The 109167-nt window shown below is 67.6% G+C and carries 94 protein-coding genes, 6 tRNA genes and 2 rRNA genes (2 of these 102 only partly in view); 55 read left to right on the top strand and 47 right to left on the bottom strand.

The window, feature by feature from the left end:
• Positions 1 to 2675: ribosomal RNA gene (locus ACLIVD_RS26255) — 23S ribosomal RNA — on the top strand; it begins 459 nt to the left of the window's first position.
• A gap of 131 nt (positions 2676 to 2806) precedes the next feature.
• Positions 2807 to 2923 (top strand): 5S ribosomal RNA (rrf, locus tag ACLIVD_RS26250).
• Positions 2924 to 3004: 81 nt separating this feature from the next.
• On the opposite strand, the gene ACLIVD_RS26245 is transcribed toward rrf, so the two are convergent.
• Positions 3005 to 4609, bottom strand: coding sequence for a PucR family transcriptional regulator (locus ACLIVD_RS26245; protein ID WP_283353814.1), 1605 nt, complete (start codon positions 4607 to 4609; stop codon positions 3005 to 3007).
• Between the two features lie 140 nt (positions 4610 to 4749).
• Here ACLIVD_RS26245 and ACLIVD_RS26240 point away from each other — a divergent pair, with 140 nt between their 5' ends.
• A complete protein-coding gene (locus tag ACLIVD_RS26240) occupies positions 4750 to 5124 on the top strand; it encodes a UBP-type zinc finger domain-containing protein (protein ID WP_105417186.1) in 375 nt (124 codons plus the stop codon).
• Here the strand turns inward: ACLIVD_RS26240 and ACLIVD_RS26235 are convergent.
• Positions 5090 to 5863, bottom strand: a complete 774-nt coding sequence (locus ACLIVD_RS26235) for an SWIM zinc finger family protein (protein ID WP_283333523.1) — start codon at positions 5861 to 5863, stop codon at positions 5090 to 5092. The genes ACLIVD_RS26240 and ACLIVD_RS26235 overlap by 35 nt on opposite strands.
• Positions 5860 to 8661, bottom strand: a complete 2802-nt coding sequence (locus ACLIVD_RS26230; protein ID WP_283353812.1) for a DEAD/DEAH box helicase — start codon at positions 8659 to 8661, stop codon at positions 5860 to 5862. The genes ACLIVD_RS26235 and ACLIVD_RS26230 overlap by 4 nt, the downstream gene beginning before the upstream one ends.
• 89 nt (positions 8662 to 8750) lie before the next feature.
• On the opposite strand from ACLIVD_RS26230, the gene ACLIVD_RS26225 reads away from it, so the two are divergent.
• On the top strand, positions 8751 to 9533 hold the full coding sequence (locus tag ACLIVD_RS26225; RefSeq protein ID WP_491930865.1) for a TetR/AcrR family transcriptional regulator: 783 nt from the start codon (positions 8751 to 8753) through the stop codon (positions 9531 to 9533).
• Here the strand turns inward: ACLIVD_RS26225 and ACLIVD_RS26220 are convergent.
• Complete coding sequence (locus tag ACLIVD_RS26220) at positions 9480 to 11081, bottom strand: adenylate/guanylate cyclase domain-containing protein (RefSeq protein WP_283353810.1); 1602 nt, start codon at positions 11079 to 11081, stop codon at positions 9480 to 9482. The two genes, ACLIVD_RS26225 and ACLIVD_RS26220, sit on opposite strands and share 54 nt — an antisense overlap.
• Before the next feature lie 36 nt (positions 11082 to 11117).
• Here ACLIVD_RS26220 and nucS point away from each other — a divergent pair, with 36 nt between their 5' ends.
• Entirely contained in the window at positions 11118 to 11792 is a 675-nt protein-coding gene (gene nucS / locus ACLIVD_RS26215) for an endonuclease NucS (RefSeq protein WP_105417176.1), read from the top strand.
• Positions 11793 to 11808: 16 nt separating this feature from the next.
• Positions 11809 to 12135 carry an Rv1322 family protein gene (locus tag ACLIVD_RS26210; protein WP_418341128.1) on the top strand — a complete coding sequence of 109 codons (327 nt, stop codon included), beginning with the start codon at positions 11809 to 11811 and terminating at the stop codon, positions 12133 to 12135.
• Here ACLIVD_RS26210 and ACLIVD_RS26205 read toward each other — a convergent pair.
• Both ACLIVD_RS26205 and mce read right to left on the bottom strand, forming a co-directional pair.
• Positions 12132 to 13217, bottom strand: coding sequence for a hypothetical protein (locus tag ACLIVD_RS26205; protein ID WP_491930864.1), 1086 nt, complete (start codon positions 13215 to 13217; stop codon positions 12132 to 12134). The two genes, ACLIVD_RS26210 and ACLIVD_RS26205, sit on opposite strands and share 4 nt — an antisense overlap.
• Before the next feature lie 68 nt (positions 13218 to 13285).
• On the bottom strand, positions 13286 to 13759 hold the full coding sequence (gene mce / locus ACLIVD_RS26200; protein WP_005248354.1) for a methylmalonyl-CoA epimerase: 474 nt from the start codon (positions 13757 to 13759) through the stop codon (positions 13286 to 13288).
• A gap of 94 nt (positions 13760 to 13853) precedes the next feature.
• On the opposite strand from mce, the gene ACLIVD_RS26195 reads away from it, so the two are divergent.
• The 3 genes from ACLIVD_RS26195 (at position 13854) to ACLIVD_RS26185 (ending at position 16519) form a co-directional block, all read left to right on the top strand.
• Positions 13854 to 15047, top strand: coding sequence for an acetyl-CoA C-acetyltransferase (locus tag ACLIVD_RS26195; protein ID WP_283333528.1), 1194 nt, complete (start codon positions 13854 to 13856; stop codon positions 15045 to 15047).
• A gap of 64 nt (positions 15048 to 15111) precedes the next feature.
• Entirely contained in the window at positions 15112 to 15483 is a 372-nt protein-coding gene (locus ACLIVD_RS26190) for a DUF3817 domain-containing protein (RefSeq protein WP_491930863.1), read from the top strand.
• 118 nt (positions 15484 to 15601) lie between these two features.
• Positions 15602 to 16519 carry a tetratricopeptide repeat protein gene (locus tag ACLIVD_RS26185; protein ID WP_491930862.1) on the top strand — a complete coding sequence of 306 codons (918 nt, stop codon included), beginning with the start codon at positions 15602 to 15604 and terminating at the stop codon, positions 16517 to 16519.
• Between the two features lie 55 nt (positions 16520 to 16574).
• Here ACLIVD_RS26185 and ACLIVD_RS26180 read toward each other — a convergent pair whose 3' ends face one another.
• From ACLIVD_RS26180 to ACLIVD_RS26165, 4 genes are read right to left on the bottom strand one after another with little or no spacing between them, the layout of a single operon-like run.
• On the bottom strand, positions 16575 to 17888 hold the full coding sequence (locus ACLIVD_RS26180; protein ID WP_491930861.1) for an MFS transporter: 1314 nt from the start codon (positions 17886 to 17888) through the stop codon (positions 16575 to 16577).
• Between the two features lie 5 nt (positions 17889 to 17893).
• Positions 17894 to 19042, bottom strand: a complete 1149-nt coding sequence (gene dgoD, locus ACLIVD_RS26175) for a galactonate dehydratase (protein WP_283353805.1) — start codon at positions 19040 to 19042, stop codon at positions 17894 to 17896.
• A 53-nt stretch (positions 19043 to 19095) separates the two neighbouring features.
• The gene (locus tag ACLIVD_RS26170; protein ID WP_283353804.1) at positions 19096 to 19719 is read right to left on the bottom strand and encodes a 2-dehydro-3-deoxy-6-phosphogalactonate aldolase; all 624 of its coding nucleotides are present in this window, start codon (positions 19717 to 19719) and stop codon (positions 19096 to 19098) included.
• Complete coding sequence (locus ACLIVD_RS26165; protein ID WP_283353803.1) at positions 19716 to 20726, bottom strand: 2-dehydro-3-deoxygalactonokinase; 1011 nt, start codon at positions 20724 to 20726, stop codon at positions 19716 to 19718. The genes ACLIVD_RS26170 and ACLIVD_RS26165 overlap by 4 nt, the downstream gene beginning before the upstream one ends.
• Before the next feature lie 51 nt (positions 20727 to 20777).
• Between ACLIVD_RS26165 and ACLIVD_RS26160 the strand changes: the two genes are divergently transcribed.
• Positions 20778 to 21563: an IclR family transcriptional regulator gene (locus tag ACLIVD_RS26160; RefSeq protein ID WP_348539685.1), complete on the top strand. Its 786-nt coding sequence runs from the start codon at positions 20778 to 20780 to the stop codon at positions 21561 to 21563.
• A gap of 34 nt (positions 21564 to 21597) precedes the next feature.
• Here the strand turns inward: ACLIVD_RS26160 and ACLIVD_RS26155 are convergent, their stop codons facing one another.
• Genes ACLIVD_RS26155 through ACLIVD_RS26145 form a run of 3 tightly spaced genes read right to left on the bottom strand, consistent with a single transcriptional unit; the run spans position 21598 to position 27282 of the window.
• On the bottom strand, positions 21598 to 23019 hold the full coding sequence (locus ACLIVD_RS26155) for a neutral zinc metallopeptidase (RefSeq protein ID WP_283353802.1): 1422 nt from the start codon (positions 23017 to 23019) through the stop codon (positions 21598 to 21600).
• 46 nt (positions 23020 to 23065) lie between these two features.
• Complete coding sequence (gene glgB / locus ACLIVD_RS26150; protein ID WP_491930860.1) at positions 23066 to 25264, bottom strand: 1,4-alpha-glucan branching protein GlgB; 2199 nt, start codon at positions 25262 to 25264, stop codon at positions 23066 to 23068.
• Complete coding sequence (locus ACLIVD_RS26145) at positions 25264 to 27282, bottom strand: alpha-1,4-glucan--maltose-1-phosphate maltosyltransferase (protein WP_283333537.1); 2019 nt, start codon at positions 27280 to 27282, stop codon at positions 25264 to 25266. Before ACLIVD_RS26145 ends, glgB begins: the two co-directional genes overlap by 1 nt.
• 160 nt (positions 27283 to 27442) lie before the next feature.
• On the opposite strand from ACLIVD_RS26145, the gene glgP reads away from it, so the two are divergent.
• Complete coding sequence (gene glgP, locus ACLIVD_RS26140; RefSeq protein WP_280784728.1) at positions 27443 to 30040, top strand: alpha-glucan family phosphorylase; 2598 nt, start codon at positions 27443 to 27445, stop codon at positions 30038 to 30040.
• Positions 30041 to 30057: 17 nt separating this feature from the next.
• Here glgP and ACLIVD_RS26135 read toward each other — a convergent pair whose 3' ends face one another.
• Genes ACLIVD_RS26135 through ACLIVD_RS26115 form a run of 5 tightly spaced genes read right to left on the bottom strand, consistent with a single transcriptional unit; the run spans position 30058 to position 36689 of the window.
• Positions 30058 to 31650 carry an ABC transporter permease gene (locus tag ACLIVD_RS26135; protein WP_491930859.1) on the bottom strand — a complete coding sequence of 531 codons (1593 nt, stop codon included), beginning with the start codon at positions 31648 to 31650 and terminating at the stop codon, positions 30058 to 30060.
• Positions 31647 to 32567, bottom strand: a complete 921-nt coding sequence (locus ACLIVD_RS26130; RefSeq protein WP_491930858.1) for an ABC transporter ATP-binding protein — start codon at positions 32565 to 32567, stop codon at positions 31647 to 31649. The genes ACLIVD_RS26135 and ACLIVD_RS26130 overlap by 4 nt, the downstream gene beginning before the upstream one ends.
• 55 nt (positions 32568 to 32622) lie before the next feature.
• The gene (locus ACLIVD_RS26125) at positions 32623 to 34671 is read right to left on the bottom strand and encodes an ATP-dependent DNA helicase (protein WP_491930857.1); all 2049 of its coding nucleotides are present in this window, start codon (positions 34669 to 34671) and stop codon (positions 32623 to 32625) included.
• Between the two features lie 9 nt (positions 34672 to 34680).
• Positions 34681 to 35313 (bottom strand): isochorismatase family protein, encoded by a 633-nt coding sequence (locus ACLIVD_RS26120; protein WP_283333540.1) that lies wholly within the window; start codon positions 35311 to 35313, stop codon positions 34681 to 34683.
• On the bottom strand, positions 35310 to 36689 hold the full coding sequence (locus ACLIVD_RS26115) for a nicotinate phosphoribosyltransferase (protein WP_283333541.1): 1380 nt from the start codon (positions 36687 to 36689) through the stop codon (positions 35310 to 35312). The genes ACLIVD_RS26120 and ACLIVD_RS26115 overlap by 4 nt, the downstream gene beginning before the upstream one ends.
• On the opposite strand from ACLIVD_RS26115, the gene clpS reads away from it, so the two are divergent.
• The 11 genes from clpS (at position 36688) to rdgB (ending at position 44897) form a co-directional block, all read left to right on the top strand.
• Complete coding sequence (gene clpS / locus ACLIVD_RS26110) at positions 36688 to 37026, top strand: ATP-dependent Clp protease adapter ClpS (RefSeq protein WP_039950843.1); 339 nt, start codon at positions 36688 to 36690, stop codon at positions 37024 to 37026. The two genes, ACLIVD_RS26115 and clpS, sit on opposite strands and share 2 nt — an antisense overlap.
• A 36-nt stretch (positions 37027 to 37062) precedes the next feature.
• Positions 37063 to 37650: an oxidative stress transcriptional regulator AosR gene (aosR, locus tag ACLIVD_RS26105; RefSeq protein ID WP_283333542.1), complete on the top strand. Its 588-nt coding sequence runs from the start codon at positions 37063 to 37065 to the stop codon at positions 37648 to 37650.
• Entirely contained in the window at positions 37647 to 38717 is a 1071-nt protein-coding gene (locus ACLIVD_RS26100; protein ID WP_283333543.1) for a P1 family peptidase, read from the top strand. The genes aosR and ACLIVD_RS26100 overlap by 4 nt, the downstream gene beginning before the upstream one ends.
• A 130-nt stretch (positions 38718 to 38847) precedes the next feature.
• On the top strand, positions 38848 to 39267 hold the full coding sequence (locus ACLIVD_RS26095; protein ID WP_418341119.1) for a M67 family metallopeptidase: 420 nt from the start codon (positions 38848 to 38850) through the stop codon (positions 39265 to 39267).
• 62 nt (positions 39268 to 39329) lie between these two features.
• Positions 39330 to 39602, top strand: a complete 273-nt coding sequence (locus tag ACLIVD_RS26090) for a MoaD family protein (protein ID WP_009474135.1) — start codon at positions 39330 to 39332, stop codon at positions 39600 to 39602.
• 8 nt (positions 39603 to 39610) lie between these two features.
• Positions 39611 to 40573 carry a PLP-dependent cysteine synthase family protein gene (locus tag ACLIVD_RS26085; protein ID WP_005262003.1) on the top strand — a complete coding sequence of 321 codons (963 nt, stop codon included), beginning with the start codon at positions 39611 to 39613 and terminating at the stop codon, positions 40571 to 40573.
• A gap of 19 nt (positions 40574 to 40592) precedes the next feature.
• Positions 40593 to 41267: a rhomboid family intramembrane serine protease gene (locus ACLIVD_RS26080; RefSeq protein ID WP_011594448.1), complete on the top strand. Its 675-nt coding sequence runs from the start codon at positions 40593 to 40595 to the stop codon at positions 41265 to 41267.
• A 342-nt stretch (positions 41268 to 41609) separates the two neighbouring features.
• Positions 41610 to 42560, top strand: a complete 951-nt coding sequence (locus ACLIVD_RS26075; RefSeq protein WP_283333545.1) for a PLP-dependent cysteine synthase family protein — start codon at positions 41610 to 41612, stop codon at positions 42558 to 42560.
• A 122-nt stretch (positions 42561 to 42682) separates the two neighbouring features.
• On the top strand, positions 42683 to 43441 hold the full coding sequence (locus ACLIVD_RS26070) for a cyclic nucleotide-degrading phosphodiesterase (protein WP_283333546.1): 759 nt from the start codon (positions 42683 to 42685) through the stop codon (positions 43439 to 43441).
• A gap of 45 nt (positions 43442 to 43486) precedes the next feature.
• Positions 43487 to 44275 (top strand): ribonuclease PH, encoded by a 789-nt coding sequence (gene rph / locus ACLIVD_RS26065; RefSeq protein ID WP_007296580.1) that lies wholly within the window; start codon positions 43487 to 43489, stop codon positions 44273 to 44275.
• Between the two features lie 4 nt (positions 44276 to 44279).
• On the top strand, positions 44280 to 44897 hold the full coding sequence (rdgB, locus tag ACLIVD_RS26060; protein WP_283333547.1) for an RdgB/HAM1 family non-canonical purine NTP pyrophosphatase: 618 nt from the start codon (positions 44280 to 44282) through the stop codon (positions 44895 to 44897).
• Between the two features lie 136 nt (positions 44898 to 45033).
• On the opposite strand, the gene ACLIVD_RS26055 is transcribed toward rdgB, so the two are convergent.
• The 5 genes from ACLIVD_RS26055 to ACLIVD_RS26035 all read right to left on the bottom strand — a co-directional run bounded on the left by ACLIVD_RS26055 (position 45034) and on the right by ACLIVD_RS26035 (position 47203).
• On the bottom strand, positions 45034 to 45399 hold the full coding sequence (locus ACLIVD_RS26055; RefSeq protein ID WP_037236425.1) for a DUF3817 domain-containing protein: 366 nt from the start codon (positions 45397 to 45399) through the stop codon (positions 45034 to 45036).
• On the bottom strand, positions 45396 to 45794 hold the full coding sequence (locus tag ACLIVD_RS26050; RefSeq protein WP_283353794.1) for a transcriptional regulator: 399 nt from the start codon (positions 45792 to 45794) through the stop codon (positions 45396 to 45398). Before ACLIVD_RS26050 ends, ACLIVD_RS26055 begins: the two co-directional genes overlap by 4 nt.
• 140 nt (positions 45795 to 45934) lie before the next feature.
• Positions 45935 to 46016 (bottom strand) — tRNA-Leu (locus ACLIVD_RS26045).
• Positions 46017 to 46061: 45 nt separating this feature from the next.
• Positions 46062 to 46547, bottom strand: a complete 486-nt coding sequence (locus ACLIVD_RS26040) for an HNH endonuclease signature motif containing protein (protein ID WP_061699027.1) — start codon at positions 46545 to 46547, stop codon at positions 46062 to 46064.
• Positions 46544 to 47203 carry a DUF8548 family protein gene (locus ACLIVD_RS26035; RefSeq protein WP_491930856.1) on the bottom strand — a complete coding sequence of 220 codons (660 nt, stop codon included), beginning with the start codon at positions 47201 to 47203 and terminating at the stop codon, positions 46544 to 46546. Before ACLIVD_RS26035 ends, ACLIVD_RS26040 begins: the two co-directional genes overlap by 4 nt.
• A gap of 454 nt (positions 47204 to 47657) precedes the next feature.
• Here ACLIVD_RS26035 and ACLIVD_RS26030 point away from each other — a divergent pair, with 454 nt between their 5' ends.
• Positions 47658 to 56981 carry a fatty acid synthase subunit beta domain-containing protein gene (locus tag ACLIVD_RS26030; protein ID WP_491930854.1) on the top strand — a complete coding sequence of 3108 codons (9324 nt, stop codon included), beginning with the start codon at positions 47658 to 47660 and terminating at the stop codon, positions 56979 to 56981.
• 9 nt (positions 56982 to 56990) lie between these two features.
• Positions 56991 to 57383, top strand: coding sequence for a holo-ACP synthase AcpS (gene acpS / locus ACLIVD_RS26025; protein ID WP_037236411.1), 393 nt, complete (start codon positions 56991 to 56993; stop codon positions 57381 to 57383).
• A gap of 68 nt (positions 57384 to 57451) precedes the next feature.
• Here the strand turns inward: acpS and ACLIVD_RS26020 are convergent, their stop codons facing one another.
• Both ACLIVD_RS26020 and bcp read right to left on the bottom strand, forming a co-directional pair.
• A complete protein-coding gene (locus tag ACLIVD_RS26020; protein WP_011594442.1) occupies positions 57452 to 58141 on the bottom strand; it encodes a TetR family transcriptional regulator in 690 nt (229 codons plus the stop codon).
• Positions 58142 to 58341: 200 nt separating this feature from the next.
• Complete coding sequence (gene bcp / locus ACLIVD_RS26015) at positions 58342 to 58815, bottom strand: thioredoxin-dependent thiol peroxidase (protein ID WP_007296587.1); 474 nt, start codon at positions 58813 to 58815, stop codon at positions 58342 to 58344.
• A 161-nt stretch (positions 58816 to 58976) separates the two neighbouring features.
• Here bcp and ACLIVD_RS26010 point away from each other — a divergent pair, with 161 nt between their 5' ends.
• Positions 58977 to 59198 carry a DUF3618 domain-containing protein gene (locus ACLIVD_RS26010; protein ID WP_005248277.1) on the top strand — a complete coding sequence of 74 codons (222 nt, stop codon included), beginning with the start codon at positions 58977 to 58979 and terminating at the stop codon, positions 59196 to 59198.
• A 155-nt stretch (positions 59199 to 59353) separates the two neighbouring features.
• Here ACLIVD_RS26010 and ACLIVD_RS26005 read toward each other — a convergent pair.
• Positions 59354 to 59426: transfer RNA gene (locus ACLIVD_RS26005), tRNA-Lys, on the bottom strand.
• A gap of 289 nt (positions 59427 to 59715) precedes the next feature.
• On the opposite strand from ACLIVD_RS26005, the gene ACLIVD_RS26000 reads away from it, so the two are divergent.
• Positions 59716 to 60954 (top strand): L,D-transpeptidase, encoded by a 1239-nt coding sequence (locus ACLIVD_RS26000; RefSeq protein ID WP_283333553.1) that lies wholly within the window; start codon positions 59716 to 59718, stop codon positions 60952 to 60954.
• A 62-nt stretch (positions 60955 to 61016) separates the two neighbouring features.
• Here ACLIVD_RS26000 and ACLIVD_RS25995 read toward each other — a convergent pair.
• Positions 61017 to 61092 (bottom strand) — tRNA-His (locus ACLIVD_RS25995).
• A gap of 85 nt (positions 61093 to 61177) precedes the next feature.
• Positions 61178 to 61777, bottom strand: a complete 600-nt coding sequence (orn, locus tag ACLIVD_RS25990) for an oligoribonuclease (RefSeq protein WP_005570251.1) — start codon at positions 61775 to 61777, stop codon at positions 61178 to 61180.
• An 85-nt stretch (positions 61778 to 61862) separates the two neighbouring features.
• Between orn and ACLIVD_RS25985 the strand changes: the two genes are divergently transcribed.
• A complete protein-coding gene (locus tag ACLIVD_RS25985) occupies positions 61863 to 63599 on the top strand; it encodes a helicase HerA-like domain-containing protein (protein WP_283333554.1) in 1737 nt (578 codons plus the stop codon).
• Between the two features lie 63 nt (positions 63600 to 63662).
• Here the strand turns inward: ACLIVD_RS25985 and cmrA are convergent, their stop codons facing one another.
• From cmrA to ACLIVD_RS25970, 3 genes are read right to left on the bottom strand one after another with little or no spacing between them, the layout of a single operon-like run.
• A complete protein-coding gene (gene cmrA, locus ACLIVD_RS25980; protein ID WP_283353790.1) occupies positions 63663 to 64466 on the bottom strand; it encodes a mycolate reductase in 804 nt (267 codons plus the stop codon).
• Between the two features lie 18 nt (positions 64467 to 64484).
• Positions 64485 to 66509 (bottom strand): FAD-dependent oxidoreductase, encoded by a 2025-nt coding sequence (locus ACLIVD_RS25975; RefSeq protein WP_491930853.1) that lies wholly within the window; start codon positions 66507 to 66509, stop codon positions 64485 to 64487.
• Between the two features lie 13 nt (positions 66510 to 66522).
• Positions 66523 to 67056, bottom strand: coding sequence for a PadR family transcriptional regulator (locus ACLIVD_RS25970; protein WP_280784716.1), 534 nt, complete (start codon positions 67054 to 67056; stop codon positions 66523 to 66525).
• Positions 67057 to 67182: 126 nt separating this feature from the next.
• Between ACLIVD_RS25970 and ACLIVD_RS25965 the strand changes: the two genes are divergently transcribed.
• Complete coding sequence (locus tag ACLIVD_RS25965; protein WP_477952984.1) at positions 67183 to 68508, top strand: MFS transporter; 1326 nt, start codon at positions 67183 to 67185, stop codon at positions 68506 to 68508.
• Here the strand turns inward: ACLIVD_RS25965 and ACLIVD_RS25960 are convergent.
• The 3 genes from ACLIVD_RS25960 to ACLIVD_RS25950 form a co-directional block, all read right to left on the bottom strand.
• Positions 68505 to 69083, bottom strand: a complete 579-nt coding sequence (locus ACLIVD_RS25960) for a DUF4203 domain-containing protein (RefSeq protein ID WP_491930852.1) — start codon at positions 69081 to 69083, stop codon at positions 68505 to 68507. The two genes, ACLIVD_RS25965 and ACLIVD_RS25960, sit on opposite strands and share 4 nt — an antisense overlap.
• Before the next feature lie 82 nt (positions 69084 to 69165).
• Positions 69166 to 70017 carry an alpha/beta fold hydrolase gene (locus tag ACLIVD_RS25955; RefSeq protein ID WP_280782321.1) on the bottom strand — a complete coding sequence of 284 codons (852 nt, stop codon included), beginning with the start codon at positions 70015 to 70017 and terminating at the stop codon, positions 69166 to 69168.
• Positions 70018 to 70043: 26 nt separating this feature from the next.
• A complete protein-coding gene (locus tag ACLIVD_RS25950) occupies positions 70044 to 70751 on the bottom strand; it encodes a TetR family transcriptional regulator (protein WP_283333559.1) in 708 nt (235 codons plus the stop codon).
• 118 nt (positions 70752 to 70869) lie between these two features.
• Here ACLIVD_RS25950 and ACLIVD_RS25945 point away from each other — a divergent pair, with 118 nt between their 5' ends.
• The 4 genes from ACLIVD_RS25945 (at position 70870) to ACLIVD_RS25930 (ending at position 73751) form a co-directional block, all read left to right on the top strand.
• Complete coding sequence (locus tag ACLIVD_RS25945; RefSeq protein WP_477952982.1) at positions 70870 to 71979, top strand: ferredoxin reductase; 1110 nt, start codon at positions 70870 to 70872, stop codon at positions 71977 to 71979.
• Between the two features lie 33 nt (positions 71980 to 72012).
• On the top strand, positions 72013 to 73185 hold the full coding sequence (locus ACLIVD_RS25940) for a fatty acid desaturase family protein (RefSeq protein ID WP_009474107.1): 1173 nt from the start codon (positions 72013 to 72015) through the stop codon (positions 73183 to 73185).
• Positions 73186 to 73197: 12 nt separating this feature from the next.
• The gene (locus ACLIVD_RS25935; RefSeq protein ID WP_009474106.1) at positions 73198 to 73407 is read left to right on the top strand and encodes a hypothetical protein; all 210 of its coding nucleotides are present in this window, start codon (positions 73198 to 73200) and stop codon (positions 73405 to 73407) included.
• Between the two features lie 137 nt (positions 73408 to 73544).
• On the top strand, positions 73545 to 73751 hold the full coding sequence (locus ACLIVD_RS25930; protein WP_283333561.1) for a hypothetical protein: 207 nt from the start codon (positions 73545 to 73547) through the stop codon (positions 73749 to 73751).
• Positions 73752 to 73813: 62 nt separating this feature from the next.
• Here ACLIVD_RS25930 and gdhA read toward each other — a convergent pair whose 3' ends face one another.
• Positions 73814 to 75157: an NADP-specific glutamate dehydrogenase gene (gene gdhA, locus ACLIVD_RS25925; protein ID WP_283333562.1), complete on the bottom strand. Its 1344-nt coding sequence runs from the start codon at positions 75155 to 75157 to the stop codon at positions 73814 to 73816.
• 100 nt (positions 75158 to 75257) lie between these two features.
• Positions 75258 to 75761, bottom strand: a complete 504-nt coding sequence (locus ACLIVD_RS25920; RefSeq protein ID WP_283333563.1) for a winged helix-turn-helix transcriptional regulator — start codon at positions 75759 to 75761, stop codon at positions 75258 to 75260.
• Between the two features lie 87 nt (positions 75762 to 75848).
• On the opposite strand from ACLIVD_RS25920, the gene ACLIVD_RS25915 reads away from it, so the two are divergent.
• From ACLIVD_RS25915 to ACLIVD_RS25905, 3 genes are all read left to right on the top strand, one after another.
• Positions 75849 to 76565 (top strand): SDR family oxidoreductase, encoded by a 717-nt coding sequence (locus ACLIVD_RS25915; RefSeq protein ID WP_491930851.1) that lies wholly within the window; start codon positions 75849 to 75851, stop codon positions 76563 to 76565.
• The gene (locus tag ACLIVD_RS25910) at positions 76565 to 77125 is read left to right on the top strand and encodes a PaaI family thioesterase (RefSeq protein WP_283333565.1); all 561 of its coding nucleotides are present in this window, start codon (positions 76565 to 76567) and stop codon (positions 77123 to 77125) included. The genes ACLIVD_RS25915 and ACLIVD_RS25910 overlap by 1 nt, the downstream gene beginning before the upstream one ends.
• 296 nt (positions 77126 to 77421) lie before the next feature.
• Complete coding sequence (locus ACLIVD_RS25905) at positions 77422 to 78246, top strand: alpha/beta fold hydrolase (protein WP_283333566.1); 825 nt, start codon at positions 77422 to 77424, stop codon at positions 78244 to 78246.
• A gap of 70 nt (positions 78247 to 78316) precedes the next feature.
• Here the strand turns inward: ACLIVD_RS25905 and ACLIVD_RS25900 are convergent.
• Positions 78317 to 78389: transfer RNA gene (locus tag ACLIVD_RS25900), tRNA-Arg, on the bottom strand.
• A gap of 57 nt (positions 78390 to 78446) precedes the next feature.
• Positions 78447 to 78824 (bottom strand): DUF4345 family protein, encoded by a 378-nt coding sequence (locus ACLIVD_RS25895; RefSeq protein ID WP_283333567.1) that lies wholly within the window; start codon positions 78822 to 78824, stop codon positions 78447 to 78449.
• Positions 78825 to 78930: 106 nt separating this feature from the next.
• Here ACLIVD_RS25895 and ACLIVD_RS25890 point away from each other — a divergent pair, with 106 nt between their 5' ends.
• From ACLIVD_RS25890 to ACLIVD_RS25860, 7 genes are all read left to right on the top strand, one after another.
• On the top strand, positions 78931 to 80961 hold the full coding sequence (locus tag ACLIVD_RS25890; protein WP_283333568.1) for a bifunctional copper resistance protein CopD/cytochrome c oxidase assembly protein: 2031 nt from the start codon (positions 78931 to 78933) through the stop codon (positions 80959 to 80961).
• Positions 80962 to 81130: 169 nt separating this feature from the next.
• Entirely contained in the window at positions 81131 to 81559 is a 429-nt protein-coding gene (locus ACLIVD_RS25885) for a single-stranded DNA-binding protein (protein ID WP_280782331.1), read from the top strand.
• Positions 81560 to 81692: 133 nt separating this feature from the next.
• Positions 81693 to 83372 (top strand): energy-dependent translational throttle protein EttA, encoded by a 1680-nt coding sequence (ettA, locus tag ACLIVD_RS25880; protein WP_005248242.1) that lies wholly within the window; start codon positions 81693 to 81695, stop codon positions 83370 to 83372.
• 3 nt (positions 83373 to 83375) lie between these two features.
• Positions 83376 to 83801, top strand: a complete 426-nt coding sequence (locus tag ACLIVD_RS25875) for an acyl-CoA thioesterase (protein WP_280782332.1) — start codon at positions 83376 to 83378, stop codon at positions 83799 to 83801.
• Positions 83802 to 83909: 108 nt separating this feature from the next.
• Complete coding sequence (locus tag ACLIVD_RS25870) at positions 83910 to 88811, top strand: NAD-glutamate dehydrogenase (protein ID WP_283353785.1); 4902 nt, start codon at positions 83910 to 83912, stop codon at positions 88809 to 88811.
• Complete coding sequence (locus ACLIVD_RS25865; RefSeq protein ID WP_283333570.1) at positions 88808 to 89233, top strand: acyl-CoA thioesterase; 426 nt, start codon at positions 88808 to 88810, stop codon at positions 89231 to 89233. Before ACLIVD_RS25870 ends, ACLIVD_RS25865 begins: the two co-directional genes overlap by 4 nt.
• Complete coding sequence (locus tag ACLIVD_RS25860) at positions 89226 to 89912, top strand: DUF8010 domain-containing protein (RefSeq protein WP_317567563.1); 687 nt, start codon at positions 89226 to 89228, stop codon at positions 89910 to 89912. Before ACLIVD_RS25865 ends, ACLIVD_RS25860 begins: the two co-directional genes overlap by 8 nt.
• Positions 89913 to 89919: 7 nt before the next feature.
• On the opposite strand, the gene ACLIVD_RS25855 is transcribed toward ACLIVD_RS25860, so the two are convergent.
• The 3 genes from ACLIVD_RS25855 to ACLIVD_RS25845 all read right to left on the bottom strand — a co-directional run bounded on the left by ACLIVD_RS25855 (position 89920) and on the right by ACLIVD_RS25845 (position 92877).
• Entirely contained in the window at positions 89920 to 90831 is a 912-nt protein-coding gene (locus ACLIVD_RS25855; RefSeq protein WP_317567564.1) for a DMT family transporter, read from the bottom strand.
• Positions 90819 to 92414, bottom strand: a complete 1596-nt coding sequence (locus ACLIVD_RS25850) for a glycoside hydrolase family 13 protein (protein ID WP_491930850.1) — start codon at positions 92412 to 92414, stop codon at positions 90819 to 90821. Before ACLIVD_RS25850 ends, ACLIVD_RS25855 begins: the two co-directional genes overlap by 13 nt.
• Positions 92415 to 92481: 67 nt before the next feature.
• Positions 92482 to 92877, bottom strand: a complete 396-nt coding sequence (locus ACLIVD_RS25845; RefSeq protein WP_029537133.1) for a globin — start codon at positions 92875 to 92877, stop codon at positions 92482 to 92484.
• Positions 92878 to 93017: 140 nt separating this feature from the next.
• Between ACLIVD_RS25845 and ACLIVD_RS25840 the strand changes: the two genes are divergently transcribed.
• From ACLIVD_RS25840 to ACLIVD_RS25830, 3 genes are all read left to right on the top strand, one after another.
• The gene (locus ACLIVD_RS25840) at positions 93018 to 93689 is read left to right on the top strand and encodes an HNH endonuclease (RefSeq protein WP_198602110.1); all 672 of its coding nucleotides are present in this window, start codon (positions 93018 to 93020) and stop codon (positions 93687 to 93689) included.
• A gap of 75 nt (positions 93690 to 93764) precedes the next feature.
• Positions 93765 to 94025 (top strand): aa3-type cytochrome oxidase subunit CtaJ, encoded by a 261-nt coding sequence (gene ctaJ, locus ACLIVD_RS25835; RefSeq protein WP_005248217.1) that lies wholly within the window; start codon positions 93765 to 93767, stop codon positions 94023 to 94025.
• Complete coding sequence (locus ACLIVD_RS25830; RefSeq protein ID WP_005264322.1) at positions 94012 to 94491, top strand: DUF5130 family protein; 480 nt, start codon at positions 94012 to 94014, stop codon at positions 94489 to 94491. The genes ctaJ and ACLIVD_RS25830 overlap by 14 nt, the downstream gene beginning before the upstream one ends.
• Positions 94492 to 94563: 72 nt before the next feature.
• Here the strand turns inward: ACLIVD_RS25830 and ACLIVD_RS25825 are convergent, their stop codons facing one another.
• Positions 94564 to 94869, bottom strand: a complete 306-nt coding sequence (locus ACLIVD_RS25825) for an SRPBCC family protein (RefSeq protein ID WP_283333674.1) — start codon at positions 94867 to 94869, stop codon at positions 94564 to 94566.
• Here ACLIVD_RS25825 and dinB point away from each other — a divergent pair.
• Complete coding sequence (gene dinB / locus ACLIVD_RS25820; protein WP_283333574.1) at positions 94838 to 96064, top strand: DNA polymerase IV; 1227 nt, start codon at positions 94838 to 94840, stop codon at positions 96062 to 96064. The two genes, ACLIVD_RS25825 and dinB, sit on opposite strands and share 32 nt — an antisense overlap.
• A gap of 21 nt (positions 96065 to 96085) precedes the next feature.
• Here the strand turns inward: dinB and pepN are convergent, their stop codons facing one another.
• Positions 96086 to 98689 carry an aminopeptidase N gene (pepN, locus tag ACLIVD_RS25815; protein ID WP_491930849.1) on the bottom strand — a complete coding sequence of 868 codons (2604 nt, stop codon included), beginning with the start codon at positions 98687 to 98689 and terminating at the stop codon, positions 96086 to 96088.
• A gap of 72 nt (positions 98690 to 98761) precedes the next feature.
• A complete protein-coding gene (locus ACLIVD_RS25810; protein ID WP_283333576.1) occupies positions 98762 to 99997 on the bottom strand; it encodes an NAD(P)/FAD-dependent oxidoreductase in 1236 nt (411 codons plus the stop codon).
• 127 nt (positions 99998 to 100124) lie between these two features.
• Between ACLIVD_RS25810 and ACLIVD_RS25805 the strand changes: the two genes are divergently transcribed.
• Complete coding sequence (locus ACLIVD_RS25805) at positions 100125 to 100754, top strand: DsbA family protein (protein ID WP_283333577.1); 630 nt, start codon at positions 100125 to 100127, stop codon at positions 100752 to 100754.
• Positions 100755 to 100778: 24 nt separating this feature from the next.
• Here ACLIVD_RS25805 and ACLIVD_RS25800 read toward each other — a convergent pair whose 3' ends face one another.
• Entirely contained in the window at positions 100779 to 101753 is a 975-nt protein-coding gene (locus tag ACLIVD_RS25800) for a M48 family metallopeptidase (RefSeq protein ID WP_105417194.1), read from the bottom strand.
• 67 nt (positions 101754 to 101820) lie between these two features.
• Here ACLIVD_RS25800 and ACLIVD_RS25795 point away from each other — a divergent pair, with 67 nt between their 5' ends.
• Positions 101821 to 102294: a ribose-5-phosphate isomerase gene (locus ACLIVD_RS25795; protein WP_283333578.1), complete on the top strand. Its 474-nt coding sequence runs from the start codon at positions 101821 to 101823 to the stop codon at positions 102292 to 102294.
• A 6-nt stretch (positions 102295 to 102300) separates the two neighbouring features.
• Positions 102301 to 103098, top strand: coding sequence for an Fpg/Nei family DNA glycosylase (locus ACLIVD_RS25790; RefSeq protein WP_283333579.1), 798 nt, complete (start codon positions 102301 to 102303; stop codon positions 103096 to 103098).
• Positions 103099 to 103105: 7 nt separating this feature from the next.
• Here the strand turns inward: ACLIVD_RS25790 and ACLIVD_RS25785 are convergent, their stop codons facing one another.
• Together ACLIVD_RS25785 and ACLIVD_RS25780 are read right to left on the bottom strand one after the other, a co-directional pair.
• Positions 103106 to 103924 carry a hypothetical protein gene (locus ACLIVD_RS25785; RefSeq protein ID WP_009474078.1) on the bottom strand — a complete coding sequence of 273 codons (819 nt, stop codon included), beginning with the start codon at positions 103922 to 103924 and terminating at the stop codon, positions 103106 to 103108.
• A gap of 253 nt (positions 103925 to 104177) precedes the next feature.
• Positions 104178 to 104251 (bottom strand) — tRNA-Gly (locus ACLIVD_RS25780).
• Positions 104252 to 104390: 139 nt separating this feature from the next.
• On the opposite strand from ACLIVD_RS25780, the gene ACLIVD_RS25775 reads away from it, so the two are divergent.
• The 6 genes from ACLIVD_RS25775 to aroQ form a co-directional block, all read left to right on the top strand.
• Positions 104391 to 104467, top strand: a tRNA-Pro gene (locus ACLIVD_RS25775).
• Between the two features lie 60 nt (positions 104468 to 104527).
• Entirely contained in the window at positions 104528 to 105922 is a 1395-nt protein-coding gene (gene tig / locus ACLIVD_RS25770; RefSeq protein ID WP_283333580.1) for a trigger factor, read from the top strand.
• Between the two features lie 184 nt (positions 105923 to 106106).
• Entirely contained in the window at positions 106107 to 106694 is a 588-nt protein-coding gene (locus tag ACLIVD_RS25765) for an ATP-dependent Clp protease proteolytic subunit (RefSeq protein WP_105417063.1), read from the top strand.
• 48 nt (positions 106695 to 106742) lie between these two features.
• The gene (locus ACLIVD_RS25760) at positions 106743 to 107405 is read left to right on the top strand and encodes an ATP-dependent Clp protease proteolytic subunit (RefSeq protein ID WP_037236299.1); all 663 of its coding nucleotides are present in this window, start codon (positions 106743 to 106745) and stop codon (positions 107403 to 107405) included.
• A 240-nt stretch (positions 107406 to 107645) separates the two neighbouring features.
• The gene (gene clpX / locus ACLIVD_RS25755; RefSeq protein ID WP_005248181.1) at positions 107646 to 108926 is read left to right on the top strand and encodes an ATP-dependent Clp protease ATP-binding subunit ClpX; all 1281 of its coding nucleotides are present in this window, start codon (positions 107646 to 107648) and stop codon (positions 108924 to 108926) included.
• A gap of 68 nt (positions 108927 to 108994) precedes the next feature.
• Positions 108995 to 109167 carry the 5' portion of a type II 3-dehydroquinate dehydratase gene (aroQ, locus tag ACLIVD_RS25750; RefSeq protein ID WP_491930848.1) on the top strand. The gene runs 268 nt beyond the window's last position, so 173 of the gene's 441 nt are visible here — the first part of the coding sequence; it begins with the start codon at positions 108995 to 108997; its stop codon lies beyond the right edge, outside the window.

Here is a 109167-nt window from a genome sequence, read left to right as displayed (position 1 = left end):
GTAGCACCGGGCCCGTGAAATCTGGTGTGAATCTGTCGGGACCACCCGATAAGCCTGAATACTCCCTGGTGACCGATAGCGGACTAGTACCGTGAGGGAAAGGTGAAAAGTACCCCGGGAGGGGAGTGAAATAGTACCTGAAACCGTGCGCTTACAATCCGTCAAAGCCTTTGCACACTTCGGTGTGGGGGGTGATGGCGTGCCTTTTGAAGAATGAGCCTGCGAGTTAGTGGCATGTCGCGAGGTTAACCCGTGTGGGGTAGCCGTAGCGAAAGCGAGTCCGAATAGGGCGTTTTTAGTGGCATGTTCTAGACCCGAAGCGGAGTGATCTACCCATGGCCAGGTTGAAGCGACGGTAAGACGTCGTGGAGGACCGAACCCACTTAGGTTGAAAACTGAGGGGATGAGCTGTGGGTAGGGGTGAAAGGCCAATCAAACTCCGTGATAGCTGGTTCTCCCCGAAATGCATTTAGGTGCAGCGTCGCGTGTTTCTCACCGGAGGTAGAGCTACTGGATGGTCTAGGGGGCCCACAAGCTTACCGAAATCAGCCAAACTCCGAATGCCGGTGAGTGAGAGCGCGGCAGTGAGACTGCGGGCGATAAGGTTCGTAGTCGAGAGGGAAACAGCCCAGATCGCCAGCTAAGGTCCCTAAGCGTGTACTAAGTGGAAAAGGATGTGGGGTCGCGAAGACAACCAGGAGGTTGGCTTAGAAGCAGCCACCCTTGAAAGAGTGCGTAATAGCTCACTGGTCAAGTGATCCTGCGCCGACAATGTAGCGGGGCTCAAGTACACCACCGAAGCTGCGGCATTCACACAATGCACCCCCTTGATTCTGCGGAGTCTTGGGCAGTGGTGTGGATGGGTAGGGGAGCGTCGTGTGGCCATGGAAGCGGCGGGGTGACCCAGCCGTGGAGGCCACACGAGTGAGAATGCAGGCATGAGTAGCGAAAGACGAGTGAGAAACTCGTCCGCCGAATGACCAAGGGTTCCTGGGCCAGGTTAATCCGCCCAGGGTGAGTCGGGACCTAAGACGAGGCCGACAGGCGTAGCCGATGGACAACGGGTTGATATTCCCGTACCCGTGTGAACGCGCCCCTGGTGAATCAGTGATACTAACCATCCTGAAGCGTCCTTACGCCCCTTCGGGGGCCCTGGATGTGGATGCATGGGACCTGATCTGGTAGTAGCCAAGCGATGGGGTGACGCAGGAAGGTAGCTGAGCCAGTCAGTGGTAATACTGGTGTAAGCCTGTAGGGCGAATGGTAGGCAAATCCGCCATTCACACAGCCTGAGAGGTGACGCATAGCCGAATGAGGCGAATTCAGTGATCCTATGCTGCCGAGAAAAGCCTCTAGCGAGCTTTCACACGGCCCGTACCCCAAACCGACACAGGTGGTCAGGTAGAGAATACTAAGGCGATCGAGATAACTATGGTTAAGGAACTCGGCAAAATGCCCCCGTAACTTCGGGAGAAGGGGGGCCTCGTCCGGTGATCACTCTTGCAGTGTGAGCTGGGTGGGGCCGCAGAGACCAGTGAGAAGCGACTGTTTACTAAAAACACAGGTCCGTGCGAAGTCGTAAGACGATGTATACGGACTGACGCCTGCCCGGTGCTGGAAGGTTAAGAGGACCGGTTAGCTCTTCGGAGCGAAGCTGAGAATTTAAGCCCCAGTAAACGGCGGTGGTAACTATAACCATCCTAAGGTAGCGAAATTCCTTGTCGGGTAAGTTCCGACCTGCACGAATGGCGTAACGACTTCTCAGCTGTCTCAACCATAGACTCGGCGAAATTGCATTACGAGTAAAGATGCTCGTTACGCGCGGCAGGACGAAAAGACCCCGGGACCTTCACTACAGCTTGGTATTGGTGTTCGGTTCGGTTTGTGTAGGATAGGTGGGAGACTGTGAAGCGCTCACGCCAGTGAGTGTGGAGTCGTTGTTGAAATACCACTCTGATCGTATTGGACCTCTAACCTCGGACCATGATCTGGTTCAGGGACAGTGCCTGGTGGGTAGTTTAACTGGGGCGGTTGCCTCCCAAAATGTAACGGAGGCGCCCAAAGGTTCCCTCAGCCTGGTTGGCAATCAGGTGTCGAGTGCAAGTGCACAAGGGAGCTTGACTGTGAGACTGACAGGTCGAGCAGGGACGAAAGTCGGGACTAGTGATCCGGCACCGGCAAGTGGAAGCGGTGTCGCTCAACGGATAAAAGGTACCCCGGGGATAACAGGCTGATCTTCCCCAAGAGTCCATATCGACGGGATGGTTTGGCACCTCGATGTCGGCTCGTCGCATCCTGGGGCTGGAGTAGGTCCCAAGGGTTGGGCTGTTCGCCCATTAAAGCGGCACGCGAGCTGGGTTTAGAACGTCGTGAGACAGTTCGGTCTCTATCCGCCGCGCGCGTTAGAAACTTGAGGAAGGCTGTCCCTAGTACGAGAGGACCGGGACGGACGAACCTCTGGTGTGCCAGTTGTTCCACCAGGAGCACCGCTGGTTAGCTACGTTCGGAAGGGATAACCGCTGAAAGCATCTAAGCGGGAAGCCTGTTCCAAGATGAGGTTTCTCACCCCCTCGAGGGGGTAAGGCCCCCGGCAGACCACCGGGTTGATAGGCCAGAACTGGAAGTCCGGTAACGGATGCAGGTGACTGGTACTAATAGGCCGAGGACTTACCACAAAGAAGCTACGCGTCCACTGTGCAGTATCTGAAACAACACACAGATACTCATTTCAACCCCACCGGTCACCCAGCAGGGTGCACCCGTTGAGGGAACAAAAGAAATTGAGTGTGTGACAGTTTCATAGAGTTACGGCGGCCATAGCGGAGGGGAAACGCCCGGTCCCATTCCGAACCCGGAAGCTAAGCCCTCCAGCGCCGATGGTACTGCACCCGACAGGGTGTGGGAGAGTAGGACACCGCCGAACATCCGTTACCGAAAGCCCCCCAACCTTGTTGGGGGGCTTTCGGCATTCCAAGGCACGAACACCGATGCCGCACATGTCTTTTCACCCCGGCGCACCGCCGGCCAGGACCTGCAGTGCGCGGGACGCCAGATGCAGATTCAGGCGGGTGTCGACGCTGCGGAGGTCACGCCCGGTCAATTCGTGAATGCGGGACATCCGGTATCGCAGGGTGCTGCGGTGGATCCTGAGTGCCTGTGCGGTTTCGTCGTACTTGCCACCGCATTCGAGGTATTGGGCCAGCGTGGCCGTCATCGTGCTGCGGTGTTCCCGGTCGTAGTCGAGCAACGGGCCGAGCCATTCCTGCACGAATGCCTCGACGTCTCCGGTGCTGCTGTGCGAGTCGAGGATGCGGTAGACGCCGAGTTCGTCGAACAGCGCGACGCCGCGGGGCGACAGCGACTGCTTTCTGATCTCGAGCGCCCGTATCGCGTGGGTGTACGAGTCGGGTAGGCCACTGGGGGACGTGCATTCGGATCCGACACCGATCACTCCGACCGCGGGCCCGAGCGACTTCTCCAACGCCGTGAAGATGAGGTTCACATCTGTTTTTGCGTCCATCACGGCGGCGAGGATCCCGGTTCGGTGTTCGTTACCGTGGACGAGGAGGGCCGACGAGTCGGAGGACGTCAGGTGGCGCCGTAAGGCTTCCGTGACGGACTCGACGGGTGTGTCCGGCCCCCAGTGCACTGCCAGGACGCGTTGCGGGGTGTGCAGGTCGTAGCCGAGTGCGTCGGCGCGCGAGTAAGCGCTGTCGTCGTCGGTGCCGCCGAGCAGGTCGGCGCCCAGGTCGCGGCTGAGCCGCGCCTCCGTCTCGGCCAGTGATCTGCGGTGCGACATGTCGACGGCGAGCATCGTCGCGGCGTGTTCGAGGGCCACCGTGTCGAGATCGGTTGCCCGATGTTCCGGGTCCGACAGGTAGAGGACGCCGAGAAGTGTCTGGCCGGGCCGGACTATCTGCACGATCCGATTGTCGTGCCGGAGCGGGTGCCCTTCCATCGCGGCACGGCGCAGGACGTCGACTCGGTTCCCGCCGCCGATCTTGCGGTACCGCGGGGCCTTGTCCGGGCCGGCCCAGACGCGGAGATTGCCGAAGGCGTCCTCGACTCCGACGGCGAGTCCGGTCATCAGGTGGAGTGTCTCGGCGATGGCGGTCTCGTCGGCGCCGGTCGCTGCGAGGCGCCCGAACGTGTCGTGGATCTTCGCTTGCTCCTCGAGCCGCAGGGCCCGCGCTCCGAGCGCGGTGATCTCGTCCGTGGCCTCACGTAATTGACGTTCGTGTGTGGCTGCCCGGGAGCGAAGCGATGCGGCGCGCAGGGCCGACCCGGTGTGCTGAATGAGCAGCTCGAGGAGGGTGGCCTGCACCGGGGTCGGCGGGTAGTCGGCCCGGAGGGTGAGCGACACCGGCCTCGACCACGAATCGTCGAGCAGCACGCGTTGACGCCAGACGTCGTCGGATTCGTCCGTCAGAACCGACTCGGATTCCACCGTGAAGGGACCGAGTTCAGGGAGAGCTTCGACCAGCAGGGCGAGAATCTCGTCGCGGTTCCCGCAGTCGTGCATGTGCGCGGTGACGGCCACGACCGCGGACAGGTTCGTCGCCCGCGGCGTGTGATCCACCCTCGGGTCTGGGGCTGCTTCCAGATCCATGGCTTGGAACTACCCCGTTTTGCGCCGTCGAAACCGGGACGCTGTCCGCTGAGGCCGGATTTCGGGGGATTCTTTCGTTCCGCGGTGACCATGTGGCGAGACGGATCAGCCGCCAATCTTGGTTACTGAGGGGTGGCACAATGACCCAATCCAATAATTGGCACGATCCCGATCTGAACATGATTCGCGATGTCGTCGCGCACACGTCGGACGGGTGCGAGGGCTGTCTCGCACTCGGTACCCGCTGGGAGCACCTGATGTTGTGCCTGACGTGCGGCTATGTCGGATGCAGTGACGGATCACCGATGCGGCACGCGCGACACCACGCCGAACGCAGCGGTCATCCGATCGTCCAATCGCTTCACGCGGGGGACAACTGGCGCTGGTGCTTCGTGCACGACGCCCAGATTTGCACGCCGTATCCGGCGACCGGGGCCCGGGTGGTCGCACCGAGCCTGGTGCCCGGACCGTCGGAGGACCTCAGACACGGTCTCCGTATCGCGAAATCGCAGTGACGATCGCCGACCAGACGGCGTCCGCCTGAATCTCCGGGGGAGCGTCGTCGAGCCAGCGTGGGCGCACCGGGGTTCCGCCGGAGCGCGGCGGCACCGGAAGCGGTCCGGGAACTGCGGAGTAGGCGTCCGACGCCGACACCGGGGAGTGCGAAGCGTCGAACGAGGAACGGGTCGTCTCCTCGTGTGCGCCGTGCCTGAGTTGGAGAACCTCCTGTCCCTCCCGTCCGCGCAAGAGGAAGAAGAGCAGCGGGTCCTCGTCGAGCACCCACGCTGCCTGATACAGCACCGCGGCAGCGTGACGGCACGGCACGTCCCACTCCTCGCAGGTGCACGTCGCGTCGGCATCGAACATCGACGGTACGAGTGACACGTCGACGGCAGCGAGGTCGTCGTCGAGTTCCCGAGGGAGCGTCCCACTCGACAACTGGGCGACGTGACCGCTCCGCGACGCGAGGGTGGCGAGCACCTCGCCCCACTGGCGCTCGTCCAGCTGGTCCACCCGGATCCGCACGTGCAGGCTTTCCTCGTCCGTGTGCACGTCCGCGGAGACGAGCCCGGCCGCGAACGTGAGCGGACCGACCACTCCGCCACGGGCGTAGGCGCGTCCGCGTTTCAGCGTGTCCGAGTCGAGCGCGGCGTGCTCGACGTCGTCGACCCACCGCTGCGCCCACCAGGTCTTGCCGCGGGTGCGTCGGCCCTTCTGCGCCGGGAATCGGGGAAGCGTGACGGCGTCGGTCACAGGTCACCTCCGAAGTCGTAGTCGGGGCTCAGAGCCACCAGCCGGGTGAGTTCGCGGTCGGTCAGTTCGGTGAAGGCGTCGGCGCCGTGTGACAGGACAGAGTTGGCGAGCTGCCGCTTGGAGGCGAGCATGCCGGCGATGCGTTCCTCGATGGTTCCCGCGGTGACGAGCCGGTGGACGACGACCGGGTGGGTCTGCCCGATGCGGTAGGCGCGGTCAGTGGCCTGGTCCTCGACCGCCGGGTTCCACCAGCGATCGAAGTGGACGACGTGATCGGCCCGGGTGAGGTTCAACCCGGTACCGGCGGCCTTGAGGGACAGGATCAGGACGGGGATGTCGCCGTTCTGGAAGCGTTGGACCAGCTCCTCCCGGGCGGCGACGGAAGTGCCACCGTGCAGGAATTCGCAGCCCACCCCGCGCGTCGTCAGGTGCCGCCGCAGCAGCCGCCCCATCGCGGTGAAGTGGGTGAACACCAGCGAACGCCCGCCCTCCGACAGGTTGGTGTCCACCAGTTCGTCGAGCAGACCGATCTTGTGGGAGCGGCCGGTGAGCGCGGCGTGCTCCTCGCCAAGGTACTGGGCGGGGTGATTGCAGATCTGCTTGAGGCCGGTCAGCAGCGACACGATGCTGCCGCGCCGCCCGATGCCGTCGCTCGTCTCGATCTGCTCCATCGCCTCGCGGACGAGGGCCTCGTACATTCCGGCCTGTTCCGGGGTGAGCGTGACATCCAGATCGATCTCCGTCTTCGGCGGAAGCTCGGGGGCGATCCCCGGATCGGACTTCGTGCGCCGGAGGACGAACGGCGAGATCAACGCCGCCAACTCCGCCGCGCGGTCGATTCCGTCCTCAGCGGCCGAGCCGTCGTAGCGGCGGCGGAACTGCGCGTACGGACCGAGGAGGCCCGGTGTGACGCCGTCGAGGATCGACCAGAGGTCGCTGAGTCTGTTCTCCACCGGTGTCCCGGTGAGGGCGACGCGGGCCAGGCCCGGAATCGTCCGCAGGGCCCGGGTGACGGATGCCGCGCGGTTCTTCAGGTGCTGCGCCTCGTCCGCGACGACCAGACCCCACACAGTCCGGGCGAGTACGTCGCCATCGAGCCGCATCGTCGCGTACGTGGTGAGGACGACGATGTCGCCGCCGGGTGTGACCGTCTCACCGGGCGGACGCCGCTTCGGACCGTGGTGGACGAGGACACCGGTGCCCGGTGCGAAGCGTTCGATCTCCCGTCGCCAGTTCCCCAGCAGTGACGCGGGACAGACCACCAAGGTGGGTCCAGCCGTTTCCGGCGTCTGCTGACGGTGCAGGTGAAGTGCGATGAGAGTCAACGTCTTTCCCAGGCCCATGTCGTCGGCGAGACAGGCGCCCAGGCCTCGTGACGTGAGCCCGGCCAGCCAGCGGAACCCGGTCAGCTGGTAGTCCCGCAACTGCGCGCGCAGGGCTGCCGGGGCCGGCACGGCCTCCGGATCCTGGTCGGACAGCTCACGCGCCACCGCCGCGGCCGCGCCGTAGGAGTCGACGCGGACGTCCTCCTCTCCGCGCCGGGCCCGGCCGGTCAGCGACGCCCGCAGGGCCTCGATCGACGTCATCGTTCCGGTCCGCCGCTGGAGGGTCTTTCGTATCAATGCCGAGTCCGCGACGACGTATCGGTTGCGGAGTTTCACGACCGCGCGCTCCGCCGACACCAACTCTTCCATTTCTTCACGGGTCAGAACGTCGTCCCCCACCGCGATGCGCCAGTCGAAGTCGAAGGCGCGGTCGCCGCCGAAAGCGGCTGCGCCCTCGCGGGACCCGGGTTCGCCGAGGATCATGCGGGTCGAGGTGCGCGCGACCAATTCGCGCGGCCAATGGATCTCGACTCCTCGTTCGCGCAGCCGACGGCCGGCGTCCCCGGCGAGGGAGGCCAGGTCGTCGTCCTCGAGTCGGATGCGGTGCGGCGCCTCAGCTCGCAGCAGGTCTTCGAGCGGAGCCCAATCCTGGGCGGCGCGGCGGAGGGCGTCGAGGACCGCGATCCGGGGGTCGGAGGCGAACGCGGACTCGGCGAGCGTCGGATGCCGCCACAGGTCGACGGCGTCGCACACCACCCCGGGGCGCGCGAGACCGTGCACCTGGACCGTGGCGTCGAACTCGCTGTCCGAGAGGTCGCCCTTGCCGGGATCGACGGGGTCGATCCGCAACGACAACGCGATCGCATCGGGTGCCAGGGCGTCCGCCCAGGCCCGGAGTTCGGGCGAGGTCTCGGCGTTCCACCCCAGGTAGGGCCCGTCGTCGGCCGGCGACACGAGTCGCGGGATCGTATCGACGGCAGCGGTGAGGAAGTCGCGCAGCACGTCCACCGCGGCGGGGAGGCGAACTCCGGCGGCGGACGGATCCCCGAGCGGAATGGCGCGCGCTTCCGGCGGGAGCGCGGCGGCCAGCAGCCGCAGATGCGACTCGTCCTCGTCGTCGAGAACGCCCAGCCGCCAGCTGTCGCGGCCACCCGGCGTGACCGCGGGAAGGACCTTGCCCGCCCCGACGTATCCGAGAGCGGTCCGGGTGCAGGCGGCCCAGAACGCGACCGATCGATGGGTTGTCTCGCCGGGTCGCAGTGCCAGGAGCATCGGCAGCGCGTCGGCGAGCGAGACGCTCTGCGTCGGAACGCGTTCCACGGTGCTTCCGATTGCCATCCGGGTGTGGGAATCGATACTCGGTGGCAGCGGCCCGTCCGGGGAATCACGCCAGAACGCCAGGCGGGAGTCGCGCGGAGGATCGGACGGCACGAAGGTGGCCGCACAGGCGGCGAGGATGGGCCCTGCTGTCACTACTGCGCCTTTCGCCTGGTTTACAGTACGCCGTACGTCAACGAGGCGGCGGACGGAATTGTTCCCGGGCGCCGTGGGAAGATCTCGGCATGGGTAGAAGCGCGACACCGGAGGGCGACCCCGCCCGCACCATGGAGCTGCTGTGGGGTGGCGGCAGTACGCCGATCTCGCGCCCCCGCAACGGGAAGCCGAGCCTGACGCTCGACCGGATCGTCGAGGCCGCCATCTCCGTCGCGGATGCGGAAGGGCTGGACGCCGTCTCGATGCGCCGGCTGGCAGCCGAACTCGGCGCCGGCGCGATGTCGCTGTACACGCACGTTCCCGGAAAGACGGAACTGGTGGAGGTGATGCTCGATCGCGCGCTGTCCACACTCGAGCCGGCCGACGACACCGATGCGGGGTGGCGCGAGCGTCTCGCGGCCGCCGCTCACGACTACTTCCAACTGCTGTGCGCCCACCCGTGGATGCTCGGCGTCGTTGCGCTGAGCCGGCCGGTTCTGGGGCCCGGCGGGATGGCCAAGTACGAGCGGGAACTACGTGCGGTCGAGGGGCTGGGACTGTCGGACCTCGACATGGACTCCGTCGTCACGCTTCTCGACAGTTTCGTCGCGGGCGCGGCGCGCGCCGCGGTGGATGCGGCCGCGCTCGCCGCCCAGGGGGAGGCGGACAGCGAATGGTGGCAGCGCGTTGCTCCGCACTTCGAAAAGGTCTTCGACCTCAACCGGTTCCCGCTGGCCGCCCGGGTCGGGGCCTCGGCGGGGGAACACCACGACGCTGCGTACGCGCCTGCCCACGCCTTCGAATTCGGGCTGGCCCGGCTACTCGACGGAGTCGGCGCCCTCATCGTCGACGGCGGAACCGGCGGGGAGTAGTTCGGCGGGAACGGCCAGCGTGGTCGGTTCGACACGGCCGCGCAGGGTGACGGTGTCGGTGAGTTGCCACCGCCTGCGCTCGTCGTCGGATGCCGCGTCGATCGCCCGCTCGGACGCGACGACGTGTCCGGACACGTTCTTGGCGAGTTCGGACAACCGCGCCGCCTCGTTGACCGGATCGCCGATCACCGTGTACTCGAAACGTTCGTGGGCGCCGATGTTTCCGGCCACGGCGCGACCAGCCGCCACTCCGATTCCCGCATCGCACTCCGGTACCTCGGCGGTGAGCCGTTCGCGGAGGGCCCGAGCGGCGGACAGCGCGGCGCCTGCATGGTCGTCGAGCGCCACGGGTGCCCCGAAGATGGCCAGCGCTGCGTCACCTTCGAACTTGTTGACGAACCCGTCTCGCCGATCGACCTCGTCGACGACCACGTTGAAGAAGCGGTTGAGCAGGTCCACGACCTCCCCGGGCGACCGGGTGGCTGCGATCGTGGTGGACCCGATGATGTCGACGAACAGGACCGCCACGTCACGTTCCTCCCCGCCGAGTTCGGGGTTGTGGCGGAGGGCCTGGGACGCCACTTCCTGCCCGACGTGGCGCCCGAACAGGTCGCGGATCCGCTCGCGTTCGCGGAGTCCCTCGGCCATCCGGTTGAACCCGGTCTGCAGCGCGCCGAGTTCGGTGCCGTCGTACACGACGACCTCGGCGTCGAGATCGCCCTCCGCCACCTTCGCCATGCCCAGCGACACCGAGCGGATGGGTGCCTCGGTGGCACGGACACTGATCACGACCAGCAGCAGGCCGAAGAGCAGGATCACACCACCCAGCGCGAGGATCGACACCGCGAGGCTGGTCGGACTCGCCGGCCGGATGAAACTGAAGATCGCGATGAGCATCAGACCGAGCACGGGAACACCCGTCCCGAGGATCCACGCCAGTGCGGTGCGGCCGGTGATGCCCAGGGTTCGGCGGGGTCGCGGTCCGTCCGATCCCAGTGCCCGGGCGGCGATGGGGCGGAGGGCGAACTCCGTCAGCAGGTAGCAGAACGCGGAGACCGTGATCCCGGCCAACGCAATCGTGAACGCGACCTTCGGAATGGTCTGGGGATCGATGATGCCGTACAAAGTCGTGAAGAACACCAGCCCAATGCCCCACAACGCCGCCTGGACACGCGTCAGACGCCACGGTGCGCGAAACGCCGCCGACCGGTCGTGGTCGGTGGGCACGTCGTCCTCCGTCGCCCACCGGAGATCCGACACCAGTCGCTTGGTGCCCCACGTCACGCCGACCAGGACCGCGCACAGCACGAACACGGGCACCGCGACGAAGTTGGCGATCACGAACTCGCTCGACCACACACTCGGGCCGGGGACCACGACACTGACGAGCAGGCAGGTGATCACCGCGCCGACCAGGTTGGTGAACACCAGCGGGGCGGTCAGCAGCAGCTGGACACGGATCCGCCGCCTGCGGGGACTCTCGTCCGGTGACCCGAGCAACCACGACCCCAGCGGGGCGACGGATCGACGGGGGCTGCGCATAGTCATTCGAGACTAGTCGGCGCGATCCCTTAGGGTGGGCGGGTGCGCCTAGTGATTGCCAGATGCCGAGTCGACTACGTAGGCCGTTTGACGGCACATCTGCCCACCGCTCGTCGCCTGTTGTTGATCAAGGCCGACGGTTCCGTGAGCATCCACGCCGACGACCGCGCCTACAAGCCGCTGAACTGGATGAGCCCGCCCTGCTGGCTCGTCGAAGACACCGTGGAAGACGCCGAAGCGCTGTGGGTGGTGACCAACAAGGCCGGTGAGGAACTGCGGATCACCATCGAGGAGATCGAGCACGACTCCCGTCACGAACTCGGTGTCGATCCGGGGCTCGTCAAGGACGGTGTCGAGGCGCACCTGCAGGAGCTGCTCGCCGAACACGTCGAAACGCTCGGCAGCGGTTACACGCTCGTCCGGCGCGAGTACATGACGGCCATCGGTCCCGTCGACCTGCTGTGCCGGAACGCCGACGGGGCTTCCGTCGCCGTGGAGATCAAGCGCCGCGGAGACATCGACGGTGTCGAGCAACTCACCCGGTACCTCGAACTGCTCAACCGGGATCCGCTGCTGGCGCCGGTGAGCGGTGTCTTCGCCGCCCAGCAGATCAAGCCGCAGGCCAAAACCCTTGCCACCGACCGCGGAATCCGGTGCCTGGTGCTCGACTACGAAGCGCTGCGCGGCACCGAGAGCACCGAGTTCCGGCTCTTCTGAGGCCTAGGCTGAACCCGTGCCCCGTCGTAAACCGCAGCGAAAGAACACACGCCGCAACGCGCCCCCGGACACGTCCGAGGGCTCGCTGTTCGGTAGTGCAATGATGCGTCAGGAATCCGGGCCCGCGGGCTTCGCCGACGAGAGCTTCATCGTGCGCACGATCCCCGGGGCCCGGGCCACCAAGTCCTACCGGTGCCCCGGCTGCGATCACGACATCCGGCCGGGCGTCGCCCACCTGGTCACCTGGCCGGCCGAATACGGCGGAGCCGAGGACCGGCGGCACTGGCACACCGGGTGCTGGTCGGGACGCAGCACCCGGGGCCTCACACGCAGGTGGTCCTAGCTTCCCGTCTTCACGGTCCGCTGATCCGCCGTCCGGTTCGCCGGGTTCTTCTCGACGGCGGACAGCACTGCAGTGTCCTCGTCGGAGTTGTCCGTCTCGTCCGCGGAGTTCTTCCCGGACTCGTTCTGCGCGGACTTCCGGTCCGCGCCACCGGCCGTTGCCGACTTGCTGTTCGTGTGCTCGGTGGAGCGCTTCTCCGAGCTCGATGCCGCGGTGTCGGGCTGCGCGTCCAATAGTTCGCTCTCCCGGTTGACCGACGCCAACATTGCGGGAACGGAATCGAGCTGTCCCCGAATCCCCAAGAGCTGCGCCAGGATCCGGCCGCGGAGTACGCGAAGTTCTTCCGCCAGTTCCTTGGCGTGGGCGATCTTGCGCTCCGACTGGTCGGTGGCCGCCTGCAGCCTGCGCTCCGCCTCGTGTGTGGCGTCGGCGAGACGACGCTGCGCCTCGGCCTTGCTGGTGGACTCGAGCTCGTTGACCGCCGTGATCGTCTTCTGGCGGCGCTCGGACATCGCGAGGTCGAAGTCTTCCTGCACCTGCGACCGACGCAGTTCGGCCTCGGCGGCGAGGCGGTCGCGCTCGGACTGAGCGGCCTCGACGATCCTCGCCGCCTCCGTGCGGGCCTTCGCCATGGTCTGCTCGTGCTGAATCTCGAGAGCGCTCCGGCGGTCTTCGAGTTCCGCGACCAGCGACTCGTACTGGCCGCGGAGCTGCGCGCCCTCCTGCTCGGCGACGGAGATCATCTCGGCGGCGTCGGCCTCGGCCTTCGCGCGCACCTCGGACGCCTCGTCCGACGCGAGCCGGAGCATGCGCGAGATGCGGTCGCTCATTCCCTCCGCGGTGGTCGGCGGAACGGACAGGCGGTCGACATCCTTGCGCAGATCGTCGATCTCGTCCCGCGCATCGTCGAGCTGCTTGGCGAGATCCCGCGCCTGCGCCGCCGCGGCGTCGCGGTCGGCGGCAGTGACGCGGAGCTCGGCGTCGAATCGCTCGAAGTAGTTGCGTACCTCGTCCCGGTCGAATCCCTTGCGCACGGTGGAAAAGGGAAGGGGGATCGAACCACGGTCCTGCTCGTTTACCATGGCCGCCAATCTACCTGGGCAAAGTAGAACTTGTCTCTGCGCCTGGTACCCGGCGGCCGGCCACAGCTCTAGTGGGTCGCCGACGGCTCGACGAGCTCGACGAGAACTCCGCCCGCATCCTTCGGGTGGACGAAATTGATGCGCGAATCGGCGGTGCCGCGGCGCGGTGCGTCGTACAGCAGCCGTACACCGCGCTCGCGCAACTGGGCGGAGATGGCGTCGATGTCCGTGACGCGGTACGCGAGCTGCTGGAGACCGGGGCCGCTGCGATCGATGAACTTGGCGATGGTCGAGTTCTCGTTCAACGGTGCGAGAAGCTGCAGCGCGGTGCTGCCCTCGGGGGAGCCGACCACGCTCAGCATCGCTTCGCGTACGCCCTGCTCCTCGTTCACCTCTTCGTGCGTCGACACCATGCCGAGGTGTTCGGAGTACCACGCGATGGCGGCGTCGAGGTCGGGAACCGCGATGCCGACGTGGTCGATGGCGGTCACCAGGTCCGAGGACAGCGGTGACGTGGTCTGGGTGGGGGAGGACTGTGTCATGCTCCCGACGTTAGCGCTACCGTTTCGGTAGTTCTCGTCGGGATGTGACTTCCGTCGCCCCGCACCTGTCTACTCGTCTCACGCGGAGGAAATCGTGACCAGTTCTGTGATCGTCGCCGGAGCCCGGACCCCGATGGGCCGGTTGCTGGGTTCGTTGAAGGATGTGTCGGGTTCGGATCTGGGTGGCGTGGCGATTCGTGGTGCGTTGGAGAAGGCGGGCGTCGCTCCCGAGCAGGTCGAGTACGTGATCATGGGTCAGGTGCTGACGGCGGGGGCGGGTCAGATCCCGGCGCGGCAGGCTGCGGTGGCCGCGGGGATCGGGATGGATGTGCCGGCCCTGACCATCAACAAGGTGTGTCTGTCGGGGATCGACGCGATCGCATTGGCGGATCAGCTGATCCGGGCCGGCGAGTTCGACGTCGTCGTCGCCGGGGGTCAGGAGTCGATGTCGCGCGCCCCGCACCTGCTGGAGAAGTCGCGGGAGGGTTTCAAGTACGGCGACGTCACGATGCGCGACCACATGGCCTTCGACGGGTTGTACGACATCTTCACCGATCAGGCGATGGGGAGTCTGACCGAGGCGAAGAACGCGGAGGACGGGCAGCGGATCAGCCGCGAGGAGCAGGACGCGTTCGCGGCCGCGTCGCATCAGAAGGCGGCCCGGGCCTGGAAGGACGGGGTGTTCGACGACGAGGTGGTGCCGGTGCCGGTGCCGCAGCGCAAGGGTGATCCGGTGCTGGTCGGCTCCGACGAGGGCGTGCGCGGCGATACGACGGTCGAATCCCTGGCCAGGCTGCGGCCGGCGTTCAGTAAGGACGGCACGGTCACCGCAGGGTCGGCGTCGCAGATCTCCGACGGTGCGGCCGCTGTCGTGGTGATGAGCAAGGCGAAGGCGCAGGAACTCGGGGTGTCGTGGATCGCCGAGATCGGCGCGCACGGGGTGGTGGCGGGTCCGGATTCGACGTTGCAGTCGCAGCCGGCGCGGGCCATCGCGAAGGCGTGCGCCAAGGAGGGGATCGACCCCAAGGAGCTGGATCTGGTGGAGATCAACGAGGCCTTCGCCGCGGTGGGGATCGCGTCGACGCGGGAGCTGGGGTTGGATCCGGAGATCGTGAACGTCAACGGCGGGGCGATCGCGATGGGGCACCCGCTGGGGATGTCGGGGGCGCGGATCGCATTGCATCTGGCGTTGGAGCTGCGTCGTCGCGGCGGGGGTGTGGGCGCTGCGGCGCTGTGCGGTGGTGGCGGCCAGGGTGACGCCCTGATCGTGCGCGTCCCCAAGGCGTGACACGACGACAGTCCGTGGTGGTGTATCTCACACCACTACGGACTGTCGTAGATGGTCGGGCACAATGGTCGTCATGGCGAACGTCTTCGATCTCAGCACCACGGCCAAGCGCTTCCGATTTGTCGCAATTCTGGAGGCCTTCACCTGGCTCGGCCTCCTCATCGGCATGGCCTTCAAGTACCTGCCTGCCGACGGCAACGAGATCGGCGTGAAGATCTTCGGCCCCATCCACGGCGGCGTCTTCGTCCTGTACCTGCTCATCTCGCTGTGGACCGCCCGCAAGCTGAGCTGGAATCTGGTCACCACCTTCTGGGCGCTCGTCGCCAGCGTCCCGCCGTTCGGCACCGTCGTATTCGAGGTCTGGGCGGCCCGCACCGGCCGGATGGGCGAACTGTCCCGGTCGAGCGCAGTGAAGAGTGAACCGTCGCTCGTCTGATCCACTCCGCGGTAGGCACGGCCCGCATTCCGGTGCGCGCTCAAATCGTGACAAACTGGTGGACGTGACTCGACCAGGTTCTCGTCCGTCAGCGCGTTCCTCAGCAGTGGCCGCAGCCATGAGCGGAGCAGTCGATCTCTCCGCCCTCAAGGAGCGTGCGGCCGCTCCGCCCCCGCCGGCGCCCGCACCCTCCGGGGACGGCGCCGCTCCGGCCGCACCCGGGAGTACCGGACTCGCCCCCGTCATCGACGTCACCGAGGCGACGTTCGAGGCGGAGGTGCTCGTCCGGTCCCAGCAGGTCCCGGTGGTCGTCGACCTGTGGGCCACCTGGTGCGAGCCGTGCAAACAACTCTCACCCCTGCTCGAAAAGCTGGCACACGAGGCAGGCGGCACCTGGGTGCTCGCCAAGGTCGACGTCGATGCCAACCCGCGCATCGCGCAGGCCTTCGGCGTCCAGTCCGTCCCGACCGTCGTCGCCATCGCCGGCGGACAGCCGCTCGCCGACTTCCAGGGCGCTCAGCCCGAACCTCAACTGCGCCAGTGGCTCGCCGCCGTCCAGCAGGCAACCGCCGGAAAGCTGTCCGGACCGCCGGCCGCGGACGGGAACGCCGACGAGCCCGAGCCGGAGGACCCGCGCTTCGTGGCCGCCGAGGCCGCGCTCGACGAAGGCGACCTGTCGGCAGCCGAAGCCGAGTTCCAGAAGATCCTCGACGAGGAACCGGCCAACACCGAGGCGCAAGGCGCGATCCGCCAGGTGCGTTTCCTCGCCCGCGTGCAGTCCGTCGATCCCGGCGCCGTCGCCGCGGCGGACGCCGCCCCGAACGACATCGACGCCCAGCTGCAGGCCGCGGACGTCGAGGTCTATTCCCAGGCCCCGGACGCGGCGTTCGCCCGGCTCATCGGAGTCGTCGCCCGCAGCGCCGGCGACGACAAGACGCGGGTACGGACACGTCTGCTGGAACTGTTCGAACTGTTCGACCCGGCCGAATCGGTCGTCATGACCGCGCGCCGGAAACTCGCCGCCGCACTGTACTGACGAGAAAACCGGGGTGAGTGCCGACGGCACTCACCCCGGTTTTCTCGTCTGATGGTCAGCTTCGAACGCGCTCCACCCGTCCGACCAGGAAGACGTACGACGCGATCCCGACCGCGGTCACCACGGTCATGTAGACGAATCCCGGCGCGAAGCTGTCGTCGGTGACGAGCAACCCGATCACGATGGGTGTCGCGATCGACGACAGGTTGCCGATGAAGTTGAACATTCCACCGGTGAGCCCGAGCAGTCGTTCCGGCGCGAGTGCCGACACCAGCGACCACGTGATCGACGCGAGCCCGTTGCCGAAGAACGCGATGGACAGGAACACGATCACCATCGCCGTCGAGTCGGTGAAGTTGGCGCCGATCACCGCAACGGTCAGCAACAGTCCCACAATGATCGGGCCCTTGCGGGCGACTCCGAGAGACACCCCCTTGCGTAGCAGGAAGTCGGAGAAGACTCCGGAGAACAGCACCCCCACGAGTGCCGCGACGAACGGCAGCGAGGCGAGGAATCCGGACTTGATGTAATCCATTTCCCGGTACTCGACGAGGTACGTGGGGAACCAGGTGAGGAAGAACCACAGCGTCGACGTGAGGCAGAACTGCCCCAGGTAGATTCCCCACAGCTTGCGCCGGCCGAGGACGGTGGCGACATCGTTCCGGGTCACGGCCGGACGTTCGGGCTGCTGCTCGTCCAGGAGGTCGACGAGTCCGCCGCCGTCGCGGATCAGGTCGATCTCGGCGTCGTTCGCCCGCGAATCGCGTGGCTCGCGGTAGAACGCGTACCACACGGCACCCCAGACCGCCCCGATCGTTCCGGTCACGATGAATACCCAGTGCCACGACAGCACGGACTGCAGCCAGGACAGGAACGGCGTGAGCAGGGCCAGTCCGATGAACTGCCCGGACGTGTAAAAGCCGATCACCGTCGCACGTTCCCGCTCGGGGTACCAGGCCGTCGCGACCCGATTGTTGATCGGATACGCGGGCGCCTCGAACACACCGACCAGCAGGCGCAACGCGATGAGCGCCACGAAGCCACCGATGACCCCCATGAACGCGGTCGCGACCGACCACAGGATGAGGCAGCCGGGGTAGAGCAGTCTCGGGGGAATCCGGTCGACCAGCCATCCACCGGGAATCTGCAGCGCCGCATAGGTCCAGCCGAACGCCGACAGGAGAAGTCCCTGCTGCGCCTTGGTGAGGTCCATTTCGTCCGCGATCGCGGGCATCGCGATAGACAGGTTCGCCCGGTCCATGTAGTTGATGACGACGGTCACGAACAGCATCACCGCGATGAGAACGCGCGCCTTCGACGCCTGCGCGGCCACCGTAGTGGACTTGCCGATCTTCTGGGTCTGCACCATTGCCCTCACCACTCCGCGAAGGATCCGTCGCTGTGGCGCCAGACCGGGTTTCGCCAGCGATGTCCTTCGGCGGCCCGCTCGATGACGTACTCCTCGTTCACCTCGATGCCCAGTCCCGGACCGGTGGGGATCCGGACCTGACCGTCCGCGTAGGTGAACACGGACGGGTCGACGAGATAGTCGAGGAGATCGTTCGACGTGTTGTAGTGGATGCCGAGGCTCTGTTCCTGGATCGTCGCGTTGTAGCAGCCCGCGTCGATCTGCAGGCACGTCGCCAGGGCGATCGGCCCGAGGGGGCAGTGCAGCGCGAGTGCCACGTCGTACGCCTCGGCCATGTGCGCGATCTTCCGGGCCTCGGTGATTCCGCCGCAGTGTGACGGATCCGGCTGGATGATGTCCACGGCCCCGGACGCGAGGACGGTTTTGAAATCCCAACGGGAGAACAACCTCTCACCCAGCGCGATCGGGATCGGCGACTGTCGCAGCACGTCGACGAAACCGTCGACGTGCTCGGAGAGGACCGGTTCCTCGACGAACATCAGCCGGAACGGTTCGAGTTCCTTCAGCAGCACCTTGGCCATCGGCTTGTGCACCCGGCCGTGGAAATCGACGCCGATGCCGATGTTCGGGCCCACTGCGTCCCGTACCGCGGCGACGTTGGCGAGGCACCGGTCCACCTTGTCCCAGGAGTCCAGGTACTGCAGTTCCTCCGTGCCGTTCATCTTCACGGCGGTGAACCCCCGGTCGACCACCTCGCGTGCCGCCTTCGCGGTGTCCGACGGGCGGTCGCCGCCGATCCAGGAATAGACCTTGATCCGGTCGCGGACGCGGCCGCCGAGAAGCTCGTACGCCGGCACGCCGAGGGCCTTGCCCTTGATGTCCCACAGGGCCTGGTCGATGCCAGCAAGCGCGCTCATGTGGATGCCGCCGCCGCGGTAGAAACCCGCGCGGTACATGACCGTCCACAGGTCCTCGATCTGCGTCGGATCCTGCCCGATCAGGTAGTCGGACAGTTCCTCCACTGCGGCGGCGACGGACGCGGCCCGGCCTTCGAGCACCGGTTCGCCCCAGCCGACCACGCCGTCGTCCGTCTCGATCCGCAGGAACAGCCACCTGGGGAGTACGGCGTACGTGGTGAGTGACGTGATCTTCATGAGTCCTCCTGTGCGGGGCTGTGGTGGTGGCCCCGGTGGTCGTGGGTGTCGGTTCAGGCGGCTTCGGCCGACCAGATGTTCATCAGGGTGAGGGCGCGGTCGCGGACGGTGTCGGCGCCGTCCCCGGGCCGGTACAGGCAGGTTCCGAGTCCCGCGCCGCCCGCTCCCGCGGCGGCCCACTCGGCGAGGTTGGTGCGGTCGACGCCGCCGACGGGGAGCAATTCGACCTCCGTCGGCAGGACCGCCCGCCAGGCCTGCATCCCGGCTGTCCCGACCGAGTCGGAGGGGAACAGTTTGATGCTGCGCGCTCCCGCACCGACGGCGCGAAACGCCTCGGTCGGAGTGGCGGCTCCCGGATAGGGGCGCAGGTTTCGGGCAACGGCGGCGCCGATGACCTCGACGTCGGTGTTGGGGGAGACGATGATCCGGGAGCCGGCCGCTTCGGACCGGATCACGTCGTCGACGCTCAGCACGGTCCCGGCCCCGATGACGCAGACGTCGCCGACGGCCGCCGCCAACCGCTCGATCGAGTCGAACGGTCGCGGCGAGTTCAGCGGGACCTCGATCGCCGTGAACCCGGCGTCGACGAGGGCCGAGCCGACGGCGACGATCTCCTCCGGGGTGATGCCGCGCAGAATGGCGATCAAACCGGTGGTTGTAGTGACTGTGGTGCTCATAGTGACTCCTTCTCGGGATTCGTGGATGGCGCCGGGTCGACCAGCCCCGCATCGAGCGCCACCCGCCACAGCCCCTGTGCCGCGGCTTCCTCGGCGACGATGTCGGCGGCCACGCCGTGAACACGCAGTCCGGCTGCGTAGCGTCGGCAGAGATCGGCGTTTCCGCACAACAGCATTCGATTCTCGGCGGTGTACTGGGGCAGGAGATGCCGGATTTCGTCGGCGATGATCACGCCGGAGACGTAGTCGGGAAGCGAGCCCGGATCGAGGAGTCCGTCGAGCACGAGCGCGCGTGCGCCGAACAGTTCGGCGGGCAGTCCGCGTGACGGCGTCGACGTTCCGGTGGCGAGGCCCCGCTCGAACGCGGCATCGTCGCGCACGGCGGTGGTGGCGGTGCGGCCGAGGATGCCGTGCCGGATCACCAGGCCGTACAACTCGCCCGACATCGACGTGGCGAACGAGACGATCTTGCGGTTCTCGACTCGTGCCCACTTGGTGTGTGTTCCGGGGAGCACGATCGTCAGTGGGCGGTCGGTCGGGGGGAGCATGCCCAGTGCCCCGATGATCTGCGTCTCCTCGCCCCGCATGACGTCGCCGGCCACAGTGCCGTCGGCCGCGGGGGCGACGCGCAGGCCGGGTACGACGTGCAGAACTCCGCGTGGATGGGCGACCGTGGTCAGGTCGTCGGCGCCGATCGCGAGATCGGTCGGTGTGGTCAGATAGCCGGCTTCGCGCCAACCCTGGGCGCTGCCGACCATGCCGCACGCGATCGCCGGGAGATTGGGGGTGGCCGCGATCCAGTCGCCGCAGGCCTCGTCGAAGGCGGCTTCGTAGTCACGGGTGCGCGATGCGGGGTCGTCTCCGGTGGTGCCGAGCAAGCCGAAGTCCGGCCGGCGAACGTCCAGAATGCGGCCGCCGTCGCCGAGGAGCCAGGCGCGCTGTGACGACGTGCCCCAGTCGAGGGCGATCAGCCGCGGTGCCGAGGGGGCGGGGGTGTTCTGGATCACGCGAACCACTATCGGACGCGAATCCCATAATGACGAACATGGTCCCTATATGTGGGACAGTGGGGTGTGGCGATTCCTCCGTACGACATTCCACCCGGCACGCAGACGCTCGCCCGAGGGCTGGCGGTGGTCCGTGCCGTCTCCGACGGCGCGCAGGATCTCCGCGCGGTCGTCGAGAGCACCGGGCTGGGGCGCAGCACCGCGCACCGTCTCGTGCAGTTGCTGGTCCACGAGGGCTACCTCCGGAGCGGAAGCCGCGGCTACACCCTCGGCCCGACGTTGATCGAACTGGGGTTCAAGGCGTTGCACGGCAACCCGCTGCCCGTCGTCGCGCGCCCGATCCTCGAGGAGCTGTCGGCGCACGTCCACGACACCGTGCACCTGGCGGTCGAGGACGGCGGTTCGGTGCTGTACCTCGACAAGTTGCCGGGGTCGCGGGGTGCCGAGATGCGCTCCCGCATCGGGCACCGCATGCCGCTGACCCGCGCCGGGGTCGGAAAGGCTCTGCTGCTGGATTCCGCCGAGCGCTGGGATGCGCTGTACGAGAGCGACGCCGCGCAGGGACAGCGGCCGCCGGGCTCCCGCGGATCGGCGGACTTCCTCGCGCGCATGCAGGACTACGCGCGGCGGGGCGCGGCGATGGACCTCGAGGACAACGAACCCGGAATCCGCTGCGTGGCGGCGCCGGTGCGGGACGCGTCGTGCGCGATCGTCGGTGCGATCAGCGTGTCGGCCACGAGCCCGTACATGCCCGACGAGCGCATGCGCGGACTCGTTCCGGTCGTGTGCCGGGCCGCCGGGCGGATCTCCGCGGCGCTCGGCTACCGGGAAATCTGACGCAGCGGTCGGGGGACGTCACGTGGTGGGACGGTCAGCGGTACCGGCCCTCGCAGGCCTGCTCACCGCCGAGCACTCCGGTGCGGAACGCGTCCACCCGGGAGAATCCGCTCGGCACGGTCTCCCCGTTGACGTCACTGGCCGCGAGTCCGTCGGTGAGCAGCCCCGACACGGCCTCGTCGAGGTCGCCCGGGGACAACCACACGCTGCCTGCCTCCAGGGAAGCGGGACTGTCCGGGCTCAACGCGCTGGTGACGACACCGGACAGGCAGGCGGCTCGCAGCGCGGTCTGGGGTGAGTGCAGATCGTTACCCCGGTCCCGTTGCAACGCCAGGGTGTACCGCGACGCGAGCAGGACGTACGCGTTGTAGTCGCCGGTGAGTTTGGTCTGGAACAGTTCCCGCCTGCCCGGGCGGCCCGGTGTGCCGCGTTCGGCGAGGGCGTCGACACTGACCCCGATCGTGTTGGTGGCCGGGCAGTACGACACCGGTTCGGTCGCGTCGGCGTCGGGGCAGTCGAGGTCGGCGCCGTCGAGTTGCAGCGTGGGGGGATCGCTGAGATCGAAGATCTGCTGGAAGGACGTGAAGAACGCCTCGAGCGACTCCTCGGTGACGGGGAGTTCGCCGTCGTCGCTCTCGTCGTCGAACCGCTGAGGCAGATCTGCGCGACGCGAGACGATCTCCTTCTCGTCGATGCGCGTGCACGGCGCCGGACCGTCCGTGAAACCGATCTGGGTGGCGGTGACACGTTCGAACGCCGAGCCGTGCACGTTGTCGGGATCGTTCGGGTCGGTGTCCCCGATGGCGACCGCGGACGCCAGTACCTTGTTCAGCCCGTCCGACGTGTTCAGCGTGAAGTGGGTCGCCTTGTCTTCCGCGATGTACCGCATGAACGCCCCCGCGAAGCAGTCGGCCTGCTGTTCCCGCACGATGCCACCGCCCACGTTCTCGTCCGCGATTCCCGCCTTCGTCTGCACGGCGTGCCCGTACTCGTGCGCCAGAACGAAGACGGCCGCGACGACACCGAACTTCTCCACCACCTCGGGCAGCAGCAGCGCCCGGTCCCAGCCGATCGTGTGGTCGGTGCTGCAGTAGCCGGCGTTGAGGAGTTCCTCGGTGCGGTCCCCGCAGAAGCGCGGGCCGTCGGAGTCGCGCGGATCCCAGGAGATCAGTTCCTCGACCGGCTCGAAGTTGCGCTGGAACAGCGCGGGGAACTCGGTGCGCCAGTAGTCCTCGATGTCGCTGACCGCGTTGGCGGCCATCGTGTCGATGTCACCGCCGTCGGTGCCGGTGACGGGGAGGTCGGCGTCGGGCACGCCCTTGCGGGCACCGCTCGGACCCGACGTGGCATCGAGTCCCGCCACCTTGAACGGATCGTCGTAAATGGACGCGGCCTCACCGTCCACCGAACGCGTGCACCCGGACAGGACGACCGCAGTCACGGCCAGAACGCCCACGCTCGCAGCCCACTGCCGACGTCGGGTCAGCAAGGCCGTGCCTTCATCAACGCTCCAGACTCATCCAGATCGCGCCGTTCGCGGGCAGTGCCACCTCGGCAGAGGCGGGACGGCCGTGCCACGGCTGCGAAGTTGCCGTCACCGCACCGAGATTTCCCCAACCCGATCCCGCGTAGATCTCGGCGTCGGTGTTGAGAATTTCACGCCATTCGCCCCGTTCTGGCAAGCCCACACGATAATTCGCGTGCGGGGAACCCGAGAAATTGAACAGGCAGGCCAGGATCGACCCGTCGGTGCCGTAGCGCAGGAAGCTCAGGACGTTGTTCGCGGTGTCGTTGGCGTCGATCCAGGAGAACCCGCCCGGCGAGGTGTCGAGAGTCCACAACGCCGGGTGTTCGCGGTAGGTGGCGTTGAGGTCGTGGACGAGCCGGAGCAGACCGCGGTGGAAGCCACCGGTGTACGGGTCGTCCAGCTGGTACCAGTCGAGTCCGCGCTCCTCGGACCATTCCGCGGTCTGTCCGAATTCCTGACCCATGAACAGCAGTTGCTTGCCGGGGTGCGACCACATGTACGCCAGCAGGGCACGAACACCGGCGGCCTTCGCGTAGTCGTCGCCGGGCATCCGCGTCCACAGCGTGCCCTTGCCGTGCACCACCTCGTCGTGACTGATGGGCAGCAGATAGTTCTCGCTCCACGCGTACATCAGGGAGAACGTGATCTCGTGATGGTGATAGCTGCGGTGGACGGGATCGTGCGCCATGAAACCGAGGGTGTCGTGCATCCACCCCATGTTCCATTTCATGTTGAAACCGAGACCACCGACGTTGGTCGCGCGGGTGACACCCGGCCACGCCGTCGACTCCTCGGCGATGGTGACGACCCCGCGGTGCTGCTTGTGGACCGTGGCGTTGGTCTCCTGCAGGAAGGCGACGGCCTCGAGGTTCTCCCTGCCGCCGTGGATGTTCGGCGTCCAACCGCCCTCCGGCCGCGAATAGTCGAGGTACAGCATCGACGCGACCGCGTCGACGCGCAGACCGTCCACGTGGAACTCGTCGAGCCAGTACAGCGCGTTCGCGACGAGGAAGTTGCGCACCTCGCGGCGCCCGAAATCGAACACATATGTTCCCCAGTCGAGTTGCTCGCCGCGCTGGGGGTCGCTGTGCTCGTAGAGCGGTGTGCCGTCGAAACGTGCCAGCGCCCACTCGTCCTTGGGGAAGTGCGCGGGAACCCAGTCGACGATGACCCCGATGCCGGCGGCGTGCAGATGGTCGACGAACCACCGGAAGTCGTCGGGGGAGCCGAATCGTGAGGTGGGCGCGTAGTACGACGTGACCTGGTACCCCCACGAACCGCCGAACGGGTGCTCGGCGACCGGCAGCAGTTCGACGTGGGTGAATCCCGTCTCGGTGAGGTGGGTAGCGAGTTGTTCGGCCATCTCGCGGTAGTTCAGCCCGGGCCGCCACGAAGCGAGGTGGACCTCGTACACGCTCATCGGGGACTGCGCCGGCTCGGTGGCCGCGCGCTGCGCCAGCCATTCGGCGTCGTTCCATTCGTACGTGCTCACCGACACCCGGGACGCGGTGGCGGGCGGGACCTCGGTCGCGAAGGCCATGGGGTCGGCCTTGTCGCGCACACTGCCGTCAGGCCCGTGGACCCGGAACTTGTACAGGTCGCCGACCTCGATACCGGGAACGAACAACTCCCACACCCCGGTGGAGCCGAGTACCCGCATCGGGTAGTTCCGCCCACTCCACCCGTCGAAATCGCCGATCACACTCACTCCGCGGGCATTGGGAGCCCACACGGCGAACGAGGTGCCGGTGAAGGTGCCGTCGGGGGTGTCGTAGCGGCGGCGGTGCGCGCCGAGGATCTCCCACAGCCGCTCGTGCCTGCCCTCACCGAACAGGTGCAGGTCGAGTTCCCCCAGCGTGGGCAGGAATCGGTACCCGTCGGCGGAGACGTCGTTGTGGCCACCCGGCCACGTCGTGGACAGCCGGTAGTCCATCAGATCCCGGTACGGGACGAGTGCCCCCCACACACCGTGCGCGAGGTGCTCCAGCGAGAAGCTCGTCCCCCCGATGACGGCGTCGACGGCCTCGGCGTGGGGGCGCAGTGCGCGGATCACCGTGCCGTCGGGGTGCGGGTGTGCGCCCAGGATCGAGTGCGGGTTGTGGTGCTCGCCCCGGGACAGCAGGTCGAGGTCGGCGGCGTCCGGTGCGATGGCGACAGGCGGTTCGACGGTCACTATGTACCTCCGCGGTAGGCCAGCTTCGTTCTGGCCGGATAGGGGATCGACGGTAATGCCAGGATATGGGCCACCGAGCGCCAGGGTTCCAGGCGCACGAAGTTGGTCTGCCCCCAGTGATACTGCTCCCCGGTGACCTCGTCGAGCACGGTCAGGTGGTCGTGCCAGTCGCGGCCCAGCGCGGGCATGTCCAGCCACACGTTGCCCTGCTCGGCGCCGTAGGGGTTGAGGTTGATCACCGTCAGCACGGCATCCCCGGTGGTGGCGTCGAACTTGGAATAGGCGATCAGGGCGTCGTTGTCGACGTGGTGGAAATGGATGTTGCGCAACTGCTGCAGCGCCGGATGCTGCCTGCGGATCCGGTTGAGCGCCGTGATCCACGGTTCGAGGGACTCGCCGCGCGCGGCGGCGCCCTCGAAGTCGCGGGGACGCAGCTGATACTTCTCCGAGTCGAGGTATTCCTCACTGCCCGGTCGCACCGGAACGTGTTCGTACAGTTCGTATCCCGAGTACACCCCCCACGAGGGGGACAGTGTGGCCGCCAGGGCGGCGCGCAGGGCGAACATTCCCGGGCCGCCGGTCTGCAGGCTCTCGTGCAGGATGTCCGGGGTGTTGACGAAGAGGTTCGGGCGCGCCTCGTCGGCCTTGGCGGCGATCTCCTTGCCGAACTCCGTCAGCTCCCACTTGGCCGTCCGCCACGTGAAATACGTGTAGGACTGGGTGAAGCCGCGGCGGGCGAGACCGTACAACCGTGCGGGACGGGTGAACGCCTCGGACAGGAACAGGACGTCCGGATCCGACTTCTTGACCTCGGCGATCAGCCACTCCCAGAAGTCCGGCGGCTTGGTGTGCGGGTTGTCGACCCGGAAGATCTTGACGCCCGCCGCAACCCAGTGCCGGACGACCCGCAGGACCTCCGCGTAGATGCCGTCGCGGTCGTCGTCGAAGTTGACCGGGTAGATGTCCTGGTATTTCTTCGGCGGGTTCTCGGCGTAGGCGATGGTGCCGTCGGGGAGCACTGTGAACCATTCGGGGTGCTTCTTCGCCCACGGATGGTCCGGCGCGGCCTGCAGGGCCAGGTCGATCGCCACCTCCATGTGCAGCTTCCGGGCGGCAGCGATGAACGCCTTGAAATCGCGCATCGTCCCGAGCTGCGGATGAATCGCGTCGTGGCCGCCCTCGTCCGAGCCGATCGCCCACGGCGAACCGACGTCGTCGGGGCCGGGGGTCAGCGTGTTGTTGGGGCCCTTCCGGTTGATCTTGCCGACCGGATGGATCGGTGGGAGGTACACCACGTCGAATCCCATCGACGCGATGCGCGGAAGTGCGGCCACGGACGTGGCGAACGTGCCGTGCCGGGGCTTGCCGTTCTCGTCCCAGCCGCCGGTGGACCGCGGGAAGAACTCGTACCACGACCCGAACAGGGCACGCGTGCGATCGACGAGCACGGTGTGCGGTTCGCTCTTCGTGACGAGATCGCGCAGCGGATGTGCGCGCAGCAGTTCGGTGACGTCCGACCCGAACGCCGGGGCCACACGTTCGGAGAGGTGACGGTCGGAACGCAGCGACGCCGCGACCCCGGCCAGCCGCGAGCGGTCCGCGCGGGGGACGCCCTTCGCGGCACGCTCGAACAACTGCGCACCGATCTCGAGGTCGTTGGCCAGTTCGGCCGGCCCCTGTCCCACCGCCAGCTTGGCCTCGACCGCGTGCTTCCACGTGGTGACTGGATCGCTCCAGGCCTCGATCCGGAACGTCCAGACGCCCTCGCCGGTCGGGGTGAAGGAACCGTCGACGGTGTCGGGCACCGGACCGCCGGTCATCGGAATGCGGAAGGTCGCCGAGCCGCCCGACGCGGCACTGCGCGGTCCCCGCACCGCGAGCGTGGCGGCCACGGCGTCGTGACCTTCACGCCACACGGTTGCCCGGACGGGAAACACCTCACCCACAACGGCCTTGGCGGGATACCGACCGCACCCGATGTTCGGTTCCACGTCGTCGATACCGAGTCGACCTGTCACGCTGGGCTCCGTTCCATAGCCGGAAGTTGCCGGCGGCTCGTGGGCTGGGCCGCCCGTTCAACCGTAATGGAGTCGACCGGTTCCTGTCCGTATTGGAGTTCTGACGTCTACCCGCCCCGACACGGAGCAACGACGCCCGTAGTGCGTTATCGTTCGCGAGGTGAAAGCCTTGCGTCGGTTCACTGTCCGAGCCCACCTTCCGGAGCGGCTCGCTGCCCTCGGTCCGCTGTCCACCAATCTTCGCTGGTCGTGGCATCCGGCGACGCAGGAACTGTTCGGATTGCTGGACGCGGAACTCTGGCGGCAGGTGCAGTTCGACCCGGTCCGCATGCTCGGTGAGGTCGATCCCGCCCGCCTCGACGAACTGGCCGAGGACGTCGCGTTCCTGGCCCGGCTCGACGCCGCGGCCGCCGACCTCGACGACTACCTGTCCCGGCCCCGCTGGTATCAGAACCAGCAGGCCAAGGGAGTGTCGCTCGACGGTGGGATCGCGTATTTCTCAATGGAGTTCGGGGTCAGCGAGGTGCTGCCCAACTACTCCGGTGGACTCGGAATTCTCGCAGGTGACCACCTGAAGGCGGCGTCCGATCTGGGCCTGCCGCTGATCGGTGTCGGCCTGTTGTACCGCTCGGGTTACTTCCGGCAGTCGCTGACCGCGGACGGCTGGCAGGCCGAGCACTACCCGCCGCACGACCCGCAGGGCCTGCCGCTGCGTCTGCTCACCGAGTCCGGGCCGCAGTCGTCGGGTGGGGCGCCCGTCCTCGTCCACGTCGCGATCCCCGGGGGCCGGGTTTTGCGCGCCCGCGTGTGGATCGCCCAGGTGGGACGCGTCCCGCTTTTGCTGCTCGACTCCGACATCGCGGAGAACGACGCCGAGATGCGGGGCGTCACCGACCGCCTGTACGGCGGCGACCAGGACCACCGCATCAAACAGGAGATCCTCGCCGGCATCGGCGGTGTCCGGGCCGTGCGCGCCTACACCCACGCCTACGGCCTGCCCGACCCCGCCGTCTTCCACATGAACGAGGGGCATGCGGGTTTCCTCGGCATCGAGCGGATCCGTGAACTGGTCACCACCGGCGGGCTCGACTTCGACGAAGCGCTCGCCACGGTCCGGGCCGGCACGGTCTTCACCACCCACACCCCGGTGCCCGCGGGAATCGACCGGTTCCCGGCCGACCTCGTGCGGCACTACTTCGGCGGCGACAACGGTGCGAACGAATCCTCGCTGCTACCGGGGCTGACGATCGACCGGATCCTCGGACTCGGCCGCGAATCGGATCCGTCGGTGTTCAACATGGCCCACATGGGCCTGCGTCTCGGGCAACGGGCCAACGGCGTGTCCAAGCTGCACGGCATCGTCAGCCGCGAGATGTTCCAGCCGCTGTGGCAGGGATTCGACGCCGAAGAGGTACCGATCGGGTCGGTGACCAACGGTGTCCACGCGCCCACCTGGGCCGCACCCGAATGGATCGATCTCGCAACCCGCATCCTGGGCCCCGAACTGGTGGAGGAGGCCCGCGGCTGGGAGCGGCTGCAGGACCTGTCCGCCGAGGAACTGTGGTCGACCCGCAACGCGTTGCGCGGGAAACTGGTCGAGGAGGTGCGCCGCCGGGTACGCGCATCCTGGATCGAACGCGGTGCGACGTCCGCCGAACTCGGCTGGACGGACGAGGTGTTCGACCCGAACGTGCTCACCGTCGGCTTCGCCCGGCGAGTGCCCACCTACAAGCGACTGACGCTGATGCTCCGCGACCCCGAGCGGCTCCGGGCCCTGCTCCTCGACGAGAAGCGGCCTGTGCAGCTGGTGGTCGCCGGGAAGAGCCACCCCGCGGACGACGGCGGGAAGGCCCTCATCCAGCAGGTCGTGCGGTTCGCCGACGCCGCCGACGTCCGGCACCGCATCACCTTCCTGCCCGACTACGACATGTCGATGGCGCGGTACCTCTACTGGGGTTGCGACGTGTGGCTCAACAACCCGCTGCGCCCGCTCGAGGCGTGCGGCACGTCGGGGATGAAGTCCGCCCTCAACGGCGGACTGAACCTGTCGATCCGCGACGGCTGGTGGGACGAGATGTTCGACGGCGAGAACGGCTGGGCCATCCCGACCGCGGACGGCGTCGTCGATGAGACGCGGCGCGACGATCTCGAGGCCAGCGCACTGTACGAACTGCTCGAACGCGCCGTTCTGCCGAGGTTCTACGACCGTGCGGACGGCCTGCCGGTGCGCTGGGTGGAGATGGTTCGTCACACACTGCAGAATCTCGGACCCAAGGTGCTCGCGTCGCGGATGGTGCGCGACTACGCCGTCCAGTACTACGCGCCCGCCGCCGAAGCGGCCCGGACGGTGGCGGAAGAGAACTACGCCGGGGCCCGCGAACTCGCCGCGTTCCGTCGTCGCGTCGAGGCCGCCTGGCCGGCGGTGGCGGTCCTGCAGGTCGACGGCGCCGGACTACCCGACACTCCCGAGATCGGCGCCAACCTGGTGCTGCGCGCCCGCATCCGCCTCGGCGAACTGTCCGTCTCGGACGTCACCGTGCAGGCCGTGATCGGAAAGGCCGGACCGGACGAGGAACTCACCGACATCGTCACGGTCCCGATGACCCACTTCGCATCGGAGGAGTCGGGGGAGCTGTTCGTCGCCGACCTGGCCCTGCCGCTGTCCGGGTCGGTCGGATACACGGTGCGGGTCCTTCCGCACCACCGGTTGCTCGTCGCCCCGTCCGAGCTGGGCCTGGTGACGGCGCCGAACCCCTGACCGGCGCTACCGAGCCTTCACCGGCCGATGTCCCGGCGCTGGAATCCGGTGACCGCCGCGAGGAACAGGGCCGCCGCGAGTAGCAGCAGAACCGCGAGGGGAGTAGCCGAGAAACTCTCGGCAGGCAGGGCCGGCGTGTAGTGGAAGGGGGAGAGCACCCCGAACCAGTCGGGGAGCACTTCCCCGAACATTCCGGCGACGAGCACGTAGCCCAGAAATACCCACAACGCCGGCACCGCGCGCGGGCTCAGGCCGTAGACGGCCGCGCACGCACCGACGATCACGAGCACGGCAGGCACGGAGTTCAGGGCCGCGCCGATCAACCGGCCGAGCGCCCCGGCATCGGACAGCGTGAACGCCGCGGTGATCCCCATGCCGACCCCCGCCGCCACCGCGATCGCGACCGCCGCAGCGGCGATCACGGCCAGCTGTCCACCGAGCCACGACGCCCGCGACACGGGGGTGGCCAGTGCCTCCTCGGCGCGACCGGACGATTCTTCGGAACGGATGGACACGACGGCGCCGACGGCGTACATCGCCGCCATCACCACCAGGAACACCAGATACAGGGCGAATGCACCGTCGGCCGCCGCCGCGGCGCCACCCGGCAGCAGCTGCGCGAGATCGGGATCCTGGTCGATGAAATCGCTGATCTGCTTGCCGAGTGAACCGATGGGCAGCGACAGCGCGAACACACCGACACCCCAGGCGAGGATCTGACCGCGCTGCTGACGCGCCGCCAGCGCGGTGATACCGGTGAGGCGGGGGGACGCCTCGGCGCGCCCGCCCCGCGGCGGAAGGAGCCCCGCCCCGACGTCCCGGCGACCGATGGCGGCATATGCGCACCCGACGGTCAGCGCCGCTGCGACGATTCCGATCAGCAACGGCCACCAGCGTTCGTCGACATAGGCGCGGGTGGCCTGCGACCAGCCGATCGGCGACACCCACGTCAGCAGGCTCCCGCTGTGTCCCTGCTGCACGTCGCCCACTGCCCGCAGCAGATACCCGACGATGATCGCGGTGATCCCGACACCGCTTGCCGTGCGGGCGTGTTCGGTGAACTGGGACGCCAGCGCCGACAACGAGGTGAACACCAGACCCACCACCAGCACACCCGCGGACATGTTCAGCGAACCCGCCGGAGGCAGACCCACACCGAGCAACCCGATGACGAGCAGAAGCGCGACGAACAGGTTTGCGAGCGCCGCGGAGATCAGTCCCGCCGTGATTCCCGCATACCGCCCGACGACGCCGGCGCGTACCAGTTCCGTGCGTCCGGTCTCCTCCTCCGTCCGCAGATGCCGCGTCACCAGCAGCACCGACATGATCGCGACGGCCACCATCGTCATGCCGGCGATCTCGTTGGCCACCATCGCACCGAGCGTGTAGTCGTCCAGCCCGTACCCCGGCCCGGCGAGAGCCGTGGCTGCCGGCGACGAGATGAGTTCGGCACGGGCCTGCCGTGATTCGGCGGTCGGGTAGATGGTCGAGTAACTCGACGCGATCAGGACGGTGAGGCCCGCCACCGCGACCGTCCACACCGGAATCCGGACCCGGTCGGTGCGCACCGCCAGTTCGGCGAGCACACCCGTTCCGCTCAGTCGACTCACTGCGGCCGTCCGATCCCGAGTGCCTCGACCTCGTCGCGGTACTCGCGGAGGAACAGGTCCTCGAGCGTCGGCGGGTTGGCGGTGATCGAGATGATGCCCAGCCCCGTCAGCGTGGTCATGACCGGATCGATCTGATCGGAATCGACGTCGAACGTCACCGTGTTCGCGTCCTCACCCTTCTGCAGGTTGTGCACGCCGGGGACATTCGCGATGGGGGTGGGCTTGATCCGGGTGGTCGCCGTCACCGTGGTGCGGGTGAAATGGCGCAGTTCGGACAGCGTTCCCGCCTGCACGGTCTTACCCGCGCGAATGATGGTGACGGCGTGGCACAGCGCGTCGACCTCGGCGAGGACGTGGCTGGACAACAGCACCGTGCGTCCTTCGCGGGCGAATTCGGTGATGCACTCCTGAAACACCGCTTCCATCAACGGGTCCAGGCCCGACGTCGGCTCGTCGAGGATGAGGAGTTCGGTGTCGGCGGCGAGCGCAGCCACGAGAGCGACCTTCTGCCGGTTGCCTTTCGAATAGGTGCGGCCCTTGCGGGTGGGGTCGAGTTCGAACCGCTCGATCAGCGACGCTCGACGGACCGGATCGAGTCCGCCGCGCAGCCGCCCGAGAAGGTCGATCGCCTCGCCACCGGACAGATTGGGCCACAGGTTCACATCCCCCGGAACGTAGGCCAGCCGCCGATGCACAGGAACGGAATCCTGCCACGGATCGGAACCGAGAACGGACGCCGAACCGCCGTCGGCGCGCAGGAGGCCGAGGAGCACCCGGATGGTCGTGGACTTGCCCGAGCCGTTGGGTCCGAGGAATCCGTGCACCTCGCCCGACTTCACCTCCAGATCGAGGCCGTCGAGGGCGAGGACTTCGCCGAACTTCTTGGTGAGTCCGCGGACTGAGATCGCAAGGTCCATCGGTCGAGCATAGGTGCGCACCCCGTCGCTGTCCGACTCAGTGCGCGGCCGCGGTTCAGGGGCGCGAATCGCGGATCCGCCCCAGTGCCTTACGCACGACTTCCGGATCGGACGTCTCCCAGAACGGAGGCAGCGAGGCGCGAAGGTACCCGGCGTAGCGGGCCGTGGCGAGCCGCGGATCGAGGACGGCCACCACACCCTTGTCGTCGACGCTGCGCAGCAGACGTCCCACACCCTGTGCGAGCAGCAGCGCCGCGTGATTGGCTGCGACGGAGAGGAACCCGTTTCCGCCGCGCGACTCGACGGCCTTCTGCCGGGCGACCAGCAACGGGTCGTCGGGGCGGGGGAAGGGGATGCGGTCGAGAATTACGAGGCTGAGGGACGGGCCCGGCACGTCGACACCCTGCCACAGCGACAGCGTGCCGAACAGCGATGTCGGCTCGTCGCCGGCGAACGCCCGGACGAGGGCGCCCGTCGAGTCGTCGCCCTGGCACAGGATCGGGGTGTCGAGCCGGTCGCGCATGGCCTCGGACGCGGCCTTGGCGGCCCGCATCGACGAGAACAATCCCAGCGTGCGCCCGCCCGCCGCCTCGACGAGTTCGGCGATCTCGTCGAGATACGCGGGGGAGAGGCCGTCCCGGCCCGGCGGCGGAAGCTGCTTCGCGATGTAGATGATGCCGGCGCGGGCGTGGTCGAACGGCGACCCGACGTCGAGGGCGTTCCATTTGAGCGTGCCCGAATCGGACGGCGCCTCGGAGCCGGTGGCCATCGCCGGATCGATCACGACTGACGATTCGGCAGGAAGTCCCCAGTTGACCGCGAGACCGTCGAACGACCCGCCCACAGTCAGCGTCGCCGACGTCAGGACCACGGTCGATTCGGCGAACAGCCGGGAACGCAGCAGCCCGCCGACCGACAGCGGCGCCATCCGCACCACCCGGCGGATCGAACCGCGATTGTCGTCGGCGGCCAGCCACACCACGTCGTGACGCTTGGCCGGATCCGGCTCGTCGAAGGCGCTGAGAACGCGGACGGCGCTGTCGTGGACTTCCTCGACCGACGCGAGTGCGGTGTTGCGCGCGGCGGCGGCCTCGGGATCGCTCAACGCCATGCCGGGACGGGACGGGCCGATGGCCGTGCGCAGCGACCACGCGGCGTCGCGGACAGCGGCGAGTGCGGGGGCGGCGCCGGGCGGCAGCGCCTCCCACCGTTCCGGCCGCAATTCCTCGAGCAGTGCCGCCCAGCCCTCACCCGCGGCCTCGAGACGGTCCGCGTCCTGCTCCTCGACGAGCTTCGCGCAGCGCCGCGCCGCGGCACTGATCGTCGACGCCGCCAGCTCCGCGGTGGCGACGTTGGTGACCCGGTCGACCAGTTCGTGCGCCTCGTCGATGACCACGACGTCGTGTTCGGGGAGGATCGCGATTCCGGTGATGGCGTCGATGGCGAGCAGGGCGTGGTTGGTGACCACGACGTCGACCTGAGAGGCCTCCGCGCGGGCGCGCTCGGCGAAGCAGTCCTCGCCGACCGGGCACCGGGACTTGCCGAGGCATTCCCGGGCGGTGACGCTGACCTGGCGCCACGCCTTGTCGCTGACTCCGGGGGCCAGGTCGTCGCGGTCGCCGGTCTCGGTGTCCGAGGACCACTCGGTGAGGCGCTGGACCTCCCGCCCGAGCCGCGACACCGCGAACGGGTCGAACAACTCGTCCGTGGGAGGCTCTTCGGCGGATCCGGTGTGGATTTTGTTCATGCACAGATAGTTGTTGCGGCCCTTGAGGATCGCGAAGTGCGGTCGCCGTCCGAGTGAACCCTCGACCGCGTCCGCGAGCCGCGGCATGTCGCGGTCGATCAGCTGACGCTGCAGTGCGATGGTGGCCGTCGAGACGACGACAGTCTTCCCGCTCTGCACCGCGTGCCGGACGCTCGGCACCAGATAGGCGAGGGACTTGCCGGTGCCCGTCCCGGCCTGGACGGCCAGATGCTCCCCGGTATCGATCGAATGCGCGACGGCGGAAGCCATGGTCAGCTGGTTGGACCGCTCGGCACCGCCCAGCGACCGCACCGCCGTGCGCAACAGCTCGGGGACGTTGGGGAGGTTTTCAGGCACCCGAGCAGGTTACTCGGGACCTACGTCAGAAATCGTCACGCGGTCCGAGGGGGTGCCCGAGTCGCGGCCCACGAGGCGCACCCCGGCGGCCCGCATCGCGGTGATCGCGGCCTCGACGGTCGCAGGGGCGACACCGGCGGTGAGGGGGAGATGGACGCGCGTCGGGAACCCGGCGGCCACGGCGTCGAGCGCCGTCGCGACCACGCAGTGATCGGTGGCGATCCCCACCACGTCGACCTCGGTGACTCCGGCCGCACGCAGCCATTTCTCCAGGCTCTGGCCGTCGGAGTTCCTGCCTTCGAAGCCCGAGTAGGCCGCCGAGAACTCGCCCTTGGAGAACACCGATTCGATGCCGCTCAGGTCGAGGTCGGGGTGGAAGTCCGCGCCGGACGTTCCCGATTTGCAGTGCACCGGCCACGTGTCGACGTAGTCCGGTTCGTCGGAGAAATGGTGGCCCGGGTCGATGTGGTGGTCGATCGTGGCCGCGACGGCGTCGTACTCGGTCGCCGCCAGGAAGCCGCTGATCGCGGCCGCGACCGCGGAACCACCGTCGACGGCGAGGGAGCCGCCCTCGCAGAAGTCGTTCTGGACGTCGACCACGAGCAGCGCCCGCCGGACGTCGGTGTTCTCGATGTCGGTCATGGTGCCCTCCTGGGTTCGGGTTCGGCGAAGCGCACCGGGATCGCGGGCTCGCCGTGGGAGAGCTTCAGGCCCTCCCAGGGCAGGCTGACGAGGCCCGCCGCCAAGAGGGATCTGCTGTCCTCCAGGGTAGTCGTGTCGCAGACGGTCTCACCGCCCCGCACCAGCGGGACCAGCAGCTCCCGCGCCTCGAGAACCGCCGAGCCGGGTGCGTCCGAATGGGCCGAGTACACGACCTCCTCGACCAGGGTTCCGGTGTCCCGGGCGAATCGCAACGCCCGCTTGGTGCCGCCCCGCGACGCCTTGTTGCTGCTTCTCTTCTCGACGGGGATGCCGTCCACCTCGACGAGTTTGTAGACCATTCCGGCGGTCGGCGCGCCGGAGCCGACGACGACGGACGTGCCGACGCCGTAGACGTCGACCGGTTCGGCGCGCAACGCGGCGATGGCGTATTCGTCGAGGTCGCCGGAGACGACGATCTTCGTCCCGGCCGCACCGAGGTCGTCGAGTTGCCTGCGGACCTGCCGGGCCAGCACACCCAGATCGCCGGAGTCGATCCGGACGCCCCCGAGTCCGGGGCCCGCGACCTCGACGGCGGTCCTGACGCCCTCGGTGATGTCGTACGTGTCGACGAGAAGCGTGGTCCCGACTCCGAGTGCCGCGACCTGCGCGCGGAACGCCGCCGCCTCGTCCGGCCCGTCCGGGGTGGTGTGCAACAGGGTGAACGCGTGCGCGCTGGTACCCGCACCGGGCACTCCGTGCCTGCGGACCGCCTCCAGATTCGACGTGGCCGTGAAACCCGCCAGATAGGCGGCGCGGGAGGCCGCCACCGCGGATTCCTCGTGGGTGCGCCGCGAACCCATCTCGATCATGGGGCGTCCGTCGGCGGCGCTGACCATGCGGGCGGCGGCGGACGCGATCGCGCTGTCGTGGTTGAGGATCGACAGGCTCAGCGTCTCGAGCAGGACGCATTCGGCGAACGTTCCACGGACGGAGAGGATCGGGGAACCGGGAAAGTAGAAGTCGCCCTCGCGGTAGCCGTCGATGTCCCCGCTGAAGCGATAGTCACGCAGCCACGCGACCGTCGCCTCGTCGAGGAAGCGGGACACGATCGCGAGTTCCTGCTCGCCGAAGCGGAAGTTCGACAGCGCGGCAACCAGACGGGCGGTGCCGCCGACGACTCCGTACCGGCGGCCGTCGGGGAGCCGGCGGGCGAACACCTCGAAACTGCAGCGCCGGTGGGCGGAACCGTCGGCGAGGGCGGCCGACAGCATCGTCAACTCGTACTGGTCGGTGAACAAGGCGGTGCTGTCTCTGGACACCCGGCCACTGTAAGCCGCGGTGTCGCCCAGTGGAGGAGCGTCGTACCCTGGTGTCATGGCTCATTGCTCGACGACAGCTCCATTCGTGGATGCCATGCCGGCATCGCCGCAGGTCACCCCTGCAGAGTCGGAGGTCGCCGAGATCGATGAAGCCAATGATCGTCCCTGGGTCACCGTCGTGTGGGACGATCCGGTGAATTTGATGCACTACGTCACCTACATTTTCCAGAAGCTCTTCGGGTACAGCAAAGCCAAGGCCACGGAATTGATGATGCAGGTCCATTCCGAGGGGAAGGCCGTGGTGTCGAGCGGCTCCCGGGACAAGGTCGAAAACGATGTACGCAAGCTGCACGCGGCCGGCCTGTGGGCCACGATGCAGCGCGACGGCAGCTAACTTTCCGTTCGGACAGTAAGGAACTCGGTACACGACGTGCGGATGTGGAGCAGGAAGAACTCGCTCGGCGGTGTGAAGCTGCGTTCGGAGATGGACGCGCACGAGGCCACGGTGCTGCGATCGCTGGTCGCCTCCGTCCTCGGTCTCCTCGAGGAGCGGGCCGCGTCCGCCCCGGAGGACGAACTCGCGGCGCTCACCGGGATGCGGACCGGCAACACGGCGGCACCCGACGAGGAGGTCCTCGCGCGGCTGCTGCCCGACTTCCACCGTCCCGACATGGACGCGCCGGACGACGACGAGATCCGCGCCGAATCGAAGGCCGACATCAACGGTGCGCTGCGCGGACTCCACGAACCGGAGATCATCGACGCCAAACTGGCGGCGGGCTCGGTCATTCTCCACACGGTGCCCGAGAACGGCGGCAAGGTGCTGCTCACGCGGGAACAGGCCGACGCCTGGCTCAGCGGTCTCAACGACGTGCGGCTGGCACTGGGCACCAACCTGGGCATCGACGCCGACACGCCCGACGAACTCGATCCCGCCGATCCCCGCGCACCGCACCTCGACATCTACCACTGGCTGACCTGGATGCAGGACTCGCTCGTTCAGGCGCTCGCACCGTGACGGCCACGACGCCGGGCCGCACCGATTCGCTCGTCGATGTGGTGGGCCTGAGCGTCGGGCACCACCACGAACTCGACGCGGACGCCGCGCTCGGACGCGGCGCCGCCACCGGATGCACCGTGGTCCTCGCGCCGCACGGCGCGACCGGTGCGGTCGACGTCCGTGGCGGGGGACCGGGCACCCGGGAAACGGACCTCCTCGACCCCAGTCACAGCGTCCGGAAGGTGCACGCGATCGTCCTGACCGGCGGCAGCGCGTACGGACTCGCCGCCGCCGACGGCGTCATGCGGTGGCTCGAGGAGCACGGTCACGGAATCGCCATGGGGGAGCCCGATCAGGTGGTCCCGATCGTTCCCGCTGCCGTGATCTTCGATCTGCCGGTCGGTGACTGGCGCAGGCGTCCCACCGCCGAATTCGGTTACCGGGCAGCAGATTCTGCGTCGCACACCGTGCTCTCCGGTTCGGTGGGCGCCGGGGTCGGGGCGCGTGCGGGCGCGCTCAAAGGCGGTATCGGAACGGCGAGCGTCGTCGTCACGGACGGTCCGGCGAAGGGCATCACGGTGTCCGCGCTGATGGTGGCCAATCCCGTCGGAACCGTGTTCGATCCCGCGACCGGACTGCCGTGGGGTGTCGCCACCGTGGGTGCAGCCGCTTTCGGGCTCAGACCCCCCGTCGCCGCCGAGGTGTCGGCGGCGCGCGAACTGATCGCCAAGAGCACCGTCCTCAACACCACCATCGGGGTCGTCGCGACCGACGCCGTCCTGGGCAAGGCGGCGCTACGCCGCGTCGCCGTCGCCGGCCACGACGGGCTGGCCCGCGCGATCCGGCCGGCGCATTCGCCGCTCGACGGCGACACGATCTTCGCGCTCTCCACCGGCATCCACCCGGTCCACCACCCGGCGGGAGTGCCCGACGCGTTCCCGCCCGATCTGCCCGTCGTCGACGCCGTCTGCACCGCGGCCGCCGAAGTGGTGGAGAAGGCCATCGTCGACGCCGTCCTCAGCGCCACCCCCGTCGCGGGAATTCCCACCTACCGCGAACTGTTCCCTTCAGCACTGCGTTCCTGAGGTACGCGTTCCTGAGGTACGCGTTCCTGAGGTACCGGCCGGTCGGTGGCCGACTCGCCGGTGCGCACCTAGGATGGCGCTCACGGAGGTGGATGACGTGCTGGTGATTCGATCGGACTTCGTCGAGGCGATGGTCGCGCACGCGCGCGCCGACCACCCGGACGAGGCGTGCGGGGTCATCGCCGGGCCGGACGGCTCCGACCGCCCCGAACGGCACATCCCGATGATCAACGCCGAGCGTTCGCCCACGTTCTACCGATTCGACTCGGGTGAGCAACTGAAGGTGTGGCGGGCGATGGACGACGCCGACGAGGTGCCGGTCGTGATCTACCACTCGCACACCGCCACCGAGGCGTACCCGAGCCGGACCGACATCTCCTTCGCATCCGAACCGGACGCCCACTACGTGCTGATCTCCACCCGCGACCCCGAAGTCCACGAACTGCGCAGCTACCGCATCGTCGACGGTGTCGTCACCGAGGAACCCGTCGACGTGGTCCAGAGCTACAAGTTTGCCCACACGTCCGTGGCAGACATCCCCGACAAGTGACGGTGCCGTCCCTCGCGACGGGCCCGCGGCAGGTAAGACACCCACATCTCGAGGAGCCGACCATGGCTGTCACAGTTTCGATCCCCACCATCCTGCGTACCCACACCGGCGGTGAAAAGCGGGTGGAGGCAACAGGTCCCACACTCTCCGCCGTCATCGACGACCTCGACGGCAACTACGGCGGCATCAAGGACCGCCTGATCAACGACGGCCGCCTGCATCGCTTCGTCAACGTGTACGTCAACGACGAGGACGTCCGATTCTCCGGCGGACTCGACACCGAGGTGGCCGACGGGGACTCCGTGACGATCCTGCCCGCCGTCGCCGGAGGCTGATCGCGGCCGTGGCGCGGTTCGATTCGCTGATCGACACCCTCGGCGACACACCCCTCGTCGGGCTGCCCCGCCTGTCTCCCAGCTGGAACGGTGCTGCGCCGGTCCGCCTGTGGGCGAAGCTCGAGGACCGCAACCCCACCGGTTCGGTGAAGGACCGGCCCGCCCTCCGCATGATCGAGCAGGCCGAGAACGACGGCACCCTGACACCCGGCGCCACGATCCTCGAACCGACCAGCGGGAACACCGGGATCTCGCTCGCGATGGCCGCGAAACTCAAGGGCTACCACCTGATCTGCGTGATGCCCGAGAACACGTCCGTGGAACGCAGGCAACTGCTGACGATGTTCGGTGCGCAGATCATCGACTCGCCCGCGCGCGGTGGCTCGAATCAGGCTGTGGCCGTGGCCAAGGAGCTGTCCGCGGAGCATCCCGACTGGGTGATGCTGTACCAGTACGGCAATCCCGCGAATGCGCTGGCGCACTACGAGACCACCGGCCCCGAGATCCTGCGCGACCTTCCCGAGATCACCCACTTCGTCGCGGGCCTCGGCACCACCGGCACCCTGATGGGTGTGGGGCGCTACCTCCGCGAACACGTCGACGGCATCGAGATCGTGGCCGCCGAGCCCCGGTACGGCGAACTCGTCTACGGCCTCCGCAACATCGACGAGGGCTTCGTCCCCGAGTTGTACGACGAATCCGTCCTCACCTCGCGGTTCTCCGTCGGCCCCGCCGACGCCGTCCGTCGCACCCGGCAACTGATCGACAACGAAGGCATCTTCGCGGGCATCTCGACCGGCGCGATCCTCCACGCCGCGCTGGGGGTGGCGCGCAAGGCCGTCAAGGCCGAACGCGCGGCGAATATCGCGTTCATCGTCGCCGACGGCGGATGGAAATATCTGTCGACCGGCGCATACGGCGGTACGGTCGAGGAAGCAGAAGAAGCACTGGAAGGGCAGTTGTGGGCATGACGGCAGGGGTGTGTGGATCATGACGTCGTCGTTCGACTCCTCGCGATTCGACTCGCCGGTGCCGAGGGGTGGCGCGAAGCCGGCGCCCGCGTCGAAGTCGAAGCCGCTGTGGCTGCAGTCCGCAATCCTCATCGGCACCTTCACGATGCTGCTGTACGTCATCGAGATCGTCGACGTGGCGTCCGACGAGCGACTCGAAGAGAACGGCGTCGGGCCGCGCTCCATCGACGGGCTGTGGGGGATTCTGTTCGCCCCGGTCCTGCACGACGACTGGGCGCACCTGTTCGCGAACACCGTCCCGCTGCTGGTCCTCGGGTTCCTCGTGCTGCTGTCGGGCATCGCCCGCGGCCTCGCCGCCACCGGGATCGTCTGGGTGGTCGGAGGTCTGGGCACCTGGTTGACCGGCGGATCCTATTCCAACCACATCGGCGCCTCCGTCCTGATCTTCGGCTGGCTCGCCTACCTGCTGGTCCGGGGAATCTTCGCCCGCAGCCTCGGCCAGATCCTCGTGGGTGTGGTGGTGTTCGTCGTCTACGGCAGCCTGCTGTGGGGTGTGCTCCCCAGCGCTCCCGGTGTGTCCTGGCAGGGCCATCTGTTCGGCGCCGTCGGCGGTGTCGTCGCAGCCTGGCTGCTCTCCGCGGACGCCAGGAAGCAGCGGGCACGGAAAGCGGTGGGGCCACAATCGTTCGGGTGATCCCCCCGGGGTGAGGCGCGTGCGATGCACCGGCGTGTACCGCGCATCCGACCGCTGCGAGTAGGGCCTGCTGGTAGGCTCCACCCGAGATTCGGGCACCCAGGTACTGCGTAGTTCAGAGCTGTCGACAGTGTCGTCACGGAGGGCCGGTGGAGGTGGTCGAACTCGCGGTTCGCGCACACGCCGTGCCGCCGAGGTCCGGGCGTCCCCAGCGGCGGATCTCCGTCGCCGCACCCCACCGCACCCTCAGGAGTTGATCATGGCTGTCACAGTTTCGACCCCCGACGTCGACGGTGAGTGTCCGTCCGTTCGCTGTGTAGTCACGGGAGGCTGATCGCTGCCGTGGCAAGGTTCGATTCGTACATCGACACTCTCGGGAACACACCTCTGGTCGGCCTGCCCCGGCTGTCGCCACGCTGGAACGGCAGCAGCCCGGTGCGGTTGTGGGCCAAACTCGAGGATCACAATCCCACCGGTTCGATCAAGGATCGCCCGGCGCTACGCATGATCGAGCAAGCAGAACGGGACGGCCGTCTCACTCCCGGTGCGACGATACTCGAATCGACCAGCGGCAACACCGGTATCTCTCTGGCGATGACCGCCAAACTGAAGGGCTACCAGCTGATCTGCGTGATGCCCGAGAACACGTCGATGGAGCGCCGCCAGCTGTTAACGATGTTCGGCGCCCGGATCATCGACTCTCCCGCCGCCGGTGGTTCCAACGAGGCCGTCGCCGTCGCGAGGCGACTGTCGGACGAGAATCCGGACTGGGTACTGCTCTACCAGTACGGCAACCCGGCCAACGCGATGGCGCACTACGAGACCACGGGGCCGGAAATCCTGAGGGATCTTCCCGAGATCACCCACTTCGTGGCCGGGCTCGGCACCACCGGGACACTGATGGGTACGGGCCGGTTTCTCCGCGAGCACGTCGACGGCATCGAGATCGTGGCCGCGGAACCACGCTTCGGCGAAATGGTGTGTGGCCTCCGCAACATCGAAGAGGGATTCGTTCCGGAACTGTACGACGAATCGGTACTCACCCGGCGATTCCGGGTACGCCACACCGAGGCGATCCAGCGCACCCGCGAACTGATCGACGTCGAGGGAATCTTCGCCGGCACCTCCACCGGCGCCAATCTCCATGCTGCACTCGACGTGGCGCGGTACGCCCTCGAGACGGGACAGCGGGCCGACATCGCGTTCGTGGTCGCCGACGCCGGATGGAAGTACCTCTCGACCGGCACCTACGACCCACAGGTCCAAGTCCTCGAAGAGGCATGGGAACGGTAACGGCGGCGGATCCGCGGTAGATCGCCATGGTCAGGTCACAGTTCCCCATCGGTTGTGAGGTCGACGCGCCAATTCCGTCGGAAGCTTTTTCCGAAACGGGTCGTCGTGGCAGCATGGCGGGTATGCGCATTACCGTCCTGGGGTGTTCAGGGAGCGTCTCCGGACCAGACTCACCTGCATCGGGTTATCTGTTGACCGCGCCGGACACACCGCCGCTGGTACTCGACTTCGGACCCGGTGTCCTCGGTGCGCTCCAGCGGTTCGCCGATCCCGGCGAGGTCTCCGTCCTCCTCAGCCACCTGCACGCGGACCACTGCCTGGACCTCCCAGGACTGCTCGTCTGGCGCCGCTATCATCCGCACCCGCCGAAGGGGCGCGCACTCGTCTACGGCCCGTCCGACACCGCCCGCCGGATCGGCGTCGCGTCCGCGGAGTGCGGCGGCGACATCGACGACATCTCCGACACGATCGACCTGCACCACTGGACCGACGGCGAACCGGTCACGTTCGGCGACCTCACCATCACCGCGCGCCGGGTCAACCACCCGCCCGAGGCGTACGGGTTCCGCCTGACCAACGGCGCCGGGCGCACCCTCGTCTACACCGGCGACACCGGCATGTGTGACGAAGTGATCGACCTCGCCCGCGCGGCCGACGTCCTGCTCGCCGAGGCGTCGTGGACGCACAGCCCGGACCGGCCCGAAGGGATCCACCTCTCGGGGACCGAGGCCGGTCAGGTCGCACACCGCGCCGGTGTCGCCGAACTGCTGCTCACCCACATACCGCCGTGGACGTCCCGCGAAGACGTCATCGCCGAGGCCAAGGCCGAATTCTCCGGCCCCGTGCACGCGGTGTCCGCGGGCGGCGTCTACACCGTCTGAAGCCGTGTGCCCGCGCCCCGGGCGGGGGCGACTAGGCTCTCTGCCGTGACCACACGAGAAGACGGTAGGGCGGACGACGAACTCCGCGAGGTCAAGATCACCCGGGGCTTCACCACTCATCCCGCGGGATCGGTGCTGGTGGAATTCGGAAACACCAGGGTGATGTGCACAGCCAGCGTCGAGGACGGTGTTCCCCGTTGGCGTCAGGGCTCCGGACTCGGCTGGCTGACGGCCGAATACGCCATGCTGCCCGCCGCCACCCACACCCGCAGCGGCCGAGAGTCCGTCAAGGGCAAGGTCGGTGGACGAACCCAGGAGATCAGCCGGCTGGTCGGACGCTCCCTCCGTGCCTGCATCGACCTCGCCGCCATCGGTGAGAACACCATCGCCCTCGACTGCGACGTGCTGCAGGCCGACGGCGGAACCCGCACTGCCGCCATCACCGGCGCCTATGTGGCCCTCGTCGACGCGGTGACCTACCTCCGCGCCGCCGGCCGCCTCGCCGACCCCCAGCCGATCTCCTGTGGCATCGCCGCGGTGAGCGTGGGCGTCGTCGACGGCCGTGTGCGCCTCGACCTGCCGTACGAGGAGGACTCGCGCGCCGAGGTCGACATGAACGTCGTGGCCACCGACACGGGCACCCTCGTCGAGATCCAGGGCACCGGCGAAGGCGCGACGTTCCCGCGGAGCACGCTCGACAAACTGCTGGACTCCGCGCTCGCAGGGTGCGAGCAGTTGTTCGAGATCCAGAAGGCCGCACTCGAACTGCCCTACCCCGGTGCGCTTCCGGAGCCGAAGGTCCCGGAGACGTCGAAGAAGAAGTTCGGGGGCTAGATCGGTGCCGGAAACCACACGGGTGCTGGTGGCCAGCCGCAACGCGAAGAAACTCCGGGAACTGCATCGGGTGCTCGCGGCGGCCGGTGTCGACGGAATCGAACTGGTCGGGCTCGAGGCCGTACCCGAGTACCCCGAGGCCCCCGAAACGGGTGCGACGTTCGAGGAGAACGCCTTGGCGAAAGCGCGCGACGGTGCCGCCGCAACCGGAATGCCCTGTGTGGCAGACGATTCCGGAATCGAGGTGGATGCGCTGAACGGCATGCCCGGAGTCCTGTCCGCCCGGTGGTCGGGCACGCACGGAAACGATCCCGCGAACACCGCCCTGGTCTTGGCTCAGCTCGGTGACGTGCCCGACGACCGCAGGGGAGCGGCGTTCGTCTCGGCGTGCGCGCTCGTGGTGCCCGGCGGCGAGGAATCGGTGGTCCGCGGCGAATGGCGGGGAAGCATCGCCCGTGAGCCCGTCGGCGACGGCGGATTCGGTTACGACCCGGTCTTCGTGCCGGATGGAGATACCCGCTCGGCCGCCCAGCTGTCACCCGAGGAGAAGGACGCGTCCTCGCACCGAGGGCGGGCGCTCGTTCAGCTCGTCCCCGACCTGGCGGCGCTCGCCGGGCACTGACAGTCGCTACGTTTCACGGGAGGAGGTTCACATGTCGCCGATGATGGTGCCTCAGACACCGCTCGGCTGGCTGACCTACGTGATCGCGATGATCACCGGGCAGCCGGTCATCATGTGAGAGAGCCGACCGGTTCGGTCAGAGACCGAAGTCGCGGCGGACCTGCTTGGTCCGCTGGTGCTCCACGTAGAACGACAGGAACGGAATGGTGCCCGCGAGTAGCGTTCCGACCGTCCGGCCCGCGGGCCAGCGCACCTTGACCGCCAGGTCGAGCGTCACCAGCAGGTAGACGAAGTACACCCAGCCGTGGACCACGGCGATCCAGCTGGGCAGGTTGTCGACCTTGAAGATGTACTTGGCCACCATCTCTGCGGTGAGGACCAGCAGCCACACACCGGTGGCGTAGGCGAGGACGCGGTAGCGCAGGAGCGCGGGGGCGATCTTCTTCTGCTTCGCGGTGTCTGCGACCGAACCGGCAGTCGTTTCGTCTTGGCCCGTGCTCACGTGGTGCTCCTATCGGTCTCGCGAGCAGACAGCTCGGCGAGGTACTGGTTGTACTGCGAAATCTGCCGGCTCTCGAGGTCGTCCGGGTCGTCCTCGGCCACCGAGGGGCGAGGGGGCAAGACGTCGGCCGGGATCTCCCGCAGTTCGGTGGGAGCATCCGGGACGTCGGCGGGGTCGGCCGGTTCGGCGTCCTCGAGCTGCACGAATCGCCGATAGGCGTAGACGAGGAACGCCGCGAACAGGGGCCACTGGAATGCGTAGCCGAGATTTTGGCCGGTCCCGCCCACCGCTTCGAAACGTGTCCACTGCCACCAGCCGAGTGCGAGGCATCCGACAGCCCCGACGACCACCAACAGGATCAGCGCGGGGCGGCGTTGCTTACGGTTACCGGACACATAACGACGGTACCTGAATCGCTGAATGCGCTGCTAGGAGAGGTTGCCGCTATGGTGGCGGTCACAGCCGCCGGAGGCGCCCGACGAGCCGTCGATCCAAGCTAAACAGGGCCGCCGAATCGGCAGGGAAACCCGAGAAGTGCGCGAGGGGGGACTTGAACCCCCACGTCCGTTGGACACCACATCCTAAGTGTGGCGCGTCTGCCATTCCGCCACTCGCGCGCGAGGACAGACTACGCCACACCTCGACAGGAGCCCATCCTCGGATCAGCCTGTGTGCTCACCACCCTGTGTCCAGCGATTTCGGCCGGCCCACGTCGGTGTCTGACTGTGACAATTGGGGCAGAGGAACCGGATCTGATGCAAACGTGAGTCGAGGGGATCACCGTCAATGTGGTCGACGTGCAGAGTCAAGGGGCTTCCGCACCAGTCGTCGCCGAGGCCGCAGAGAACACATTTGTATTCGACCCCGGCCTCGATCAGGGCCCGGCGCAACAGATGTGGTTTCACTCGTGCGCTACCTGGTGGTCGTTCCACGAGAATCTCCTCCCACGACATGCGATTGCGAGCCGGCTTGCCCTTGGTGTGTGCGCTCCCGGTGAAGTGCGTCGTATCGATTCCGAACCTCTTGATCTGTCGACTCAGGTGAGCGTGTGTCCCACCCGCGGGTTTCAGGCCGAGGTAGCGCATGACGCCGGCCACGCTCGTCGATTCCGCGACCGCCTGCTCGAGCGCTTCTCGCGTGTACTTCATCTCGCACTTGCCACCCGCCGCTGCGCGCGCTGGTGCCGCCAGACGGCGTGGGTGAAGGTGGCGGGCGTGATCTCGAGCCGCACTGCTGCGGAGGCGACGAGGTGTTCGGCGTCTGCCGTCGATGGGGGTGCTTCGAGATCGAGCGCCTCGCCGAGGAACTCGCACACCAGGCGGTGAGATTCGGCGGTGCGGATGCCGAGTTGCATGGCGAGGCACTCCCAGGTGGCGGCACCGAACCCGGGCACCCCGACGATCGCGTTCCGCTGGGCCTCGTCGTCGCGGAGATCCGCCGAGGTGGTGCAGCCCAGCTCGGTGAGCGAGCGTGCCGCCGAGGCGACGGCCTCGGCCTTGGTGGTGTAGTTCCCCGGTACTCGCTGCCGGTTGTTCAGGACGGCCAGGAGGCCTTCGGGTTCGTCGGCGTGCGCGGCGAGCGCCGTGAGGTCGTCGAGAGGTGCGGCCCGGTGATCGAGCCAGCGGGTGATGACGGCGCGGACCCCCGTGGTGGGCGTGCCGTACGTGGCGCGGGCGGAGAACGCGGCATCGAGCAGACCGGCTTCGATCTCGTGCGGCCAGCCCTCCGTCCAGTGCGGCCACGACTCTCGTGGCAGCTTCGCTTCGACATGATCGAGTAGGGCGCGGACGTGGGCTGTGCTCATTTCTTCCCCCCGGAGAATGGCTGTCGGCTGTTCCTGGATTCGAACATTAGTGCGAGGATCCGACAGGTTCGGTTTCGCTGGTCGCGGACCCGGGTTCGGGGGCGCGGACCTGCATGAACCTGGGACTTCGTCAAGGTGGTAACAGATTGATAACGATTAATATGAGGCTTTCCTCAGGTTCTTGGACGTCCTCGCACCGCCCTCGTCCAGCACGGACGCGATCTACTCACCGGTCACTTCACGGGAGGGCTGTGAGAGACATCACGCGATATTTCTCCGATGCACGCCTGTGACACCCCGGCGGCATTTGAACGTGAGGAAATCCTCATGATTCTGTGTCAACCTTGAACAGCCCGGAAGAGCTGATCAGAGCCGATACAGCTGGCACACGATGCCGAGGGCGGCAGACACTATCCCCACCTCCCCCTAGAGGGGACCAGGAGAGGACATACGCGTGACGATTGACGACACGACACCCGCAGGAAACGGAAAAAACTCGAAGGGTTCGCGGCGCATCGGCGTAGACCGGGACGACACTCGGTCGTCGAGCAAGGGCACCCTCGTGGATCGTCTGCTCGGAGGTGAGCCGTACGCGCTCGCCTTCGGTGGTCAGGGCGCGCCCTGGCTGAGCTCGCTGGAGGAACTGAGCCGCGACAACGGACTCGAGCCGGCACTCACCACCATCGTCAACGACGCGGCCGACCACCTGGCCCCCGTGGCGCAGGAACTCCTCGTCGTGCGCCCGGTCGGATTCGACCCCATCGCCTGGATCCTCGAGCAGGAACTCGCCGACGAAGAGGACGGCGCCCAGGCGGCCGGACCCTCCGCGGCAGCGCTCACCTCGGCGGCGGTGTCTCTCCCCGGCGTCTTCCTCACCCAGATCGCAGCGCTGCGTGCGCTGGCAGCTCAGGGCCTCGATCCCGCGGTTACGGCTCCCGTGTCGGTGATCGGCCACTCCCAGGGACTCCTCGCCGCGGAGGCCGTTGCCTCCTCGGGTCAGAAGGACGGCGAACTCCTCGCCCTCGCTCAGCTCATCGGTGCGGCTGCCGGCCTCGTCGGCCGTCGTCGCGGAGTGATCGCCGCCGCCGACTCCACCCCGATGCTCGCTGTCTCCAACGTCGACCCGGAACGACTCCGTCAGATCGTCGAGGAGCTCGCCGAAGGCCTCGAGCCCGAGCGCGCAGCCGTCCTCGGCATCCGTAACGCCCGTCGCCGCGTCGTACTGTCCGGCCCGCCCGCCCAGCTGGCACGCGTTCAGCAGCGGTGCGAGCAGATCGAGGCCGACGAGGCCCGTGAGCGCGACGCCAAGAAGCGTGGCGGCTCCATCTTCGCGCCCGTCTTCGAGCCCCTCGCGGTCGAGATCGGCTTCCACCACCCCGCACTCGCGGAGACGATCGACATCGTCGGCCAGTGGGCCGTGCGCTGCGGTCTCGACGAGGAGAAGGCCCGCGCTCTCACGAGCGCCTGCCTCGTCGATCCCGTCGACTGGGTCGCCGCCGTCGACAGCACCCTCGAAGCCGGTGCCGCGTGGATCCTCGACCTCGGACCCGGTGACCTCCTCACCCGCATGACGTCGGCCAGTGTCCGCGGCCAGGGCGTCGGCATCGTTGCCGCCGCGACCCGTGGCGGTCACCGCAACCTCCTCACCCCCGGCGCAACCCCCGAGGTTCCCGCCGCGTGGACCGAGTTCCTCCCGAAGCCGGTGTCGCTGCCGGGCGGCCGCATCGGCGTCGAGACCGCGTTCACGAAGCTGACCGGTCGTTCGCCGATCCTGCTCGCCGGCATGACCCCGACCACGGTCGACCCGAAGATCGTCGCCGCAGCAGCCAACGCAGGCCACTGGGCCGAGCTCGCCGGCGGTGGCCAGGTCACCGAGCAGATCTTCGCCGACAACGTCGAGAAGCTCACCGGGCTGCTCGAGCCGGGCCGCGCCGTGCAGTTCAACTCGATGTTCCTCGACCCCTACCTGTGGAAGCTCCACGTCGGTGGCAAGCGCCTCGTGCCGAAGGCCCGTGCCGCGGGTGCCCCGTTCGACGGTGTCGTCGTCACCGCCGGTATCCCCGAGCTCGAGGACGCCGTCTCGATCATCGGAGACCTCACCGACGCCGGCTTCAGCTACGTCGCGTTCAAGCCGGGCACGGTCGCGCAGATCCGCTCGGTCATCCGCATCGCCAACGAGGTTCCCTCGTTCCCCGTCATCGCCCACATCGAGGGCGGCCGCGCCGGTGGCCACCACTCGTGGGAAGACCTGGACGACCTCCTCCTCGACACCTACGCCGAGCTGCGCACCCGGCCGAACCTGGTCCTGTGCGTCGGTGGCGGCATCGGCACGCCCGAGCGGGCTGCCGACTACCTGACCGGCCGCTGGTCCGTTGCACACGGCTTCCCGGCCATGCCGCTGGACGGCATCCTGGTCGGCACCGCCGCCATGGCCACCCTCGAGGCCACCACCTCTGCCGAGGTGAAGCAGCTCCTCGTCGACACCCCCGGTACTCCGGACTGGGTCGGAGCAGGCACCGCCGAGGGCGGCATGGCCTCCGGCCGCAGCCAGCTCGGCGCCGACATCCACGAGATCGACAACGCCGCGTCCCGCACCGGCCGTCTGCTCGACGAGGTCGCCGGTGACGCCGACGCCGTCGCCGAGCGTCGCGACGAGATCATCGAGGCACTGAACATCACGGCGAAGCCGTACTTCGGCGACGTCGCGACCATGACGTACGAGCAGTGGCTGCGCCGCTACCTCGAGCTGGCCGTCGGCATCGACGCGGCGAAGGCATTCGACTGCGGCACCGACCTCCAGGACGCCATCACCGAGGCCACCGAGAGCCCGTGGCTCGACATCACCTGGCGTGCGCGCTTCGGTGAGATGCTGCAGCGCACCGAGTCGCGTCTGCACCCGGTCGACCGTGGCCCCATCCCCACCCTGTTCGCCGACGACGCGATTCTCGAGCGTCCCGAGGCGGCCGTCTGCGCCCTGCAGGCGCAGTACCCCGACTACGCCACCACGGTTCTGCACCCCGCGGACGTCTCCTTCTTCGTCTCGCTGTGCAAGACCCCCGGCAAGCCGGTCAACTTCGTGCCCGTCGTCGACGGTGACGTCCGCCGCTGGTGGCGTTCCGACTCGCTGTGGCAGGCGCACGATCCTCGCTACACGGCCGACCAGGTTTGCGTCATCCCCGGCACCGTCGCCGTCGCCGGCATCACGCGCGCCGACGAGCCTGTCGGCGAGCTGCTGGACCGCTTCGAGAAGGCCACGTACGACGAGCTGGTCACCGCCGGTGTCGCGCCGCTGTCGCTGCCCGCACGCCGTCACGCGGACATTGCCCGCGGCCTCCTCGACACCGTGCTGTCGGCTCCCGACATCCAGTGGGCCTCGCGCCTGACGCTGAACCCGGTTCGCCGGCTCGGTGACCTCGACAAGTGGTCGATCGAGTCCGACACCCTCGCGGTGCACGAGACCACCGGTGCCGAGCTGTCCGTCGTCGACGACCAGCAGGTGCTCCTCACCGTCCCGCTGGTGGCAGCCAAGTCCGTCCAGATCACCATCACCGTCCCCGCGTCCGTCGCGGACGGTGGCGCTCCCGTGGTCACCGAGGCCGACGCCGAGAAGTCGATGACCGCACTCCTCGCGGTCGCGGCCGGTCAGGAACTGCCCGCCGTCAAGAACGGTGTCGCACGCCTCAACCTCGCCTGGACGCCCGACCTGGTCGCCGACCACGCCGGTGTCACCGGCTCGGGTCTGCCCACGACGCTGAGCGTCAGCGGCAAGGCCGTCCCGGACGTGGTCGTCGGCGCTTGCTGGCCGGCCGTGTTCGCCGTGCTCGGTGCTGCCAAGACCGAAGACTCGCTGTCCGTCATCGAAGGCATGCTCGACCTGGTCCACCTGGACCACAGCGTCGATTTCGTCGGCGAACTGCCTTCGGAGACCAGCATTCTCGTCGTCAAGGCCGAGGTCGCCTCGGTTCTCGACACCGACCTGGGCCGCGTCGTCGAGGTCAAGGTCGAGGTCGGCGCCATGCTCGGCGAGGGCCTGGACGCGCCTGCCGTCGTCACCCTGTCGGAGCGCTTCGCGATCCGCGGCCGCACCGGCAAGGGCGAACTGTCCGACCCGGCCCGCGCCGGTGGCTCGCTGAGTGACGAGGCCGTCGACACCCCGCGTCGTCGTCGCCGCGACACCACGATCGTCGCTCCCCGCAACATGGGCTCCTTCGCCCAGGTGTCGGGCGACCACAACCCGATCCACACCTCCGACAACGCGGCACTGCTCGCCGGCCTCGGCAGCCCGATCGTGCACGGCATGTGGCTCTCCGCCGCCGCCCAGCAGGTCGTCACCGCCGTGGATCCGGCCGAGACCAAGACGCCGCCGCGTCGTCTCACCGCCTGGACCGCACGCTTCCTGGGCATGGTTCGCCCGGGCGCCGAGATCGACGTCCGCGTCGACCGCATCGCCGTGGACCGGGGCGCCGAGATCGTCGAGGTCGGCTGCCGCATCGACGGTGAACTGGTGATGGTCGCAACGGGTCGCACCGCCGCCCCGAAGACCGTCTACGCGTTCCCCGGACAGGGCATCCAGCGTCCCGGCATGGGCCTCGACGCCCGCGCCCGCTCCAAGGCCGCCCGTGAGATCTGGGACCGCGCCGACAAGCACACCCGCAAGGCCCTCGGCTTCTCGATCCTCGCCGTGGTCCGCGACAACCCGACGGTCGTCAAGGCCCGTGGTGTCGAGCACAAGCACCCGGACGGTGTCCTGCACCTGACCCAGTTCACCCAGGTCGCGATGGCGACGCTCGGTGTGGCTCAGGTCGCCGAGCTCCGCGAATCCGGTGCCTTCGTCGAGGGCGCCCTGCTCGCAGGCCACTCGGTCGGTGAGTACAACGCTCTCGCCGCCGTCGCCGGTGTGCTGCCTCTCGAAGCTGTTCTCGAGGTGGTCTTCCAGCGTGGCTCCGCGATGCACGCACTCGTTCCCCGCGACGAGGCCGGCCGTTCCGACTACCGGATGGCTGCCATCCGCCCGTCGCAGATCGGTCTGGCCGACGACGACGTCGAGGCGTTCGTCGCCGGTGTCGCCGAGGCGACCGGTGAGTTCCTGCAGATCGTGAACCTGAACCTGCGTGGCTCGCAGTACGCCATCGCCGGTACGGTCGCCGGACTCAACGCGCTGGAGGTCGAAATCGACATCCGCCGTGAGGCTTTCGGTGGCAAGCGCGCGTACATCATGGTCCCGGGCATCGACGTCCCGTTCCACTCGACGGTGCTGCGTGGCGGCGTCGACGACTTCCGTGGACGTCTCGAGGAACTGCTTCCGCAGGACATCGACCCGGCCATCCTGATCGGGCGCTACATCCCGAACCTGGTCCCCAAGCCGTTCTCCCTGAAGAAGGAGTTCGTGCAGGAGATCGCCGACCTGGTGCCGTCGAAGCCCCTCGACAAGGTGCTGAAGGACTTCGACTCCTGGGCGAAGAAGCCGGTTCAGCTCACCCGCGTGGTCCTCACCGAGCTCCTGGCCTGGCAGTTCGCCAGCCCGGTGCGCTGGATCGAGACTCAGGACCTGCTGTTCGCCGACGAGTCCGAGGGTGGACTGGGTGTCGAGCGGTTCGTGGAGATCGGTCTGGGCTCCGTCCCGACCGTCGCGAACCTCGCATCGCAGACCCTGAAGCTGCCGGGCCGCTTCGGCTACCCGGTCGAGGTCCTCAACATCGAGCGTGAAGCGTCCAACGTGTACTCCACCGACGTCGATCCGGCGCCGGTCGAGGACGACGAGCCCGCAGCACCCGCAGCCGAGGCGCCCGCCGCATCGGCCGCACCCGCCGCGGCTCCGGCCCCGGCCGCTGCACCGTCCGGTGGACCGCGTCCCGACGACATCGCGTTCAAGGCCGCAGACGCCACCAAGGTCCTGATCAGCCTGTGGACCAAGCTCCGTCCCGATCAGGTCGGCCCCGTCGACACGATCGAGGCGCTGTGCGACGGCGTGTCCTCACGGCGTAACCAGCTGCTCGTCGACCTCGGCTCCGAGCTCTCGCTCGGCGCGATCGACGGTGCGGCGGACGCCGACATGGGTTCGCTCGCCGGCACGGTCGACTCCCTGGCCCGTACGTACAAGCCGTTCGGCCCGGTGCTGTCCGACTCGATCAACGATCACCTCCGCAAGGTCTTCGGCCCCTCGGGTCGTCGTCCGGCGGCCATCGCAGACCGCGTGAAGAAGGTCTGGGAACTCGGCGACGGCTGGGCGTACCACGTCACCGCCGAGGTGGCGCTCGGAACCCGCGACGGTTCCAGCATCCGTGGTGGTGACCTCGGTGGCCTGGCCGGCGGCGGTCTCGCCGACGGCGCCGCAGTGGACGCCGTCATCGACAGCGCAGTGGCCGCAGTGGCCTCGCGCCGTGGGATCAGCGTCTCCCTCCCGTCCTCGGGTGGCGGAGCCGGTGGCACCGTCGACGCCGCGGCGCTGGGCGAGTTCACCGAGCACATCACGGGCCGCGACGGCGTGCTGGCCTCGGCCGCCCGCCTCGTGCTCGAGCAGCTCGGCTTCGCAGGCGACACGGCGACGGCAGCGCAGCCGACCGACACCGAACTCGTCGACCTCGTGTCGGCGGAACTCGGTTCCGACTGGCCGCGACTGGTCGCTCCCGCGTTCGACGCCAAGCGGGCGGTGCTGCTCGACGACCGCTGGGCCAGCGCACGTGAGGATCTGGCTCGTCTGTGGATCGACGCGGCAGGCGTGGAGTCTCTCGAGATCGAAGGGTTCGCCGGTGCAGGCAAGTCCGTTGCGGCGCAGGCCGCATGGTGGCAGGCCCGCGCAACCGACGAGGGTCGCACGGCTCTGGCCGAGAAGTACGGACGCATCGCGGAGGCGGCAGTCGTCGTCACCGACGAGACCCCGGAATGGGCAGACCAGGTCGCCGTCGTCACCGGTGCCAGCAAGGGTTCCATCGCGGCCTCGGTCGCAGGCAAGCTCCTCGCCGGCGGCGCGACGGTCTTCGTGACCACCTCGCGTCTCGACGACAAGCGTCTCGGCTTCTACCGCGACCTCTACCGCCGCAATGCTCGCGCCGGTGCCGCCCTGTGGGTGGTCCCCGCGAACATGGCGTCCTACACGGACATCGACGCGCTCATCGAGTGGATCGGTGAAGCCCAGTACGAGACGGCCGGTGGATCGAAGAAGCTCGTCAAGGAAGCGGTCACCCCGACGCTGCTGTTCCCGTTCGCCGCGCCCCGCGTGGCAGGCGACCTCGCCGACGCCGGCGCCCGCGCCGAAATGGAGATGCGCGTTCTCCTGTGGTCGGTGGAGCGTCTGATCGGCGGACTGTCGAAGATCGGTTACGACCGTGACGTCGACACCCACCTGCACGTCGTCCTGCCCGGTTCCCCGAACCGCGGCCTGTTCGGTGGCGACGGTGCGTACGGCGAGGCCAAGGCCGCGCTGGACGCTGTGGTCGGCCGCTGGAAGGCCGAGCGCAACTGGGCCGAGCGCGTCACCCTGGTGCACGCTCTCATCGGCTGGGTCCGCGGAACCGGCCTCATGGGCGGCAACGACCCGCTGGTCGAGGCCGTCGAAGGTGCCGGAGTCCGTACCTGGTCCACCCTGGAAATGGCCACCGAGCTGCTGCAGTGGTGCGAGCCCGAGGCACGTCGCCTCGCCTCCACCGAGCCGCTCGCGGCCGATCTGACCGGTGGGCTCGCCCAGGCGAACCTGGACCTGCCCGCGCTGGCGAAGCAGGCTCAGGAAGCTGCGACCGCTGCTGCCGAGGCCGACGCGGATGCGGACGAGCTCGACACCATCGCGGCTCTGCCCGCCCCGCCGCGGGTCTCCGAGTCGGTGGCACCGGCTTGGGCCGGCGTCACGGCGGCTCCGGAAGACCTCGTCGTCATCGTCGGCGCCGGTGAGCTCGGACCGTTCGGTTCCTCGCGTACCCGCTTCGAGATGGAGGTCGACGAAGAGCTTTCGGCGGCAGGCGTTCTCGAACTCGCCTGGAACACCGGACTCGTCGTGTGGGAGACCACGCCGTCCGCAGGCTGGTACGACGCCGAGACCGGGGAACTGGTTCCGGAGGCCGAGATCGCGGACAAGTACCACGACGCAGTCGTCGAGCGCTGCGGCATCCGCCGCTACGCGGACGACGGCGCGATGGTCGAGAACACCGCACCGCTCCTCACGTCGGTCTTCCTCGACAAGGACCTGAGCTTCGTGGTCAGCACCGAGGCGGAAGCACTGGCCTTCGTCGAGGCCGACCCGGAGAACACGGTCGCGACGCCGGTTCCGGACAGCGGTGACTGGCAGGTCACCCGCCGTGCGGGCACCGAGATCCGCGTCCCCCGCAAGATGAAGCTCACGCGCAGCGTGGGTGGTCAGATCCCGACCGGATTCGACGTCACCAAGTGGGGCATCCCCGCCGACATGGCCGACTCCGTCGACCGCGTGGGCCTGTGGAACATCGTCGCCACGGTGGACGCGTTCCTCACCGGTGGATTCACGCCCAGCGAACTGCTGCGGTGGGTGCACCCCTCGCTGGTCGCCAACACCCAGGGCACCGGCATGGGCGGCATGACCTCCATGAGGTCGCTGTACATCGACACGCTGCTCGGCGAGAACCGGCCGAACGACATCCTGCAGGAAGCCCTGCCGAATGTGATTGCGGCGCACGTGGTCCAGTCCTACGTCGGCGGTTACGGCGCCATGGTCCACCCGGTTGCGGCGTGCGCCACGGCCGCGGTGTCCGTCGAAGAGGGCGTCGACAAGATCAAGCTCGGCAAGGCCCAGCTCGTGGTCGCCGGCGGGTTCGACGACCTCAGCGCGGAGGGCATCATCGGATTCGGTGACATGTCCGCCACGGCCAAGACCGACGACATGCGGGCCAAGGGCATCGACGACCGTCGATTCTCCCGGGCCAACGACCGTCGTCGCGGCGGGTTCGTCGAGTCGCAGGGTGGTGGCACGATCCTGCTGGCCCGCGGTGACCTGGCACTGGAGATGGGCCTGCCCGTCCTCGGTGTGGTCGCCTACGCCGGCTCGTTCGCGGACGGTGTCCACACGTCGATCCCGGCTCCCGGAATCGGTGCGCTCGGCGCGGGACGTGGGGGAGCGGATTCGCAGCTCGCCCAGTCCCTCGGCAAGCTCGGTGTCAGTGCCGACGACATCTCGGTGATCTCCAAGCACGACACGTCCACCGCGGCCAACGATCCCAACGAGGCGGAGCTGCACGAGCGCCTCGCCGGGGCACTCGGCCGCAGCGAAGGTGCGCCGCTGTTCGTGGTCTCGCAGAAGAGCCTCACCGGACACGCCAAGGGTGGTGCCGCAGCATTCCAGCTGATCGGTCTCTGCCAGGTGCTGGACCAGGGCATCGTGCCGCCGAACCGCAGCCTCGACTGCGTCGACGAGAAGATGGCCGAGTTCGAACACCTCGTGTGGGCTCGGGAGCCGCTCCGCTTCGGCGAGCAGTTCCCGCTGAAGGCCGGTCTGCTGACCAGCCTCGGCTTCGGGCACGTGTCCGGCATGGTCGCGGTCGTGCACTCGCAGGCGTTCGTCGAGGCCATCCCGGCCGACAAGCGTGAGGCGTACCTCGAGCAGGCACGCAAGCGCACCGTCGAGGGTCAGCGTCGTCTGGCGAAGGCCATGGTCGGTGGCGGCAGCCTGTACGAGCGTCCGGCGGATCGTCGCTTCGGCGGCGACAGCGTCCCGGCCGCAGCGTCCCGTCAGCTCGAGGCGGACGTCCTGCTCACCGAGGCCGCGCGCCTCGGAGCGGACGACGTGTACAGCTCGGGTCTGCCCGGCTGCAAGTAGGAACGACGGATGGGAGTTCTGGGGATCGGCTTCGATCTCGTGACGGTGTCGGAGTTCGCCGAGCAGCTGGACCGGCCAGGGACGGCAATGCTCGACAACTTCACACCGGGCGAGCGTCGGGACGCCGTGACCCGGAGCTCCGATCCGGCTAGACATTTCGCCGCCCGGTGGGCTGCGAAGGAGGCAGTGATCAAGGCCTGGTCCACGTCTCTCTTCGCCAGCCCGCCGGTGCTGCCCGAGATGATCCACCACCTGATCGAGGTGGTGACGGATGCGTGGGGACGGCCGAGTATCCGCTTACGCGGGGACGTCGCCAAGCATCTGACCGACGTGAGGATTCACATCTCCCTCACACACGACGGAGACATGGCAGGCGCGTTCGCCGTCATCGAGTCCCTGTAGGCGCCTCCGGCGCCCGTGCGCCTTTCTGGTAGCTCCGGCAACCGGAAGGGCGCACAGGCGCGTAGCGGCTAGGTGGAGCGCGATTCCTTCTCGGCGACCAGCAGGTATGCCACCATCAGCCGTTTGAGTTCGGCGACGGCGTCCGCGTGGCTCTGATTGTCCTGCACGGAGAAGTTGAGCATCGAGTACACGACGTGGACGAGCACCTCGGCCATCATCGTCCGCCGCTCCCGCGACGTCCGCGGGGTGAGGGGCGCGAGCATCCGTGACACCTGCTCCGCGAACGCCTTCTCGTGGATGGCGCCGGTGGCGCGGGTCGAGGGCGTCGACTGCATCGCCAGCCACACCTCGCGCCTCGACGGGTCGGATGTCCACAGGCCAGCCATGTGGTCGACGAAGGAATTGAGGAACCGCAGCCAGTCGAGGGACGGGACCTCACCGTTGAACTGGGCGATCTCGTGCTGGACGCCGACGAGGTCCTGCCGGTTGAGTTCGCAGACGATCACGTACTTGTTCGCGAAGAACTGGTAGAGGGTGCCGATCGGGACGTCCGCGCGTGCGGCGACCTCCTCGCACGTGAACGATTCGAATCCCACGTCCACCAGCAACTCCCGCGATGCCGTGAGCAGCGCGTCGAACTTCCGGCGACTACGTTCCTGGGTCGGACGTCTGCGGGGCAGGAGTTCCTGCGGGTCCGACTGCAGCTCCAACGCCGGGTCCACTCGGCGCGGCGCTTGCTTGCTGACTGAAGACTCCACCGCCCCAGGCTATCCGTCTTTCGTCCGGATTCCGAAGATCCCTCCCGGTGACGCGTCGGGTTTCACCTGGGCGAGGAGACTGCTCGCGCCGTTTCGGTGTGAACGATGTGATCGCCCACAAGTTGCCGACCGCTGCGTTACCGACCCACCACAACGCCGGTGACGGACGGCCGACAACATGCAGCCGCCCGTCGCGTCGATCAGACGGACAGGTCCCGCCGCAGTTTCGCGACGTGGCCGGTGGCGCGGACGTTGTACTGGGCCACTTCGATCTTCCCGTCCTCGTCGACGAGGAACGTGGAGCGGATGACACCCTGCACGGTCTTGCCGTACATCTTCTTCTCGCCGAACGCGCCCCACGCCTCGAGCGTGGCCTTGTCGGGATCGGACAGCAGAGGGAACGTCAGTTCCTCGTTGTCACGGAACTTGGCCAGCTTCGCCGGCTTGTCGGGTGAGATGCCGATCACGTCGAGGCCTGCGCCGTTCAGGTCGGCGAGGTTGTCGCGGAAGTCGCAGGCCTGTTTGGTGCAGCCCGGCGTGCTCGCCGCCGGGTAGAAGTACACGACGACCTTGCGGCCGCGGTAGTCGGCGAGCGACACGTCGTTGCCGTCGGCGTCGGGCAGCGTGAAGGCGGGTGCGGTGTCTCCGGGGGCGAGTCTGTTGTTGTCGGTCACGAGAAGTCAGGCTACCGGGAAGGTCTGACCGTGGGCCGCGGCGCGATCGGGGGAGACAGAGTCGCTGGTCGCGTGTTCTCGTCTACGGTTGACGCAAGTGTGGGATCGTCGCGGTAGCGTCGCTCTCGCTGATCGAACCAGTCGAACAAGTTGGAGGACACGTGCCCAGGGACACCGAGAGCATCGAGCGTGAGATCGAGAACGCGCGTAATCAGCTCGCGAGCACTCTCGACGAATTGACGGTCCGCACCAACCCGAAGCGTCTCATGGAGAACACGAAGCGGACGCTGATCGCGAAGCTGAACGAGCCGGCGGTCAAGTACGGACTGATCGCCGTGGGTGCGGTGGCAGGGCTCCTGGTGCTCCGCAAAGCGTTGCGCTGAACGACCCTCGTCACTGACGGGCCGTCGGATGTGAAGTTCGCAGTGACTTCACGTTCCGGCGGCCCGTTCGTCATCCGACCGCCCACTCGGTGCGGTGAGATCGTGACACGAGAAAGGCCCCCATCCTCGTGAGAGGATGGGGGCCTTCGTGCAAGTGCGCCCACAGGGACTCGAACCCCGGACCCAGTGATTAAGAGTCACTTGCTCTACCAACTGAGCTATAGGCGCTCGCTCTTGCGAGACAGAACATTAGCGGGTCGCTTCTCGGGAATGCAAATCGCCTGGTGGCGACCGCCCGTGGCGACCCGATCCGGACGGTGGCGCGTAACAACAGCGCCGCTGGTCACGATTGATATTCGAACGTTATTGAGCGGCTCGGCGCTTGGTTGGAACCGGTCTCCAGTGGCTGGCATCATTGGAGACCACACGGTCTCGACGTGCTGATTCGTCTTGCGAAGGCGAGGGACGTGCCGGCTTGAACGTGAATTCGGAGCGAGGACGTGAAGTGGGGTTATCCATGGGTGTGGGGCGTGGCGGGCGCGTGCGTGCGCAATCGGTGAGATCCGTCTCGAAGACGGTGACGATTGTGGCGGCATCACTCGTATTCGCAGTGTCGATCGCAGGGTGCACCGTCTCCGGTGCCGACAGCGTCACGTCGGAAGGTGAGGCGCCGATCGATTCCAATCCGGTCACCGAACTCATCAAGCCGAAGCTGACGGCGTCGGCCGTCGATGGTGCGGTGGGATTCTCGCCCGGACAGCCGGTGACGGTGACGGTGGCCGACGGCACGCTGGCGGCGGTCACCATGCTCAACCCGGAGGGCGAGCCGGTCGACGGCGCCATCGCCCCCGACGGGTTGTCCTGGGTCAACACGGAGCCGCTGGGCTACGACAAGGAGTACCGGCTCGAGGTGAAGGCGAACGGACTCGGCGGCGGCACCACCTCGACGTCGGCGTTCACGACCAGCGCGCCCGGCAACGTCACCAAGCCGTACGTGATGCCGTCGGAGGGTGACGTGGTGGGCATCGGTCAGCCGATCGCGGTCCAGTTCGACGAGAACATCCCCGACCGCAAGGCCGCGGAGGCCGGCATCACCGTCACGACGAATCCACCCGTCGAGGGCGCGTTCTACTGGGTGAACAACCGTGAGGTGCGGTGGCGTCCGCAGAGCTACTGGGCCCCCGGCACCGCCGTGGACGTCAAGGTCGCCGTGTACGGCCGTGATCTCGGTGACGGACTGTTCGGCCAGGAGGACGTCCACACGGCGTTCACCATCGGCGACGCCCTGGTCGCGACGGCGGACGACAACACCAAGCAGGTGACGTTCGAGCGCAACGGCGAAGTGATCATGACGATGCCCACGTCGATGGGTAAGGACGACACACCCACCGACAACGGCGTGTACATCATCGGCGACCGGTTCGCGAACCTCGTCATGGACTCGTCCACCTACGGTGTGCCGGTCAACTCCCCGCAGGGATACAAGACGCCCGTCGATTGGGCGACGCGAATGTCCTACAGCGGCATCTTCTTCCACTCGGCGCCGTGGTCGGTGGGGCAGCAGGGGTACTCGAACGCGAGCCACGGCTGCCTGAACCTGAGCCCGTCCAACGCGAAGTGGGTGTACGACAACACGAAGCGCGGCGACATCGTGATCGTCAAGAATACGCTGGGCGGCACGCTGTCGGGCACGGACGGCCTCGGCGACTGGAACATCCCGTGGGATGTCTGGAAGGCGGGCAACGCCAACGCCTGACGGCGGGCGTCAGACCAATCGCAAAGAGGAAAGCCCCCGGCCGAGGCCGGGGGCTTTCCGTGTGGGGTGAGTGACGGGACTCGAACCCGCGACAGCCAGGATCACAACCTGGTGCTCTACCAACTGAACTACACTCACCATGTGCTTCAGGCACCGCCCGGGGGCAGTAACTTCGGCGAGGAAGATACTAGCGCGTCCGGTGCCCGAGAAGCCAATCGGTATCTCAGGCGGGCCCGAGTTCCTCGACAACTGCGGCGATGTCGCTGGTAGACGGTCCGGGCTCGGGCACGAACGCCGTCTTCCGGTAGTACTTCAGTTCCCGGATCGACTCCTTGATGTCGGCCAGGGCGCGGTGGGCGAGACCCTTTTCGGGCTGACCGAAGTAGATCCGCGGGTACCAGCGCCGGGACAGTTCCTTGATGGAGCTGACGTCGATCATCCGGTAGTGCAGGTAGGTGTCGAGGTCCGGCATGTCGCGGGCGATGAATCCGCGGTCGGTCGCGATCGAGTTGCCTGCGAGCGGCGCCGTCCCGGCGACCGGCACGTGCTCGCGGATGTAGGCGAGCACCTGCTGCTCGGCCTCGGCGAGCGTGACCGTGGACTTCCGGACCTCGTCGGTCAGCCCCGAGTTCTCGTGCATCTTGGTCACCACGTCGGGCATGGCCGCGAGCGCGTCGTCGTCGGCGTGGATGACGATGTCGACACCCTCACCGAGCACGTTCAGCTCGCTGTCCGTGACCAGAGCTGCGATCTCGATCAGCTTGTCGGTGCCGAGCCGGAGCCCGGTCATTTCACAGTCGATCCACACAAGTTTGTCCTGCACCAGGAACACAGTAGTCACGTGAGTGACGGGATAAGGTCTGCGGTGGACACTTTCTCCCGACGTGCGTGATTCGAGGAGGGCTTGGATGACCCAGCAATCGCAGGACGGCGACGCGACCTCGACCCCGGCGGAAAGGGCGGCGGCGGCGAGGGCGGCGGCCGCCGAAGCGGCCAGGATCGCGGCGGAGGCTGCGGCAGCGGCAGAGGCGGCGGAGCAGGAAGCCCGGGACGCGGAGGCCGCGGAGAACCGTGCTCCCGCAGACGTCGCCGCCTCCTCCGGTGCCGCCGCGGACATCGCGGCCGGATACTCCTCGGAGGGTGCGGCTCTGGAGCTGGGAACGGTGGTGCTCGACGGCGCCGTGGATCCGGCGGCCCGGGTGCGTATCCCGCTCGCGACGGTCAACCGGCACGGACTCGTCGCCGGCGCCACCGGGACGGGAAAGACGAAGACGCTGCAGGGTATTGCCGAGCAGTTGTCGGCTGCAGGGGTTCCCGTGGTGATGGCCGACGTGAAGGGCGACCTGTCGGGCCTGTCGCAGCCGGGTGAGGCGGGCGACAAGATCACCGCCCGAGCGTCCGAGACGGGTGACGACGAGTGGCGGCCGGCGGGATCCCCGGTCGAATTCCTCTCGCTGGGAACGGAAGGCTTGGGGATTCCCGTCCGCGCGACCATCACGGCGTTCGGGCCGATCCTGCTCGCCAAGGTTCTCGGGCTCAACGAGACTCAGGAGTCCACGCTGGGGCTGATCTTCCATTGGGCCGACGTTCAGGGGCTTGCGCTGCTCGACCTGTTGGATCTGCGATCGGTCATCGCGCATCTCACCAGCGACGAGGGCAGGGCCGATCTGAAGGGGATCGGCGGCGTGTCCCCGGCCACGGCGGGTGTGATCCTCAGGGCCCTCGTCAATCTCGAAGCCGACGGCGGCGACACGTTCTTCGGGGAGCCCGAGCTCGAGACCGAGGACCTGCTCCGGGTGATCGACGGCAGGGGCGTGATCACGTTGTTCGAGTTGGGCGCCCAGGCCGCGCGCCCGGCATTGTTCTCCACCTTCCTGATGTGGGTGCTGGCCGATCTGTTCCAGACGTTGCCCGAGGAAGGCGATCTCGACAAACCCAAACTCGTCTTCATCTTCGACGAGGCGCACCTGCTCTTCGCGGACGCGTCGAAGGCGTTCCTGCAGCAGGTGGAACAGACCGTGAAGCTCATCCGCTCGAAGGGTGTGGGGGTCTTCTTCTGCACCCAGTTGCCGACGGACGTCCCGAATGCGGTGTTGTCACAGCTCGGCGCGCGGATCCAGCACGCGCTGCGCGCTTTCACTCCCGACGATCAGAAGGCGCTCACGAAAACGGTACGGACGTACCCGACCACCGAGAACTACGACCTCGAGAAGGCTCTCACCTCACTGGGCATCGGTGAGGCGATCGTCACGGTCCTGTCGGAACGGGGGGCACCGACGCCGGTGGCGTGGACGAGGATTCGGCCTCCCCGCTCGCTGATGGACACCATCGGCAACGACGCGATCACCGCCGCGGCGTCGTCGAGTCCGCTGTCGGCGAAGTACCGGCAGACCGTCGACCGCGAATCGGCGTACGAGAAGCTGACGGCCAAGGTCGCCGGGGCACCGGCCACGGAACCGGGCCTCGACCTGCCCCCGCTTCCCGACCTGCCGCCCCCGCCGCCCGCACAGCGGGAGGGTCCGAACATGGCCGAACAGATTCTCGGGAACTCCGCGGTGAAGAGCTTCCTCCGCTCGGCCGCGTCGGCCGCCGGCCGCGAGATCTCCCGCAGCATCTTCGGGACGGGCAAACGTCGCAGGCGCTAGAAACGCTGGGCGAATGTACCTTTCAGCGCCTCGGCAGGGGTGACCGGTACATTCACCCGGGGGTCATCCGCCCAGCTTCTTGTAGAACGTTCCGACGATCGGGGCGACCACCGCGCGCGGGCTGTACTGCCCGGCAACGGACATCGCCTTGCTGATGATGCCGGGCACGACGCGCATCTTGTTGTCGGCCAGACCATCGAGTGACACCTTGGCGGTGTATTCGCTGGAGATCCACAGGAAGTCGGGCACCAACTTGTCCACGATCGACGCGTCCGCCGGATCGGGCTCCTCGGTGCGGACCGGGCCGGGTGCGAGCAGCGTGACGTTCACTCCCGTTCCCTTGAGTTCGCCGCGCAGCGACTCGGAGAAGGTGTTGACGAACGCCTTGCTGGCCGCGTAGGTGGCGTTGTGGGGGATGGGCATGTTGCCTGCCGCGGAGCCGACCATGAGGATGGCGCCGGACTTGCGTTCGAGCATCCCGGGCAACACCGCGAGGGTGAGGTCGTGCACCGCAACGGCGTTGAGTTCCACCTGGGCCCGCTCGTACGCGGGATCGAGTCCGGCGACCGGGCCGAACGTGGCGATGCCCGCGTTGTTGCACAGGACGCTGATCTCACGTCCGGACAGTTCGGTGACGAGGGTGGCCCGCGCGTCGCGATCCGACAGATCGCACGCGCGCACGTCGACCTCGACGCCGTGCTTGTCACGCAGGGCCGCAGCGAGTGAATCCATCACCTCGCCGCGGCGCGCGACGAGGATCAGGGAGTGGCCCCGGGAGGCCAGGTCGGTGGCCAGCGCCTCGCCGATTCCGGACGAGGCGCCGGTCACGACGGCGCGGGCACTGGGGGTGGGGTTCGGCAAGCTCACGGTCAGCAGCGTAGTGCGTCAGATGCGCGCGGCGAGCCGGGTGCCCTGCTCGATCGCGCGTTTGGCGTCGAGTTCGGCTGCGACGTCGGCGCCGCCGATGACGTGGGTGGTGACGCCGGCGACGGTCAGTTCGTCGACGAGGTCACGCACCGATTCCTGACCTGCGCAGATCACGACGTTGTCGACGGCGAGGGTGCGGGGCCTCTCGCGTTTGGCGCCGAACGTGATGTGCAGGCCGTCGTCGTCGATGCGCTCGTAGTTGACCCCGGACAGTTCCTGCACGCCCTTGTTCTTCAGCGCTGCCCGGTGAACCCAGCCCGTGGTCTTCGCGAGTCCGGCGCCGATCCGGCCGCTCTTGCGCTGCAGCAGGTACACCTCGCGCGGCGACGGTTCGGGAATGGGTGTGGTGAGGGCGCCCGCCGCCGCTTCGGGTTCGGTGACACCCCACTCCTGCTTCCACTCCTTCAGGTCGAGCGTCGGCGAGTGCTCGTGGGTGAGGAACTCGCTGACGTCGACGCCGATCCCACCGGCCCCGATCACCGCGACCGACTGCCCGACGGCCTTGCCGCCCCGCACGACCTCCGGATACGTGAGCACCTTCGGGTGGTCGATACCCGGAATGGACGGAACCCGCGGCGTCACCCCGGTCGCGACGATCACCTCGTCGTACTCGCCGACCAGCTCGGTCGCGTTGACACGGCTGTCGAGCCGGACGTCGACACCGGCGAGCGGAAGCTGGCGGTTGTAGTACCGGATCGTCTCCGCGAACTCCTCCTTGCCGGGGATCTTGCGGGCGATGCCGAACTGTCCGCCGATCTCCGAATCCGCCTCGAACAGGGTCACCGAGTGGCCGCGCTGTGCCAGGCCCAGTGCTGCCGACAGGCCCGCGGGTCCGGCGCCGACGACGGCGACACGCTTCGCGGCCCGGGTGGGGGAGAGTGTCAGTTCCGTCTCCCGGCCTGCACGGGGATTCAGCAGGCACGACACGTGCTTGCGGACGAAGGCGTGGTCGAGGCAGGCCTGGTTGCACGCGATGCACGTGTTGATCTCGTCGGGGGTGCCCGCTTCGGCTTTGCGCACCCAGTCGGGATCGGCGAGCATCGGGCGCGCCATCGAGATGAGCTGCGCGTCACCGCGGGTCAGGATTTCCTCGGCGACCTCCGGCATGTTGATCCGGTTCGACGCGGCCACGGGGATGCTCACGTGCTTCTCGAGCTTGCCGGTGATGTCGGCGAACGCGGCCCGCGGCACCGACGTCACGATCGTCGGAACACGGGATTCGTGCCAGCCGATGTCGGTGTTGATGATGGTCGCGCCCGCGGCCTCCACTTCCTGTGCCAGCGCGACGATCTCGTCCCACGTCTGACCGCCCTCGACGAGGTCGGCCATCGACAGGCGGAAGATGATGATGAAGTTGGGGCCCACCGCCTTGCGAGTGCGGCGGACGATCTCGACGGCCATCCGCCTGCGGTTCTCGGGAGTGCCGCCCCACTCGTCGGTGCGCTTGTTGGTGCGCTCGCACAGGAACTGGTTGATGAAGTAGCCCTCGCCGCCCATGATCTCGACGCCGTCGTAGTTCGCCTGCTGCGCGAGCCGGGCGCAGCGGACGAAGTTGCGGATCTGCCAGCGCACGCCGCGGCCCGTGAGTTTGCGGGGCCGGAACGGGTTGATCGGGGCCTTGATCGACGAGGCGGAGACGCTGAAGGGCTGGTAGCTGTACCGGCCGGCGTGCAGGATCTGCAGGGCGATCTTGCCGCCCTCGTCGTGCACCGCCTTCGTGATCGCGCGGTGCCTGCGGGCCTCGACTCGGTGGGTGAGCTTGGCGCCGAACGGCAGCAGCCAGCCCGTCCGGTTGGGCGCGTAGCCGCCGGTGACGATCAGCGCGACACCTCCGCGGGCGCGCTCGGCGAAGTACTCGGCCAGACGGGGAATGTCCTTGGCGCGATCTTCGAGCCCGGTGTGGATGGAACCCATGATCACCCGGTTCTTCAGCGTCGTGAAACCGAGGTCGAGGGGAGCGAGGAGCTGCGGGAACTGGGTCATTGGCGGCGTGTCCTTACTGTGCGAGCGCGTCGAGTACTTCTTGGCACCAGTCGGCGAATCCCTCTTCGACGCGGATTCCGCCGCGCAGGACGAGGTACTGGTGCAGGGCTGCCCCGGAGAGCTGGTCCGGTGCGGGAAAGTCACGTTTTTCGATCATGCGGTAGACCTCGAGCCGGGCGGCGTGGCCGTCGCGGTGGCGAGCGACCTCGGCCGTGAGTGCGGCGATGTCACCGTGCTGAGCGGCGCGGATCTTCACTGCCAGCTCGTTGCGCAGGTGGTTGGGCTCGGTCGGTTCGGCGATCCAGCGCTCGAGTTCCGCGCGCCCGGCCGCGCTGACCCGGTACACCTTCTTGTCGGGTCTGCTGTCCTGCGCCACGACCTCGGCGTCGACCCATCCGGACTCGTCCATGCGTTTGAGGACGCGGTAGATCTGCTGGTGGGTGGCGCTCTGGAAGAAGCCGATGGATTTGTCGAACCGGCGCGCCAATTCGTAGCCCGAGCCGGAGTGCTCGGTGAGGGAGACGAGGAGCGCATGTTCGAGTGCCACGAACCGAAGTATGTATGCAACGAGGTGCGTATGCAACTGAGTGCATGCTTAGTAGTTCCGTCCGAGCGGGACACTCGTCGCGTCGGACCGTACGAACTCCCCGTTCGCTCGCATAGGCTCGCGGACATGAGCACCGACGTTCGTCCGCCGGCCGGGATCGGCGAGGCCGCGACGCGCAGACAGGTTGTCGCGTGGGGGTTGTGGGACTGGGGATCGGCCGCGTTCAACGCCGTGATCCTCACGTTCGTCTTCTCCGTGTACCTGACGGACGCCGTGGGGGAGGACCTGCCGGGGTCGATCTCCGCGAGCACGTGGCTCGGGTGGTCGCTCGGCATCGCCGGTTTCCTCATCGCCGTGCTCGCCCCTGTCACCGGTCAGCGATTCGACGCCGCCGGACGACGTAAGTGGGCGCTCGGTGTCCTCACGTTCGCGACGGTCGGGTGCATGGCGGCGATGTTCTTCGTCCGCGACTCGTATCAGTACCTGTGGCTCGGACTGGTGCTGCTGGCCGCGGGTTCGGTGATCTTCGAACTGGCCGGCGTCCCGTACAACGCGATGCTCAGGCAGGTGTCGACGCCGGCGAACATCGGCCGGGTGTCCGGGTTCGGCTGGGCGATGGGCTATTTCGGCGGGATCGTGCTGCTGCTGCTGTGCTACTTCGGATTCATCTCCGGTGACGGCGACAACCGGGGATTCCTCGGGCTCACCACCGACGGCGGACTGAACATCCGGATGGTGGCGCTGCTCGCCGCCGTCTGGTTCGCGATCTTCGCGATCCCCGTCCTGCTGAAGGTCCCCGAGCTACCCCGCCCCCACGCGGATCCGGGTGCCGACAAGGCCGGTTTCGTCGAGTCGTACCGGGTGCTGTGGCGCGATCTGCGCGACCTCTGGGTCGCCGACCGGCGCACCGTGTACTTCCTGGTGGCGAGTGCGCTGTTCCGCGACGGACTGGCCGGTGTCTTCACGTTCGGCGCCGTCCTCGCCGTCAACGTCTACGGCATCGGCGCGGGTGACGTGCTGCTGTTCGGCGTCGCGGCCAACGTCGTCTCCGCGCTCGGCGCGCTCACCGCCGGCCGGTTCGACGATCGGATCGGACCGAAGACCGTCATCATGACGTCCCTGATCGCGATGATCGTGGTCGGCGTCGTACTGACGGCCGTCTCCGGACCGGCCATGTTCTGGATCTTCGGACTGCTGCTGTGCCTGTTCGTCGGTCCCGCGCAGTCATCCGCGCGGACGTTCCTGGCCCGGATCACACCGCCAGGCCGGGAGGGGCAGATGTTCGGTCTGTACGCGACCACCGGTCGCGCGGTGTCGTTCCTCTCGCCCACCCTCTTCGGGCTGTTCGCCTGGTGGTTCGCGGCGGATCGGGCCGGGATCATCGGACTGGTGATCGTGCTCGCGATCGGGCTCGCCGCGCTGACGGTGGTGAGGGCACCCGAGCGCGACTAGCGCCGCGCGCGATTGTCATCGATCCGGAGCTTCTCCGGGAACAGCCGCCGCTGTGTCAGCCAGCCCGCCGCCGCCACGACGATCCAGATCAGCGTGGCGAAGAACTGCTGGCTGCCCTCGTTCGGATCCTCCAGGAAACCCAGCGGGGGGATGGCCAGGCCGAGCCCGGTCAGGACCATGCTGGCGCCGCCGAGCGCGGTGAGCCACAACAACGCCCGCGCCCGGTACCGGTCGGCGAGGAAACCACAGGCGACGGCGAGCGCGACGATCACGACTCCGCTGAGGAGCCAATTCGCGTCGTCGGGTTGCAGGACACGACTGAGCTTGGCCCCGATGACGGCGCCGGTGATGATCCCGAGAAAGAATGCGGCGAACTTGAAGATCAGGGTGGTGGCCACCCACGCCACGACTGCCCCGATCGCCGCGACCAGGAACGTCGTCTCGAGCGACAGCGACAGCAGATTGGCCAGGAGCCAGCCGAGGCCGAAACCCGAGGCGAGAACGGCGACGTGGAGTGAACCGACACCGGCGAAGCACAGAACGGCGCCGACCAGAAGGATTGCGATGCCACTCATGGTGCCCTCCCACGGTGCACGAGACGAGTAGTGCCATCAAACCAGAACGCACGCCCCGTCGAGGGGAAGAGCGGATTTCGGTTCAGTTCGGTGCGGTTCCGGTACGCGTGAGGATCGCGTCCGCGAGGGCGTCGGGCCGCTGCTCCGGGATCCAGTGCGTGGCACCGTCCAGGACGACGAACTCGTAGGGCGCATCGACGAACTCGCCGCACCTTTCCGCTCCCGCACGCCCCAGCGCCTGGTCACCGGTGCTCCAGACGTAGGTCGTGGGAACGGTGACGGCAGGCGTCTGCTCGAAGTCGCTCGTCATCGCGCGGTACCAGTTCAGCGCGCCGGTGAGCGCGCCCGGTTCGCCGAGCAGCGCGACGTGCCGGTCGACGAGCGCCGGCGCGACGACGTCACCGAACATCGCGCGCAGCGCCCGCGCGTTCTCCTCGAGGAGGACCCGCTCGGCCTTGCCTTCCGTCCTGAGGAGACGAATGTAGGAGGAGCGTTCCTTCTGATCGGCGTCCTCGCGCAAGGCCCAGCCGAACGCGCCCGGATGTGGCACCGACACGGTGGTGAGCGAGGTGATCCGGTCGGGGTGCCGCGCCGCGACGACCCACGCCACGGCGGCTCCCCAGTCGTGCCCGACGAGATGTGCCGAGTCGAGACCGAGTGCGTCGAGCAATCCGATTACGTCCGCGACGAGGTGGTCGATCCGGTAGGAGTCGACTCCGTCGGGTCGCGCACCGGGCGAGTATCCGCGCTGGTTCGGGGCGAACGTCCGCAGACCGGACTCGTTCAGCAGGGCGCTGACCGGTTCCCAGGACGCGGCGCTCTCCGGAAACCCGTGCAGGAGAACGACGGGGACGCCGTCGGCCGGACCGCTGGTGGTGACGTCGAACGTCAGGTCGCCGAGGGTGATGTGCGCGTGTTCCGAGGTTGACAACATGCCCCCACCGTACGGCGAGAGCGCCACTACTTCGCGGGATTCCACCCGCTCATGCCGAGCATGATCAGGCGCAGTTGCCGTTCGGCACGCGCGACCACTTCGGCCTCACTTCGGCTTCCGGGACGATCGGCCTCGAGCAGATCGACGACGACGGCGAACATGGTGGACACGATCAGGTCGGCCGCCATCTCCAGGTCGTCGTGGTCCCAGGACTGCAGACCGTCGATGCGGGACAGGTCAACCGTGAGTTCGCTGACGAACAGCTTCATCTCGGTCGCGATCGCCCGGCGAATTTCCGGGACGCCGCCGTAGCGTTCGCGGCTGAGGAACCGGAACTGCGCCTCGTGGGTGCGGACCTGCCGCACGAGGATGTCGAGGGATGCGCCTGCGCTCTTGGTGCTCGGGGTGCGGCGGGCGTCGCGGAGCATCTGCCGCAGAATTCGCATGCCCTCCTCGACGAGCACCACGCCGAGCTCCTCGATGGACGCGAAGTGGCGGTAGAACGCGGTGGGCACGATTCCCGCGGTGCGGGCGATCTCGCGCAGGCTCACGCCGGCGAAACTACGGTCCGCCATGAGTTCGAGTGTGCCGTCGAGAAGGGCCTTCCTCGTGCGCTCCTTGCGGGCTGCCCTGCTCTCCGGTTCGGCGCCGGTCGACTGACTCACGGCAGTGAGTGTATTCGCGGCCGCGCCGACACCCGTCATCTCCGGGTGCTCGTACTCGTCATCCGGCATGCGTATCCGATCGCTGTCTGGGGTGTGCGTGCGGTCACATTTCGATTGACAAGTTCCTGTCTCTCTCTGTCACACTATTGTCAGTGTACAACCGTGCACTCAAATGGAGGAGGCTGACGTGTCAGTTGCCCACACCAGTCGTCCGGCGGAGGGACGCAGGTTCTCGCTGCTGTCGTTGTTCGAGGCGATGGCCACTCCGCACCAGCTCGACCGCTACCTCGAACTTGTCACTCCCATGGTCACCGTGCGCGACCTGCGAGCCGAAGTGGTCGAGGTCCGGCGGTCCACCGCCGACACTGTCACCCTCACGCTGCGTCCCACCCGTCAGTGGCGGGGATTCCGTGCGGGGCAGTTCGTGCAGGTGGGCGTCGTGATCGACGGGGTTCGGCACACCCGGTGCTACTCACCGGCCAATGCACAGGCGTCCACCGACGGGCTCGTCGAGCTGACGATCAAGGCGCACCCCGACGGTCTGGTCTCGCAGTACCTGCACGCCCACGCGCACCCCGGTCTGGTGCTCGACCTGTCTCAGGCGGCGGGCGAATTCACCCTCCCGTCTCCGCGCCCTCGCCGGCTCCTGCTGGTGAGCGGAGGCAGCGGAATCACCCCGGTTCTGTCGATGCTGCGCACCCTCGTCGACGAGCAGCACTTCGGAAGCATCACTTTTCTGCACTACGCGTACACCGAAAACGACGTCGCGTACCTCGACGAGTTGCGCGCACTCGCGGACGCGAACGCCAACGTCTCCCTCGTGTTGGCGTACACCGATCAGGAAACCGGCGGCCATCTCCACGGGTTCTTCGGTCAGGAGCACCTCGACGCGGTTGCGCCCTGGTACGCGGACGCCGAAACCTTCCTGTGCGGCCCGCCCGGACTGATGCGTGGCGTTCGGGAGGTGTATCGCGAACTCGGCATCGAGGACCGTCTGCACACCGAGGAATTCGCTCCCGCCGCAGCCCCGGCGGAGGGTGAGGCCGGTGGCGAGGTGTCCTTCACCGCCAGCGGTGTCACCGCGGACAATTCCGGCGCCACGCTGCTCGAACAGGCGGAGGCCGCCGGGCTCCATCCCGAGTACGGGTGCCGGATGGGCATCTGCTTCTCCTGCACGACGGTGAAGAAGTCGGGGTGCACCAAGAACGTCCGCACCGGCGACGCCGACACCGACCCGGACAAGGCGATCCAGCTGTGCGTCTCGGTTCCGGTGGGCGACGTCGCCCTCGACATCTGACTTTCACAAGACATTCAACGCTTGGAGACCGACATGTTTGGACTCTCACTCTCGTTCCTCCCGTTCGTCGACGGCTCCGACGGTTCCCGCAACGACGCCCCGGTGGTGCTCAGTCACGACCAGGTCGAAGAGATCGGCCGGGAACTGGACGCCCTCCGCGACCGGACAGTTGCGGACCTCGGCGCCGAGGACCGCGAATACATCTACAAGATCATCAAGGCGCAGAGGGGATTCGAGGTCGCCGGCCGCGGGCTGATGTACCTCGGCTTCTTCCCGCCGGCCTGGATCGCCGGGGTCGGTGCTCTCGGTGTGTCGAAGATCCTCGACAACATGGAGATCGGCCACAACGTCATGCACGGCCAGTACGACTGGATGCGTGAACCGGGCCTGAACTCCCGCGTGTTCGAGTGGGACACCGTCTGCCCGGCCGATCAGTGGAAACATTCCCACAACTACATGCACCACACGTACACCAACATCCTCGGCCGGGACCGGGACATCGGCTACGGCATCCTCCGGATCGACGAGGCGCAGAAGTGGAACCCCTACTATCTGGGGAACCCGGTCTACGCCTTCTTCCTGATGATGCTGTTCGAGTGGGGCGTCATGATGCACGACCTGGAAGCGGAGAACGTGATCCAGGGCAAGCGGAAGTGGCACGACGTCAAGCCGCTACTGAAGGGCTGGTGGCGCAAGGCCGGTCGGCAGGTACTCAAGGACTACGTGATCTTCCCGGCGCTCACCGGGCCACTGTTCGTCCCCACACTGCTCGGCAACGTGACCGCCAACCTGATCCGCAACGTGTGGGCGTACTCCATCATCTTCTGCGGCCATTTCCCCACCGGCGTGCAGAGTTTCACCGAGGACGAGACCGCGGAGGAAACTCGCGGCGAGTGGTACGTCCGGCAGATGCTCGGAAGCGCGAACATCGAGGGGAGCCCGCTGTTCCACATCATGTCGGGCAACCTGTCGCACCAGATCGAGCACCACCTGTTCCCGGACCTGCCCGCCCACCGGTACCCGGAGATGGCACCCGTCGTGAAGGCGCTGTGCGAGAAGCACGGGCTGCCCTACAACACCGGTGGCTTCTTCAAGCAGATCGGCTCCGTGTGGGGGAAGATCTTCAAGTTCGCGCTGCCGCCCGGTCTCGTCTCGTCCGACACCCCTCCCGGTGTTATCGTCGAGCGGCAGAAGACTGCAGCCTGAGAGGCGAAAACAATGGTGGGGAAGTTCGAGCGGCGCAAGGACACCGTGCAGGAACTGACGGAGTCCGCGGCAACGCACGTGGGCCAGATCGCGACGATCATCGCGGGCGCCGTCCGGGACGTCACCCGGGAGATCGGTGACTGGGTGTCCGACGGCATCGAGATGCGCGAGGCCGCGAAGAAGGCCCGTGACGACGAGGGCGAGGCCGAACCGGTCGACTGAGTAAGCCGACCGGGCGTTTCGCCCAGGTAGAGATCCGGCCGCCGAGGGTGTGTTCATTGCACCCTCGGCGGCCTTTCTGCGGACAGGGCTCCGGTCAATGCTGGCTGCAGCACGAAACCGCCCGCCGAAAGGAACCCATGTCCCCCATCACCATCTCCACCACAGCGCGTATCGCGCTCGCCGGCTTTGCAGCCCTTGCCATTTCGCTGACCGGTGCCGCCGGCATGGCGTCGGCCAAGCCGATCTGCGAGACCGGCTGTTCGCAGCCGCTGCCCACCAAGAACCCCCGGCCCGACGTCAAGCAGATGTGCTGGGTCGAATGGGGGCAGCACAGTGTCAGGTGAGCTGACACGTTCGCGCCTCGAACGGGGCGCGGCCGGCGACGGCCGCGCCACTGTTCGTTCTGCTAGATGACGCCGAGCGAGATCATGGCGTCGGCCACCTTCACGAAACCGGCGATGTTCGCGCCGTGCACGTAGTCGCCCGGCATGCCGTACTCGGCGGCCGTGGCCACGGTGCGTTCGTGGATACCGCGCATGATTCCGGCCAACCGCTCGTCCGTGTATTCGAAGCCCCACGAGTCGCGGGACGCGTTCTGCTGCATCTCGAGTGCCGACGTGGCGACGCCGCCCGCGTTGGCCGCCTTGCCCGGGGCGAACGCCACCGCGGCATCGCGGAACACCTGGACGCCCTGCGGGGTCGTGGGCATGTTCGCGCCCTCGGCCACCGCCTGCACGCCGTTCGCCACCAGCGTCTTGGCGGCCGCTTCGTCGAGTTCGTTCTGGGTGGCGCAGGGGAGCGCGACGTCGCACGGCACGTCCCAGATGGATCCGTTCGGCACGAACCGGGCATGCGGCACCGTGTCCGCGTACTCACCGATCCGTCCGCGCCGCACCTCCTTGATCTCCTTCAGGAGCTCGAGGTCGATGCCCTTCTCGTCGACGACGTATCCGGAAGAATCGGAGCTCGCAATCGCGATTCCGCCGAGTTGGTGCACCTTCTCGATCGCATAGATCGCGACGTTTCCGGAACCGGAGACGACGACGGTCTTGCCGCCCAGTGAGCTGTTCGCGGCTTTCAGCATCTCGGCGACGAAGTAGGCGACGCCGTACCCGGTCGCCTCGCGACGCACCTGCGAGCCGCCCCAGGTGAGGCCCTTACCGGTGAGGACCCCCGACTCGTAGGAGTTGGTGAGGCGCTTGTACTGGCCGAACAGGTAGCCGATCTCGCGGCCGCCGACGCCGATGTCACCTGCCGGGACGTCGGTGTACTCGCCGATGTGGCGATGCAGTTCGGTCATGAACGACTGGCAGAACCGCATGATCTCGGCCTCCGAGCGACCCTTGGGGTCGAAGTCGGAACCACCCTTGCCGCCGCCGATCGGAAGTCCGGTGAGGGCGTTCTTGAAGATCTGCTCGAAGCCGAGGAATTTCACGATACCCAGGTTCACGCTGGGGTGAAACCGCAGGCCACCTTTGTAGGGGCCGAGCACACTGTTGTACTGCACGCGGAAACCGCGGTTGACGTGCACGTTGCCGGAGTCGTCGACCCACGGCACCCGGAAGATGATCTGCCGCTCGGGCTCGCACAGCCGCTCGATCAATCCGGAGTCCGCGTAGTGGGGGTGGTGGTCGAGCACGACCTGCAGCGACTCGAAGACCTCGGCGGCTGCCTGGTGGAACTCGGGTTCGCCGGCGTTCCGCAGGCGGACCTGCTCGTAGATCTCTGCTACCTGGTCGCGCGTTGACACAGACCCACCTGCCTGACGTGTGAGGAATTCGTTACCTGACGTTTACTTTGGAAACTATAGACCTGATGTCGGGTGTCCTGTATTGGGCCGGGCGGAAAGGTTAGGGCTTCCGCAGTGGTGTGCGGGAATGCATTGCGACAGAGGTGTTCTCGACTGCCTCGCCGCAGTGCGCGCAGCGGTGTTCCAGCTCCAGTGAGTGCCCGCATTCGTGCACGAGCACCGACGGGGCCTCGTCGACGGCCCACTTGCTGCCCCATTGGAACAACGAGAGCAGCAGCGGTCGCAGGTCCTCGCCCGCCGCGGTGAGGTGGTACTCGAAGCGGGGAGGGTGCTCGGAGTACTGCCTGCGTTCGATGACGCCGACCTCCTCGAGCTTGCGCAGTCGCGCGGTGAGGATGTCGCGCGAGACGCCGATGTACCCGGCAATCCGGTCGAAGCGGTGCACCCCGTAGCTCAGTTCGCGGATCACCAGCATGGACCAGCGGTCGCCGATCAGTTCCATGGTGGCGGCGATCGCGCAGGGTCTCGGCGCCAGTGGCATGCGGTCCATGACGATCTCGGGTGTCGCTCGCTCGGTGTCGCCGTTGGTCATGCCCTCCATCATAGAGGGTTGTGTTTTCCAACTAATAGGGATTACTGTCGTGACCGTAGTTAGTTGGAAAAGCAGACTTACTCATTCGAAGGGGTCGTCATGACCACGATTCAAGATCGAACGGTGCTGGTCACCGGAGCCGGCCGCGGACTCGGGCATGCCTTCGTCGCCGAGGCGCTCGCGCGAGGAGCGCGCACGGTCTATGCGTCGGCGCGTGACACGTCGACGATCGAGGAGCATCCGCGGGTCGTGCCCGTCGAGCTGGACGTCACGAACCCCGAATCGGTCTACGCCGCCGCGGAGCACGTGGGGGACCTCGGCGTCCTGATCAACAACGCCGGCATCCTCATCGGCGAGTCGCCGCTCACGGGTGATCTCGACGGAATGCGCCGCGAACTCGAAACCAACCTCTACGGGCCGCTCAACGTCACTCGCGTGCTCGCACCGATCATCGCCGCCAATGGGGGCGGCGCGATCCTCAACGTGCACTCCGTCCTGTCATGGCTGGCCGTCGGCGGCTCGTACAGCGTCTCGAAAGCCGCCCTGTGGAGTGCCACCAACGCGATGCGTGCCGAACTCGCGGCGCAGAACATCCAGGTGGTCGGGCTGCACCTCGGGTACATGGACACCGATATGACGAGCGGACTGGACGTGCCGAAGATCTCCGCGGCCGAGGTCGCGCGACTGGCCTTCGACGGCATCGAGTCCGGCGCCAACGAAGTCCTCGCGGACGACACCTCCCGCACCGTCAAGGCGGCACTGTCGGGCGACCTCGACGTCCTCTATCCGCAGCCGGCGCAGCAGGGGGCGGCATAGTGAGCGAGTCCGGAAACGGCGCGGTGTCGACCGTCGAGGGCGTGGCGGACGCGGAGTGGGGAGAGGTGCGATCGAGGACCGTCGAATGGCGCGACCCGGCGGGTCCGGCGCGGAAAGCGCGAGAACTCGACGGCCTCGGCTACCTGCGGGCGATCCTCGGCGGCGACATTCCCGCGCCCCCGATCGCGAGCCTGATGAACCTGCGGTTCCTCGAGGCAGAACCCGGAAGGGTCGTCTTCGCGCTGGACCCCGACGAGTCGCAGTACAACCCGATCGGCGCCATCCACGGTGGCGCCGTGTGCACCCTGCTCGATTCGGTTGCAGGCTGCGCCGTGCACACCACGTTGCCCGCGGGGTGGGGCTACACGTCGGTCGAGATCAAGGTCAACTACATCCGCGGGGCGACCCGGGACTCGGGGGCCCTCACGGCCACCGGCGTCGTGAAGAAGTCGGGTCGCCGCATCGCGTTCGCGGAAGGGGAGGTCACCGACTCGCAGGGCCGCCTCGTCGCCACCGCCACCAGCACCCTGCTGGTGTTCGAGGTTCCACCGGAGAGCTGACACCGGATGCGCGAGTAACGGCAGCTGAACGCGGGAAACCCGCCACTCGCGGAGGATGGTGGCGGGTCCCGGTGCACCCTTGCCCCGTCGGGTTGGGGCGATGCGCGAACAAGACTAATTGGTCGGTTTGTTACGCGCGAGTACGGAACTCCGGGTACGGACGACGGGCGCAATACCTATCGGACGGTCGTACAGGATGCTGCGGTCGAAGCCGCCCTGCGACGTACCGAAGTTTGATGTACTGAAATTGCGTCCACATCGGCGTCATCCCCAGAGCGGTCAAGGAAGGCAACCACATGGGCACGATCACTACCCAGGATGGCACGGAGATCTTCTACAAGGACTGGGGAACCGGTCAACCCATCGTGTTCAGCCACGGCTGGCCGCTGTCGGCCGACGACTGGGACACACAGATGCTGTTCTTCCTCCAGCACGGCTATCGCGTCATCGCCCACGATCGGCGCGGTCACGGACGCTCGACACAGACCGGCGACGGCCACGACATGGACCACTACGCCGACGACCTCGCGGAGCTGACCGCGCATCTCGACCTGCAGGACGCCATCCACGTCGGCCATTCGACGGGCGGCGGCGAGGTGGTGCACTATCTCGCGCGGCACGGCGAGAGCCGGGTGTCGAAGGCCGCACTGATCAGCGCGGTACCGCCGCTGATGGTGAAGACGGAGGCGAACCCGGGCGGCCTTCCCAAGGATGTGTTCGACGACCTGCAGGCACAGCTCGCCGCCAATCGTTCGAAGTTCTATCGCGACCTGCCGTCGGGCCCGTTCTACGGATTCAACCGACCGGGCGTGGAATCCTCGGAGGCGACCATCGAGAACTGGTGGCGCCAGGGGATGATGGGCGGGGCCAAAGCTCACTACGACGGGATCGTCGCCTTCTCGCAGACCGATTTCACCGAGGACCTGAAGAAGATCACGGTGCCGGTGCTGGTGATGCACAGCGAAGACGACCAGATCGTCCCCTACGCGGACGCGGGACCACTGTCCGCGAAGCTTCTCGCGAACGGCACGCTGAAGACGTACAAGGACTTCCCGCACGGCATGCCCACCACGCAGGCGGAGACGATCAACGCCGACCTGCTGGCGTTCCTGAAGGACTGACACGAAACCCCCGATCCCTGTTCCTCCAGGTGGTCGGGGGTTTTCGCGTGTCGGTGCTCCGTCGGATGAGTGCCCCCGGCAGGATTCGAACCTGCGACCAAGAGATTAGAAGGCTCTTGCTCTATCCCCTGAGCTACGGAGGCGCGCAGCAAATATTACCTGCCGTCCCGAGCGCTCCGACCGGGGCTGGGGTGTCCGAGTCACGAGCCCACGGCGGCCGCGGAGAGCAGAAGTCCCGACAGAACGAGCTCGACCACGAAGTAGAACCACACGGGGTAGAAGCGGGTCGGCCGGTCGGCGACGGCCGACACTATCCGGCCGAAGGCCATCCCCAGCAGGGCGACGGCCACGGTCACCGAGGCGACGGATCGGATGCCGTACGCGTCGAAAGCCGCGAAGAACAGCAGGGCCGCCACCGCGACACCGAAGCCGCCGTAGACCGCGCGCACCTCGGCGCGGGACGTCGCCGAATCCGCGGACAGGGCGAACGGGGCGACCAGCCGGGCAGGCGCGGCGAGCCCGTACACACCCATGCCCGCGAAGAACAGCGCCACCGCGATGATCAGAAACTCAGCCATCTCTCAGCCTCTCGCTCCCTCGGGACACGTCCCTGTCGACGGTAACCGGAGCGGCGACGGAACCCTCGCGTCTCCGACGGCCTGTCGTAGGTCCTACCCTTGATGTATGGCTACACCCCAGCTCGCGGCGTCCGACCCGGCATCGAAACCCCCGAATCGCGCCGATTCGACCGCCCTGTTCGTCGTCGGCGGACTCATCGCCGGTCTGGTAGCGGCAATCGTCGTCGGACTTTCCGCTGCTCAGGCGCTCGTGCTGCTGGGAATTCCGGATCCCGGCCCGATCACCACCTACGGACTGCCCGCGATGCGGGCTGTGTCGGAGATCGCTGCCGTCATCGCCATCGGATCGCTGCTGCTCGCGGCGTTCTTCGTGCCGCCGCAGAAATCCGGTGTCCTGGACGTGGACGGCTACCGTGCGGTCCGGACGGCGTCGTACGCCGCGATCGTGTGGGCCGGGACCGCCCTCGTCCTGGTCCCGCTGACGTTGTCGGACACCTCCGGGCAACCCTTCGCCGAGGCGGTCGAACCGGCCAACATCTTCAATTCGATCGATCAGGTCGAACTCGCCGGCGCCTGGCGCTGGACCGCGATCATCGCGATCGTCCTCGCGATCGCATCCCGGCTCGTGCTGCGCTGGTGGTGGACGCCGATCCTTCTGGTCGTCGGCATCCTCGGGCTGATGCCGCTCGCGTTGACGGGGCACTCGTCGTCGGGCGGTTCGCACGACATGGCGACGAACAGTCTGATCCTGCACCTCGTCGCGGCCTCGCTGTGGGCGGGTGGCCTGTTCGCTCTCCTCGCCCATGCCCGCAGGCGCGGCGCCTACACCGACGTGGCGGCGCGCCGGTTCTCCGCGGTCGCGACGGTCTGCTTCGTCGTCATGGCGGTCAGTGGTGTGGTGAACGCGCTCGTACGCGTCCAGATCGGTGACCTCGTCGACACGACATACGGACGCCTGGTGGTCGCGAAGATCGTGGCGCTCGTCATCCTGGGGGTCTTCGGCTGGGCGCAGCGTCGACGGGCCCTGCCCGCGTTGCAGAAGGATCCGGCCAGCCGCGGCAATCTGATCCGGTTCGCCGGCGCGGAGGTCATGGTGTTCGCCGCCACGATCGGCCTCGCCGTCGGGCTCGGCCGCACGCCCCCGCCCCCTCCGACCGCGGCGCCCACCCTCACGGAGGTGGAACTCGGTTACAACCTGGCGGGGCCGCCGACGTTCGCCAGGCTGATGCTGGACTGGCGATTCGACCTCCTCTACGGCACCGCCGCGATCGTGCTGGCCGTCGTCTACGCGCTCGGATTGCGCAAACTCCGGCGTCGCGGCGACAGCTGGCCCGTCGGCCGGACCGTCGCGTGGATGTGCGGATGCGTGGTGCTCCTCGTGGCGACGTCGTCGGGTGTCGGACGTTATTCACCGGCCGTGTTCAGCGTGCACATGGGCGCGCACATGGCGTTGTCGATGCTGACCCCGGTCCTGCTGGTGCTGGGTGCGCCGATCACCCTCGCCCTGCGTGCCCTCGATCCGGCGGGCAAGAACGGTGTGCCGGGTCTGCGCGAGTGGATCCTGACGGCGCTGCACAGCCCGTTCTCCCGGTTCATCACCCATCCCGTCGTCGCGGCGGTGCTGTTCGTGGGCGGGTTCTACGCCCTGTACCTCGGCGGGATCTTCGAGGCCGCCGTCGACTCGCACTCCGCGCACGTCCTGATGAACCTGCACTTCCTGCTGAGCGGCTACCTCTTCTACTGGGTCGCCATCGGCGTCGACCCGTCGCCGCGCAAACTGCAGCCGGTGACGAAGCTCGCGATGGTGTTCGGCTCGCTGCCGTTCCACGCGTTCTTCGGTGTGGCGCTGATGAGCATGGGTGCGGTGATGGGCGAGTGGTACTACCGGTCGCTCGGACTGGGCTGGAACGCCGACCTGGTGGGTGACCAGCAACTGGGTGGCAGCATCGCGTGGGCGACCGGCGAGATCCCGCTGGTGCTGGTGATGATGGCGCTGCTCATCCAGTGGTCCCGCAGCGACGGCCGCACCGCACGGCGGGTCGACCGGGCTGCCGACCGCGACGACGACGCCGACCTGGCAGCGCACAATGCGATGTTCGCGGAACTGGCGCGACGGGACCGAGAAGCCGGGCACTGACCGCTAGCACGGGGTGCCGACACCTTCGGAGGCTCGGCGGCCGTGCCGGCCGTTCTCTCCACAAGCGCTCTATTTCTCCACAGATTTCGGATGCCGTCCGGCAATCTCCCATCCGGACGGCACGCTGTGAGTGACGGCACCTTGCCGCACTCACAGGGGGTAGAGCGAAATGTACGAAACACACGGCACCGTGGTCGGAACGGTCATCACCAGCCCGGTCACCCGGTCGAACGCGGCCGGTGACGAGTTCCTCAATTTCCGGATGGCGAGCACGGTCCGGCGCCGCGATCACACGACGGGCGAGTGGCGCGACGGGAGCACGCTCTACCTCACGGTGACCTGCAGGCGGCGACTGATGGCCGGCGTCGTCCAATCGATCGCGAAGGGGGATCCGGTCATCGTGACCGGCGAGTTGCGCACCACGGAGTACACGACGCGGGACGGCATCGCCCGCTCCGACCTGGAGCTGAGCGCGACCGCGATCGGACCGGATCTCGCCCGCTGCACGGTCGTCCTCGAGCGCGCGCCCAGAACCGCGGACGGGGGTGCGGCGACCCCGGCGACGGAACAGGTCGCCACTCGGTCCCTCGTCGCGTAGCGCACCAGCGGGTATCGGCGCCGACCCCGTGCCCGCGGCGCCGGTGCCCGCGGCTTCTTCCTGCGAAGCCCCCGATCACGTCCCCGACCCTCCGCGATGTGGGTTCATCGCACTTCACCATTAGGCTGGCCCCATGGCTGAGTTCATTTACACGATGAAGAAGGTGCGCAAGGCGCACGGTGACAAGGTCATCCTCGATGACGTCACGATGAGCTTCTACCCCGGCGCCAAGATCGGTGTGGTCGGCCCGAACGGCGCGGGTAAGTCCAGCATCCTCAAGATCATGGCGGGGCTGGATCAGCCGGGCAACGGTGAAGCGTTCATCGCTCCGGGTGCCACCGTCGGGATCCTCATGCAGGAACCGCACTTGGACGAGACCAAGACCGTTCGCGAGAACGTCGAAGAGGGCCTCGGTGAAACCATGGTCCAGCTCAAGCGGTACAACGAGATCGCCGAGCTGATGGCCACCGACTACTCCGACGAGCTGATGGAGGAGATGGGCGAGCTCCAGGAGAAGCTCGACCATGCCGACGCGTGGGAGATCGATTCCCAGCTCGAGCAGGCGATGGACGCTCTGCGCTGTCCGCCGCCGGAGGAGATGGTCACTCACCTCTCCGGTGGTGAGAAGCGCCGCGTCGCCCTCTGCAAGCTCCTGCTCAGCAAGCCCGATCTGCTGCTGCTCGACGAGCCGACCAACCACCTCGACGCGGAGAGCGTCCTGTGGCTGGAGCAGCACCTGGCCGCCTACCCGGGCGCGATCCTGGCCGTCACCCACGACCGGTACTTCCTCGACCACGTCGCCCAGTGGATCTGTGAGGTCGACCGCGGCCGCCTGTACCCCTACGAGGGCAACTACTCCACCTACCTGGAGCAGAAGGCCGCCAGGCTCGAGGTCGCGGGCAAGAAGGACCAGAAGCTGCAGAAGCGCCTCAAGGAGGAGCTGGCCTGGGTCCGCTCGGGAGCGAAGGCCCGTCAGGCCAAGAACAAGGCCCGCCTCGACCGCTACGAGGAGATGGCCAACGAAGCCGAGAAGACCCGCAAGCTGGACTTCGACGAGATCCAGATCCCGGCGCCGCCGCGTCTCGGCGACGTCGTGGTCGAGGTTTCGAGCCTCGACAAGGGCTTCGACGGCCGGGTTCTGATCAAGGACCTGTCGTTCACCCTGCCGCGTAACGGCATCGTCGGCGTGATCGGCCCCAACGGTGTCGGTAAGACGACGCTGTTCAAGACCATCGTCGGGCTCGAGGAGCCGGACGCCGGTGAGGTGAAGATCGGTCAGACCGTCAAGCTCAGCTACGTCGACCAGAACCGTACGGGCATCAACCCCGACAAGACGGTGTGGGAGGTCGTGTCCGACGGTCTCGATCACATCGTGGTCGGCCAGACGGAGATGCCGTCGCGCGCGTACATCAGCTCGTTCGGGTTCAAGGGCCACGATCAGCAGAAGCCGGCGGGCGTTCTCTCCGGTGGTGAGCGCAACCGCCTGAACCTCGCGATGACTCTAAAGCAGGGCGGAAACCTGATCCTGCTCGACGAACCGACCAACGACCTCGACGTCGAGACCCTCGGTTCGCTGGAGAACGCCCTCGAGCAGTTCCCCGGCTGCGCCGTCGTGATCTCCCACGACCGCTGGTTCCTCGACCGCACCTGCACGCACATCCTCGCGTGGGAGGGCGGCTTCGGCGACAACGAAGCCGCCTGGTACTGGTACGAGGGCAACTTCGAGGGTTACGAGGCCAACAAGGTCGAGCGGCTCGGACCGGACGCGGCGCGTCCGCACCGGGTGACGCACCGCAAGCTCACGAGGGACTGACCCTTGGTGGAGTCGAAGGTCTTCACGTACGAGATCCAGGTCCGGTGGGGTGACTCCGACCGGCTGGGTCACGTCAACAACACCCGCTTCGTCGAGTACATGCAGGAAGCACGTGTGCATTTCCTGTCGTCGGAGCTGGAGTCGGTGGGTGCCCGGGCGGGCGCCACGGTGGTGCGCAAGATGGACGTGGAATTCCTGCGTCCCGTCACCGATGCCTCCGGTCCGCTGACGATCGACGTGTCGGTGCTCCATGTCGGCACTTCGTCGTACACGATCCGGCACGTCGTCACGAACCGCGACGGGGTTCGCTGCGCGACGGGCGACGCCCTGATGGTGGCGTTCGACGCGAAGGCCGAACGTTCGCGTCCGCTCTCCGAGGCGGAACGGGACGCGCTCGAGCGGTACCTCGCGCCGGTGACCACCGGCTGACGGATCCGGCGCGCGCGGTGCCCGAAGTTTACCCTCTGTTCCCATCGCCGCGGGCTAGTCTCGAGAGAGTTGCCCGCGGCGATCGGAACGAAGAGGAAGTGAGCCCCGATGACGGAATCGGCAGCACTGAAAGATGCGGAGTGGGCGCGGAATCTGCCCGAAGGTCTCCGGTCTCAGGTGCCGACTCTCGCAGCCGTGTATTTCCGTCACGTCGATCGCGGTGACAGCGAGAGCGCCGTCAACGGCGCCTCCGGGGCCGTGCTCGGCGCACATCTGACACTTGCCCTGCATCGTCCGCCGGAGCGCGCGGTCACCCGGGTCTACCGCCCGGGTGACGGGCGCGAACTCGGTGCGTCCCTGCAGATCGTGACGGACGACATGCCGCTGCTCGTCGAATCGATCACCGCGCTGCTGAACCGCCTGGGCATCGGGATCAGCGAATTCGTGCATCCCATCGTCTCGGTCCGGCGCGATCCGATCGGTGCGCTGCGCGGAATCCTCATGGGAGACAAGGCCAAGGATGCCGACGAGGGCAGCCTCGCCGAGTCGTGGATTCACGTCCAACTCGATCCACGTGCCGACTCCGCGGTTCTCGACACACTCGAGAAGGAAGTGGGCACCGTCCTCGCCGACGTGCGCCAGGTGGTCCGGGACACCGACATCATGCGCAAGCTCGAGCGGACACTCGCCGACGAACTCGAGACGTCCACACCGTGTCCCGGCGTGTCGAAGGACGACCTGGAGGACTGTGCCGATCTGCTGCGGTGGATGTCGCAGGGCAACTATGCGGCCCTCGGCTACCGCCGCTTCGAACTGGGGGAGCCGGACAGTTCCGGCGCCCGCAGCCTGCAGGTGGTGCCGGGCAGCGGTCTCGGACTGCTGCGCTCCGACACGGTCACCGAAGGCCCGCTGAGTCTGCCGCCGGCCGCCGAGATCCCCGACCGTCCCCTGCTCGTGCTCACGCAGGGCTCGTTCCCCGCGACCGTGCACCGCTCGGTCTACCCGTTCTTCGTCGGCGTGAGCATTCTCGACGAGAACGGCAACATCACCGGTGAGCACCGGTTCCTCGGGGTCTTCACGGTCACGGCGCTGCACGAGAACGTCCTCGACATTCCCGTGATCGCTCGCCGGGTGCGCAAGGTGATCGACCGTGCGGGGTTCCAGTTGAACTCGTATTCGGGGCAGGCGATGCTGGAGGTCATCCAGTCGTTCCCGCGTACCGAGCTGTTCTCGAGCGACGCCGACACACTGTTCGACACGGTGACCGCCGTGCACAGCATCGGGCTCCGGCGTCAGGTGCGTCTGTTCGTGCGCGAGGATTTCCTCGGGCGATTCGTCTCCTGCCTGATCTATCTGCCCCGCGACCGGTACACCACCCGGGTCCGGCTCGCGATGCAGGACATCCTGCTGCGGGAATTCGGCGGCGGCACTTTGGAATACACCGCGCGCGTCACCGAGTCCGACCTGGCGTTGCTGCACGTGACGATCCGCAAGAGCGCCGAACAGATGGGGTCGCGGCTCGACCTCTCGGACGCCGACCGCGAACGGGTCCAGGCCATGCTGGCCGAGGCGAGCCGCAGCTGGGACGACCATCTCGGCGACCTCCTCCCGGTGACCACAGGTGTGGATCCCGTTCTGGCGCAGCGTTATGCCGCCGTCCTGCCCGAGGGGTACAAGGAGGATTTCGACGCCACACGCGCGTTGTCGGATCTCGCGAGGCTGGAGGCGCTCGAAGACGGTTCCATCGATCTGCTGCTCTACCGCGATCCCGGGGCGGAGGTCGGGCACTGGCGATTCACCCTGTACGTGGGCGGGGACGGTATTTCGCTGAGCCAGGTGCTTCCGGTGCTACAGAGCCTGGGTGTGGAGGTGCTCGACGAACGGCCCTATCTGATTCCGCGGCCGGACGGGTTGACGTGCTGGATCTACGATTTCGGGTTGTCGGTGCCCGCGGAGTTGCTCCGCTCCTCGGTGGAGGACGACCTGGATGCCGAACTCGCGGCCGAGGAGGCGTCCGCTGCCGCACCGAAGCTTCAGGAACGGTTCACGGATGCCTTCACCGCGGTCTGGTTCGGGCGGGCGGAGGCCGACCGGTTCAACGAGCTGATCCTGCGGGCGGGAGTGTCGTGGCGGCAGGCCGTGATCCTGCGGACGTATGCAAAGTACCTGCGTCAGGCGGGTTTTCCGTACAGTCAGTTCCACATCGAGGGGGTTGCGCTGGCGAATCCCCGTTCGGCGTACACACTCGTCGAGTTGTTCGAGGCGATGTTCGATCCGGAGACGCCCTCACCCGATCTGGTGTCCGAACTCGACACCCGTCTGCGGGAGTACATCGACGCCGTGGTCAGCCTCGACGCGGACCGCATCCTGCGCGGTTTGTTCGGGCTGATCAAGTCGACGCTGCGCACCAACTATTTCGTCGTCGGCGAGACCGGGGAGCCGCCCACGTACCTGTCGATCAAGCTCGATCCGACGTCGATCCAGGAACTGCCGAAGCCCCGCCCGAAGTACGAGATCTTCGTGTACTCACCCGACGTCGAGGGTGTGCACCTGCGGTTCGGGTCCGTCGCCCGCGGCGGGCTGCGCTGGTCGGACCGGCGTGAGGATTTCCGCACCGAGATCCTGGGGTTGGCGAAGGCCCAAGCCGTGAAGAACGCTGTGATCGTCCCGGTCGGTGCAAAGGGCGGCTTCGTCGTCAAGAATCCGCCGACACCCTCGGGGGACGCGGCGACCGACCGCGCCGCCGCTCTCGAGGCGGGCCAGGACTGCTACCGCACCTTCATCTGCGGGCTCCTGGACCTCACCGACAACGTCGATCAGGTGTCGGGGGAGATCGTTCCCCCGGCCCGGGTGGTGCGGCGCGACGGCGACGACCGGTATCTCGTCGTGGCCGCGGACAAGGGCACCGCGAAATTCTCCGACCTCGCTAATTCTGTTGCGGAGCAGTACAAATTCTGGCTCGGCGACGCGTTCGCGTCGGGCGGGTCGGCCGGGTACGACCACAAGGGGATGGGCATCACCGCGCGCGGTGCCTGGGAGAGCGTGAAACGGCACTTCCGGGAAATGGGGGTCGACACCCAGACCCAGGACTTCGCCGCGGTCGGTGTCGGCGACATGAGCGGCGACGTGTTCGGAAACGGCATGCTCCTGAGCCGGCACATCCGGCTGGTGGCGGCGTTCGACCACCGGCACATCTTCCTCGACCCCGATCCGGACCCCGCCAGGTCCTTCGCGGAGCGGTCCCGGATGTTCGCGCTGCCCCGGTCGTCGTGGGCCGACTACGACACCAGCATCATCAGCGAGGGCGGGGGAGTGTGGGACCGGACCCGCAAATCGGTCCCGATCAGTGCCGCCGCGCGTGCCGCGCTCGGACTCGACGATGCCGTTACCGAACTCTCCCCGCCGGAACTGGTCCGGGCGATCCTGCGTGCCCCGGTGGATCTGCTGTGGAACGGCGGCATCGGCACGTACGTCAAGGCGTCCACCGAGACCAATGCGATGGTGGGCGACAAGAGCAATGACTCCGTGCGCGTCGACGGCAACGAGGTGCGGGCGAAGGTGGTCGGCGAGGGCGGCAACCTCGGGGTGACGGCGCTCGGCCGGATCGAGTACAGCCAGAACGGCGGCCGGATCAACACCGACGCCATCGACAACTCCGCGGGCGTCGACTGCTCCGATCACGAGGTGAACATCAAGATCCTGCTGGACTCGCTGGTGAGCAGCGGCGGACTGCCGCGGGAGGAACGCAATCCGCTGCTGGCGTCGATGACCGACGAGGTCGCCCAACTCGTGCTCGCGAACAACATCGCGCAGAACAATCTCCTCGGTGTCTCCCGGACCAGCGCGGCACCGATGCTGAGCGTGCATCGCCGGCAGATCGAGCACCTGGCGTCGCGTCGCGGACTCGACCGGAAGCTCGAGGCCCTGCCCACCGACGAGGAGATCGCCCGACGCAGGCAGGCCGGACAGGGACTGACGTCTCCGGAACTCGCGACCCTCACCGCGCACGTGAAGCTCACGCTCAAGGACGACCTCCTCGCGACGGACCTGCCCGACAGCGAGACGTTCGCGCCGCGGCTGCCGCGGTACTTCCCGACGGTGTTGCGCAAGCGGTTCCGCACGGCGATCAAGGCGCATCCTCTGCGCAGGCAGATCGTGGCGACGATGCTCGCGAACGAGACCATCGACAACGGCGGCATCACGTTCGCGTACCGGTTGGCGGACGAGGCGGGTGCGAGCAGCACCGACGCCATCCGCGCCTACGCGGCGGTCACCGAGATCTTTGCCCTGCCCGAGCTGTGGTCGAGGATCCGGTCGGCGGACATCGCGGCGGACATCGAGGACGACCTGATTCTCGAGTCCGGCCGGGTTCTCGACCGCGCGTCCCGCTGGTTCCTGACCAATCGGCCTCAGCCCCTCGCCGTGGGCGCCGAGATCGCCCGGTACTCGGCCGACTTCCGTGCACTCTCGCCGAGGGTGCCGCAGCTCGTGCGGGGGCATCAGCTCGCCGACGTGGAGGCGCGGGCGCGGCCGCTCGTCGTCCGCGGCGCGCCCGAGGACCTCGCGTTCGAGGTGTTCCGGCTTCTGGACAAGTTCTGTCTGCTCGACATCAGCGACATCGCCGACATCGCCGAACGCGACATCGACGAGGTCGCCGAGCTGTACTACGAGCTTGACGCGCACCTCGGCATCGACTGGCTGCTGAGCGCCGTGTCCACTCTCGCGCGGGGTGACCGCTGGCATTCGCTGGCCCGCCTCGCGTTGCGCGACGACCTCTACAGTTCGCTGCGTCAGCTCACGATGGAGGTGCTCCTGGGTGGTGAACCTCACGAGACGCCGCAGGAGAAGATCGACGACTGGGAGTCGACGAACGCGTCCCGGCTGGCCAGGGCGAGGTCCGCTCTCACCGAAATATTCGAGTCTGGGACCCTTGATCTCGCGACGCTCTCGGTGGCGGCGCGTCAGGTACGCAGCATGGTGCGAGGTATGGGCACCCGATCGGAGGTATGACGTTGAGAGAGGGTTTTCACGCGGAGGTCGAAGTTCGATGGTCGGACATGGACGTCTTCCAGCACATCAACCACGCACGGATGGTGACGTTGCTGGAGGAGGCGCGGATTCCCTGGCTGTTCGAGGACGACCGTCCGACCGTCACGTTGCGTGACGGCGCGGTCATCGCGGACCTCCATGTGCGCTACCGCGGGCAACTCCGGCACAGCGATTCACCGCTCGACGTCCTGATGTGGGTGGAAAAGGTGCGCGCCGTCGATTTCACGATCAACTACGAGGTACGCCCGAAGGGCGTCGACGTTTCGGTCGCGCCGTCCATCATCGCGTCGACGCAGATCGCGGCGTTCGACATCGACACCCAGCGCCTGCGCAGAATCACCGACGTCGAGCGGGCGTACCTGGAGAGCTGGCAGCGTGTATGAGCGCGTCCTGTCGATCCCGGACGCCACGGAGCGCGGTGATCTCGCCACGTTCCTCACCCGGGTGGTCCGGTTGGACGAGTCGACGGTGGTGCGTCTGCGTCAACGCGGACCCGGCCGGCTGACGATCTGGGCGGCGACCGGTTTCGACGCGCTGGCGGTGCGCACGGTCGCGGGGACCATCACCCCCGACGACACGTCGGCTGCCGGCGACCAACTGCTCGCCGCTCTCGAAGCCGCGACCGCAGCCGACATCGATCCGGGGTTCTCGATGGATTCGGCGTGGCGGGGCGCGCTGCCTCCGACGGAGGGCTTCGTTCACGTCGACGACGTCCCGGCGCGTGTCCTCGTCGACCTCGCGCAGCGCGGTGCGGCCCTGGCGCAGGAGCACGGCAGCGGCCACGGCCCGCCCGCATCGCTCCTCGACCAGGAAGTCCTGCAGGTGGCGGGCTCGGAGCACACGGTCGGCATCCCGATGCGGGTGGTGTTTGCTCTCACCGCGATGGGGTTCGTTCCGCACGCGGGCTCGGATCGGCTGACCGCCGACATCGACCTCGAGCGCATCGACGCCTCCGAACTGGTCCGGGTGCGTGCCACCGCGTCGTGGCTGCGGGTGGACGCCCGGTTCGGGTCGATCTACCGGCACCGCGGTGGGGGGATTGCGTTGACGGTCGCGCGGTAGCGCGCCGTCAGCCGGACCGCAGCGTGCTGGTGGCCAGCACGGCGAGCGACGCGACGACGGCCGCCATGCCCAGCCCCGCGACCAGGGTCAGCTGCTCGCCGAGCACCGCGGTCCCGAGCAGTGCCGCGACCACCGGTTCGGTGAGGGTCAGCGTCGCGACCGTCGCGGGTGGCAGCCGCCGCAGACCGGCGGCGAACAGGAGATACGCCAGCACGGTCGGGACGATCGCCAGATACACGGCGGCCGCAGCGCCCGCTCCGGTGTCGAGGCCGCCGGGCCAGGTCGCGACGAGCACGGGGATCAGGAACAGTCCACCGAGACCGAACATCTGCCCCATCGCCGCCTCGGGGCTCGCACCCGCTGCGAGCAGAGACGACCCGGCAACCGTGTAGGCGGCGTATCCGAGACCGGCGATCAGCGCAGGCAATGCACCCGCGAGGATCCCGGACGAGTCGGAGCCGCCGGTCGTGCCCGCCACGATCAACGCCATGCCGGCGACGGCGATGACGGTGGACACGGCCCACACCGGGCCGGGGCGGTGCCGGTGCACCGCCCATTGCAGCGCGCCGGTGAACGCGGGTCCCGATCCCAGCGCGATCATGGTTCCTGCGGCCACCCCGGCGCTCTGCACGCCAGTGAAGAATCCGAGTTGGTACGCCGCGACCCCGATCCCGCCCCACACGGCGGACGCATAGCGGCGAATCCCGGAGCCGTCACCGAACCCGAGTCCGCCGCGCAGCGCCGCGAACGCCGCGAGGAGCGCGCCCGCGGCCACGACCCGGGCCGAGCCGACGGCCAGCGGGTCGAGGTCGTATCCGAGGGAGCGGGACGCAAGGGCCTGCGCGGTTCCCGTGGTGGCGAACAGGATCGATGCGGCGACGACCGCCGCAACTGCGGGAGCGCGGGTCAGATGAGCCACGCAGCCGCGTTCGGTGGGAGCTGCCCCTCGACGAGCGGCGCGCTGCTGAGCAGCACCTCACCGGGTGGCAGCGAGATCGGCGCGTCGGTGGCGTTGAGGGCGCAGATCAGCCCGCCGCGCCTGCGGAAGGCGAAGCAGCCCGCGGGGCTCCCGTACCAGTCGACCCCGGGACCGGAGAACTCCGGACGCAGCGAGCGCAGTTCGAGTGCGGCCCGGTACAGCGACAGCGTCGACGTGACGTCCTCGAGTTGCGCCTCGACGGTGAGGTCCGCCCACTCGGGGGGCATCGGCAGCCAGGGCTCGCCGGTGCTGAACCCGAACGGTGGTTCGGTGCCCTCCCACGGCACGGGCACCCGGCAGCCGTCGCGGCCGCGTTCGGTGTGACCGGACCGTTCCCACACCGGATCCTGCAACGCCGAATCGGGGAGGTCGACGTTGGGCAGGCCGAGTTCGGCACCGTTGTACAGGAACGCCGCACCCGGCAACGCCAGTTCGACGAGGATCATGGCCCGGGCGCGTGCCGTGCCGATCTCGCCGCCGCCGTACCGGGTGACTTCCCGTTCGACGTCGTGGTTCGACAGGGTCCAGGTGGGTGTCCCGCCCACCTGGTCGACGGCGGTCAGGGAGTTCTCGATCGCCTCCCGCACCGTCTCCGCCGAGAACTCGGCCTCGGCCAGCCGGAAGTTGAACCCGAGGTGCAGTTCGTCGGGCCGGATGTACTCGCCGAAGCGTTCGTTGTCGCGAACCCAGATCTCCCCGACGGCCATCGTGCCCGGGTACTCGTCGAGCACCTTGCGGATGCCGCGGTGGATGTCGTGGACCGCGGGGTTGTCGAACCGCGGATCGTCATCCGAGTTCTGCAGCAGTTCGTTGGCGGACCAGTCATGGTCCGGCAGACCTTCCGGCTTGGCCATGCCGTGCGCGACGTCGATGCGGAATCCGTCGACGCCGCGGTCCAGCCAGAACCGGAGCGTCTTCGTGAGATCGTCGACGACCTCCGGGTTGTCCCAGTTCAGGTCGGGCTGCTCCGCCGTGAAGATGTGCAGATACCACTGGCCGGGCTTGCCGTCGGCCTCGGTGATCCGCGTCCACGCCGGCCCGCCGAAGATGCTCGGCCAGTTGTTGGGCGGCTCCGCGCCGTCCTCACCGCGACCGTCGCGGAAGATGTACCGGTCCCGTTCGGGACTGCCGGGCGGCGACGCCAGGGCGGCGCGGAACCATTCGTGCTCGACGCTGGTGTGATTGGGCACCAGATCCATCGTCACCTTGATCTGCCGCGCGTGCGCGGCCTCGATCAACTCGTCCATGGTCGCGAGGTCACCGAACAGCGGGTCGATGTCACGGGGATCGGACACGTCGTAACCGTGATCGGCCATGGGGGAGCGCATGACCGGGCTCAGCCAGAGGGCGTCGACACCGAGCAGTTCGAGGTATCCCAGCTTGTCCCGCACTCCGTGGAGGTCGCCGACACCGTCACCGTTCGCGTCGGCGAACGAGCGGGGATAGATCTGGTAGAAGACGGCGTCGGACCACCAGGGTGCCGGCTGCGTGTCGTCGGCGGACGTTTCGGCGGGAGTGCTCACAAACGCCCATCGTGCCAAACGATCGCCCGCACCACGACTCGACCGGCGTAATCGGCGCGGGGCGGTTTCAGAAGGCGGAGTTCACCATCGACGCGGCGGCCATGTCCATGTACTCGGTGAGAGCCTTGCGGTGGGCGTCGTCGAGGGTGCCGGAGTCGATCGACGCGATGGCCGTGTGCATGCACCGCAGCCAGGCGTCCCGCTCGATCGGGCCGATCTTGAACGGCTGGTGACGCAGCCGCAGTCGTGGGTGGCCGCGCTCGTCCGAATAGGTGTGCGGTCCGCCCCAGTACTGCTCGAGGAACATCCGCATCCGGCGCTCGGCCGGACCCAGATCTTCCTCGGGGTAGAGGGGCCGCACGATGTCGTCCTTGGCGACTTCCTCGTAGAAGCGCGCGGTGAGTTTGCGGAACGTCTCCGCTCCGCCCACCGCCTCGTAGAAGGTCTGCTGCACGTCAGTCATGGCGCCTTCCATTGTGCACGTGCGGGCGCGAACGGTCTTCGTCACCGTCTGTTCACCGAATGTCCTGCATTTTTGTCGGAAATGGACGTGCACGAGCTGGCAATTCATGGTGCACTTGGTGGCAATCTCCCGGAGGTCGCATGAAGAATCGACACAGCGCCCGCGCGCACCGACAACTCGTGCCCACTGATGCCCGGAGTGCCGGGGTTTCAGGGGCGTTTGCTTTACAAGTGATCACCGAAGGCTCCGCGCACAGCGCAGAGCCTTCTTTCCCGGGCGAGAATGCGGTTCCGCTCTGGATCAAGCGCCGGGTGCTTCTTCTGAATGTCACCTACGAGCCGCTCACCGCCCTTCCTGCCCGCCGCGCCGTGGTGTTGATGACCTGCGGTAAGGCCGATACCGTCCACGAGGATCCCCAGGCCCCGGTCGTCCACTCCGAGCAGTGGGCCGTGCAGGTGCCGTCCGTGATCCGCCTCCGGAACTATGTGCGCGTGCCGTATCGCGCCCGCGTTCCGATGACCCGCGCAGCCCTCATGCACCGGGACCGGTTCCGATGCGCCTATTGCGGCGCCAAGGCCGAGACCGTCGATCACGTGGTTCCCCGCAGTCGCGGCGGCGAGCATTCGTGGGAGAACTGCGTGGCCTGCTGCGCACCCTGCAACCACCGCAAAGCGGACAAGTTGCTGAGCGAACTCGGCTGGACGCTCCGGGCGTCTCTGGTGCCTCCGTCGGGGCCGCACTGGCGACTGCTGGCGTCCACCAAGGACCTGCACCCGTCGTGGATGCCCTACCTCGGTGAAGGTGCCGCCTGAGCGTTCCGCGCGTCCCCTTCGCGAAGTTCGGCCCTGACGCTTCCCCTCGCACGGTTCTGGGCTACCGTTTGCGTTGTGAGCATTCTCGAGACAGTGCTGATATTCGTAGGAATTCCGGCGTTGATCACCGCCTTCTTCGCGGGGATGTCGTTCGTCGGCAAGAAGACGCCGGGCCCCGTGCCGCCCGCGTTCCACCTCGGTGAGGAATGGACGCACGCGCCGGTGCTGTGGAGCGCCGTCGACGAGGTGACCACGCACGGTCATCACGGCGGACACCACGGCGCGCACGCCGGTTCGGCAGACCTGATTGGAGGCTCGGCAAGTGGCAAGTGGTGACCTGATTCCCGCGTCCGCGGTATCCGCGGACAATCTGCCTGTCGGCAGCGTCGTGACCTCCAGTGGTCGCATCTCGGGCGTGCACCGTGTCGGTGAGCCGTTCACCGACGACCTGCCGTTCACGACGGACGAACTCGTCCGCCTCGACGATGCCCTCACCGAAGGCACCCGCAAGACGAAGGTGCGCTTCAACGCGTACATCGGTGACCTCGGCGCCGACACCGCAGCCGGCGCCGACGCGCTGTTCCCGACGACGCCCGAGGCGGAACGGTCCGTGCTCATCGCGGTCTCGCCCAACCAGCGGACGGTCGAGATCCGCAGCGGCCGGGCCGTGGCCAACCGGGTCACCGACCGGGTCGCCCAGCTCGGTGCCACCGCCGCCGTGTCCTCGTTCGGCGACGGCGACCTCATCGACGGTCTCGTGAGTGCCATCCGCGTGATGAGCGCGGCAATCGCCTCGCCGTAAACCTGCACAGATCAGCGTCCGCGCGGCCCGATCCGGCTCAGTCCTCCTGAACCGGATCGGGCCGTCGGTGTCTCACCGGGTGCCGACGACGCGGTCGCCGCTCTCGAGCGTCCGCCGGACGGCGTCGATGCCGAGTTCCATCATCCGCGCGGTCCAGTCCGCGAGACTCGCGGGCAGGATGTCCGCGATCCAGACGAACACGGTCGCGCCGTTGCCGTCGTCGCTGACCTGGGCGGACGCATGGTGATGCCGGTAGGGGCCGTCGACGATCGACCAGGCCGGTCGGCGCGCGTCTTCGTCGCACGAGACGAGACGCTCCCGGACTGTCGGTGGTCGATGCGAACATATGTTCGTGTCCGATTCGCCGCGCCCGCGCATCTCGAGTGGCGCCGAGGCGACCATCCTGCACGCCGACCTCGATGCGTTCTACGCCTCGGTGGAGCAGCGGGACGACCCCGGTCTGCGGGGTCGTCCGGTGATCGTCGGCGGCGGCGTCGTGCTGGCAGCGAGCTACGAGGCGAAGGCGTACGGGGTGCGCACGGCCAGCAGCGGTGCGCAGGCGCTGCGCCTGTGCCCGCACGCCGTCGTGGTGCGGCCACGGATGTCGGCGTACGCGGCCGCGAGCAAGGCGGTGTTCGAGGTCTTCGGCCGGACGACGCCCCTGGTCGAGGGACTGTCCATCGACGAGGCCTTCCTCGACGTCGCCGGTCTCCGCAAGATCGCGGGCGCACCGGTCGACATCGCGGCACGCCTGCGCCGCGACGTGCGGGAGCAGGTGGGGCTGCCGATCACGGTCGGGGTCGCGCGAACGAAGTTCCTCGCCAAGGTCGCCAGCGCGGTGGGCAAACCCGACGGCCTGTTGCACGTGCCGCCGGACCGCGAGATCGAGTTCCTCCATCCGCTGCCGGTCGAACGGCTGTGGGGTGTCGGGGCGGTGACGTCGGTCAAGCTCCGCGACGCCGGGATCGGCACCGTCGGCCAGCTCGCCCACTATCCCGAAGAGCTGCTCGTGTCCATCGTCGGACCCGCGGCGGGCCACCACCTCCACGCGCTCGCCTGGGCACGCGACCCGCGGCCCGTGCAGGTGGGGCGCAGGCGGAGATCCGTCGGCGCGCAGCACGCCCTGGGGCGCAGACCGAAGTCGAGGGAGGACGTGGACGCCGCTCTGGTGACGTTGGTCGACCGGGTGGCGGGCAGGCTGCGCCGCGGCAAGCGGGTCGGGCGCACGGTGGTGCTCCGGCTGCGGTTCGACGACTTCACCCGGGTCACGCGTTCGCACACTCTCGCGCAGCCGTCGGCTCAGACGCAGACGATCCTCACCACGGCCCGGGGCCTGCTGAGCACCGCGTGGCCGATGATCGAATCCAAGGGCATCACCCTGGTGGGGATCGCGGTCGCCAACCTCGAGGACGACTGCCCGCAACAGCTCGCCCTGCCCTTCGACCCGTACACGAGCAGTTCCCTCGACAGCACACTCGACAGCCTCCGCGACCGCTTCGGCTCCTCGGCGGTCACCCGCGCGGTGCTGCTGGGCCGGGATCAGGGTGTGAGTGTGCCGATCCTGCCGGACTAGGCCGGCAGGATCGGCCACCGATCAGCTCGCGTCGAACTTCCGGGCCGCGAGCGACCGGACGATGCCGGCCCGGCCCTCGACCACCAGGCGGCGCAGTGCCGGGGGATGGTCGCCGGCCAGGAACTCGTCGGCTGCCGCCACGGACTCCTCGCTGATCGACCACGACGGGTACAGGCCCACGACGACGGTCTGCGCGACCTCGCTCGAACGCCGCTCCCACACCGCGGGGATGTCCGCGAAGTAGCGGGTCACGTACGGTGCGAGGATCTCGGACTGCCCGTGACCGGCGAAAGCGCCGATGATCGAGCGGGCGGTGATGTTCGGCACGGAATCGTCGCCGACCACCCGGTTCCAGGCCTGTTCCTTCACCGCGGCCTGCGGGCGGACGGTGGCCGCCGCGGCGGCGTTGCGAGCGCCTGCCGCGGTGGGATCGCGTTCGGCTTCGGCGTCGATGAACGGCGTCTCGATGCCCTCGGCGTCGATCTCACCGGCCCCGGCGAGCGCGGTGACGAGACGCCAGCGCAGGTCCGTGTCGACGACGAGGCCCGGCAGCCCGACCGTTTCGGGTGCGGCGTCGAGCAGTTCCTGCAGGACCTCGGTGTGCCATGCCGACAGCTGCGCGCCCGCCAGCGCGTTGACGAACGCCAGCTGATGATCCGAACCCGACTCGGCTTCCCGTGCCAGTTCGAGGAGCCGGTTCGCGAAGTCCGGCCAGCCGTGTTCCTTGGCCCACTCGGGTTCGGCGTAGCTGTGCAGCGCGGTCTGGGCCTGCATCAGCAGTCGCTGGACGACGCCGACCTCGGTTTCGGCACCGATGCCGCGCTGCACGAGGGCGACGAAGTCTCGCGCCTTGAGTTCGGCCTGACGCGTCATCTCCCAGGCCGCCGACCACACCAGGGTGCGGGGGAGCGGCTCGTCGATGTCGCCGATCCGGTCGATGGCGGTGGCGAGCGAGTCGGGATCGAGCCGCAGCGAGCAGTACGTGAGGTCGTCGTCGTTGACGAGGATCAGCTGCCCGCGTTCGACACCGACGAGGTCGGTGACGTCGGTGCGTTCGGTGGCGTCGAGGTCGAGTTCCACCCGCTTCGTGCGCACGAGCTTGCCGCCCCGGTCGTCGTACACGCCGACGGCGATGCGGTGCACCCGTCGCTCACCGGCACCGGGTGCGGCGCCGGACTGCAGAACGGCGAACCGGGTGAACTTGCCGTCCGCGTCGACGTCGAATTCGGGACGCAGGATGTTGAGCCCGGTGGTCTTGAGCCACTGGGCTCCCCAGTCGGACAGGTCGCGGCCCGAAGACTTCTCGAGTGCACCGAGGAGGTCGTCGAACGTGGCGTTGTCGAAGGCGTGGTCGCGGAAGTAGTCCCGCAGGCCGGACAGGAAGGGGTCGAGCCCGACGTACGCGACGAGCTGCTTGAGGACGGAGGCGCCCTTCGCGTACGTGATGCCGTCGAAGTTCACCTCGACCGCGGCGAGGTCCGGGATGTCGGCGGCGATGGGGTGGGTGGACGGCAGCTGATCCTGCCGGTACGCCCAGGACTTCTCGACGTTGGCGAACGTGGTCCAGGCGTTGGTGTATTCGGTGGCCTCGCTCTGGCAGAGCACGGAGGCGAACGTCGCGAAGGACTCGTTGAGCCACAGGTCGTCCCACCAGCGCATGGTGACGAGGTCGCCGAACCACATGTGCGCCATCTCGTGCAGCACGGTCTCGGCGCGCCGCTCGTACGACGCCCGGGTCACCTTGGACCGGAAGACGTAGTCCTCGAGGAACGTCACGGCGCCGGCGTTCTCCATTGCGCCCGCATTGAATTCGGGAACGAACAGCTGGTCGTACTTCCCGAACGCGTAGGGGGTGCCGAAATTGCGGTGGTAGAACGCGAAGCCCTGCTTGGTTTCCGTGAACAGGCGCTCGGAATCCATGTGTTTCCCGAGCGAGGCGCGGCAGTAGATCGCGAGGGGAATGTCGCCGTGCTCGTCGGAGTAGTTGTCGGTCCACTCCGCGTACGGGCCGGCGATGAGCGCGACGAGGTAGGTGCTCATCTTCGGTGTGGTGCGGAAGATGTGACGGCCGGGTTCCGGCGCCACCGTCTCGACGGTCGCGGAGTTGGAGATCACCTTCCAGTCGGCGGGGGACGTGACGTGCACGTCGAACGTCGCCTTCAGGTCGGGCTGGTCGAAGCAGGCGAACATGCGCTTGGCGTCGGCGGTCTCGAACTGCGAGTACAGGTACACCGCGTCGTCGGTCGGGTCCACGAAGCGGTGTAGCCCTTCACCGGTGTGCGAGTACGCGCAGTCGGCCTCGACCACCAGTTCGTTGCGTTCCGCGAGATCGGTGAGTGTGATGCCGGTGGACTCGTCGTAGTTCGACACGTCGACGGGGGAGCCGTTCAGCGTGGCCGAATGCACACGGGCCGCGACGATGTCGACGAACGTGGACGCGCCGGGGGTGGCCCCGAACGTGACGGTGGTGCGAGAGGAGAACGTCTCGACTCCGGGCTGGATTGTCGTCTCGACTCCGGGCTGACCTGTCCCGTCGGTGAGGTCGAGTTCGATCAGGTAGTTGTCGACGGTCAGCAGTCCGGCTCGTTCGGCTGCCTGTTCGCGGGTCAGGTTCGGTGGGGCCACAGAGGTCTCCTCGTGATCGGCGGCGGTGCTCGTACTCGATGCTGCCATCCCATCACGAGTGGGAGCGGGGTGTTAACCGGACAGGTCGGTCAACGGCACCCCGGGGTCGGCCAAGCGGTCGGGATCGACCGGGGCGGACGAGGACACCAGTTGCTTGATCTGATCGGTGACATCCCAGATGTTGACGTTCATGCCGGCGAGGACGTGGTTGTCCGCGTCGAGCCAGAAGGCCAGGAACTCGCGTGCGGCGAAATCGCCACGCACGACCACCCGGTCGTACGAATCGTGCGGGGCGTACCCCACGTACTCCATGCCCAGATCGAACTGGTCGGTGAAGAAGTAGGGCAGGTTCCCGTATTCGGCCGCGTGCCCGAGCATGGTGGCGGCGGCCACGGACGGCTGGTTGAGCGCATTAGCCCAGTGCTCGACCCGGATTCGGGTGCCGAGCTGCGGATGCCACTGCGCGGCGATATCGCCCACCGCGACGACGTCGGGGTCGCTGGTCTGCAACCCGGCGTCGACGAGAACGCCGCCGTCGACGTCGAGTCCGGCCCGCTCCGCGATCTCGATATTGGGTGCCGCGCCGACGGCGACGAGGACGGCGTCGGCGGGAAGGACGGTGCTGTCGCCCAGCCGAACCCCGGTGGCCTTGCCGTCGTCGACGACGATTTCCTCGACCGTGGCGCCGAGGTGCAGTTGAACGCCGTGCTCGCGGTGGAGTTCGGCGAAGACCGAGCCGATCTCGGGGCCGAGGGAGCCGAGCAGCGGAACTTCGGCGGCTTCCACCACCGTCACGTCGGCGCCCTTCTCCCGTGCGGAGGCCCCCACCTCGAGGCCGATCCAGCCGGCGCCGATCACCACGAGTCGTCGGCCACCGGCGACCGCCTCGATGAGCTTGTCCGATTCGTCGATGGTGCGGAGGTAGTGGACGCCCTCGGCGTCGGACCCGGAGATCGGTGGGCGGCGCGAGCGCGAACCGGTCGCGAGGGCGAGCTTGTCGTAGCCCAGGGTGGAACCGTCCGGCAGCGTCACGGTGTGGGCGGTGAGGTCGAGGGCGGTGGCGGTGGTGCCGAGCCGCAGATCCACGTGATGGTCGCGGTACCAGTCGCCGTGATGGACGGTGAAGTCGCCGAGAGCCTTCTTGCCTGCGAAGTGTTCCTTCGACAGCGGAGGTCGCTCGTAGGGAAGATGTTCCTCCTCCGACAGGAGGATGATCGAACCGTCGAAATCCTTGTCACGCAATGCTTCTGCCGTTTTTGCTCCGGCGAGGCCGCCGCCGACGACGACGAACGTGCGAGTGGAGGACATGTGAGGATGCTCCCTTCCGGTCGACCACTCTCGACCCTACTGCCGCGAGCCGGGTCTCCGGGAAGGATTCCCGGCAGGGAGGTGTTGACTGGACGGGAATGTGTACATCACCGAGAAGGAGCATCACGTGAGTGCTGGGACGAACGCCGGGACCGCCAAGGACGTCGCTGATTTCTGGTTCGACCCACTGTGCCCGTGGTGCTGGATCACGTCGCGATGGATCCTCGAGGCCACGCAGGTGCGCGACCTGCAGGCGAACTTCCATGTGATGAGCCTGGCCGTTCTCAACGAGGGTCGGGATCTGCCGGAGGAATACCGCGAGCTCATGACCAAGGCGTGGGGGCCGGTGCGGGTGCTGATCGCGGCCGCGCAGAAGCACGGTGACGAGATCCTGCTGCCGCTGTACACGGCGATGGGCACGCTCATCCACAACGAGGGCAACAAGGACTTCGGCGACGTGATCGTCAAGTCGCTCGCCGAGGTCGGGCTGCCGGCCGAACTGGCCGAGGCCGCCGAATCGGAGGAGTACGACGCCGCACTGCGCGAGAGTCACGCCGCAGGCATGGATGCCGTCGGACCGGACGTCGGAACCCCGACGATCCACGTCAACGGTGTCGCGTTCTTCGGCCCGGTCCTGTCGCGCATTCCCCGCGGCGAGGACGCGGGGAAGGTGTGGGACGGTGCGGTCGCACTGGCCGGCTACCCGCACTTCTTCGAGCTCAAGCGCACCCGGACCGAGGACCCCCAGTTCGACTGAGCCCCGCCCCGATCCTGGGCACGGTCACCGAGTGACGGGCCCGGCCGGGTCGGCCGCGTACTGCAGTTGCTGCGGATCGCGGTAGATCTGGCCGGGTTTCACGAACAGGTGACCGTGCCGGGTCCTGTTCCGCAGGGCGGCGGCACGCCAGGTGAGCACCGGATGTCCCGACAGCAGATTCACGAACCACGGGAAGAACCCGCGTTCGGTGGTGGCCCGGTCGGCGAGTTCGTCGAATCCGACGATGCTCACGAGATATTTGCCGGCGCCGAGAACGCCCATCGCGCCGCGGGCGCCCTGGGGCCGGACGCAGTAGCCGTGGTTGTCCGCGGTGTATTCCATCGAACGGAACAGCGCCGACCCGACGACGGGAATGTAGTTGGCGGCGAACTGTCCCAGTTGCCGCCAGTAGGAGGCGTGGCCGGCCGCGATGTGACCGACCTCGTGGCCGATGATGAAGGCGAGGGCATCGGGCTCGCGGGCCTCGCCGCCGATCTCGAACAGATCGCTGTACACCACGACGAACCGGCGGAAGCCGTGTCCGGACGCGAACGCGTTGATCCGGCCGTTCCCGAGCACGACGTACGCGTCGGGTGGTTCGGTCATCCCGAACCGTGCGGCCGCCTCGGCCACCATCCGGTACCCGTCGGGGAACTGGGTGGGTGTCATCTTGATCCCGTTCACCTGCTGCGAGCCGTAGAGCTGGCCGCGGCCGACGGCGATGAGGATCGGCGCGACCAGCACGATGAGCACCCACGTGGACACCACGCCGAGGAAGAGCGCCGCGATCGCCGCCACGTAGGCGACGACGGTGAGAACGATGGCCACCACGAGCAGCGGGATCTCCCACGAGTGCCGGGCGGGCCGGTCGTTCGGCATGAGGCCCGGCAACGGGACCGGAGGATTCCATCCCGTCCCGACGCCCCACTGGTGCTGCGCGGAGACCGGCCGATGTCCCGGATACGACTGTCCCCAGTTCTGTCCGTTGTCGGGATACATGCTGATCACGATAAGCGTCCCGGGCCCCTGACACGATTCGCGACGACGCCTGACAGAATCACCAGTCATGCGCGTATACCTGGGTGCCGACCATGCCGGATTCGAACGTAAGAACGAGATCATCGAACACCTGAAGGCCGCGGGCCACGAGACCGTCGACTGCGGCGCTCACGTCTACGACGCCCTCGACGACTACCCCGCCTTCTGCATCGAGACGGCCCGTCGTGTCGTCGCCGACGAGGGCAGCCTCGGCATCGTGCTGGGCGGCAGCGGCAACGGTGAGCAGATCGCCGCGAACAAGGTGAAGGGTGCGCGGTGTGCCCTGGCGTGGAGCGTCGAGACCGCGCAGCTGGCCCGCCAGCACAACAAGGCTCAGCTGATCGGCCTCGGCGGGCGCATGCACTCCCTCGAGGAGTCCCTCGCGATCGTGGACGCGTTCCTCGCCGCCGAGTGGTCGAACGAGGAGCGCCACCAGCGCCGCATCGACATCCTGTCCGAGTTCGAGAAGACCGGCGTCGCCCCCGCCCTGCCCGAGGCCTGATCGCCCTTGCCCGAAGGTCACACCCTGCACCGGCTGGCCCGGCTACACCAACGCCGGTTCGCCGGTGCGCCGGTGCGGGTGCTGAGCCCGCAGGGCAGATTTTCCGAGGACGCGGCGCTCGTCGACGGCCGCGTTCTCGTCAGGTCCGAGGCCTGGGGTAAACACCTGTGGCATCACTACGAGTCGGGACTGGTCGTGCACGTCCACCTGGGACTGTACGGAGCGTTCACGGAATCGGCCGTACCGATGGAACCGCCGGTCGGGCAGGTCAGGATGCGGATGGTCGGCGCCGAATTCGGCACCGACCTCCGCGGTCCGACGGCCTGCGAGGTTCTCCATCCGCCGCAGGTCGCCGCCATCGAGGCGCGGCTGGGGCCGGACCCGCTCCGCACGGACGCCGACCCCGACAAGGCGTGGAAGCGCATCTCGGCGTCGAAGACCCCGATCGGGGCACTGCTGATGGATCAGGCCGTGATCGCCGGCATCGGCAACGTGTACCGGGCGGAGGTCCTGTTCCGGCACGGCATCAACCCCGACAGGCCCGGCCGTGCGCTGTCCCGTGCCGAGTGGGACGCGCTGTGGGCCGACCTCGTCGCCCTGATGAAGGTCGGGGTCCGCCGCGGCAAGATGCACGTCGTCCGTCCCGAGGACGATCACGGCGATCCGGCGTATGCCAAGGACCGTCCCCGGACGTACGTCTACCGGCGGGCGGGATCACCGTGCCGGATCTGCGGCACCCCGGTCACCCACTCGGTCATGAAGGGCCGCAACCTCTTCTGGTGCCCGAGCTGCCAGCCCTCCTGACGGCCGGCTAGAAGTCGAACCCGCCGCCGAAGTCGAACCCGCCGCCGTCTCCGCCGCCGCCGAAGTCGAATCCGCCGCCGTCGCCACCGGCGTCCCCGCCCATGTCGCCGCCGCCGTCTGCGCCTGCGTCACCGCCGTCGCCACCGCCGTCCGCACCCGCGTCACCGGTGTCCTGGGACGCGTCGCCCGCTCCGCTCTCGAAGCCCTGCGCGTCGTACCCCACTCCGGCCATCCCCGAGAACATCGCCGAGAACAGGAACATCGAGCCCAGGCCCCACGCGCCTGCGACGAGAGCGGGCTTCCACCACGGCTCCGAGTACCAGCCGGCGGGAACCGGGCGTCCCGCGACACGGCCACCGGGGTAGTAGTTCGGGGTCTTCGACGACGGGTTCGGCGACGCCGCGACCTGCCGCCCCTCGAACTCGACCTCACGGTCCTCGGTGACCGCTCCCGCGGACTTCTGGCCGTCGATCGACGGAATCTCCGGGCCGGGGTCCATGCCCATGGCCGTCCGGGCGGCGCGGATGTAGTAGAGACCCTCGAGCGCCGTCTGCTTGGCGAGACGCGCCTGGACGGGCGTCGTGGCCTGATCGATCTGGGAGCCCGCCGCGGTGTACCGCTCGGACGCGTCGGCGAGTGCCTGCTGCGAGGCGGTGTCGGACCCGGTGAGGCTGTACACCTGTCCGCCGAGCCGTTCGATGGCCTGGCGAGCGTCCGCCTTGGCGTCCTCGAGCTGGTTCGCGGTCTGCCCGGCGCGGTTGTTGCGGCTCCTCACCACCAGGAAGGCGACCGCCGCCACGATCACGAGAATGAGTAGCAGTTCCACGGTGGGCCTCCGGAGTTCTCGCGGACCGCCGGCTGCGGGGCTGCAACATCCACGAGTAGGGGACAAATCAGACATCTCCCAGAGTACTGACCGAAATCGTGCTTACGCGCTCGGCGAACGGGGGAGCGGTCCGCAGAAGAGAGGCGCGGGCGCGTCTCGTGCGCCTGTGACGCATGTCATAGCAGCCGAGGCGTCCGCGACCGCCCGTGCGCGACAAAAAAGGAGCGTTCCCTGGGGTGGGAACGCTCCTGTGTGGAGGGGATGACGGGAATCGAACCCGCGTAATCAGTTTGGAAGACTGAGGCTCTACCATTGAGCTACATCCCCGTGCATACGACAACCTGGGATCGCCATGCATGTCGTCTGCGATGAGTGACTGTACCCAACCTCGCTTTGGATTTCATAATCGGGGGGCCGTAGGATTCTTCCTCGGGTCCTCGCGAGGTTGGCGAGAGCCGGCTTCGACCGGGGTGTAGCGCAGCTTGGTAGCGCATCCGCTTTGGGAGCGGAGGGTCGCAGGTTCAAATCCTGTCACCCCGACCAGAACCACAGGGCAGGCAACTGCCGCACCGAAAAAGCACGACCACACGAAGGAGCCAGTCCGTGAAGAGCACCGTCGAGCAGCTCAGCCCGACGCGAGTCCGTATCAACGTTGAGGTGCCCTTCGAGGAGCTCAAGCCTGATTTCGACAAGGCCTACAAGGCCCTCGCGCAACAGATCCGTCTCCCCGGCTTCCGTCCGGGCAAGGCACCGGCCAAGTTGCTCGAAGCCCGTGTCGGTCGTGGCGCAGTCCTGGAGCAGGTCGTCAACGACGCACTCCCGTCCCGCTACTCCGAGGCCGTCACCAGCGCCTCGGTGAAGGCGATCGGTCAGCCCGAGATCGAGATCACGAAGATCGAGGACGGCGAGCTCCTCGAGTTCACCGCCGAGGTCGACGTCCGTCCCGAGATCACGCTGCCCGACTACAGCGAGCTGAGCGTCACCGTCGATCCGATCGAGATCACCGACGAGGCCGTCGAGGAGCAGCTGCTGTCGCTGCGTCAGCGCTTCGGCACCCTCACCGGAGTCGAGCGTGCGGTCGAGGACGGAGACTTCATCTCCATCGACCTGTCGGCCACCGTCGACGGTGAGGCCGTTCCCGAGGCCACCGCGAGCGGTCTGTCGCACGAGGTCGGTTCGGGTCAGCTCATCGAGGGCCTCGACGAGGCCGTCGTCGGCGTCAAGGCCGGCGAGTCCAAGGAGTTCACCTCGACGCTCGTCGCCGGTGACCACGCGGGCAAGGAAGCTGTCGTCACCGTCACCGTCGGCACCGTCAAGGAGCGCGAGCTGCCCGCCGAGGACGACGAGTTCGCTCAGCTGGCAAGCGAGTTCGACACCCTCGACGAGCTGAAGGCCGACCTGCGTGAGCGCGTCGGACGCGTTCGCAAGGTCGAGCAGGCCGGTCAGATCCGCGACAAGGTCCTCGAGACCCTCCTGGAGACCGTCGAGGTCCCGCTGCCCGAGGCTGTCGTCAAGGCCGAGGTCGACGCTGCACTCCACGACGCCGTGCACGGTCTCGATCACGACGAGGAAGCGCTGAACAAGCTCCTCGAGGAGCAGGGCACGAGCCGCGAAGAGTTCGACAAGGACGCCAAGGAGAGCGCCGAGCGCTCGGTGAAGACCCAGCTGCTGCTGGACGCCATCGCCGACGCCTCCGACGTCACCGTCGGCCAGGACGAGCTCACCGAGCGCATCCTGTTCCAGGCGCAGCGCTACGGCATGGCGCCCGAGCAGTTCATCCAGCAGATTCAGCAGGCCGGTCAGCTCGGCGCCGTCTTCGCGGACGTGCGTCGCGGCAAGGCTCTCGCCGGTGTCGTCGAGCAGGCCACCGTCACCGACACCTCGGGTGCCGCTGTCGACACCGCCGAACTGTTCGGCAACGGTGAGGCCGAGGCCGAGGAGGCTGCGTCCACGGACGAGGCTGCGTCGGATTCCACCGAGAGCGAAGACCAGAAGTAATGCTGGTCGCGGGATGTTTTTCTCGCGTTCGGCTGTGAGTTGTTTTCCGCTTTGAGCGAAGTAGGGCGGCACCGGGACTCCGGTGCCGCCCTCCTTCGTTAGTGTCTGTGTCAGCAATCAACGATTTACGGAGAAGGCAGGTACCGTGACTTCCAATCACCTGGAGACTTTGCAGAGTCCCGCCATGACTTCAGCCACCGCTGGGTTGAACCTCAGCGACTCGGTGTACGAACGCCTGCTGCGCGAGCGCATCATCTTCCTCGGTACCCAGGTCGACGACGACATCGCGAACAAGCTGTGCGCTCAGATCCTGCTGTTGTCGGCAGAGGATCCCAGCCGGGACATCTCCCTCTACATCAACTCGCCCGGCGGGTCGGTCAGCGCCGGTATGGCGATCTTCGACACGATGCAGTTCGCCGAGTGCGACGTCGCGACGTTCGGAATGGGTCTGGCCGCGTCGATGGGCCAGTTCCTGCTCTCCGCCGGGGCCAAGGGCAAGCGCTACGCCCTCCCGCACGCGCGGATCATGATGCACCAGCCGTCCGCCGGAATCGGTGGTACCGCCAGTGACATCGCGATCATGGCCGAGCAGTTCGCGCACACCAAGCGCGAAATGGCCGAGCTGATCGCCGAGCACACCGGTCAGACGGTCGAGCAGATCACCGCCGATTCGGATCGTGACCGCTGGTTCACCGCGAAGCAGGCACTCGAATACGGTTTCGTCGACCACGTCGTCTCCCGCGCGGCGCAGGCGGGCGGGACCGGGCAGTAGCAGCCCGGCTTCCTCACTGACCGCTCCCACACATCCCTTGGAGAACTGATGACCAACCTGTTCGATCCCCGCAGCCTGGGAGGCCAGGCGCCCGCAGGCCCCCAGTCGCGTTACATCCTGCCGTCGTTCATCGAGCACTCGAGCTACGGCGTCAAGGAGTCCAACCCGTACAACAAGCTGTTCGAGGAGCGCATCATCTTCCTCGGCGTGCAGGTGGACGATGCGTCGGCCAACGACGTGATGGCTCAGCTTCTCGTTCTCGAGTCGCTGGACCCCGATCGCGACATCACCATGTACATCAACTCGCCGGGTGGCTCGTTCACCTCGCTGATGGCGATCTACGACACCATGCAGTACGTGCGCGCCGACATCACGACGGTGTGCCTCGGCCAGGCGGCCTCGGCTGCCGCGGTGCTGCTGGCGGCCGGTAGCCCCGGCAAGCGTCTCGCCCTGCCGAACGCTCGTGTCCTCATCCACCAGCCCGCCACCGGCGGCATCCAGGGTCAGGTCTCCGACCTCGAGATCCAGGCCGCCGAGATCGAGCGGATGCGTCGCCTGATGGAGACCACCCTCGCGAAGCACACCGGCAAGGACGCCGACGTGATCCGCAAGGACACCGACCGCGACAAGATCCTCACGGCCGCCGAGGCCAAGGAATACGGAATCATCGACGACGTGCTCGAGTACCGCAAACTCAGCGCCCAGAAGTGATTTCCTGCCGCCCCGGCTCGGGCGACACGCCGTGACGGCGCGGTTGCCGCGAGCCGGGTGCGGGATCGGCAAGGCTGGCTTTCCCGGAAGATCGGTGCGCGAATCACCGACAACCAGTCGACCTCGCTCGCGATCTGCGGGTACGGTCACATAACGGGCTTTCGTTTTCGGTCGGTGCGCGCACGGCGTGGGATCGGTTCGATGGTTGCACGTAGACGAAGGAAGTAGGGACCTGACGAGATGGCACGCATCGGTGACGGCGGGGATCTGCTCAAGTGCTCTTTCTGCGGTAAGAGCCAGAAGCAGGTCAAGAAGCTCATTGCTGGGCCTGGGGTGTACATCTGCGACGAGTGCATCGACCTGTGCAACGAGATCATCGAAGAGGAGCTGGCCGAGTCCAGCGAGGTGAAGCTCGACGAGCTGCCGAAGCCGGCCGAGATCCGCGACTTCCTCGAGAACTACGTGATCGGCCAGGATGCCGCCAAGCGGACTCTCGCCGTTGCGGTCTACAACCACTACAAGCGCATCCAGGCCGGTGACAAGGGTCGTGATGCGCGCGGCGAGACGGTCGAGCTGGCGAAGTCGAACATTCTCATGCTCGGTCCCACGGGCTGCGGCAAGACGTATCTGGCTCAGACGCTGGCGAAGATGCTCAACGTCCCGTTCGCGATCGCCGATGCGACGGCGCTCACCGAAGCCGGCTACGTCGGTGAGGACGTCGAGAACATTCTCCTCAAGCTGATCCAGGCCGCCGACTACGACGTCAAGCGCGCCGAGACCGGCATCATCTACATCGACGAGGTCGACAAGATCGCCCGCAAGAGCGAGAACCCGTCGATCACGCGGGACGTGTCCGGCGAGGGTGTGCAGCAGGCTTTGCTGAAGATTCTCGAGGGCACGCAGGCCAGCGTGCCGCCGCAGGGCGGTCGCAAGCACCCGCATCAGGAGTTCATCCAGATCGACACGACGAACGTCCTGTTCATCGTGGCGGGGGCGTTCGCCGGCCTCGAGCGGATCGTGTCCGATCGCGTGGGCAAGCGCGGCATCGGTTTCGGTGCGGAGGTGCGGTCCAAGGCGGAGATCGACACCCAGGACCACTTCGCGGAGGTCATGCCGGAAGACCTGATCAAGTTCGGGCTCATCCCCGAGTTCATCGGTCGTCTTCCCGTGGTGGCGTCGGTGACGAACCTCGACAAGGAATCGCTCGTCCAGATCCTGTCCGAGCCGAAGAACGCGCTGGTCAAGCAGTACAACCGGTTGTTCGACATGGACGGCGTGGAGTTGGAGTTCACCACGGACGCGCTCGAGGCCATCGCCGACCAGGCGATCCTCCGCGGAACCGGTGCTCGTGGACTGCGCGCGATCATGGAGGAAGTCCTGCTGCCGGTCATGTACGACATCCCGAGCCGTGACGACGTCGAGAAGGTCGTGGTCAGCGCCGAGACGGTCAACGACAACGTGCTTCCGACCATCGTTCCGCGCAAGCCGGAGCGGGGAGAACGCCGAGACAAGTCCGCCTAGGCGGAAGCGCGCTGTATCCTGGGTGCGAACTAACTCACTAGTTCGTACAAATGGAGGTAAAGCGCGCGATGACCGCTCCCGGACCGATCTTTGTTCTCAACGGCCCCAACCTGAACCTGCTGGGGCAACGGCAACCCGAGGTGTACGGGCGGGAGACGCTCGACGACGTGGTCGAGTTGTGCCGCACGGCTGCTGCGAAAGCCGGACGTGAGATCGTCGCGCGGCAGTCCAACCACGAGGG

This window comes from Rhodococcus sp. G6(2025) (assembly GCF_058628105.1).
Note: the sequence above shows the minus strand (reverse complement) of the source record. Positions and strands in the feature narration are given on the sequence as shown.

Bases quoted from the DNA above. Each gene is read 5' to 3' on its own strand.
- ACLIVD_RS26245 (WP_283353814.1), bottom strand. From the start codon at position 4,609: ATGGATCTGGAAGCAGCCCCAGACCCGAGGGTGGATCACACGCCGCGG.
- ACLIVD_RS26240 (WP_105417186.1), top strand. From the start codon at position 4,750: ATGACCCAATCCAATAATTGGCACGATCCCGATCTGAACATGATTCGC.
- ACLIVD_RS26225 (WP_491930865.1), top strand. From the start codon at position 8,751: ATGGGTAGAAGCGCGACACCGGAGGGCGACCCCGCCCGCACCATGGAG.
- ACLIVD_RS26220 (WP_283353810.1), bottom strand. From the start codon at position 11,081: ATGACTATGCGCAGCCCCCGTCGATCCGTCGCCCCGCTGGGGTCGTGG.
- ACLIVD_RS26205 (WP_491930864.1), bottom strand. From the start codon at position 13,217: ATGGTAAACGAGCAGGACCGTGGTTCGATCCCCCTTCCCTTTTCCACC.
- mce (WP_005248354.1), bottom strand. From the start codon at position 13,759: ATGACACAGTCCTCCCCCACCCAGACCACGTCACCGCTGTCCTCGGAC.
- ACLIVD_RS26190 (WP_491930863.1), top strand. From the start codon at position 15,112: ATGGTCGTCATGGCGAACGTCTTCGATCTCAGCACCACGGCCAAGCGC.
- ACLIVD_RS26185 (WP_491930862.1), top strand. From the start codon at position 15,602: ATGAGCGGAGCAGTCGATCTCTCCGCCCTCAAGGAGCGTGCGGCCGCT.
- ACLIVD_RS26180 (WP_491930861.1), bottom strand. From the start codon at position 17,888: ATGGTGCAGACCCAGAAGATCGGCAAGTCCACTACGGTGGCCGCGCAG.
- dgoD (WP_283353805.1), bottom strand. From the start codon at position 19,042: ATGAAGATCACGTCACTCACCACGTACGCCGTACTCCCCAGGTGGCTG.
- ACLIVD_RS26170 (WP_283353804.1), bottom strand. From the start codon at position 19,719: ATGAGCACCACAGTCACTACAACCACCGGTTTGATCGCCATTCTGCGC.
- ACLIVD_RS26130 (WP_491930858.1), bottom strand. From the start codon at position 32,567: ATGGACCTTGCGATCTCAGTCCGCGGACTCACCAAGAAGTTCGGCGAA.
- ACLIVD_RS26120 (WP_283333540.1), bottom strand. From the start codon at position 35,313: ATGACCGACATCGAGAACACCGACGTCCGGCGGGCGCTGCTCGTGGTC.
- clpS (WP_039950843.1), top strand. From the start codon at position 36,688: ATGGCTCATTGCTCGACGACAGCTCCATTCGTGGATGCCATGCCGGCA.
- ACLIVD_RS26115 (WP_283333541.1), bottom strand. From the start codon at position 36,689: ATGACACCAGGGTACGACGCTCCTCCACTGGGCGACACCGCGGCTTAC.
- ACLIVD_RS26095 (WP_418341119.1), top strand. From the start codon at position 38,848: ATGGTCGCGCACGCGCGCGCCGACCACCCGGACGAGGCGTGCGGGGTC.
- ACLIVD_RS26090 (WP_009474135.1), top strand. From the start codon at position 39,330: ATGGCTGTCACAGTTTCGATCCCCACCATCCTGCGTACCCACACCGGC.
- ACLIVD_RS26080 (WP_011594448.1), top strand. From the start codon at position 40,593: ATGACGTCGTCGTTCGACTCCTCGCGATTCGACTCGCCGGTGCCGAGG.
- ACLIVD_RS26070 (WP_283333546.1), top strand. From the start codon at position 42,683: ATGCGCATTACCGTCCTGGGGTGTTCAGGGAGCGTCTCCGGACCAGAC.
- ACLIVD_RS26040 (WP_061699027.1), bottom strand. From the start codon at position 46,547: ATGAAGTACACGCGAGAAGCGCTCGAGCAGGCGGTCGCGGAATCGACG.
- ACLIVD_RS26035 (WP_491930856.1), bottom strand. From the start codon at position 47,203: ATGAGCACAGCCCACGTCCGCGCCCTACTCGATCATGTCGAAGCGAAG.
- acpS (WP_037236411.1), top strand. From the start codon at position 56,991: ATGGGAGTTCTGGGGATCGGCTTCGATCTCGTGACGGTGTCGGAGTTC.
- ACLIVD_RS26000 (WP_283333553.1), top strand. From the start codon at position 59,716: ATGGGTGTGGGGCGTGGCGGGCGCGTGCGTGCGCAATCGGTGAGATCC.
- ACLIVD_RS25985 (WP_283333554.1), top strand. From the start codon at position 61,863: ATGACCCAGCAATCGCAGGACGGCGACGCGACCTCGACCCCGGCGGAA.
- ACLIVD_RS25975 (WP_491930853.1), bottom strand. From the start codon at position 66,509: ATGACCCAGTTCCCGCAGCTCCTCGCTCCCCTCGACCTCGGTTTCACG.
- ACLIVD_RS25965 (WP_477952984.1), top strand. From the start codon at position 67,183: ATGAGCACCGACGTTCGTCCGCCGGCCGGGATCGGCGAGGCCGCGACG.
- ACLIVD_RS25960 (WP_491930852.1), bottom strand. From the start codon at position 69,083: ATGAGTGGCATCGCAATCCTTCTGGTCGGCGCCGTTCTGTGCTTCGCC.
- ACLIVD_RS25955 (WP_280782321.1), bottom strand. From the start codon at position 70,017: ATGTTGTCAACCTCGGAACACGCGCACATCACCCTCGGCGACCTGACG.
- ACLIVD_RS25950 (WP_283333559.1), bottom strand. From the start codon at position 70,751: ATGCCGGATGACGAGTACGAGCACCCGGAGATGACGGGTGTCGGCGCG.
- ACLIVD_RS25940 (WP_009474107.1), top strand. From the start codon at position 72,013: ATGTTTGGACTCTCACTCTCGTTCCTCCCGTTCGTCGACGGCTCCGAC.
- ACLIVD_RS25935 (WP_009474106.1), top strand. From the start codon at position 73,198: ATGGTGGGGAAGTTCGAGCGGCGCAAGGACACCGTGCAGGAACTGACG.
- ACLIVD_RS25930 (WP_283333561.1), top strand. From the start codon at position 73,545: ATGTCCCCCATCACCATCTCCACCACAGCGCGTATCGCGCTCGCCGGC.
- ACLIVD_RS25920 (WP_283333563.1), bottom strand. From the start codon at position 75,761: ATGATGGAGGGCATGACCAACGGCGACACCGAGCGAGCGACACCCGAG.
- ACLIVD_RS25915 (WP_491930851.1), top strand. From the start codon at position 75,849: ATGACCACGATTCAAGATCGAACGGTGCTGGTCACCGGAGCCGGCCGC.
- ACLIVD_RS25905 (WP_283333566.1), top strand. From the start codon at position 77,422: ATGGGCACGATCACTACCCAGGATGGCACGGAGATCTTCTACAAGGAC.
- ACLIVD_RS25895 (WP_283333567.1), bottom strand. From the start codon at position 78,824: ATGGCTGAGTTTCTGATCATCGCGGTGGCGCTGTTCTTCGCGGGCATG.
- ACLIVD_RS25890 (WP_283333568.1), top strand. From the start codon at position 78,931: ATGGCTACACCCCAGCTCGCGGCGTCCGACCCGGCATCGAAACCCCCG.
- ACLIVD_RS25885 (WP_280782331.1), top strand. From the start codon at position 81,131: ATGTACGAAACACACGGCACCGTGGTCGGAACGGTCATCACCAGCCCG.
- ettA (WP_005248242.1), top strand. From the start codon at position 81,693: ATGGCTGAGTTCATTTACACGATGAAGAAGGTGCGCAAGGCGCACGGT.
- ACLIVD_RS25870 (WP_283353785.1), top strand. From the start codon at position 83,910: ATGACGGAATCGGCAGCACTGAAAGATGCGGAGTGGGCGCGGAATCTG.
- ACLIVD_RS25865 (WP_283333570.1), top strand. From the start codon at position 88,808: ATGACGTTGAGAGAGGGTTTTCACGCGGAGGTCGAAGTTCGATGGTCG.
- ACLIVD_RS25845 (WP_029537133.1), bottom strand. From the start codon at position 92,877: ATGACTGACGTGCAGCAGACCTTCTACGAGGCGGTGGGCGGAGCGGAG.
- ACLIVD_RS25840 (WP_198602110.1), top strand. From the start codon at position 93,018: ATGAAGAATCGACACAGCGCCCGCGCGCACCGACAACTCGTGCCCACT.
- dinB (WP_283333574.1), top strand. From the start codon at position 94,838: ATGTTCGTGTCCGATTCGCCGCGCCCGCGCATCTCGAGTGGCGCCGAG.
- ACLIVD_RS25825 (WP_283333674.1), bottom strand. From the start codon at position 94,869: ATGCGCGGGCGCGGCGAATCGGACACGAACATATGTTCGCATCGACCA.
- ACLIVD_RS25810 (WP_283333576.1), bottom strand. From the start codon at position 99,997: ATGTCCTCCACTCGCACGTTCGTCGTCGTCGGCGGCGGCCTCGCCGGA.
- ACLIVD_RS25800 (WP_105417194.1), bottom strand. From the start codon at position 101,753: ATGTATCCCGACAACGGACAGAACTGGGGACAGTCGTATCCGGGACAT.
- ACLIVD_RS25795 (WP_283333578.1), top strand. From the start codon at position 101,821: ATGCGCGTATACCTGGGTGCCGACCATGCCGGATTCGAACGTAAGAAC.
- ACLIVD_RS25765 (WP_105417063.1), top strand. From the start codon at position 106,107: ATGACTTCAGCCACCGCTGGGTTGAACCTCAGCGACTCGGTGTACGAA.
- ACLIVD_RS25760 (WP_037236299.1), top strand. From the start codon at position 106,743: ATGACCAACCTGTTCGATCCCCGCAGCCTGGGAGGCCAGGCGCCCGCA.
- clpX (WP_005248181.1), top strand. From the start codon at position 107,646: ATGGCACGCATCGGTGACGGCGGGGATCTGCTCAAGTGCTCTTTCTGC.